At 42.8% G+C, this 91,582-nt stretch carries 95 protein-coding genes, 1 rRNA gene and 6 pseudogenes; 37 read left to right on the forward strand and 65 right to left on the reverse strand.

What is annotated here, in order from left to right; genetic code table 11:
* Positions 1–150: 150 nt before the first annotated feature.
* Positions 151–1,141: pseudogene (dhaK, locus tag VZ94_RS01725) on the reverse strand (dihydroxyacetone kinase subunit DhaK).
* An 11-nt stretch (positions 1,142–1,152) separates the two neighbouring features.
* Positions 1,153–1,986 (reverse strand): HAD-IIA family hydrolase, encoded by an 834-nt coding sequence (locus tag VZ94_RS01730; RefSeq protein ID WP_045777914.1) that lies wholly within the window; start codon positions 1,984–1,986, stop codon positions 1,153–1,155.
* Between the two features lie 342 nt (positions 1,987–2,328).
* On the opposite strand from VZ94_RS01730, the gene hxlA reads away from it, so the two are divergent.
* The 8 genes and pseudogenes from hxlA (at position 2,329) to VZ94_RS01770 (ending at position 10,762) form a co-directional block, all read left to right on the forward strand.
* Entirely contained in the window at positions 2,329–2,976 is a 648-nt protein-coding gene (gene hxlA, locus VZ94_RS01735) for a 3-hexulose-6-phosphate synthase (protein WP_045777915.1), read from the forward strand.
* Positions 2,977–2,979: 3 nt separating this feature from the next.
* A complete protein-coding gene (gene hxlB / locus VZ94_RS01740; RefSeq protein ID WP_045777916.1) occupies positions 2,980–3,513 on the forward strand; it encodes a 6-phospho-3-hexuloisomerase in 534 nt (177 codons plus the stop codon).
* A gap of 124 nt (positions 3,514–3,637) precedes the next feature.
* Positions 3,638–5,630 (forward strand): annotated as a pseudogene (gene tkt, locus VZ94_RS01745) (transketolase).
* A gap of 108 nt (positions 5,631–5,738) precedes the next feature.
* Positions 5,739–6,431 (forward strand): hypothetical protein, encoded by a 693-nt coding sequence (locus tag VZ94_RS26355; RefSeq protein WP_045777973.1) that lies wholly within the window; start codon positions 5,739–5,741, stop codon positions 6,429–6,431.
* A 3-nt stretch (positions 6,432–6,434) separates the two neighbouring features.
* Positions 6,435–7,229: a hypothetical protein gene (locus VZ94_RS01755; protein ID WP_045777917.1), complete on the forward strand. Its 795-nt coding sequence runs from the start codon at positions 6,435–6,437 to the stop codon at positions 7,227–7,229.
* Positions 7,230–7,293: 64 nt separating this feature from the next.
* The gene (locus VZ94_RS01760; protein ID WP_045777918.1) at positions 7,294–8,280 is read left to right on the forward strand and encodes a transaldolase; all 987 of its coding nucleotides are present in this window, start codon (positions 7,294–7,296) and stop codon (positions 8,278–8,280) included.
* Between the two features lie 75 nt (positions 8,281–8,355).
* Positions 8,356–9,438 (forward strand): annotated as a pseudogene (gene fbaA, locus VZ94_RS01765) (class II fructose-bisphosphate aldolase).
* Between the two features lie 277 nt (positions 9,439–9,715).
* Positions 9,716–10,762: a hypothetical protein gene (locus VZ94_RS01770; protein ID WP_045777919.1), complete on the forward strand. Its 1,047-nt coding sequence runs from the start codon at positions 9,716–9,718 to the stop codon at positions 10,760–10,762.
* On the opposite strand, the gene VZ94_RS01775 is transcribed toward VZ94_RS01770, so the two are convergent.
* The gene (locus tag VZ94_RS01775; RefSeq protein ID WP_045777920.1) at positions 10,752–12,347 is read right to left on the reverse strand and encodes an alkaline phosphatase PhoX; all 1,596 of its coding nucleotides are present in this window, start codon (positions 12,345–12,347) and stop codon (positions 10,752–10,754) included. The two genes, VZ94_RS01770 and VZ94_RS01775, sit on opposite strands and share 11 nt — an antisense overlap.
* Before the next feature lie 201 nt (positions 12,348–12,548).
* Between VZ94_RS01775 and VZ94_RS27675 the strand changes: the two genes are divergently transcribed.
* Genes VZ94_RS27675 through VZ94_RS27685 form a run of 3 tightly spaced genes read left to right on the forward strand, consistent with a single transcriptional unit; the run spans position 12,549 to position 13,741 of the window.
* Positions 12,549–12,818: a hypothetical protein gene (locus VZ94_RS27675; protein ID WP_052700107.1), complete on the forward strand. Its 270-nt coding sequence runs from the start codon at positions 12,549–12,551 to the stop codon at positions 12,816–12,818.
* Entirely contained in the window at positions 12,799–13,347 is a 549-nt protein-coding gene (locus VZ94_RS27680) for a hypothetical protein (protein ID WP_239649549.1), read from the forward strand. The genes VZ94_RS27675 and VZ94_RS27680 overlap by 20 nt, the downstream gene beginning before the upstream one ends.
* Entirely contained in the window at positions 13,331–13,741 is a 411-nt protein-coding gene (locus VZ94_RS27685) for a GGDEF domain-containing protein (protein WP_052700109.1), read from the forward strand. The genes VZ94_RS27680 and VZ94_RS27685 overlap by 17 nt, the downstream gene beginning before the upstream one ends.
* Here the strand turns inward: VZ94_RS27685 and murU are convergent.
* The 3 genes from murU to VZ94_RS31455 form a co-directional block, all read right to left on the reverse strand.
* Positions 13,718–14,386 carry an N-acetylmuramate alpha-1-phosphate uridylyltransferase MurU gene (murU, locus tag VZ94_RS01785; protein ID WP_045777921.1) on the reverse strand — a complete coding sequence of 223 codons (669 nt, stop codon included), beginning with the start codon at positions 14,384–14,386 and terminating at the stop codon, positions 13,718–13,720. The genes VZ94_RS27685 and murU overlap by 24 nt on opposite strands.
* Positions 14,383–14,673 (reverse strand): hypothetical protein, encoded by a 291-nt coding sequence (locus VZ94_RS31450; protein ID WP_338040188.1) that lies wholly within the window; start codon positions 14,671–14,673, stop codon positions 14,383–14,385. The genes murU and VZ94_RS31450 overlap by 4 nt, the downstream gene beginning before the upstream one ends.
* A 65-nt stretch (positions 14,674–14,738) precedes the next feature.
* Positions 14,739–15,380 carry an aminoglycoside phosphotransferase family protein gene (locus VZ94_RS31455; protein WP_338040189.1) on the reverse strand — a complete coding sequence of 214 codons (642 nt, stop codon included), beginning with the start codon at positions 15,378–15,380 and terminating at the stop codon, positions 14,739–14,741.
* A 105-nt stretch (positions 15,381–15,485) separates the two neighbouring features.
* Between VZ94_RS31455 and VZ94_RS01795 the strand changes: the two genes are divergently transcribed.
* From VZ94_RS01795 to fnr, 6 genes are read left to right on the forward strand one after another with little or no spacing between them, the layout of a single operon-like run.
* Positions 15,486–18,197, forward strand: coding sequence for an LPS-assembly protein LptD (locus VZ94_RS01795; protein ID WP_239649550.1), 2,712 nt, complete (start codon positions 15,486–15,488; stop codon positions 18,195–18,197).
* Complete coding sequence (locus VZ94_RS01800; protein WP_239649558.1) at positions 18,197–19,501, forward strand: peptidylprolyl isomerase; 1,305 nt, start codon at positions 18,197–18,199, stop codon at positions 19,499–19,501. The genes VZ94_RS01795 and VZ94_RS01800 overlap by 1 nt, the downstream gene beginning before the upstream one ends.
* Complete coding sequence (locus VZ94_RS01805) at positions 19,488–20,096, forward strand: DbpA RNA binding domain-containing protein (RefSeq protein WP_045777922.1); 609 nt, start codon at positions 19,488–19,490, stop codon at positions 20,094–20,096. Before VZ94_RS01800 ends, VZ94_RS01805 begins: the two co-directional genes overlap by 14 nt.
* A 56-nt stretch (positions 20,097–20,152) precedes the next feature.
* Positions 20,153–20,884, forward strand: a complete 732-nt coding sequence (locus tag VZ94_RS31460) for a ribonuclease D (RefSeq protein ID WP_338040190.1) — start codon at positions 20,153–20,155, stop codon at positions 20,882–20,884.
* Positions 20,871–21,329 (forward strand): HRDC domain-containing protein, encoded by a 459-nt coding sequence (locus tag VZ94_RS31465; RefSeq protein WP_338040191.1) that lies wholly within the window; start codon positions 20,871–20,873, stop codon positions 21,327–21,329. Before VZ94_RS31460 ends, VZ94_RS31465 begins: the two co-directional genes overlap by 14 nt.
* Before the next feature lie 45 nt (positions 21,330–21,374).
* A complete protein-coding gene (fnr, locus tag VZ94_RS01815) occupies positions 21,375–22,115 on the forward strand; it encodes a fumarate/nitrate reduction transcriptional regulator Fnr (RefSeq protein ID WP_045777923.1) in 741 nt (246 codons plus the stop codon).
* Between the two features lie 28 nt (positions 22,116–22,143).
* Here fnr and VZ94_RS01820 read toward each other — a convergent pair whose 3' ends face one another.
* The gene (locus VZ94_RS01820; protein ID WP_045777924.1) at positions 22,144–22,860 is read right to left on the reverse strand and encodes a YebC/PmpR family DNA-binding transcriptional regulator; all 717 of its coding nucleotides are present in this window, start codon (positions 22,858–22,860) and stop codon (positions 22,144–22,146) included.
* A 213-nt stretch (positions 22,861–23,073) separates the two neighbouring features.
* Here VZ94_RS01820 and VZ94_RS01825 point away from each other — a divergent pair, with 213 nt between their 5' ends.
* Both VZ94_RS01825 and VZ94_RS01830 read left to right on the forward strand, forming a co-directional pair.
* A complete protein-coding gene (locus tag VZ94_RS01825) occupies positions 23,074–23,919 on the forward strand; it encodes a hypothetical protein (protein ID WP_045777925.1) in 846 nt (281 codons plus the stop codon).
* The gene (locus VZ94_RS01830) at positions 23,900–24,124 is read left to right on the forward strand and encodes a hypothetical protein (RefSeq protein WP_045777926.1); all 225 of its coding nucleotides are present in this window, start codon (positions 23,900–23,902) and stop codon (positions 24,122–24,124) included. Before VZ94_RS01825 ends, VZ94_RS01830 begins: the two co-directional genes overlap by 20 nt.
* Before the next feature lie 156 nt (positions 24,125–24,280).
* Here VZ94_RS01830 and VZ94_RS22015 read toward each other — a convergent pair whose 3' ends face one another.
* The 19 genes from VZ94_RS22015 to VZ94_RS01910 all read right to left on the reverse strand — a co-directional run bounded on the left by VZ94_RS22015 (position 24,281) and on the right by VZ94_RS01910 (position 42,669).
* On the reverse strand, positions 24,281–24,604 hold the full coding sequence (locus VZ94_RS22015) for an EAL domain-containing protein (protein ID WP_052700110.1): 324 nt from the start codon (positions 24,602–24,604) through the stop codon (positions 24,281–24,283).
* Positions 24,561–25,565, reverse strand: coding sequence for a diguanylate cyclase domain-containing protein (locus tag VZ94_RS01835; protein ID WP_052700111.1), 1,005 nt, complete (start codon positions 25,563–25,565; stop codon positions 24,561–24,563). Before VZ94_RS01835 ends, VZ94_RS22015 begins: the two co-directional genes overlap by 44 nt.
* Positions 25,555–25,782, reverse strand: a complete 228-nt coding sequence (locus VZ94_RS31470; protein ID WP_109867639.1) for a PAS domain-containing protein — start codon at positions 25,780–25,782, stop codon at positions 25,555–25,557. Before VZ94_RS31470 ends, VZ94_RS01835 begins: the two co-directional genes overlap by 11 nt.
* Entirely contained in the window at positions 25,766–26,755 is a 990-nt protein-coding gene (locus VZ94_RS01840; protein WP_045777927.1) for a PAS domain-containing response regulator, read from the reverse strand. The genes VZ94_RS31470 and VZ94_RS01840 overlap by 17 nt, the downstream gene beginning before the upstream one ends.
* Positions 26,756–26,797: 42 nt before the next feature.
* Positions 26,798–28,351: an ATP-binding protein gene (locus tag VZ94_RS01845; protein ID WP_192828587.1), complete on the reverse strand. Its 1,554-nt coding sequence runs from the start codon at positions 28,349–28,351 to the stop codon at positions 26,798–26,800.
* Positions 28,263–28,862: an HDOD domain-containing protein gene (locus VZ94_RS01850; protein ID WP_204369013.1), complete on the reverse strand. Its 600-nt coding sequence runs from the start codon at positions 28,860–28,862 to the stop codon at positions 28,263–28,265. Before VZ94_RS01850 ends, VZ94_RS01845 begins: the two co-directional genes overlap by 89 nt.
* Before the next feature lie 364 nt (positions 28,863–29,226).
* Positions 29,227–29,526, reverse strand: a complete 300-nt coding sequence (locus VZ94_RS01855) for a hypothetical protein (protein ID WP_045777930.1) — start codon at positions 29,524–29,526, stop codon at positions 29,227–29,229.
* Positions 29,527–29,578: 52 nt separating this feature from the next.
* Positions 29,579–30,904 carry a CHASE2 domain-containing protein gene (locus VZ94_RS01860; protein ID WP_109867638.1) on the reverse strand — a complete coding sequence of 442 codons (1,326 nt, stop codon included), beginning with the start codon at positions 30,902–30,904 and terminating at the stop codon, positions 29,579–29,581.
* Positions 30,905–30,976: 72 nt separating this feature from the next.
* A complete protein-coding gene (locus VZ94_RS01865) occupies positions 30,977–31,480 on the reverse strand; it encodes a CHASE2 domain-containing protein (RefSeq protein ID WP_082081305.1) in 504 nt (167 codons plus the stop codon).
* Between the two features lie 550 nt (positions 31,481–32,030).
* A complete protein-coding gene (locus VZ94_RS01870) occupies positions 32,031–32,348 on the reverse strand; it encodes a hypothetical protein (RefSeq protein WP_045777933.1) in 318 nt (105 codons plus the stop codon).
* A 17-nt stretch (positions 32,349–32,365) separates the two neighbouring features.
* Positions 32,366–33,028, reverse strand: coding sequence for a TonB-dependent receptor (locus VZ94_RS01875; protein ID WP_045777934.1), 663 nt, complete (start codon positions 33,026–33,028; stop codon positions 32,366–32,368).
* The gene (locus VZ94_RS01880) at positions 33,012–35,669 is read right to left on the reverse strand and encodes a tetratricopeptide repeat protein (RefSeq protein ID WP_045777935.1); all 2,658 of its coding nucleotides are present in this window, start codon (positions 35,667–35,669) and stop codon (positions 33,012–33,014) included. Before VZ94_RS01880 ends, VZ94_RS01875 begins: the two co-directional genes overlap by 17 nt.
* A 143-nt stretch (positions 35,670–35,812) precedes the next feature.
* Positions 35,813–36,700, reverse strand: coding sequence for a putative bifunctional diguanylate cyclase/phosphodiesterase (locus VZ94_RS01885; protein ID WP_052700112.1), 888 nt, complete (start codon positions 36,698–36,700; stop codon positions 35,813–35,815).
* A 1-nt stretch (position 36,701) separates the two neighbouring features.
* Positions 36,702–37,082, reverse strand: coding sequence for a cyclic nucleotide-binding domain-containing protein (locus VZ94_RS01890; protein ID WP_052700113.1), 381 nt, complete (start codon positions 37,080–37,082; stop codon positions 36,702–36,704).
* A 262-nt stretch (positions 37,083–37,344) separates the two neighbouring features.
* Positions 37,345–38,325 carry a COX15/CtaA family protein gene (locus tag VZ94_RS01895; RefSeq protein WP_045777936.1) on the reverse strand — a complete coding sequence of 327 codons (981 nt, stop codon included), beginning with the start codon at positions 38,323–38,325 and terminating at the stop codon, positions 37,345–37,347.
* Between the two features lie 83 nt (positions 38,326–38,408).
* Positions 38,409–39,359: a CAF17-like 4Fe-4S cluster assembly/insertion protein YgfZ gene (ygfZ, locus tag VZ94_RS01900; protein ID WP_045777937.1), complete on the reverse strand. Its 951-nt coding sequence runs from the start codon at positions 39,357–39,359 to the stop codon at positions 38,409–38,411.
* A 24-nt stretch (positions 39,360–39,383) separates the two neighbouring features.
* Entirely contained in the window at positions 39,384–40,367 is a 984-nt protein-coding gene (gene trkA, locus VZ94_RS01905) for a Trk system potassium transporter TrkA (RefSeq protein WP_338040192.1), read from the reverse strand.
* Positions 40,270–40,752 carry an NAD-binding protein gene (locus VZ94_RS31475; RefSeq protein WP_338040193.1) on the reverse strand — a complete coding sequence of 161 codons (483 nt, stop codon included), beginning with the start codon at positions 40,750–40,752 and terminating at the stop codon, positions 40,270–40,272. The genes trkA and VZ94_RS31475 overlap by 98 nt, the downstream gene beginning before the upstream one ends.
* A 27-nt stretch (positions 40,753–40,779) precedes the next feature.
* Positions 40,780–42,669 (reverse strand): potassium transporter Kup, encoded by a 1,890-nt coding sequence (locus VZ94_RS01910; protein ID WP_045777938.1) that lies wholly within the window; start codon positions 42,667–42,669, stop codon positions 40,780–40,782.
* A gap of 298 nt (positions 42,670–42,967) precedes the next feature.
* Between VZ94_RS01910 and VZ94_RS26360 the strand changes: the two genes are divergently transcribed.
* From VZ94_RS26360 to VZ94_RS27700, 4 genes are all read left to right on the forward strand, one after another.
* Complete coding sequence (locus VZ94_RS26360; RefSeq protein ID WP_045777939.1) at positions 42,968–43,399, forward strand: hypothetical protein; 432 nt, start codon at positions 42,968–42,970, stop codon at positions 43,397–43,399.
* Positions 43,347–45,071: a methyl-accepting chemotaxis protein gene (locus VZ94_RS01920; RefSeq protein WP_052700114.1), complete on the forward strand. Its 1,725-nt coding sequence runs from the start codon at positions 43,347–43,349 to the stop codon at positions 45,069–45,071. The genes VZ94_RS26360 and VZ94_RS01920 overlap by 53 nt, the downstream gene beginning before the upstream one ends.
* A gap of 319 nt (positions 45,072–45,390) precedes the next feature.
* On the forward strand, positions 45,391–46,068 hold the full coding sequence (locus VZ94_RS27695; protein ID WP_239649551.1) for a nucleoside recognition domain-containing protein: 678 nt from the start codon (positions 45,391–45,393) through the stop codon (positions 46,066–46,068).
* Entirely contained in the window at positions 46,046–46,522 is a 477-nt protein-coding gene (locus VZ94_RS27700) for a spore maturation protein (RefSeq protein ID WP_239649552.1), read from the forward strand. Before VZ94_RS27695 ends, VZ94_RS27700 begins: the two co-directional genes overlap by 23 nt.
* A 339-nt stretch (positions 46,523–46,861) precedes the next feature.
* Here the strand turns inward: VZ94_RS27700 and VZ94_RS01930 are convergent, their stop codons facing one another.
* From VZ94_RS01930 to fliE, 6 genes are read right to left on the reverse strand one after another with little or no spacing between them, the layout of a single operon-like run.
* A complete protein-coding gene (locus VZ94_RS01930; RefSeq protein WP_045777979.1) occupies positions 46,862–47,713 on the reverse strand; it encodes a flagellar assembly protein FliH in 852 nt (283 codons plus the stop codon).
* A complete protein-coding gene (fliG, locus tag VZ94_RS01935; RefSeq protein ID WP_045777940.1) occupies positions 47,700–48,710 on the reverse strand; it encodes a flagellar motor switch protein FliG in 1,011 nt (336 codons plus the stop codon). Before fliG ends, VZ94_RS01930 begins: the two co-directional genes overlap by 14 nt.
* Positions 48,711–49,676 (reverse strand): flagellar M-ring protein FliF C-terminal domain-containing protein, encoded by a 966-nt coding sequence (locus tag VZ94_RS27705; RefSeq protein ID WP_338040197.1) that lies wholly within the window; start codon positions 49,674–49,676, stop codon positions 48,711–48,713.
* A complete protein-coding gene (gene fliF / locus VZ94_RS27710) occupies positions 49,616–50,086 on the reverse strand; it encodes a flagellar basal-body MS-ring/collar protein FliF (RefSeq protein ID WP_239649554.1) in 471 nt (156 codons plus the stop codon). The genes VZ94_RS27705 and fliF overlap by 61 nt, the downstream gene beginning before the upstream one ends.
* Entirely contained in the window at positions 50,055–50,558 is a 504-nt protein-coding gene (locus VZ94_RS27715) for a hypothetical protein (protein ID WP_239649555.1), read from the reverse strand. Before VZ94_RS27715 ends, fliF begins: the two co-directional genes overlap by 32 nt.
* 34 nt (positions 50,559–50,592) lie before the next feature.
* The gene (gene fliE, locus VZ94_RS01945; RefSeq protein ID WP_045777941.1) at positions 50,593–50,910 is read right to left on the reverse strand and encodes a flagellar hook-basal body complex protein FliE; all 318 of its coding nucleotides are present in this window, start codon (positions 50,908–50,910) and stop codon (positions 50,593–50,595) included.
* Positions 50,911–51,167: 257 nt separating this feature from the next.
* On the opposite strand from fliE, the gene VZ94_RS01950 reads away from it, so the two are divergent.
* A complete protein-coding gene (locus VZ94_RS01950; protein ID WP_045777942.1) occupies positions 51,168–51,551 on the forward strand; it encodes a flagellar basal body-associated FliL family protein in 384 nt (127 codons plus the stop codon).
* Between the two features lie 96 nt (positions 51,552–51,647).
* Here the strand turns inward: VZ94_RS01950 and VZ94_RS01955 are convergent, their stop codons facing one another.
* The 12 genes and pseudogenes from VZ94_RS01955 to rpsB form a co-directional block, all read right to left on the reverse strand.
* Positions 51,648–52,805: a hypothetical protein gene (locus VZ94_RS01955; protein WP_131655447.1), complete on the reverse strand. Its 1,158-nt coding sequence runs from the start codon at positions 52,803–52,805 to the stop codon at positions 51,648–51,650.
* A 227-nt stretch (positions 52,806–53,032) separates the two neighbouring features.
* Positions 53,033–53,881 (reverse strand): MBOAT family O-acyltransferase, encoded by an 849-nt coding sequence (locus VZ94_RS01960; protein ID WP_157844829.1) that lies wholly within the window; start codon positions 53,879–53,881, stop codon positions 53,033–53,035.
* Positions 53,882–53,951: 70 nt separating this feature from the next.
* Positions 53,952–54,371 (reverse strand): hypothetical protein, encoded by a 420-nt coding sequence (locus VZ94_RS01965; RefSeq protein ID WP_045777944.1) that lies wholly within the window; start codon positions 54,369–54,371, stop codon positions 53,952–53,954.
* A 140-nt stretch (positions 54,372–54,511) separates the two neighbouring features.
* Complete coding sequence (locus tag VZ94_RS01970; protein ID WP_045777945.1) at positions 54,512–55,225, reverse strand: DsbC family protein; 714 nt, start codon at positions 55,223–55,225, stop codon at positions 54,512–54,514.
* A 59-nt stretch (positions 55,226–55,284) separates the two neighbouring features.
* Complete coding sequence (gene rseP, locus VZ94_RS01975) at positions 55,285–56,643, reverse strand: RIP metalloprotease RseP (RefSeq protein ID WP_045777946.1); 1,359 nt, start codon at positions 56,641–56,643, stop codon at positions 55,285–55,287.
* 1 nt (position 56,644) lies between these two features.
* Entirely contained in the window at positions 56,645–57,826 is a 1,182-nt protein-coding gene (ispC, locus tag VZ94_RS01980) for a 1-deoxy-D-xylulose-5-phosphate reductoisomerase (protein WP_045777947.1), read from the reverse strand.
* On the reverse strand, positions 57,823–58,695 hold the full coding sequence (locus VZ94_RS01985) for a phosphatidate cytidylyltransferase (protein ID WP_045777948.1): 873 nt from the start codon (positions 58,693–58,695) through the stop codon (positions 57,823–57,825). Before VZ94_RS01985 ends, ispC begins: the two co-directional genes overlap by 4 nt.
* A 17-nt stretch (positions 58,696–58,712) precedes the next feature.
* On the reverse strand, positions 58,713–59,474 hold the full coding sequence (gene uppS, locus VZ94_RS01990) for an undecaprenyl pyrophosphate synthase (RefSeq protein ID WP_045777949.1): 762 nt from the start codon (positions 59,472–59,474) through the stop codon (positions 58,713–58,715).
* A 21-nt stretch (positions 59,475–59,495) separates the two neighbouring features.
* A complete protein-coding gene (gene frr / locus VZ94_RS01995; protein WP_045777950.1) occupies positions 59,496–60,053 on the reverse strand; it encodes a ribosome recycling factor in 558 nt (185 codons plus the stop codon).
* 12 nt (positions 60,054–60,065) lie between these two features.
* Positions 60,066–60,779 (reverse strand): UMP kinase, encoded by a 714-nt coding sequence (gene pyrH / locus VZ94_RS02000; RefSeq protein ID WP_045777951.1) that lies wholly within the window; start codon positions 60,777–60,779, stop codon positions 60,066–60,068.
* 56 nt (positions 60,780–60,835) lie between these two features.
* The gene (tsf, locus tag VZ94_RS02005; protein ID WP_045777952.1) at positions 60,836–61,720 is read right to left on the reverse strand and encodes a translation elongation factor Ts; all 885 of its coding nucleotides are present in this window, start codon (positions 61,718–61,720) and stop codon (positions 60,836–60,838) included.
* A gap of 101 nt (positions 61,721–61,821) precedes the next feature.
* Positions 61,822–62,576 (reverse strand): annotated as a pseudogene (gene rpsB, locus VZ94_RS02010) (30S ribosomal protein S2).
* A 226-nt stretch (positions 62,577–62,802) separates the two neighbouring features.
* Here rpsB and map point away from each other — a divergent pair.
* The 4 genes from map to tnpC all read left to right on the forward strand — a co-directional run bounded on the left by map (position 62,803) and on the right by tnpC (position 68,872).
* Positions 62,803–63,567, forward strand: coding sequence for a type I methionyl aminopeptidase (gene map / locus VZ94_RS02015; protein ID WP_045777981.1), 765 nt, complete (start codon positions 62,803–62,805; stop codon positions 63,565–63,567).
* Positions 63,567–66,194, forward strand: a complete 2,628-nt coding sequence (gene glnD / locus VZ94_RS02020; RefSeq protein WP_045777954.1) for a [protein-PII] uridylyltransferase — start codon at positions 63,567–63,569, stop codon at positions 66,192–66,194. The genes map and glnD overlap by 1 nt, the downstream gene beginning before the upstream one ends.
* Positions 66,195–66,327: 133 nt before the next feature.
* Positions 66,328–67,332 carry a cytochrome-c peroxidase gene (locus VZ94_RS02025; protein ID WP_045777955.1) on the forward strand — a complete coding sequence of 335 codons (1,005 nt, stop codon included), beginning with the start codon at positions 66,328–66,330 and terminating at the stop codon, positions 67,330–67,332.
* A 118-nt stretch (positions 67,333–67,450) separates the two neighbouring features.
* A complete protein-coding gene (tnpC, locus tag VZ94_RS02030) occupies positions 67,451–68,872 on the forward strand; it encodes an IS66 family transposase (protein ID WP_052700117.1) in 1,422 nt (473 codons plus the stop codon).
* A gap of 19 nt (positions 68,873–68,891) precedes the next feature.
* Here the strand turns inward: tnpC and VZ94_RS02035 are convergent, their stop codons facing one another.
* The 11 genes and pseudogenes from VZ94_RS02035 to VZ94_RS02080 form a co-directional block, all read right to left on the reverse strand.
* A complete protein-coding gene (locus tag VZ94_RS02035) occupies positions 68,892–69,656 on the reverse strand; it encodes a flagellar brake protein (protein WP_045777956.1) in 765 nt (254 codons plus the stop codon).
* Between the two features lie 106 nt (positions 69,657–69,762).
* Complete coding sequence (locus VZ94_RS02040; protein ID WP_045777957.1) at positions 69,763–70,263, reverse strand: flagella synthesis protein FlgN; 501 nt, start codon at positions 70,261–70,263, stop codon at positions 69,763–69,765.
* Positions 70,264–70,271: 8 nt separating this feature from the next.
* Complete coding sequence (gene flgM, locus VZ94_RS02045; RefSeq protein ID WP_045777958.1) at positions 70,272–70,580, reverse strand: flagellar biosynthesis anti-sigma factor FlgM; 309 nt, start codon at positions 70,578–70,580, stop codon at positions 70,272–70,274.
* 178 nt (positions 70,581–70,758) lie between these two features.
* Positions 70,759–71,289: a hypothetical protein gene (locus VZ94_RS02050; RefSeq protein WP_052700118.1), complete on the reverse strand. Its 531-nt coding sequence runs from the start codon at positions 71,287–71,289 to the stop codon at positions 70,759–70,761.
* Positions 71,261–71,494, reverse strand: coding sequence for a hypothetical protein (locus VZ94_RS22020; protein ID WP_052700119.1), 234 nt, complete (start codon positions 71,492–71,494; stop codon positions 71,261–71,263). Before VZ94_RS22020 ends, VZ94_RS02050 begins: the two co-directional genes overlap by 29 nt.
* 2 nt (positions 71,495–71,496) lie before the next feature.
* A complete protein-coding gene (locus VZ94_RS02055; protein ID WP_045777959.1) occupies positions 71,497–72,102 on the reverse strand; it encodes a DUF2491 family protein in 606 nt (201 codons plus the stop codon).
* Positions 72,102–73,628 (reverse strand): TAXI family TRAP transporter solute-binding subunit, encoded by a 1,527-nt coding sequence (locus VZ94_RS26365; protein WP_045777960.1) that lies wholly within the window; start codon positions 73,626–73,628, stop codon positions 72,102–72,104. The genes VZ94_RS02055 and VZ94_RS26365 overlap by 1 nt, the downstream gene beginning before the upstream one ends.
* A 265-nt stretch (positions 73,629–73,893) precedes the next feature.
* Positions 73,894–75,053 (reverse strand): annotated as a pseudogene (locus tag VZ94_RS32615) (TIGR03862 family flavoprotein); the annotation flags it as partial.
* A 99-nt stretch (positions 75,054–75,152) separates the two neighbouring features.
* Positions 75,153–75,875, reverse strand: coding sequence for a nucleotide disphospho-sugar-binding domain-containing protein (locus VZ94_RS02070; RefSeq protein WP_192828588.1), 723 nt, complete (start codon positions 75,873–75,875; stop codon positions 75,153–75,155).
* A 17-nt stretch (positions 75,876–75,892) separates the two neighbouring features.
* Entirely contained in the window at positions 75,893–76,090 is a 198-nt protein-coding gene (locus VZ94_RS25720; RefSeq protein WP_045777961.1) for a hypothetical protein, read from the reverse strand.
* Positions 76,091–76,266: 176 nt separating this feature from the next.
* A complete protein-coding gene (locus VZ94_RS02080; RefSeq protein WP_131655448.1) occupies positions 76,267–76,476 on the reverse strand; it encodes a hypothetical protein in 210 nt (69 codons plus the stop codon).
* Between the two features lie 246 nt (positions 76,477–76,722).
* On the opposite strand from VZ94_RS02080, the gene VZ94_RS25725 reads away from it, so the two are divergent.
* Positions 76,723–76,860 carry a hypothetical protein gene (locus VZ94_RS25725; RefSeq protein WP_157844831.1) on the forward strand — a complete coding sequence of 46 codons (138 nt, stop codon included), beginning with the start codon at positions 76,723–76,725 and terminating at the stop codon, positions 76,858–76,860.
* 369 nt (positions 76,861–77,229) lie between these two features.
* Here VZ94_RS25725 and VZ94_RS02090 read toward each other — a convergent pair whose 3' ends face one another.
* The 5 genes from VZ94_RS02090 to VZ94_RS26715 form a co-directional block, all read right to left on the reverse strand.
* Positions 77,230–79,266, reverse strand: a complete 2,037-nt coding sequence (locus tag VZ94_RS02090) for a reprolysin-like metallopeptidase (RefSeq protein WP_045777964.1) — start codon at positions 79,264–79,266, stop codon at positions 77,230–77,232.
* A gap of 413 nt (positions 79,267–79,679) precedes the next feature.
* Positions 79,680–80,024, reverse strand: a complete 345-nt coding sequence (locus tag VZ94_RS27720; RefSeq protein ID WP_239649556.1) for a hypothetical protein — start codon at positions 80,022–80,024, stop codon at positions 79,680–79,682.
* Positions 80,021–80,380 (reverse strand): hypothetical protein, encoded by a 360-nt coding sequence (locus VZ94_RS27725; RefSeq protein ID WP_239649557.1) that lies wholly within the window; start codon positions 80,378–80,380, stop codon positions 80,021–80,023. The genes VZ94_RS27720 and VZ94_RS27725 overlap by 4 nt, the downstream gene beginning before the upstream one ends.
* Position 80,381: 1 nt before the next feature.
* The gene (locus VZ94_RS02100) at positions 80,382–82,286 is read right to left on the reverse strand and encodes a bifunctional diguanylate cyclase/phosphodiesterase (protein WP_045777965.1); all 1,905 of its coding nucleotides are present in this window, start codon (positions 82,284–82,286) and stop codon (positions 80,382–80,384) included.
* Positions 82,287–82,597: 311 nt separating this feature from the next.
* Positions 82,598–83,230, reverse strand: a complete 633-nt coding sequence (locus VZ94_RS26715) for a hypothetical protein (protein WP_045777967.1) — start codon at positions 83,228–83,230, stop codon at positions 82,598–82,600.
* A 317-nt stretch (positions 83,231–83,547) separates the two neighbouring features.
* Here VZ94_RS26715 and VZ94_RS24995 point away from each other — a divergent pair, with 317 nt between their 5' ends.
* Positions 83,548–83,664, forward strand: a complete 117-nt coding sequence (locus tag VZ94_RS24995) for a PEP-CTERM sorting domain-containing protein (protein ID WP_338040198.1) — start codon at positions 83,548–83,550, stop codon at positions 83,662–83,664.
* 62 nt (positions 83,665–83,726) lie between these two features.
* On the opposite strand, the gene VZ94_RS02115 is transcribed toward VZ94_RS24995, so the two are convergent.
* The gene (locus tag VZ94_RS02115; RefSeq protein ID WP_045777968.1) at positions 83,727–84,515 is read right to left on the reverse strand and encodes a GlcG/HbpS family heme-binding protein; all 789 of its coding nucleotides are present in this window, start codon (positions 84,513–84,515) and stop codon (positions 83,727–83,729) included.
* 359 nt (positions 84,516–84,874) lie between these two features.
* On the opposite strand from VZ94_RS02115, the gene queF reads away from it, so the two are divergent.
* From queF to VZ94_RS31495, 3 genes are all read left to right on the forward strand, one after another.
* Positions 84,875–85,264, forward strand: coding sequence for a preQ(1) synthase (gene queF, locus VZ94_RS02120; protein ID WP_045777969.1), 390 nt, complete (start codon positions 84,875–84,877; stop codon positions 85,262–85,264).
* A 153-nt stretch (positions 85,265–85,417) separates the two neighbouring features.
* Entirely contained in the window at positions 85,418–85,960 is a 543-nt protein-coding gene (gene asd / locus VZ94_RS31490; protein WP_338040196.1) for an archaetidylserine decarboxylase, read from the forward strand.
* Positions 85,961–85,982: 22 nt separating this feature from the next.
* Positions 85,983–86,129 carry a phosphatidylserine decarboxylase gene (locus tag VZ94_RS31495; RefSeq protein WP_338040199.1) on the forward strand — a complete coding sequence of 49 codons (147 nt, stop codon included), beginning with the start codon at positions 85,983–85,985 and terminating at the stop codon, positions 86,127–86,129.
* A gap of 86 nt (positions 86,130–86,215) precedes the next feature.
* Here the strand turns inward: VZ94_RS31495 and htpG are convergent.
* The 3 genes and pseudogenes from htpG to VZ94_RS02135 form a co-directional block, all read right to left on the reverse strand.
* A pseudogene (htpG, locus tag VZ94_RS02130) lies at positions 86,216–88,178 on the reverse strand (molecular chaperone HtpG).
* Between the two features lie 58 nt (positions 88,179–88,236).
* Entirely contained in the window at positions 88,237–88,443 is a 207-nt protein-coding gene (locus tag VZ94_RS26720; protein WP_204369014.1) for an SNARE-associated domain-containing protein, read from the reverse strand.
* The gene (locus VZ94_RS02135; protein ID WP_204369015.1) at positions 88,430–88,846 is read right to left on the reverse strand and encodes a DedA family protein; all 417 of its coding nucleotides are present in this window, start codon (positions 88,844–88,846) and stop codon (positions 88,430–88,432) included. The genes VZ94_RS26720 and VZ94_RS02135 overlap by 14 nt, the downstream gene beginning before the upstream one ends.
* A gap of 218 nt (positions 88,847–89,064) precedes the next feature.
* Here VZ94_RS02135 and VZ94_RS02140 point away from each other — a divergent pair, with 218 nt between their 5' ends.
* From VZ94_RS02140 to VZ94_RS02155, 4 genes are all read left to right on the forward strand, one after another.
* A complete protein-coding gene (locus tag VZ94_RS02140) occupies positions 89,065–89,838 on the forward strand; it encodes an energy transducer TonB (protein WP_131655449.1) in 774 nt (257 codons plus the stop codon).
* Positions 89,839–89,859: 21 nt separating this feature from the next.
* Positions 89,860–90,522, forward strand: a complete 663-nt coding sequence (locus VZ94_RS02145) for a MotA/TolQ/ExbB proton channel family protein (RefSeq protein WP_045777970.1) — start codon at positions 89,860–89,862, stop codon at positions 90,520–90,522.
* Positions 90,523–90,524: 2 nt separating this feature from the next.
* On the forward strand, positions 90,525–90,932 hold the full coding sequence (locus tag VZ94_RS02150; RefSeq protein WP_045777971.1) for an ExbD/TolR family protein: 408 nt from the start codon (positions 90,525–90,527) through the stop codon (positions 90,930–90,932).
* A 96-nt stretch (positions 90,933–91,028) separates the two neighbouring features.
* On the forward strand, positions 91,029–91,349 hold the full coding sequence (locus VZ94_RS02155) for a ComEA family DNA-binding protein (protein WP_082081311.1): 321 nt from the start codon (positions 91,029–91,031) through the stop codon (positions 91,347–91,349).
* A gap of 92 nt (positions 91,350–91,441) precedes the next feature.
* Here VZ94_RS02155 and rrf read toward each other — a convergent pair.
* Positions 91,442–91,557 (reverse strand): 5S ribosomal RNA (gene rrf / locus VZ94_RS02160).
* Positions 91,558–91,582 lie beyond the last annotated feature (25 nt).

Raw genomic sequence — 91,582 nt, forward strand, 5'->3', positions numbered from 1 at the left:
CAGGTGTTGGCAGCAGGGATGCTGCCGCCAAGCCTACAGGGATGTATTCACGGCGTCCTCGGCAACTGCTCCTGCGTTGCCCTACTACACGCCATCCCTGGCGTTATGCACTCTGAATACCCTGTCCCTACTTAAAGTGTGTAGCCAGCGTTAACAGCCCCAGCGTAAATGCGCAGTATGTACCGGGGCATCCCAATAACGGGTTAATTCCTCATCCAATAAACATAAGCTTAACGAGCACCCCGCCATATCCAGCGATGTTGTATAGTTGCCGACCAGCGAGCGGGTGATGGTTACGCCGCGTTGTTGCCAATAATGCGCGGCTAAATGGTAGACGGTATACAACTCAACCAAGGGTGTAGCACCAAAGCCATTAACATGCAGTAATGCGGTTTGACCGGCAGATGGTTTTAGCTCTTCGTTAATCGCGTTGGCTAAATGTTCAACAATGTCACGGGTATTAGCGATCGGTAAAGTTTCACGACCATGTTCGCCGTGTATGCCTACACCCATTTCCATTTCTGTTTCGCTTAGATGGAATGTCGGGTGACCTATGGCCGGTACAGTGCAGCTAGTTAAAGCGACTCCCATAGATGCAGTCGCGGCTAACACGCGTTCGGCTAGCTGTTTACAAGCTGCTAGACTTGTCCCTGTTTCTGCTGCAGCGCCAACGATTTTTTCAACGATTAACGTACCGGCAACACCACGTCTTCCAGTGCTATGGGCTTTCGGTAATGCGACATCATCGGCGACAATCACTGAGGCATTGGCTGTTTCCAACATTTCGGATGCCATTTCAAAATTCATGACATCGCCAGCGTAATTTTTTACGATAAATAATACGCCGCCACCTTGGTCGACAGCTTGAGCAGCTGCAAGCATTTGGTCTGGTGTGGGTGACGTAAAGATTTGACCAGGACAGGCCGCATCTAACATGCCTTTGCCGACCAGTCCTATATGCAAGGGTTCATGGCCTGAGCCGCCACCGGATATTAAAGCGACTTTGCCCGGTGTGCTTGGCGCTAAGCGTTTAATAAAAAAAAGGGTCTTTATTCAACGCAACAATATCCGCGTGTGCTAATGCGAAGCCATCAAGGCTGTCTTCTAATAAGCTGTTGACGCTAGTAATAAATTTTTTCATAACATGTCCTGCTAGGTGGTCATGGCTTTTAATGCTTCAGTAACTGCTTGAATATCAGACATAACCCAGGTTGGTTGATAGTCAGAATGCTGTAAATCGGCTTCGGTAGAAACACCGGTTAACACCATTAAGCTGCGAATACCAGTACGCACTGCACCTAAAATATCAGTTTCTAGTCTGTCGCCAATGGCAACTGTTAAATTAGGGGGTACCGCTAGTAAGCTCATGGCTTGCTGATACATGATAGGTTCGGGCTTACCAATGATAGTTGGACTCACGCCTGTTGCTGTTTGCAAGGCCGCTAAAATGGCGCCATTGCCATGTGTAATGCCATGCTCGGTGGGTAGTGTGGTGTCAGCATTCGTGCCGATAAACTTTGCGCCAGCACGGATATTCAATGATGCTGTAGCCAATTTATCCCAAGTTAACGTTTGGTCTTTGCCACATACAACAATATCAGCGCCTTGTCCTGGTGTGTTCTCGGTATTGAGTTGATATAAGTCTGTTAGCGTGAAACCTTTTTCGAGTAAGGGTTGCTTAGCACCGTCTTCGCCGATGACAAAAATTCGGGTTTTGGCCGGGTCTTCGTGTTCTGCCAGGTAAAGAGCTGTGGCAATCCCTGATGTCATTATTTCTTCAGGGCTAACAGATACGCCCATGTCAGCGAGTTTGCTGACATATTGCTGTTGGGTTAGGCTGGCATTATTAGTGGCTAAAATAAAGCGAATATTTAATTGACGAAGCGTTTGAAAGAAGTCAACAAGCCCAGGAAGAGGGTTGTTACCATGCCATAAGACGCCATCCATATCAATAATGAGGGCGCGAATGTTGCTGAGTATTGCCATGCATTAATCTCGAAAAGTTAGCTGAGGTGAATATTAAAAAATCTGCCGCTTAGTATAAGAGCTTTCTCTTGAAAAAGAATAATCAATACCTAATTCAACTTACCTTTAACGAGTATAGTCATGAAAAATAACTAAATAAATTAAGTGATTATATTATCATGCGAAAAAAAATAACTGGGTTTTAAGCGAAAATCAACACGGCATTAGCTTAACAACAAATGAATCCAATGAGTTGATTGTGTAATGGGCATTGACAGGTCTGCCCTTTCTCCTTTACAGTTACATTCGCAAAACAATTATGCAACCAAAATATAACTAATATAACCCTTCGGAGCACATATCATGGTTAGACCATTAATTCAAATGGCATTGGACTCATTAGATTTCGACGCAACTATTGCTTTAGCTGATCAAGTTGCGCCTTATATCGATATTTTTGAAATCGGAACTCCGTGCATCAAACACAATGGCGTCAATTTGGTTAAAGCAATGAGATCAAGATTCCCAGATAAATTAATCTTGGTTGACCTCAAAACCATGGATGCTGGTGAATATGAAGCAACGCCATTCTATGCAGCTGGCGCTGATATTTGTACGGTATTAGGTGTTTCTGGCTTAGCGACTTGCAAAGGCGTTATTAAAGCAGCAAACGCACACGGCGCAGAAGCTCAAATCGACTTAATCAATGTTGAAGACAAAGTTGCTTGCGCACGTGCAACTGCAGAAGCAGGTGCTCATATCATGGGTGTGCATACAGGTCTTGACGCACAAGCCGCAGGTCACACACCTTTCACTGATTTAGCAGATATTGCTAGATTAGGTTTGAACGTTAGAGTTTCTGTTGCTGGCGGTATTAAAGCATCAACTGTTCAAGACGTAGTAAGAGCAGGTGCAAGCATTATCGTAGTTGGCGCTGCAATTTACGGTGCACCATCTCCAGCAGAAGCGGCACGTGAAATTCGCGATTTAGTAGAAGCAACAGAGGTTTAATTAATGCATCAGCAACTTGTTGTCGATAAGATATCCAGTATTCTGGACGCTACTGACAACACCTACGATGTCAAACTGACCGAAATGTTAGACAATGCAAAACGCATTTTTATCGCAGGTGCTGGTCGGTCAAAATTAGTAGGCAATTTTTTTGCAATGCGTTTAGTTCATGCTGGATACGATGTTAGCGTCGTAGGTGAAATCGTAACGCCAAGTATCAAACAAGGCGATTTATTGATTATCATTTCTGGTTCTGGTGAGACTGAGCAATTAATAGCCTTTGCTAAAAGTGCCCAAAAAGTCGGTGCAAAAATTGTATTAATCTCTGCTAAAAGTGGGTCCACTATCGGTGACATGGCCGAGACTGTACTGCAAATTGGTACTGCCGAACAATACGGAAAAGTGTACGGTATGCCAATGGGAACAGTATTTGAACTCTCTACATTGCTTTTCTTGGAATCAACCATTTCTCATATTATCCATGATAAAGGTATTCCTGAAGAAGTGATGAGAGAAAGACACGCTAATTTAGAGTGATTTAAAGGAACGAGAGGGTCTTCCTCTCGTTCCTTTTTTATTAACTACACACAATAACAGTGACGAAGCCTTAGGCCCTCACGGTCACGATCGAATAATTTACCTACGCAGTAAGGAGAACAATATGACTTCGCGCCGAGAATTAGCGAACGCCATACGCGCTTTGAGCATGGATGCCGTTCAGAAAGCAAACTCCGGACATCCGGGTGCGCCCATGGGAATGGCTGACATAGCGGAAGTGTTGTGGAATGATTTTATGACACATAACCCTGTCAACCCAAAATGGTCAAATCGGGACCGTTTTGTGCTTTCAAATGGACACGGGTCCATGTTGATATACTCTTTATTGCACTTAACGGGTTATGACTTGCCAATAGAAGAGTTAAAAAGTTTCCGCCAATTACATTCAAAAACGCCAGGACATCCAGAGTACGGTTATGCGCCAGGTGTTGAGACAACTACAGGTCCCTTAGGACAAGGGATTACTAATGCCGTAGGGATGGCTATCGCCGAGAAAGCATTAGCAGGCCAATTCAACAAAGACGGCCATGCTATTGTCGATCATCATACTTATGTCTTCATGGGTGATGGTTGCTTAATGGAAGGTATCTCACATGAGGCGTGTTCATTAGCTGGAACGTTAGGCTTAGGCAAGTTAATTGCGTTTTGGGATGATAACGGAATATCTATCGATGGCCATGTTGAAGGTTGGTTTACTGATAACACGCCTAAACGCTTTGAAGCTTATGGTTGGCATGTCATTCCAGATGTCGATGGTCATGATAGCGAGTCTTTACTAAAAGCCATTAGCATGGCTAAAGCGATGACCGATAAGCCAACATTGATTTGTTGTAAAACGACGATTGGCTTTGGTTCTCCTAATAAAAAAGGCTCTCATGCTTGTCATGGTGCGCCATTAGGTCAAGATGAAATTAATTTAACCAAGGCAGCTTTAGGTTGGGATTATGACGCCTTTGTAATTCCCGCTCATGTATATGCTGCGTGGGATGCTAAAGAGAAAGGTGCAAAAGCAGAAGCTGCATGGAACGCAAAATTTGCGGCCTATAAAGCGGCGTACCCAGAATTGGCGGCAGAATATGAACGCCGTGTAGCAGGCGATTTACCTGCAACTTGGCAAGCGGATGCCGACGCCTTTGTTGCGGCCGTGAATGCTGAAGCAAAGACCACAGCGACACGTATGTCATCGTTGGCTTCTATCGAAGGCTATGCGAAATTATTACCTGAAATTTTTGGTGGCTCGGCTGACTTAGGTTGCTCGAACATGACCGAATGGAAAGGTTATAAACCCATGTGCGACCATGCTGACGCAAACTATGTTAACTATGGTGTTCGTGAGTTTGGCATGTCAGCTATTATGAATGGTATCGCTTTACATGGTGGTTTTATACCGTTTGGTTCGACATTCTTGATGTTCTCCGAATACGCGCGTAACGCTTTACGCATGTCTGCGTTAATGAAGATTCGTTCGATATTTGTTTATACCCATGATTCGATTGGCTTAGGTGAAGATGGTCCTACCCATCAACCGATAGAGCAAACAGCAACATTACGTTTAATTCCTAATATGAACGTATGGCGTCCGTGCGATGCGGTTGAAACCGCTGTTTCATGGCGCGCTGCACTTGAGCGTAAAGATGGGCCGACGTCATTGATTTTCTCAAGACAAAACTTAACTCACATGGCTCGCACTCCTGAACAAATAGCGGCGATAAGCCGTGGTGGCTATGTGATAAAAGCTGTTGAAGGCGAAGCTGATGCGATTATTATTGCTACAGGTTCTGAGGTTGAACTAGCCGTTAAAGCCGCCGAAGAATTAGCGGGTAAGGGCAAGAAAATCAGTGTGGTTTCAATGCCATCTACCAATGTGTTTGACGCACAAGATCAAGCTTATCGGGAATCTGTATTACCGTCTTCTGTGACGAAAAGAGTTGCTGTTGAGGCAGGTTGTACGGATGGTTGGTGGAAATATGTCGGGAGCCAGGGCAATGTTATCGGAATTAATCACTTCGGTGAATCAGCTCCGGCAGGACTGCTTTTCAAGGAATTTGGCTTCACAGTTGAAAAATGTTGTGAAACACGTAGAAGCAATACTTTAATAATAACAATTCAAAGCAATAATGAGGAGGCGCTTCGACTGATACTACGATTTAATTAAATCAGGTTAAGTTGAGGCGTCTGTTAATTCTGACGTATAGGTGAGCAAAGTGAACAAGAATTATCTGATTAACAGTCTATTTATCGGTCTTATCGCAGCCAGTCCATTAGCAGGAGCTGAAACAAAATACCCAGCCTCTGATTTTCAACCCCAAGTCGTGTTTCAAGACGATGACTATATTAAAAACACTAAAGTAAATGCCGCAGCTGCAGATGCAAAACCTGCTTATAGTGCGAGTGAAGCAGACCCTAAATATCCTGCTGCTAATTTTCAACCACAAGTTGTTTATAGCGATGCGAACTACAAACACAATACTGCTCCCGTAAGAGAATCAAAATCAGATGATTCTGTATCGGCAGCTGCATCTACCACTTCTGAAAGCGCTAGCTCTGCCAGCAAAGCAGAGGCTAAAGATAGCTCATCAACATATTTGATTGGCTTAGTCGGTTTAGTGTTAGCGGGCGTATTCTTAATGAGAGGCCAATCTCAAGGCGGCTCATCCTCTTCTACAAAATCAAGTGGCTCTGGAGTTGCTGCGCATCCAGGTGGCTTAACCGGTGTTGCGCGTTACATTAATAAAGCTAACGGCACAGGCGTATCGCGCTACTTAGAAAAACAAGTTAAATCAGCGGCTACTAAAACCGGTGTTGCCAAATATGTAGCAAAACAAGCTTTAGCTGCAAAATCTAGCGCTACCGAAGCAGCTACAGGTGTAGAGAAATATTTGCGCGATAGAGGCTAATTCATGAATCAGAATCACGTTAGCGGGTTAATGTTTCCTGCTGTGGCTGGTTTATTCTTTTTTCTAAAGAAGCCTAAGGCAGAGGAAACTCACTTAGCTTATCCGGTGTTTACACCTGATTTAAGCGGAGCGACCGGCGTTGCTAGGTATCTTGAAAAACAAGAACAGTTGTTACAGCTTAAATCAGCCGAAGCCGTTGTCGCCGCGCAAGCTGAAGAGGCTAAGCCTATGCAAACAGGGGTGGCAAAATATTTGGAGCAACAGGAACAGCATAAAGTGACTGGTGTTACTAGGTATACTCGTCGCTTAGCTCTCACAGAAAAACAAGTAAAAGCTTCTTCTACAGGTGTGGAAAGATACTTAAGCAATCAAAAAGGCAAGCCAGAATTAACTGGTGTTGCTAAATATTTGAAAAAGCAAGAAGGTCTGCCTAAACCCAGTAAAGTATCTAAATACCTAACAAAACAGCATTTAGCCGAAAAACAAGCAAAGCAAGCACAAGTTGTTGTTAATGAATCTAGCGTTACTAAGTATTTAAAAAATCAAGAAAATACTCCGCCTTTATCTAAAGTAGGCAAGTATTTATTGCGCCAAGATTTGTTAGCAAGACAAGCTCAAAAAGAAAAACAAGTCGCGCCTAAATCAGAATTGACAGGTGTTGCTAAATACTTGAAAAGTAAAGAAAGTGAGCCGCAATTAAGCCGAGTAGCAAAATATGTTGCAAGGCAAACGCTTATGGCTAAGCAACAACCCTCTTCTGAGACCGGCGTAGAAAAATATATGCGTCAGCAAGCTTAACGAAAAAGCTGAAGAACAGAGACGCAAACAATCAGTTTTTTTAACTAATAGACTAGGTAATCACATGGCAAAAAATTTACTCGAACAGCTCAGAGAAGTAACGGTTGTTGTTGCTGATACGGGTGATATTCAAGCGATTGAAAAATATAAACCACAAGATGCAACCACAAACCCATCATTAATTACAGCGGCAGCACAAATGCCGCAGTATCAAGGTATTGTTGATGATACGTTAAAAGGTGCTAGAGCAACATTAGGTGCTGATGCCGCGCCTGCGCAAGTTGTGTCGTTAGCATTTGACCGTTTAGCCGTTTCATTCGGCTTAAAAATTCTTGAAATCATTCCTGGTCGCGTATCGACTGAAGTTGATGCGCGTTTGTCGTATGATACTGAAGCAACTATCGCAAAAGGTAGAGACTTAATTGCCCAGTATGAAGCAAACGGTGTTTCGCGTGAGCGTATCTTGATTAAAATCGCAGCCACTTGGGAAGGTATTCAAGCGGCCGCTGTGTTAGAAAAAGAAGGCATTCACTGTAACTTAACGTTGTTATTCGGTTTACATCAAGCGATTGCTTGTGCCGAGAATGGTATTACTTTAATTTCGCCATTTGTAGGTCGTATCTTAGACTGGTATAAAAAAGATACTGGCCGTGATTCTTACGCACCTGCGGAAGATCCAGGCGTATTATCTGTCACGCAAGTTTACAATTATTACAAAAAATTCGGTTATAAAACTGAAGTTATGGGCGCAAGTTTCCGTAACATCGGTGAGATTACTGAATTAGCGGGCAGTGACTTGTTAACGATTGCACCTTCATTATTAGGCGAATTACAGGCTACTGAAGGCGAGTTACCTCGCAAATTAGATCCAGAAGTCGCGAAAACTCAGGATATCGAAAAGCTTTCTATGGATAAAGATACGTTCGATAAAATGCATGCTGAAAACAGAATGGCCACAGAAAAACTATCAGAAGGTATTGCGGGATTTACTACGGCATTAGAAACTTTAGAGAAATTGTTGGCTGAACGTTTACAAACATTGGAAGCATAAAGAAACAATGCGTTTGGCTTTACTAAAGCCAAAACGCTCATTTGTTTATATTCACACTACCTACAGAGTTGTTAAATGTCACAAAAGATTTTAGATGTGGTCAAACCCGGTGTTGTTACCGGTGATGATGTGCAAAAAATATTTGCAATTGCGAAAGCCAATAGTTTTGCATTGCCTGCGGTCAATGTAATCGGAACCAGTTCTATCAATGCGGTTATGGAAGCTGCCGCAAAAGCAAAAATCTGCCGTTATTATTCAGTTTTCTAACGGTGGTGCGCAGTATGTTGCAGGGAAAGGTTTGAAATTAGAAGGCCAGAAAACAGCTATCTTAGGTGCGATTTCTGGTGCGCAACATGTTCATGCATTAGCGGAAAGCTATGGTGTACCTGTAATTTTTGCATACCGATCATGCTGCAAAAAAATTTATTGCCTTGGATTGATGGTTTATTAGATGCAGGTGAAAAATTTTATGCTGAACATGGTAAACCCTTATTCAGCTCGCACATGCTGGATTTATCGGAAGAAAGTTTAGCGGAGAATATTGAAATTTGCGGTCAATATTTAACCCGTATGGCTAAGCTAGGCATGACCTTAGAGATTGAATTAGGTGTGACCGGTGGCGAAGAAGATGGTGTTGACAATAGTGATAAAGACCACTCCATGCTTTACACGCAGCCTGAAGATGTGGCTTACTCTTATGAGCACTTAATTAAAATTAGCGATAAATTCACGATAGCGGCTTCATTTGGTAATGTTCACGGTGTTTATTCACCGGGTAATGTTAAGTTAACTCCGAAAATCTTAGACAACTCACAGAAGTATGTTTCTGAAAAATACGGCATTCCTGCGAACAGCTTAAACTTTGTTTTCCATGGTGGCTCAGGCTCATCTGCAGAAGAAATCAAAGAGTCTATCAGCTATGGCGTTGTGAAAATGAATATTGATACTGATACCCAGTGGGCAACTTGGGCCGGTATTATGGAATATTACAAAAAAAACGAAGGTTATTTACAAGGTCAAATAGGCAATCCAGACGGCGCTGATAAACCTAATAAGAAATATTATGATCCTCGTGTATGGCAAAGAGCAGGTGAAACCGGTATGGTTAACCGTTTATTACAAGCATTTGATGAATTAAACTCAACTGGAAGCTTGTAAGCTCGCCGCTTATTTAAACAAAAAAGCCGATCATTGATCGGCTTTTTTTTGAACTAAAAAAAACGTTAACATTTTCGTCACGCTAGACGTAACTGATAGGAGGTAAGGAATCGTTGCGAGTTGCCAAGCTCGTTAAGTTAGCAACAGTGAAAAAAGCAATTACCAAATAAGGCAAAATAACATGGCTGTTATCATTATCTACGGATTTTCGTCAGGAGTGGGTCTTACTTCTCGTGGCTAATCCAATAATAAAAATTAATATAAAAGAGGATAAATCATGTCTGTTTCTATGCTTCCTTATCATGAGCAATGCCATGCTCGTGAGTATACCTTATCGTTGCGGACGATATTAGGTATATACGCAATCATCCCCGTTTGTTTTATTTTACAACTTATTGATAAGTTCGTTCTCAATGGCAGCATTATGGCTGTGTTGCCGACATCGCCAAACCATTTCGTATTATTTCAAGTTTTATTCGGTACGCCACATATCATCGCAAGTACGTTGATTTTAGCGTGTAATAAAGAATATTTTGTTCATTATCGTAAGCAAATAGCGCTGATGACAGCTTGTGTCGCGGTAATTTTTGGTATTGGTAGTTTATTTATTTCTTATAGAGTTTTTTACATAGCTGTAGCATCATGGACGGTACTGCATGTGATTAAACAGCAATACGGTATTGCACGAGGTGTTTGTAAGTTGCCTGCATGGAGCTATAACATCCTGCTAGCCTTAAGTGTCATGGCCGGTATTGCGATTTATTTAGCGATTTTTTTAAGAAACCAGTTATCGCCTGAGCAAGCGCAAGAACTAAGTCAAGTTGCCAGTGTTTTCTGTTTTCTGTTTATTTTGTTTGCGTTTTACGCCCAGCGCTTTGTGACTACCCATTTTGCCAAGTGGTTTTATTGGGCGAATGTTTTGTTAATTATCAGTAGCTTTTATTTTTATTCCGAAAAATATTATTTTTTCGCTATTTTAGTGCCACGTTTAGTACACGATTTAACTGCGTATATGGTCTACATCACGCATGATTTGAATAAACACCAACTCGACACGGATGCCGTGTTGTACAAAAAAGCCAAACAGTACAAAATTCCTGTTGCTGCCGTTCTACCACTTTTATCGTTTGGTTTAGCTTTTGTGTTGCAAGCTTATGGCGATGATTTAGTGCAATATATTACGCAGGTGTTATTTGCCACCGAAGTTAAAAAAGCGGTGACTGTTGGCGTGATTGGTTATTTAGCGTTGCTACATTATTACACCGAAGCGTTTACTTGGAAGCAAGATTCACCGTATCGACGTTTTTTACGTTTTAGCAAATAAAAAAAGGCCGCTGTGAGCGGCCTTTTAATGTTAAAACGTTATTTTTACCGACTTTAAAACCTGTGATTTTAATTAAATCGTCAGTTACATAATCATCATGTTTTTGGCAGTTACTGCTATCGGTACAAGCAGAGTCATCGCTGTGTTGAATGTAGAGGTAAGCGGTTTTGCCATCAGCAGTGAAAGTAAAGCCAGTTGGCTCAGCGCTACTATCACGAACTGATAACACTTTGATGCAGCCGTCAGATTTAATATCACGGTCTTTGCCGTCGCGTAAACAAGCCCATACATCACCGAAGTCATGATCTTCAATAACATACATATTGCCGGTGATAGGTTGGAAGGCTAGGTTATCGGGTTGATTTAAGTCAGTATCGCCTTCTACAGCACGGTTAGCAACAGCAACGGCAAAGCCTTTGCTCTCAGTGCTATCCGCTAAATAAGTTAAGCCATGGCTGTTAACACTAGGATTATTAACCGTTACTTCCCCCGTACCTACTGGTTTCGCATCGATTAAACAAACGACTTCGCCATAGTTCTGCGCGCTGGCACTGCCAGTATTTGTCCAGCAGAATTTAACACCGGTGCCCACATATAACGGATCGAAGTGACCATCTTCAGGACGGTAGTAACCTGTTGCATGGTTAGCGTCAGCCGATGCGCGTAAATTAGTGCTATCAACTTTTACCCAAGCGCCTTCACCAATTTCACAACCTTGACCAAATTGCGGGAAACTGCTGCTATTTCTATTTTGGCAAGAGGCTTGGTAAGCGTAAATCGTACCTGCTGTTAACGGTGATTGGCTTAAGTCGGTGACAGCCGTGCCATCCCATAATTTGCTGGGTACAAATTTAAAAATACTGCCGCCATCTGAGTTAGCGCCTTCTGCGCCTGGACGTAATTCATCGCCGTAATATAAAACACCTTGCGCGTTTAAATCCAATCCTTCCCAAGCGAGTTTGCCTACGGCACCACGATAGGCGATTTGTCCAGTGACAGCTTTACCTTCACTGTCTATTGTTTCACTAGCGCCACGAGCCACTAAGGTTTGCTCGGTAGTGGCTAAGGGGTTAAGAATTTCATATAACCCGCCGTCATCTTCTTCTTCAGTAGCGACAATCGTGTTCCACGGTGTCCGACGAATGCCATCGCAAGCAATCATACCGCGTAAAATGGTATTAACTTCTCCCGTTTTAAGATTGACTGTTTGAACAGAAGGGGTGAGTTTTACAGTACCGCTAGCATAAGTACCGATAGCATCGTTACCGGCCTCGATGCAGGTAACAATGTGAGTTGGTTTGGTATCATTCGGCCAGAATGCCATCATGTCAGAACTATCGCCTGCTTGGCGCGTTACAATTTCAGCGGTTAAGCCATTGGCTAATTTGATTAAATCATTCGCTTTTTGACCATCAACGCGAGGCACAGATGTGGTTTCAGAGCTGTTTAATGGTTTTACGATGCCGAAAAATTTATAAGATTGTGCTTTTAATAAATTTTGCACTTCTAAACCAAAATCATTTGCCGCAAAAGCCGTGCTTGATGTTGCAATGCTCATAGCTAAAGCAAGAGTTGTTTTATTCATAAGATGACCTCTCTGTATTAATATTAGATTGCCGTAAGGCGAGGTTACTTTACATTTACCATATTAAAAATAAGTGAAATAGTGATACAAAATCATGCTATGCAACTTAACTGGCGTTAAGCGTATTAGTAGGCTGTGATTTTCTTAATTTCATGCTATAAGAAATGCTAATCTAATCAGCCAACCTGACAGGTTATACCGATGAAATCGCTGGATGTGCGCACCATGATGGTGATGGTGGCTTGCTTAAATTTACTCTTCTGTGGCTTACTGGCATTAGCTGGATTACATGCCGGTAGTATTCGAGGTATGCGCCACTGGGCGGTAGCGAGTTTTTGCGCTGGACTGAGTTTAGGGTTAGCCCTACTGCAAGAAAGACCGAGTTTAGAGCCAAATTGGGTTATTGTTGTGGGCTCTGTGTTGCTAGCGTTAGCTTTATGCTTATATTGGAATGGTATTAAGGCGTTTTAAGGAACAACGTCAGCTATGGTTGTTATCCAGTATTTTTATTGTTTTAGTATTGTTGCAAAATCTGTGGTTTTGCATTCTTAGGCCAGATATTAATGGTCGCGTAATTGCCAATTCGTTAGCGTTTGGTTTAATTAATGCGTTATGTGCTAAAGCATTACTCATCCGTATTGAGCAACCGCTAAGAACGGCTTATTGGTTTACCGGCGGTGCGTTTGCGATTCAAGGCGCTATGTTTTTTACTAGAGCACTAAAACTGATTGTTTTTCCTGACCCGAATTATTGGCTTTATGCTTCCGCGTTAATTAATCCGGTAACATTTTTTGTCGGTAGTGTGACTCAGTTATGCTTAACCTTTGGCTTTGTGCTCATGCTGAATTATCGCTTGGCGATGCATTTACAGATGTTAGCCACGCATGATCAATTAACAGACGCCTTAAATCGACGCAGTTTAGAGGAAAAAGGTGCGATGTTTTGTTCGTTATTTCAACGCACAGGCAAAACGTTTGTCGGTTATGCTGCTGGATATTGATTATTTTAAGGTGGTTAACGATACCTATGGGCATCAAACAGGTGATTTAGTATTAAAGCGCTTATCTGAAATGGTAAACGCTACGATACGCAATGCAGATTGCTTTGCGCGTTATGGCGGCGAAGAATTTTGTATTCTAATGCCTTCGACCAGCGAATTAGATGCGCTGGTATTAGCGGAGCGCATACGCAATGCTTATGCCGCATTGGTCTTTGAAGTTAACGGGCAATCATTTCAAAGCACGTTAAGTATTGGCGTAGCGATTCTAAAAGCACTGGATTGCAGTTCGATAAGCTTATTACAGCGGCCGATAAAAGTCTTTATTATGCGAAACAGCATGGACGAAATCAGTCGATTGCTGTTTCTAGCATCATGTAGTGCCATATTTTGCTGACAACACTTGCAAGCGCTCTGGTGTGCCTATGTCTAACCAAAAACCTTGATGATGGCAGCCATGCACCTGGGCTTGTTGCATGGCAGCTCGCAGAATAGGCGCTAATTTTAAAATACCGGGTTGACAGTTGTTGAATAAGGCCGGGTGATAAACGCCAATGCCGCTAAAAGTGAGTTTATGTTCACCACATTCCTTGAGTTGTCCGTCATCCGTCAGCGCAAAATCGCCTTGAGGATGATGCTCAGGGTTATCGACTAAGACTAAATAGGCTAAGTCTATCTCGATATTTTGTAGTAGCCGGTAGTCAAAATCGGTGGCTATATCGCCATTGACCACTAGAAACGGTTGTTCTCCGAGTAAGGGCAGGGCGTTAATAATACCGCCAGCGGTTTCTAAGGCTGTATTGCCTTCAGCGGAGTATTGGATAGTAGCGCCAAATTGTTCACCATTACCTAAATATGCTTCGATTTGCTCACCTAAATAGGCGTGGTTAATAACAATCTCAGTGAAACCGGCAGTCACAAGCTGATTAAGTGTATGTTCGATTAATGGTTTACCTGCGGCCCGTAATAACGGTTTGGGGGTATGGTCGGTGAGGGGACGCATACGTTCGCCACGTCCGGCGGCTAAAATCATGGCTTTCATAGGCTCTCTGCTAAAACAGGCTTTATCTGGGTGTTTAAGAACAGGTGAAAGTCGGCTAATTCTTCATAAGCTGAGCAGGTATTTAAGGCATAGCTGAAGGTCAGTGGTATGTCTTTTAAATAACCGGGTTTGTTGTCACGCAAGCTTAAGCGCGAGAAAATCCCTAAGACTTTTAAATGTCGTTGTAAACCCATAAAATCAAACCAGCGTTGGAATTGTTGCGCTGAGCAGTCAATTAAACCCGCATCTAATAAACGTTGATGGTAATGTTGAACCCACTCGTGCACGCGAGGGATTGGCCAAGCAATATAACAATCTTTAAGCAACGATACTAAGTCGTAAGTGATAGCGCCTACCACGCATCTTGAAAGTCTAAGACGCCAGGTACCTGTTCCGGTAATACCATGAGATTACGTGAATGGTAGTCTCGGTGTACCAGTACCTGAGGTTGTGCGAGGGCGGAATCAATTAATAAGTGTTTTGTTTCCTGCCATAATGCGTCAGGGATAGTTAAGTCGAGTTTTTGCTGTAAAAACCATTCGTCAAATAGATTTAACTCGCGGGTTAATAGCGCCTGGTCATAGGGTGGTAGCGCAACGTTTGCAAGCAGTGGGTTGCTATGTAGCTTAAATAACACATCAAACGCCCGGTGGTAAAGCGTGTCAGCGTTGTGTTCTGTTAAATGGTCTAAGTAGTTAATAGTGCCAAAATCTTGTAGCAATAAAAAACCGTCGTCTAGGTTTTGTGCATAGATTTGCGGGGTGTTGATACCGGCTGAGCGTAAGAGTTCTGCGACATGAATAAACGCCGTCAGATTTTCTTTATCAGGCGGTGCGTCCATAACAACATAACTGCCTTGGTCGGTTGTTGCTCTAAAATAACGCCTAAAGCTGGCATCACTAGAGGCAGGGGCTAGGTCGAGTAGGTTTAATAACACATCATGTTGCAGCCAATCGACGAGGCTAAGGGCTCTAAAATCTTCGGTAATTATCATTCGTAGCAGGTTGGTTTGGCTAGGATTAGTGATACACACCTAATATAAGGTAGAATGCACGCCCGGCATTTTATTCGTTTACTATTTGTTGCGCTACTTAACTTAATGTCTTTTATGTTTCGACGTTTTATTTTGGTCTGTTTGCCCTCTTTATCGGCTTCGGTGAGTCTTGCCGATAGCTCAGCTTGGAATTGCAAGCAAGATGCTCAGACTAAACAATGGGTTTGCTTGGGTGATACCAGTCAAAAAGCAGTTGCGGAATCTGAGCCTAGCGCGTCGATACCGATTAAGCCACTTGCTGAACCTGCCCCCGCAGTTATTGAGCCAGTTAAGCCTGAGTTAGCTAAGCCTGACGTTCGCATTCAGCCTATAGAAAAGAAACCGTTGAGCATACCGCGTGCTGAATCCATAACCCCCATACCTCCCGTAACGGTTAAAGCGTGCGATAGTGAAAAATCGTGTGCGAGTCGTAAGCTACCTTTGCCACCGTTTGAAACGCAAGACCATAGCTTTCGTTTGTTAGCGCCGATATTTGACCATGAACAAGAACGGGTTTTTTATAATCTGTATGGTCAATTAAAACATGATCCTTGGGAAAATTGCTTGTCGTTAACCAATACACCACGTTCATGGGCAGCGGATCATGCCTTGAGAAACCAGTCGCCATTAGAAGTGACATCGAATTATTCGGAAATTTTCGATAACGAAATTGGCACGTATTCTGGTCAAGTGCAAATGGATAGAGCCGATCAACATGCCGAAGCCCATATTGCTAATTATGACAGCGTGTCACAAACTTTAGATTTACACGGTGATGTTTACTATAGCGAGGATGAAATCGCGTTGCATAGTGATACCGCTAGTTTGCAATTGGATAGCGATCAAGCAACGTTACGTGATACGTTATTTATTTATCCTTCTACGCCACTACGTGGTTTAGCGAAAGCCGTTTATCGCGACAGTCAAACGTTATCGCATTATAAAGATGTGACCTATACGAGCTGTAAACCCGGTAATCAAGATTGGGCGATACATGCCTCTGAATTAAAGTTAAATAAAGAAACAGGCAAAGGTTCAGCCAAACATACTTGGTTGGAATTTAAAGGCGTACCGGTGTTTTATTCGCCGTATTTAGCGTTTCCGGCCGATAATCGTCGCTTGTCAGGCTTTTTAGCGCCGTCGTTTGGTAATACTCAAACCAGTGGCTTTAATATCATGGTGCCGTATTACTGGAATATTGCGCCTAATTATGACGCTACCTTAAGCCCACGCTATTTTACTAAGCGTGGAGTGTTATTGGGCGGTGATTTTCGCTATTTAAGCGAACAGTCCAGAGGTATTATTAGCGCGGAATACATGCCTGAGGATTCAATATTAAATACAGATCGTTATCAAGGTTCGTTAAAACATACGACGATATTTACGCCTAATTTAAGCGCAAATTTAGACTTAAATTATGTGTCTGATAAAAACTATTTTGCTGAGTTAGGTAATGCATTAAGTTTCCCTAACTTCAGTTTTGTTAAAAGCGAAGCGAATGTCAATTATGTTCGTCCCGGCATGAGTTTTATGACACGGGTAGAAAGTTATCAAACCATTGACGCCAGTTTAAAAGGCGGGCAAATTCCGTATCGACGCTTACCGCAAGTCAATTTGAGTTTTAACCATAGTTTTGCCACGCCGATAGCGCTGGATACTTTATTTGAAACGGAAATGGTTAATTTTCAGCACGGCAGTTTAGTAAATGGTCAACGGTTTAATATTAAGCCGTCGATAAGCGTGCCGTTACAAACGGCCAGTACTTATGTGACGCCTAAGTTAGCGGTGCAACACACTCAATATTGGCTAAACAACCCTAATCCAGGTTTGTCTAGCGAGTTAGATAGAACACTACCTATCGTTTCGGTGGATAGTGGGCTGTTTTTGGAGCGTGAGGTAACTATAGCGGATACTGGATTAGTCCATACGCTTGAGCCCCGATTGTTTTATTTATACATTCCTAAAACCGATCAAAGCCAAATCCCGCTGTTCGATACATCGGTTTACGATTTTTGGTATAGCAGCATGTTCCGGGAAAATCGCTTCAGTGGTAGCGATAGGATTCAAGACGCTAACCAAATTACGGCGGCGTTAACGACGCGTTTAGTCGAGCCATCTACCGGTTTAGAGCGTTTAAGATTTAGCATAGGCGAGATTTTTTACTTCAGAAATCGAGAAGTCACGTTATGCGGTGAATATCCATCGAGTTTTTGTGCGATTAGTCCGGTTGAAACGGCGACGCAATCACCGTTAGCGACTGAGTTAAGCAGTCAATTGACGCGCCATATTAGCATAGACGGTGGTTTGCAATGGGATCCTGATACGAATAGCATTGTGCGCGGTAAAGCGGCGTTGCATTTTGTTAATCAACCCGATCAAATCATTAATTTGGGCTATTTATACCGCTTAAATCCATTGATTCCAGATAGAAGTAATGATATTACCCAAAGCGATATTTCTTTCCGTTGGCCAATTTATGATAATTGGTATGGCGTAGGGCGTTGGCAGTATTCCTGGTTATATAATAATACCCAAGATGGTTTTATTGGCGTGGAAAAAGAAAATTGTTGTTGGCGTTTTAGAGTGATATACCGTAGTTATCTGAATAGCTTAAACCCTGTTATTGATGCTAATCAACAACTTAGCAATTATGTTGTAGAAGGTACCCAGCAATCGGGCGTGTTCTTTCAAATCGAGCTAAAAGGCTTAACTGGCATAGGTGAAAAATTGGATAATTTCTTTGAATCCAGTATTTATGGTTATCGGAAACCGGATTGATGATTAAAAACTCGCGTATGCAGAAAATTATTAAAAGCTTGAGATGGATGCTGATTTTTTTAGCGATGGGGCAAGGCTATGCTGAGACATTGGATAGAATCGTTGCCATTGTTGAAGACGATGTTATTTTGGCGCGGGATTTAGCGCGTGAAGAGGCGGTCATTAAACAGCGTATTGCCGCAAGTAATTCGCAAATGCCCCCCGATTATGTGTTGCGTAAGCAAGTACTCGAAAAAATGATTATCGATAAACTGCAACGCCAGTTAGCAGAGCGTGCGGGCGTAACGGTTAGTGAGGAAATGTTAAACGGCTCAGCGGAGGACATTGCTCAACGTAATCGCATGACGATGGAGCAATTTCGCGCCGAAATAGAAAGCCAAGGCATCACGTATAAAGCGTTTTTAGAAAATTTACGCAATGAAATCATCGTCAATCAATTACGTGCCAGGGAAATCGGCGCTAGAGTTAAAGTGACCGATAGGGAAATAGACCATTATATTGAAACACAAGGAAAAATTGGTGACCAAGCGATTCAATATCATCTAGGTCATATTTTATTAGCGGTTAAAGAAAATGCTTCAGCCAGTGATGTGCAAAAAGCACAGAGCAAAGCCAATGAGTTGTTCGAAAAATTAAATGCTGGGCAAGATTTTAGCGAAACTGCGATAAGCCAGTCGAATGATGCGAATGCGTTAAAAGGTGGTGATTTAGGCTGGCGTACCATAGCCGATATACCGAGTCTGTTTACCGATGTCGTTAAGGATATGAAACGAGGTGATGTTGCCGGGCCTATACGCAGTCCTAGTGGTTTTCATATTGTTAAAATGTTAGACGTCAAAGGCGTCGATGACCATATTATTACCAAGACTAAAGTTAGGCATATTTTGATTAAAACTAATGAATTAGTCGATGATAATGAAGCTAGAAAACGCTTGTTAGCGTTGCGTGCCCGTATTGATGATGGTGATGACTTTGCGGTATTAGCCCGCTCTCATTCCGACGATAAGGGTTCTGCGATTAAAGGTGGCTTATTAGATTGGGTGAGTCCAGGGGATTTGGTTAAGCCATTTGAAGAAGCGATGGCAAAGTTAGGCGTTAATCAAATCAGCGAACCGGTACAAACTCAGTTTGGCTGGCATTTAATTCAAGTCTTGGATAGAGAAAATAAAGACAACAGCACGGAATACCAAAGAAACTTGGTCAGGGATGCAATTCGCAAGCGTAAAATTGAAGAAGAAACCGAACTATGGATGCGTCGGTTACGCGACGAGGCTTATGTAGAAATCTACGATGATAGGCTGTGATTTGGAACAACAAGATAAGCAAGATGATGTTGCGCTAAAACCGCTGGCTCATTACGAGCTGGTTTTGCATAATCAACTGCAGTGCCTCATAGAGACCGGCGGCTTAGAGGCCGAACGGCGGTTATTGACGACATTAGCACAACGCTTAAACGTCGATGCTGTTTTGTGCGCCGCTGCCTTATTGCATGTAGCGCATAGCCAGAATTGGTTAAGTCAACTCTCTGAGCTTGTTGAGACTAAACCAATTCCTATGCCAACAGTGACTATGAAGATGGTACGTTATCGGTTAGCGGTTGGTAGCGTGCATCTTGTCAGTATTGACGAGATTAAGCGAGTCTTGGTTGAAGAATCCGGTGTCGATAAAAAAAACATTACGATTATTGCGGTTCGCGACACCTATACGCTGATTGAATTACCTGATGCAATGCCCTCTGATATTTTTCAGCATTTAAAAACTGTTGAAATAAATCAGCAGCCTCTGGATATTAAACGCGTTAAACTGCGTAATAACAAAAAGCGTCATTCGTCTTACCATCGCCGGAGCAAGCAACGTCCGGTTAAAACTAGCACGGATGCTATCAGGTCGGTAGGTTAGATTGAACTTTTCTCACACAAAACTAGCTTTTTAGCGACTGCTACCCACACCTGCCGATGACAGCCCGTATTGATTATGTAAACACTCCTGAGCAATTAACGCAGTTATGCCAACAGATTAGAAAAGTATCCTGGTTGGCGTTAGATACTGAATTTTTGCGTGAGAAAACTTATTATCCAAAGTTTTGCTTATTACAACTGGCGACACCAGAGTGGGTTGCCTGTGTTGACCCCATCGCCTTGCCGCAATTAAAGCCTTTATTCGATGAGCTTTATAATCCGGCGATAACCAAAGTCTTTCACTCTTGTCGTCAGGATTTAGAGATTTTTTATCAAATCACTGGCGGTTTACCAACGCCTGTGTTCGATACGCAAGTTGCCGCTCCTTTGTTGGGATTTCAAGACAACCCAGGTTATGCGATGCTGGTGTCAAGTTTATTGAATGTTAACTTAACGAAAGCACACACACGCGCTGATTGGAGTAAACGCCCGCTTACCCAAGCACAAATTGAGTATGCGGCCGATGATGTGATTTATCTGTGTCAGATTTATCAAATCGTTTTACAAAAATTGGAGGAATTAGGCCGGGCGGATTGGTTAAAACACGATTTTGCTGAATTATCGAATCCAGCCCATTACCAAATTCAGCCTGAACACGCTTGGTTAAGAATTAAGGGTAAAAACAAGTTAACCGGTAAGCAATTATCCATTATTCAAAGCTTAGCTGAATGGCGCGAGGCAACGGCACAGCACGAAGATAAGCCGAAAAAATTGGTTGATTCGCGATGAGTTATTATTCGATCTGGCAAAATTACAACCTGAATCATTAACTGAGTTAATGGCGGTTCGCGGCATGAGTGAGCGTACCGTGGCGCGTTATGGTAAGGAATTATGCCGGTTAATTATCGATGCTAAAAACCGAGGTCCTAAGCCCTTATACGAAAAAGGCAGGCCGGCGAAAAAAACGCAGCAACAAGAAGCGATTTTAGATATGTTGACCGCACTGGTGAGGATTAGAGCGGAGCAAAACGCGTTGAATCCCAGTATATTAGCTTCGCGTAAAGACTTGGAAATGTTGTTACTTGGAGAAGAAGAGGATTGCCCTTTGTTACATGGTTGGCGTTATACCATGGCCGGCCAAGAATTAGTCGGCTTAATTCAAGGACAGTTATTATTTGGTATCGATGACGGCCGCTTAACCGTGATAGAAAAACAAACTAGCTTCCAACCATAGGCACATCAACGCGTTGTTTTAGATACCCTCTTACGGACAAACTCGATGCAATTTAATAAATTAGGAACATCTTGCCCTGACTGTCGCTTAGCGGATTTATGCTTGCCTTATGGTTTACCGGCTAATGAAGTTGTTCAGTTAGCTAATATCGTGCGCAAAAAAAGGCCGTTAAAAGCCGATGAACATTTATATTTGCAAGGCGAAGAATGCCAAAGTCTGTATGCCATTAAATCAGGCTCATTTCGAAGTTATATCACTAATCCTGATGGCTCTGAACAAATTATTGGCTTTAACTTCCCAGGTGAGTTAATGGGGATTGACTCGTTGTATTATGGTCGCTTTACTAGCTCAGCAGTGGCTTTAGAGACCGGTTCCGTGTGCGAGCTACCTTTGCCGCGTTTAAATGCGTTATGTGCTGAGTTTCCAGGCCTACAATCGCAGGTGCTCAGGGTATTGGGCAAAGAAATAGCGGCCGATAGAGATAAAATCGTGTTATTAGGCCATCGTTCGGCGCAAGAGAAAATTTCGATATTTTTGCTAATGCTGTCTAAACGCTATGGCGCATTAGGCTTTTCCGAGCGGGAATTCAATCTACCGATGCGTAGACAAGATATTGCCAATTTTTTGGGGCTGACGATAGAAACGGTGAGCCGCCAACTTGCTGAATTAAACAAACAAGGTATTGTCAGGATTAAACATCGTAATGTTGAGATTAAAGACCCGCTCCAGCTTAAAGCGCTGGTTGAGCCTTGTCACTCGCATTGTTCTTCAGCCAGTTTAGGGTGAAGGCTGCCAGATGGCAGCCTAGGCTTTCTTAATACTCAGCGTCATGATAAACGTTTTGCACATCATCTAACTCGTTTAACATGTCTAAAAACTTTTCAAACATCTCTATATCTTCACCGCTAATCGTTGTCGCGTCGCGCGGAATAAATTGAATCTCATCGACTTCAAAGTCAATGTCGCCAAAAGCGTCAGCTAAGGCTTGTTTGGCTTTGAAGTATTCGGTGTTAGGCGTAAAGACGGTAATTTTCCCATCTTCGTTTTCAATATCCGAAACATCGACATCGCCTTGCAACAACGCATCCAATACGCTTTCTTCGTCAGCATGTTTAAATGCCAAGATAGCGGAGTGGTCAAACATGTGGCTAACCGTGCCTTGAGTGCCAATTTTGCATTTGGTTTTAGTAAAACATAAGCGAACATCGCCGAATGTGCGATTAGGGTTGTCGGTTAAACAATCCACAATGACTTTGCACCCACCGGGACCAAACCCTTCATAGCGAGCTTGTGCAAAATCCTCGCCTGCACCGCCTTTGGCTTTTTCTAGTGCTTTATCGATGACATGACTAGGTACTTGGGCTTTTTTAGCGCGCTCGATAAGTCCACGCAACGTTAAGTTACCCGACGGGTCATGTCCGCCTGATTTCGCGGCAACATAGATTTCGCGGCCATATTTACTGTAGACTTTTACCTTTGCATCGGCTGTTTTAGCCATTGACTCTTTACGGTTTTGGTAAGCTCTACCCATTGAGTGGTTACTCCATTGACAAAATAAAGCGAGAATTTTACCGTAAACATAAGCAAATTTTTACTTATGATTAGCGCTTTGCTCGTAGTAAGCGTCTCATTTTGCACAACTGATTGATTTAGTAGCCTAATGTTTCATAATGGCGTGATCAATGAATGACGTATCAATCAGCTTGAGCGACGATTATTTTTTCCAAAGTGGTGGAGGTAGACAATGATGAAGAAATGTTTAGGTATCGGGTTGTTTATCACCGTTTTATGGGTTGATGTATGTGCTGACAGTCTTCCCGCCAAGCCTGTATTAGTTGCGCCAGTCGCTACGATTACGGCAGCAAAACCGGTATTTCAATGGCAAGCCTTGGCTGGCGCGCTGGCGTATAAACTGGTGTTAAACGATGCAGAGACGCGTTGGATAAACCAAGTTGTGACTTCAGAACAAGCGCAATGTGCGGCGGGGGAGGCGTTGTGCAAGTTTATAGCGCCGGTTGCTTTACCCGTTAATAGCTATCTTTGGTCGCTTAAAGCTAAAAATGCCCAGGGTTATGGGCTGGCGGCCAGTAAACGATTTCGACGCGGGGCGCCGGATACGCCTGTTCCGGTGGCGCCTATAGGCGATATAACCTCGGCAATGCCGCAGTTTCAATGGCAAGCCGTATCGGGAGCTGAGTCATATCAGCTTATTGTGAATAACGCTGACGCTAAGGTGGTAGATAAGCTTTATTCAGCATCACAAGCAGGTTGTAAACAATCGGGTAAACCATGCAGTGTTAATCCAGGTATTGCGTTGACTAAAATCGCTCATACTTGGCAAGTCAGAGCAAAAAATAAGTTAGGCGCTAGCCCTTGGAGCTCAGCGAAAAAATTTAATAACTTACAGAGTTGCTTGGCTACGCTAGTGCAAGATAATACGACGGGCGGTTGTCATGTGCGCCTACAAGAACCTGCCGCTTGCGAAGAAATTGACTTAAGTAATGGTAAAGAATATTTACTAGGTTGGACGACGGATGGCACTTATTGTGAAACGCCGTGGACGTTTTTATTTGGCAGGCAATCCGGCTAACCTAGCAACAGGGGATAATATTTATTCGCAACAATTTTCAACCGATGTCTCGGCTGGCATTACCCATTACGGTGGCTTAGTGCGTATTTCAGCTAAAACCTTAACCAATTTAGGTTTAACCAGCGATAACGGTATCTATCATTGGGTAGTTGTTAGCTGGTATGGTTCGCATCCAGCTAGTCAGGCGTTTAGAGTTAAACAATAGGCCTCATAGCTACCTTAAGTAGGGACAGGACATTCAGAGCGCAGGACGCCGTAAATACATCCCTGTAGGCTTGGCGGCAGCATCCCTGCTGCCAACACCTGCTCTCTAAAACGTCCTGTCCCGTGTGGGATTGTCCCGCAAGGCGCATAGCCGGTTTTATTGCAGCAACTTAGGTATACCCATTTGATAACCTTGCACATAATCGACTTTTATGTCGCATAAAATGTCTAGGATTTGTTGATTTTCGACAAACTCGGCGATGGTCTTTTTGCCCATGACATGGCCTATGTCGTTAATTGATTTGACAATGGCTAAGCCCACTGAATTATGCTCAATGTCGCGCACAAAATAACCGTCAATTTTTAAAAAATCGACTTCGAGATTTTTTAAATAGCCAAACGATGATAAGCCACTGCCAAAATCATCTAACGAAAATTTACAACCGTGTGCTTTTAAGCTGGCAATAAAATGTGTCGCCATGCTTAAAATTAGCAATAGTTGCCGTTTCAGTAATTTCAAAGCAGACTTTAGACGCAGGTAGCTTAGAGTGTTGTAGTTTTTGTTCGATAAACGCGCATAAACCGGGGTCATTAAGACTTAAGCCTGATAAATTAATCGAACAAATGGATAAACTCTTTAAGCGCTCAGGGTGGTTATTAAAATAGTCGAAGACTTTACTAATCACCCAGCGGTCAATTTTAGGCGATAATTGGAAGCGTTCTGCCGCAGGCATGAAGGCACCCGGTAAAATAATTTCGTCGTTATTTCTCTTTCTGACCAAAATTTCGTAATGTTCACCGCCGTTACCGGACAAAGGAATAATGGATTGGGCATAAAGACAAAACGAATCTTCTTCTAATGCTTGATTAATGCGTGCAATCCAATTCATTTCGCCGTGATGTTGGATTAGAGCTTGGTCGTCATCATTGTAGATATGGGTGCGATTACGCCCAGCATCTTTCGCTAAATAACACGCCATGTCGGCTTGTTTTAAATAGGTTTCAGGCCCCAAGCTAGCGTGCTTGATAATGACTAGGCCAATACTGACGCCTACACGAAAGCTTTTGTCTTCCCACTGAAATTGGAACTGTTCGACTAGTTGGTGAATTTTCTTAGTGACGCATTCGGCTTGTTCTAGCGAGCAGTGCTCCATAATAATAGCGAACTCATCCCCCCCTATTCGCGCTAAGGTGTCTTTCTCGCGTAAAATTTTGGTTAATTGCGCGCTAATTTGCCGTAGTAATTCATCGCCTGCCATGTGTGAGCAGGTGTCATTGACGACTTTGAATTGGTCTAAATCCAGATAACATAGCGCATGTTCATAGCCTTTCTTTTGCGCTGACCAGACGGCGCGTTCTAACCGTCTATCAAATTCATTGCGGTTAATTAATTGAGTTAAAGGGTCATGACTGGCTTGATAAGACAGCTTTTCAGTCAGCATAAAACGCTTCAGTGACATCCTCTTGAATCGCGACGTAATTGGTTATCATGCCGTGGCAATCAATCATTGGGGCAATGGATTGCTTGCACCAATAAAACTCACCGCTTTTCTTTTTGTTTTTTAAAATGCCATTCCATATCCTGCCGCTGGTAATCGTGGTCCACAGTTCTTCATAGACGTGCTTTGAGGTTTGGCCTGAGCTAAAAAATTTTAGGATTTAAGCCTATGACTTCTTCTAAAGAATAACCGGTTGTTTCGGTAATTTTCTGACTGACATATTCAATAACCCCTTCTTGATTGGTAATGACGATTAAGATGGGGCTGTTTTCCATCGCCAAATTTAATTTTTGGATACTTTTTTCGGCGAGTTTTCGCTCATTAATATCGCGTATAGAGCCATAAATGCCATAGTCTGTTGTTATTTCGCGTAGGTCAAAGAAGGGGGTAAATGCTAGCTCAACGGTAATGGCTTTGATTTCAACGTAAATAGTTTCACCGCATTGACGGTTTAACCGTAACTCGCAGGTTTTAGTCTGTTGCAAATCTAAGCGATTGATATGGAAAAAATCAGCGGCTTTGACTAAATCCGCATCGTGAACTAATAAGGAATAATGTTGCTGTTCTAGTTCTGTCGGTTCATAACCTAACAATGTGCGAGCGGTATGATTAACGAGCGAAAAATGCCCATTCGCATCCAGTAAAAAAATGACATCTGGAGATTGCTCAACAAAGAAACGATGCAATTGCTCTGAGCGTTTAAGCTGCTCCTGCATCTGTGCTTTTTCGTAATTGAGCTGAATAAGGCGTTTACATCGGTTAATGGCATTGAGTAATTCCTCAACGTCATAAGGTTTTTTTATAAAATCATGGACAAAATCAAAACACAGCGTGCGCTTGGCTTCAGCGAACTCAGCTCTGCCGCTGACAATAATAACGTGTGTCGCCAGCTTGTTTTGGGCGATAAATTGCAAAATGCTATGACCACTTAAACCGGGCATATTTAAGTCTAACAGCATTAATTGGATAGGTTGGCTGCTTAACAGCGCTAGCGCTTCGCTAGCGGTCGCTGCAGTGAAAACCCTATGCTCAGAATGCTCTAATATCAAGCATAAACTGTCTCTGATTTTTTGTTCGTCATCAACAATTAATAGCGAGGTGCATGTGTTCGGCAGCAAGGGTTTTATACACATAATTGGACGTTGGTAAGGGTTTATTGGTAACGGATAAGTTCTTTATGGCAATAAAATCTGTATCGTGGTCCCCGTATCCTTGGATGAAGTTAAAATCATATTCCCATTCATCTCGTCAATTAGCGATTTGCTAATCACCAAGCCTAGGCCTTTATGTTGCTCGCCTTTACTGGATTTAACCGGTTTATAAAGTTGCTCTTTAATTGTATCGGGCAATCCAGGTCCGTTATCGGCAATGATAATTTGGCTATAGCTTTTTTTACCTAAAAAGACGGCGCTTTTCGTTGAAAGACTAATCACGCCACCGTTAGGCATGGCTTCGGCAGCATTTTTTATTAAATTAATAAGGACTTGCTTAAGCTTATTACGACTACCGGTGAATTTAGGTTCGGTTTTGTCAAGTTGTAATGTCAATTCAACGGTTTGGGTTTGTAGAACACCCATGCTAAATAAATGCGTTATATCTTTTATCAGTGCATTAATATCAATCGCATAGCTATTTTCGCTCAGTGGTTGTCCGGGTAAGTCCGGCAAGCTTAACAGTAACTGGCCGACTCGATTGATTTCATCTTGAATCAGTTTGATTTCGTTATCAGCGTGATTACCTAGTTTTAATCCGAGCAAATAAAGGTAATTATTGATAATACTGAGTGGGTTATTGATTTCATGCACCATTTTTTGTGCATGTAGCCGATAACTGGCTTGGAGCTGTTCTATCTGCTGTTGGGCGGTGTATTCAGCTTGCTGCGTTTGTTGCAAAGCCTGACCGACTTCACTGGCAAAAAGCTTGATAAATGCCGATTGGTTTTTTACGTGCACGTTTTGATGCTCGTGAATACCGGCGACAATCACGCCGACGGGCATCTCAGCAATGTTAAGCGGAATGGCTAACAGTTGTTCGCAGCCTAATAGACGGCGTAATTGACGGTCTACAATAGGTTCTAATTCATTATTAGCGTTTACGCTAGAAAACATGAGTTCATCTTGGGCTAACGCTTTAGCAAGCAAGCTTATGCCTGGGTTGAGCGAAATAGTTATAGACGACCAAATGGCGCTGTGCTCCTGCTCATTCGTCAGTCCTTGTAGGCAATGGTTGGCGTCTTGGTAGATAAAAACCGCTGAGCTTTGTAAGCCAAATAATAAGTTAATATCGCGTTGTATATGGCTAACTAGACGGCTTAAGTTCGTCGCGTTTTGTAATTGCTGATGGCTAATAGCGGTTAAGGCAATTTCTTTGACTTGTTCACCTAAGAACTTTTGTAACGCATTGCGTTGCGTCGCGCTGGTGTGGTTGACCAGACCTTTTTCCGAAACGCTAATATTAATCCCATAGCTTTCGGCCGTTTGTTGAACTAGTTTTCTATTGTCAGCAATAATTTCTTCTAATAAAAAACGACTGATACCAAAGAGCTGCTGGGCTTGCTCAAAAGCCGCTTGATTAATCTCATTAGCTGAACAGCTTAATTGTGCGGCAAGATTAACGATTTGTACGATTTTAGCCGTGTCTCTAATCGCGTCTGCGCTTTGACGTTGGTATAACACGGCATCGGCAATCAATGATTGCAATTGCCAGTTTTCTATTAAAAAACGCGCCAATTTCGTAATGATTCGCGCCGAATAATTTTTTTTCACCATTTTCTATAGTAAGTTCATTTTGCGTATCTAATAACTCGGCGTATTCCTTGGGAAAGCAATCTAACAAAACTAATTGGCCGATTCGATGCAATAAGCCGGTAAGATACGCTTCATCAGCCGCGTCATAAGCAATCAAGCTGGCAATTTTTTTTGCTAGCAGCGCACAGTTTAGTGAGCGATACCATATTAATTCTAAAAAATTTTGTTGCGCGTGGCTGAGTTGGCTAAAAAATTGCTGGACTGCTTTGGTAATGGCGATGGTTTTAAGAGTTGATAAACCGAGTAATATTAAAATTCTATTTAAATCATTGACTTCTGTTGTTCTTCTATAAAATGGTGAGTTCGCAGTCGCGATAATTTTTGCGCTTAATCCGGTGTCTTGACTAATTATTTTAGTTAGCTCATCAATATTTACGCTAGGTTCTCGAGTCGCTTGTATCAAATCGAGTAGCACCCGAGGTACGGCTGGCAAGTTATTAGCATCTATTTTTGCTAATATTTTTTTTACGGCAGTTTCCATTTGACACAAGATTAGGCTAAGCAGTCGATAGATTACAGCAAATAGTAACCCAATCAAATAAATTTGTTATTAAAATTTCTAGGCGTATCAACTACTTGTAAGCTAAGGGGGGATTTGTGATAGTTTGCGAAACTAAATTGTGAAAAGTGAAGAAATAGAATAGTGAGCAGTGCTAAATAACATCTTTGGAATGATATAAACCATTCACTATATGCTTCAAACGGTATTTTTAGGTGCGCACAGCGCACCCTACCTAAAAAATTTAACCGTTTAAAGTATGGATGTACATAATAAAACGGGAAGTCAATATGAGCGGTTAATTATTGGTGAATGTTTTAGCCTTACAAAGCGCTAAATAATATTCGGTTGGCCCGTCTTTAAAGTTCTCATAATACAGTTGGGTTAAAGCTTTAAGCGCGAGTTGATAGTTTTCATTTTCAAAATTCAAGATGGCGATTTGAAAGCGATTGATAAAATCTAGGGTTTCAGCGGATAGTTGTTCTGTTAGCCCAATTAATTCATAAACCGGGGCTGTTGAGGCGTGACCGCGTAATTGAAATTCGCCTAAATACCTAAACGTAAATGCAGAAGCCTCAGTGATAATCTCTTTACTCACTAAGATATGGGTTTTTAATGTTTTATTTAAGTGCTCTAGGCGGCTAGATGCGTTAACCGTATCGCCAAAAACTTTTTAAGTCTTGATTAAAGGATAGCCAGAACGGGCCATAATTAATGCCTATCCGAATCGGGAAGCTGACACCGTAATTTTGATTAAAATCGGCTACGGCACGCGTTAGCGCTAATGCGGCACATAATGCTTGGTGGCGAATATCGTTCGATAAATTTTTATCGGTCATTTGACTAGGACGTTGCCTATGAAGTGTATTCGTTTTGGGCGGCTGTTTATCTAACCAAATCGCTAACATGCCATCACCAGCCCAATCTTTTACTGTGCCTTGATGCTCACGAATACAACGTTCTACCATGGGTTGATAAGCCTGCATAAATTGCGCTAACCATTGTTCGCCTTTGCTCGCACCTAATTGGGTAAAGCCTTCACCATCAGTGGCAAAGCTAATGCCTGTATAGCGTTTACCATCTTCATGTTGTGCTGATTGGCCGTTATTGAAATCGTTTAATAATGGCGCTGGGATTTTGTGCTGGTAGATTTGCGACAGTTGATGACGTTTGTTGGCGTATTGTTGTGCGCTATGAATGAATGCTATGACGGTAAGTTGAGCCAATATTAATAAATAAGGCAGCCAGATATTGAAATAGTTAATCAAGCTCAGCGTTAAACCAAAATAACCAAGCCCAAATAAAGCTAAGTAGCTCAATAATTTATTAGGTCTGCAGACCATAGATAGGAATAGTAAGCTTATGGTTAGTACACTATAGCTTATACCAATTGCTATTTTGTCTGGGCGGTTTAACAGCTTCTGAGCTTTTAAATTCGCGATTGTGGTGGCGAGTAGCTCAGTGCTGCTAATCAAGCTAAAGCCGTTATCAATCGTCCCTCCTTTAACTTCCTGCCCTAAATCAACACTAGGACCAAAAACAACAATTTTATCGCGTAAATAATTCGGCTGGGTTGTTAATACCTGGCTTAAGTCGTGATAAGCAACGGTATTAATCGTATGCTCAGGCCCATAAAAATTAAGTGTAATTTGGTCAGTTTGGGTATAACAGGCGAATAAAGCACTAAGCAATGCTTTAGTGGCGTCGGTCTTCGCGGACTGAGCAAGCGAGCGTGCAAGGTCATCAAATAGCGTTGGTTTATCTACCGCTGCCTTGAGTAATTGATCTGTAAAGTTTTCTAAGGTGCTGCGCTGATTGACCGAGTCGGTTTGAGCGTTGACGAAACGGGCTAGCTCTGGAAAGTGGGGGGCTAAGACGGCTTGTAACTCGGTGCGGTACGATTGTAAGACAAGTAAATGTAACGCTAGGATAGGCAGCGACGCGCGCGTTTTGCGGTCGGAACGCCTTAGCGTCAGCTTCTAGCGCTGGGACAAACGTGTTTTGTTTTGCGCCTTGATACTCTTGAAAAATAAACGGTGCCGATGCTGCTACATGGTCAAGTTCAGCAATAGGGGGGTTAAGCTGTTCGTTTCAACCCCATCCCCCATGAGTCTATATTCTAAAATACTTTGCAATAAGACTCGACCTGACTTTTGTATTGCTTGGGCTAATACTTCATCATCGGAACCGCGTACTTCTTTATATAAAAAATTAGCGACAATGAGGCGGGCGCCACTAGCGTTTAAGGTATTAATGAGTTCGGCTTGCAAACGGCGATTAAAGCAACGCATTTCAATTTTACCTTGAGTCAGTTGCATGCATTCATGCAGTAGTGGACTCTCAATAAACGAATCGCGATTTAATTCAACCACGACGACATCGTTAGGTGGGGCGGCGCCGAACACTTGATTTCGTATTAGCAACAGTGCTGCTAAACCCGTGCGGTATTCTATGGCTTCATCGAAGTCGTAAAAGGCTAACCCTGAAAAGATTAACGCGACCAGCACATGCAAGGACAAAATCAATGTTGACGGTTTAGCAAGCACTCGCATAGCAATCGACGTTGTCAGTAAAACAAGTGGCGTACTATAAATAAATTCAGTGTATTATTCCAGAATTGCCGTGCTCTACTGACAGTAGCGATTGAGCTTTCAGAAGATTTTTCTCGTTCCCACGCTTGGCGTTACTGCCATTAAGTTAAGGAATATAATGAAATAATCAATAACTTGCATATTGTGTTTTGTGAAATAGTCTTCCGTAGGTTGGGTTAGCGATAGCGTAACCCGACAACATCGGAGCGTTAAATGTTGGGTTATGCTATCGCTAACCCAACCTGTGCAATTCTAATTATTTGATTTTTAACATTTATCTCTTAACTTAATGGCAGTGACGCAAGAGCGTGGGGACGAGAAACAAGATTCGTCTGGACGCGTTTGTTAGTGGTGTTAACAAGCAAGTAAACTCGCTTGTTAATGTATTGAGATGTGCGATGGATTAAACCGCTAGCAAATAACGTATCGGACACCGTTTATCCATATCACGATACAGCCATTGGTCACGCAAGTTAGAAGACCTACGGTTTCAATGTTATCGATGGTGTATTCAGCGAGGTGCGTAGCATTCGATAGGTTCAACGGCTTTATCATTAACGGTGATAGTAATGCCCTGACCACGCGTGTGATTAAGCTTAAAGCTGCCGAGCCCTACCGGATACCAACGATTATTGAGGTTTACCCAACGCGCTTTGCCCGCATCATTGCTTAGGTTCACAATAGCGATGGTCTCTACTTGCGCAGTATGAGTCAGTTTAAACGCCGCTGAATTGTCTGCGAGTTTATTACACGAGCAATCGGTAAGCGCGCTGGTGTTAATTAAGTTATTTTCATCAATGGTAATGCTAAGCGATTTAATAGCGCTCATTTCTCCCCCCTTCTAAGTTATTGAATAGACAACGTGACACTGGAAAAGAAAATCCTTTCCGGAAAAAGACTACTGCGTTGAAAATCGGTATCAGTATAGGCAAAGCGGTTATCGAATACATTGAGTACGCCGAGTGTGATTAATCCATAGCGTTTAGGTAAACGGTATTGCGCGCTTAAATCCAGTAATAAAAAATCAGATTTTTGAGGTATAAAGTTAACAAAATCATCAGAATACTCACCTTTTTGGCTATAGTAAGCAGGCTTAATATGTAGGCTTAGGCCGTTGGCACTAAAATATGATAAGCCGAAAGGGAGTTTATGCGTTTCCAGATTGCGTGCGATTTCAAAATAAGAGGCATTGTCATAAAAACTATATAAGTAATCGACCGATGCGACTAAGCCCTCCATGATAATGTAATTCCAATATGCTCTATGCAGTCTTTCAGTGATGAGTAATGTGCTTTGTGTCTGAATGTCCGGATATTTGATGTCGCGTTGACTCCACTCATAACCTATACGCATGTTATCCAACACTTGTTGGTCTATGCCTACGCCATAACGCCAGCTACTTTCACCATTAATGCCATCAAAAAATTGGTTAAAGCCAGCGACTTGGGTGGGCTCTATGGTTTGGTCGTTAACAAAGCTATGTTTTAGCGTTCTAAAACGCCGCAGCACGTAATGTAGTGCCGGAATACGGTTGCCAGGTTAGGCCAAATTTTGGATTGACTTGGTTCACACTAGCGCTAGGGTCGTGCAAAAAATCTGCAGACAATCCTGCTGTTACCGTGAAAGCTTTAGCGAGATTCCAATGCGAATAAAGATACCCGGTGTTGTTTTCTAATTGCGGGTTAGTGCTTAGGCAAACTGGAAAGAAAGCGGCATCTTGACAGTTTTGGTCGGCATGGTAATGACTGAAACCGCTAATCAAGCGTACAGACGCTAAACTATACACGTGTTGCGTCTCTGCGCTAAAGCCATCGTCATCGAGTTTAGAATCAATGAAAGGGACAACTTGTGTGCGATTGCGGTTTTCTTTGTAAGTCACATTGGAAATCATGTCTGAGCCGGGGGAAAACTGATGGCGCAAGCCTAGACGCCAAAGGTCACTATCAACATTGTTTCTGAATTTATGACCAAAGCTTCTAATCAGGCGCAAATCCCCGCTGTCTTCGTCAGCGTGTTTATATTCGACTTGAATACTGGTTTTTGCGCTGAAGTTGTATTGCGCCAAGATGTCGTAAATATTTTGCTCAGTATCGTTATTGTCTCGGTAACCGTCTGATTTATAGTGATATTGGCCTAACGAAATACCCAAATCGCCGTGTTGATAGGTCGCAACGGCATCATTGGCGTATGTGTTATTGCTGGCAATTAAGCCTGTCGTTTGTAAATACCAGCCGTCACGCATAAATAATGGGTTAAATTCGCGGAATGACGCAGAGGTTGAGCCTGAGGTTTGTAAAATACCGAGGTTGGGCTGGCTTAGCTGAGGCTGTAGCATCGCAAGGTTATTAGGTTGCCATAACTGCATTTGCAATATTTCTGAGACTCTGGCGACTTGTTGATTAGGCATACTGGTATAGGTATCGGCTAAAAAACGATGCGCAGAGAAATTGGTCGGGTCTTGTAATACCGATTTGCTGGCTTCGGTTAATGCTGCTTTAGTAAAGCCTAAATCGGTATAAATACGAGCTAAGCTAGCACTGCGTGCAGCTTGGTCTTGGTCTAGTAATTGCCTAGAACGATAAACAGCTCGGTTGTCATTTAATTCTATGGCTTTATTAACCGCAGTTAAGGCTTGTGTCGGTTGATTAGTCGTTTGCTTGGCAATGGCTTGGTAAAAATACGGCGTGGGGTCTTTGGGATCGTTTTCTTCGGCAAGCTTAAATTGCAGCTCAGCAATTTTTAAGCGGTTTTGTTCGTAGTACGCTTTGCCTAGGTAGCTTCTAATCAATGAGTCATTAGGGTCTAAGCTAGCGGCATGTTCTAATTTAGTAACGCCTTCGTCTAAGTGATTTTTTCTGATAGCGGCTAATGCTAAGCCAAAATGTGCCAGTGGATCGGAGGCGTCTTTACTAAGCGCTGTCTTAAAGTCGGTTTCGGCTGCTTCTGTTGCATTGTCCATCAATCGAGTAAAGCCTAATACTGCATAAGCTCGGCCAATATTAGGGTTGTATTTTACGGCCATTGCAGCGGCTTGGGTGGCATTTTGAGTGTCGCCTAGTGAGGCTAATAACTCTGCGTGACGACTATGCGCTAATGCATTATCAGGCGCTAGCTTTAGCGCCGCTTCTACACTGGCAAGTGCTGCGGGTAATTGGAATTGAGCTTGTTGTATATACGAATGCGCAATATGAACAGTGGCGTTATCTGGCGCTAGCTTAACAGCTCGGTCTATATAAGATTGAGCCGTTGTTTTGTTATTTTGCGTTAAGTTAATAATGGCTTGTTGAGCCAGAAGTAAGGCATGATTAGGTGTTTGTATTAAGCCTTGGTTCAGTAGCTGTTGTGCTTGGTCAATTTTGCCTAAGGTCAATAATAAGCCAATTTTAATAGCAAGAATATCAGGTTGAACATCCTGCTCGGATAGTCTGTTCAACGTGGTCAATGCTTGATAAGCATTACCCTTATGATATTGACTGAGAGCGTCGGTAACGGTGGCATTGCTACTGTCGTCAGCAAAACCTTCGGTGTCGATGATAGGTGGATAATACAGCGCCCATTGTACCGAATCTTCAGGATGCAATAACAACTTAGTTACAGGAACTGTATTAGCGCTAGCAGCGGCGGTTTGCCCGTTTTCAATTCGCACTTCTCCGCGTTGGTTATAGGCGCGAACTTTACCTTCAAAAACGGTAATTTCTACGCCTTCAGCTTTGGCGTCGATTAAAAATTCTGTGCCTTCAATACCGGCATTGAGGTGCGGCGTGGTAATGTCGAATTTATGGTGGGTATGGCTGCGCACATAGACTTGGCCTTGCTCAACTGATAATAACACACGCGAACCTAAACCTAAGAAGTTTAGTAACGTATTTTCACTGAGGGCTAAATAGGTGGCGACGTCTTCGCCCATTGATAAAACGGCGCGGCTTAATGCTTGTGTGCGCACTTTATCGTTATTGCAATAGGTTTGGTTAATGCTGGCCGGTTGCCAGTTTTCCGTGGTGGCTTTAAACGATTCGACTTTGCCTTGTGCAGAAACTAATTGAGCAATATTGTCTCGACAAGACACAGCATTGCCATCGCCTATGGCAGGGAAGCCGTAGAGCAGTAGACTACTCAGTAAAATTTTCTGCAACAATGGGTTCTGAATCATCTTACAAGGCTAACGAGAGCCGAAAATGTGAAGTTAATAATAGTATAAAATGTTTACAGACTAGTTGGTAATAGTTAACAAGATAACTTATCCACAAAATTGGTAAAAATAGATAGGCTTGTCTTGACAAGACTAATTATAGATTAACATTCAAATTTTTTTATTTTTAGCAATTCGATGAATTCATGAGCAGCTACCGGTTTCGAGTAATAATAGCCTTGGCCATAATCACTGCTCATCCCTTTAAGGATATGGTGTTCGCGATTCGACTCTATGCCTTCCGCTACGATGTTTAAACCTAAAGACTTTGCCAATACGCACAGTGACTTAACGATTTCAAAGCTTTTAGGGTTGTCCAGCATGGTTGAGATAAACGATTTGTCGATTTTTAAGGTATCAATCGGGAAGCGATGTAAGTAGCTAAAGCTGGAATAACCCGTACCAAAATCGTCTATCGCAATGCTTGCGCCAAGTTTTTTTATTTCATTTAACGTATTAATCGTATTAATGGGATCTGCCATTAAGATGGATTCAGTGATTTCAAATTTAATATGCTCGCCGTTGATTCGACTTCTTTCAAAAATGAATTTGATGTTCTCGGCTAAATCGGGAGGAGCAAATTGGCGGCTTGATAAGTTAATGCTAATAAAGTTTAACTGGTCGGGTAGGACTTTTTGGAACATCTTATAAGAACGGCAAGCGTCTTCAATGAGCCATAAGCCTAATGCGATAATAATATCCGATTGTTCCGCGATGGGAATGAATTCCAGCGGGGGGATTAAGCCGCGTTCAGGATGTCGCCAACGAATCAAAGCTTCAGCGCCAATGATGCGGCATTGAACTAAGTCAACTATCGGCTGATAAAACAGTTCAAATTGATTTTCAGCTAACGCATGTTTTAACTCGTCCTCAGCTTCTACTTGGCAAGCGGTTAAATAAGTTGCTTGCTGCAGTGATTGAGAGGATTCGGATGCGATTAAAAATTCTTCGCTATTCGGTGTGGTGACGGCATGTTCTAAACGTTCACGCATTTCACGGTAACGTTTTTAAAATTACTTTTAATAAGGTATTAACAAACGGGTCAATACAACTGACTTTCTCGTCGAAGTGCTTGCGAGTAATGATAATGACTTCTAGTATACTACTGGCGACTGCTGTTGCTGAACGTAGTCCGTCATCAATTAATGCCATTTCACCGAAAATGGAACCTTGGCTTAAACGGCTAATAAGTTTGGTTTCGCCATTGATGAGTACGAATAATTCAACTTCGCCTTTGACTATAATGTAGGCGTTATCGCCAGGCTCACCTTCTTTAAAAATACATTCACCTTGGAAATAGGTTTTGCGCACACTCGTGGTATAACCTCGGTGTAAGCCAGTAAGAATACGAAAAGAGCTAAATGTTGGTTCCACGATAAAATCTCGTATCGGTTAGACGGGCGTGAAGTTAGTTGACTAGTTTTTATCACTAAGTCACTTCAGTTACAACATTTGTTTGGGCTATCCACTTAAGCTGGGACATTTTTAATTTTAGCCCGTAGCGCTAAACTGTCATTCCGGCAGGGATTGCTGGAATCCAGACACCATGGTTGGTAAGGTTTTAAGCACATCTCTGTGTCCTTGAACTCGGCAATCCATGCCGAGATGACGTAGCTTTCATTTTAGTTGTCCCGGTTTAAGCTTTGCTAGCTGTGCCTGCGCCTGCGTAGTTTAAGCAGATAAATAGAAAAAACTGAGTGCCAAAAATTAAATTGGCGAGCAATAAGTGAATCGGTTGCGATACCGGTGGCATACCTAAACGGTCTAAGCTAATGCCGGCGATGATGGCTGCGGCGACTAGTCCTGCTAAGCTTAATCCTGTTTTAACCAATAGCTGCGTGCGTGGTAGTGCCTTAAATAAGCGCCAAGCCAACCAAGCATTGGTGAATAATATCAACGATGAAAACGAGCGATGCACATAGAAAATAATTGGAAAATCATCACGCCAGTATTTTCTATCGATATAGCCATGCTCGTGGGCAATAAAATCCACAGCTTCTCTTACTTGTGTACCCATACCGATTTGTATCAGGGTCATCAGCATTGCGACAATAACAACCGTTTTGATTTTATTTGGCAAACCCTGTGTCTGAAGTGAGGCAAGACTGTGTTGTTGCGAACGGGCAATGGTGTAAATTAATAACGCGACAATCGCTAAGGCCATTAGCATGTGCAAAGTAATCATAACCGGTTTTAAGTTGCTAGCGACAACCGTTGAGCCTAGCCAGCCTTGAAAACCGACCAGCAGCAGACAACTTATTGCTAAATAACAAATCATTTTGTCTGTTTTTAAAAATACTCGCGAAGTCCATGCGGTAGTAAGAATTAATAGGCCTATTGTCATGCCAATGAGTCGATTCGTGTATTCAGTCCAGGTTTTAACGGGATTGAACGCTGTGTTTTCATAGCCTAACTGGGCATATATTTGATGATAATTGACCGGTAATTGACTTTCATTGGTAGGTGGAATCCATTTGCCAAAGCAAGTCGGCCAGTCCGGACAGCCCATGCCGGCGCCCGATGCTCTCACAATGCCGCCGACTAAGATGAGAAAATAAACAGCAGCAATGGTAATGGTGCCCAAACGGCGAAAATTGACTATGTCAGGATGGGTCATCGTAACCTCATAAGTTTCTGTGTCGGTAGGGCGGATTTGCCGATAGGCAATCCGCCATTTTTGTGTACACCGATGGCGGTTTGCTATCGCGAATAATTACACTCTAACAAGGTAATAGGCGCGTGATCGGGTAATGTTAGACGATGTTCCCCGCTGTCTGAATACGCTAATACAATTAACAGTCGGCAAGACGAGCCTAGACTACAAGCCGATAAAACTTTACCGGCACTGTTTTCTCCTGTTTCTGATGATGAAACACTTAGTTCATCAAGCACAGCCGTGTTAACTTCAGGTGGTTGAGGGCTGTTGATTTCAGCGAGTACGAGGCGACGTTTAGCTTTACCCAAATAATGGGTTCGGGCAATAATTTCTTGACCGGTATAACAGCCCTTGTCAAAGCTAAGTGCGCCTAACAACCCTAAATTCAACATCTGCGGAATATACGTTTCTGCTGTGTCAGCGTTTAACCAGGGAACACCATCGGTGATGTCTAAATAGTGCCATACCGAGTAAGACGTGGGTATATAGCCTTTTTGTACTGACGCTTGCCAAATGCTTTGCGCTCGTTCCAGGGTTGCAACGATGATAGTTCGGTTAAACCAAGTGACCGTGAGTGGGGCCACTTCGGTGACCTGGTAGTTACTTGTTTGAGCAACTAGATTGGGGTTTAAGCCTATTAAGCAATAGTTATCATCATCGTTAATCGAAACCTTGGCACGCAAAATAAAACGACTTAAGCGCGTTTTTATGCTCTCTTTTTGCTCGCTAGGCACTATCATTAACCAAGTGTCTTGGTGTTTTATCAGTAAAAAAATCGCAGATACCCGGCCATTCGGTGTGCATATCGCGCCAAGACCGGCTTGTTGTTCGTTGAGTTGAGTGACATTTAACGTCACTTGGCCTTGCAAAAAACTGGTCGCATCGGCACCTGATACGGTCAACACCGATAACTCTGTTAATGGGAAAATGCCCAGGGCTAAGTTATCAGTAGCAAGGCTTTGTGTAGCTAAAAAGTTTTTCCAGTGTGGATTCATGGTTAAGATATAAGGCAAACCTGATTATGCAGCGAGTGAACGGAAATGTTCTTCAATATTGGCGACGAGTTTTTTTTCTAACGTAAACATGACCACATGGTCGCCGTCTTCAAATACCGTATCGTGATGAATAGCAATGGCTTCATTGTTGCGGATGAGCGCGCCTAATACAACGCCATCAGGTAACTTAACGGTATCAACAGTGCGGCCAACAACGGACAACTCGCCATTGCCTTGATGAGCAACTGCTTCTATGGCTTCTGCCGTGCCATTACGCAGCAAACTAACTTGAGCAACATCACATTGTCTGACATGTTTTAAAATACTGCCTAAAGTTTCAACATTCGGTAGTACCGCTAAATCAATGCCAGTACCAGGTAGTAATTTGTTGTAATACAAATGGTTTAAGATACAAATGGCTTTGCGCGCACCGTGAGATTTGGCTAAAGATGCGGAAATAATATTAACCCCATCGTTATCAGTAATAGCGCAATACAAATCGACTTTATCTATCGACTCTTCAACGAGCAAGGTTTCATCGCCACAATCACCTTGTAAAACAATGGTATTGCTTAACTCGTTAGCGATTTTTTTCACTCGCTTCGGGTCTTGTTCGATGATTTTAACATAATGGTCTTTCTCTAAGGCTAACGCCAAACGCTTACCAATATGGCCGCCACCCGCGATAAGAATGCGTTTAAGTGGTTTTTCTAAGCAACCAATATCTTTTAACAGCCGTCTGACTTCCAGTTTAGGGGCAAAGAAAAACACTTCGTCGCCGGGCAATAACATGGCTTCGCCGCTAACCGCTAAAGGGCTGCTATTACGAAAAATGGCAACAATGCGTATGCGCCCTTCCGTTAAGCGGTTTTTTAAGGTTTTAATTTTTTTGCCAGTTAGAAAGCTATTGTCAACGACTTTCACTGAAAATAACCGTACTAAACCACCGGCGAAATCCGAAATATGCAAAACGCCAGGGAGTTCGATTAAATTGCGTATCGACTCCATAACGTTTTTGTTCCGGGCTAATCACAATATCAATTGGTATGCCGTCTTGGCCAAATAGCTTAGGGTTTTTTAAGTAATCAATGGCACGAATGCGAGCGATGGTTTTAGGCCGACTGTAGAGTTTACTGATAATCGTACAGGCTAAAATATTGGTTTCATCGCGATTGGTAACGGCAATGACTAAGTCCGTATTGTGAACATCAGCTTGTTCTAAGACTTTGGGGTAAGAAGCATTACCTACGATAGTGTTAATTTTTAGCCGAGTTTTTAATGCCTCTAGTTTTACCTTATCCGTGTCTAATATGGTAATTTCATTGGCTTCACCGGCCAGTGCTTCGGCTACGGAAGAACCTGTACTGCCCGCGCCTAAAATCAAAATTCTCATGACAGCCTTTAACTAATAATGGCAAGCTTAAATTTCAAATTGTACACCTAATTCAACCACACGTGCGGCAGGTATTTTAAAGAACTGAATAGGGGATGACGCATTTCTAAACATAGTAATAAAAATCTTTTCTTGCCAGGGATTTAAATCCGGCTCGTCAGATGGAATCAAGGTTTCTCGGCTAATAAAAAATGTCGCTAATGCAGGGTTTACGTTTAACCCTTTAGAACTACATAATTCCAATATTTTTGGGACATTAGGCGTTTCATAAAAACCATGTTTAGCCGTTACGCGGAAAAACCCTTGGGCTAGTTGGTCTATGTTTAAGCGTTGGTTATCTGCTATGAAAGGGATGTCTTCGGTAGTAATCGTCAAAATGACAATACGTTCATGCAGCACTTGGTTATGGGTGTAATTAATTTGCAAAGCATGAGGCATACTTAAGCTGCGTGAATTCATATAAACCGCTGTGCCTGGTACACGCGCGAGTGGCGGCTTGAGTTTAAGTCGGCTTATGAAGCCTGTTAACGATATGGCGGCCTCTTGTAAATGATACGTTAACACTTCGCGGCCTCGGCGCCATGTGTGCATTAGCAAAAATAATAAGCAACCTAGCAATAACGGAAACCAGCCACCTTGAGGAATTTTTAAAAAATTAGCGCCCAAAAACGCACTATCGACCAGTAAAAATAACGCAACCGTTAAATAGGCATAGTGAGGGCGCCATTGCCAACTATCTAAAGCGACAATTAATGTTAAACAAGTGGTTATCATCATTGTACCCGTTACCGCAATCCCATAAGCGGCAGCCAGTTGACTAGACGAACCAAAGCCCAGCACGGTTAAAATCACTAAAACCAATAAAATATGATTCATTGTCGGCACATAAATTTGCCCCTTGGTTTCGCTAGATGTGTATACACGGCGCATACGAGGGATATAGTCCATTTGCATGGCTTGGCTAGTGATGGAAAATGCGCCAGAAATGACGGCTTGTGAAGCAATAACGGTTGCGCACGTTGCTAGGCCAATCATCGGGTAGATTGCGCTTTCGGGTACTAAGAGGTAAAACGGGTTTAGCACTGCATGGCTATCGCGCATGATTAACGCACCTTGACCAAAATAGTTTAAGACAAGCGCCGGTAATACTAATAAAAACCATGCGATTTCCACTGGTTTTTTACCAAAATGTCCCATATCAGCATATAACGCTTCCGCGCCGGTGAGTGCTAAAACTACGGCACCTAGCGCAATAAAGGCGTGCCATTGATGCGTAATGAAAAACTTAAGGCCATGTAAGGGGTTTAACGCTTCTAACACCATAGGCGTTTCGGCAATACTTAAACCACCTAAAAAGCCCAATAAGACGAACCATGTCAGCATGATAGGCCCAAAAAACGCCCCTACTTTTGCAGTGCCACGGCTTTGAATTAAAAACAATGCAACTAATACCGTAATCGTAATGGGTTGCACATACATGTGTAGCGAGGGCGCTGCCACTTGCAAGCCTTCAACGGCGCTGAGTACTGAAATAGCGGGCGTAATAATACCATCGCCATAAAATAACGCAGTGCCAAATAAGCCTAAAGCTATTAATAATTGCCGCTGCTTGGCTTGGTTTCGGTGGCGTAGTGCTAATGCCATTAACGCCATAATGCCACCTTCACCGTTATTATTCGCGCGCATCACAAACAGTACATATTTAACCGAGATAACCAGAATTAAATTCCAAAAAATCAACGACAAAATGCCTAGCACATTTTCGGGTGTCGCCGCTATAGCATGAGGGCCATGAAAAATTTCTTTCATGGTGTATAACGGACTCGTGCCGACATCGCCATAGACAATGCCTAAAGCCGCTAACATTAAAGCCGGTAATTGAGAATTTGATTCGTGGGTAGAAGAATGAGTCATCATGATGCGTCGGCGCCAACAAAAACAGCCGCGCATTTTCTCATTAGCGTACGAAAAAGCTAAGCAAAAATTAATGCGCTATTTTGGTTGGTCATTGCTTTGATTTGGTGCGTGTATTCACGTTTACTGGTCCTACTTTATGAGTGCTGGATTAAATACTCGGTGTTTTTTGTTAACTGGCGTGTTAATTGCTGTTAATAGCCGTTAGCTCAACGGCGAGATAACGGATGACAATGGCGTCTTATCATTTCAGCTCTGGAGTTGCGTCCAGTTTTTAGGCAAAAACTTTATTCATCCTCTTATGTTAAAAATATTCTTCCGGTGTTTAAGCATTAAAACACGCTTTGCGCTCATTGTTGGTCAATTAATACTGGGATTTTCGCTGTTTGGGTTAGTGGCTTTTGAGGCGATGAACACGGTTAATTTAAATAGCCCTATTTATCAGCGTATTATTCAAGGCAAAGACTTAATTGCTGATGTATTACCGCCACCTGAATACATTATTGAATCCTATTTAGTGGTTCTGCAATTAAGCCAAAGCCAAAATCAGCAAGAGCGTCAAGTTTTACTCGATAGGTTTAATGTATTAAAAGCAGATTATGAGGCAAGGCATCAGTATTGGCTGCAACAAGAGCTCAGCGGTGAGCTACGCACTGCATTGGTACAGCGCTCTTATCAGTATGCCACAACGTTTTTATCAAGCTGCCGAGCAAATCTTTTTACCAGCACTTAAAGCGCAACAAACCGAACAAATGTTGGCGGGGTTAGCTAAGGTAGAAGCCGCTTATCAACAGCATCGTGCGGCCATTGATGAGGTGGTTAAGCTTGCGAGTGAACGTAATCAACAAGATGATGGCTTAGCACGAGCTAGTCGGCAACAGTATCAAATGCTGTTGCTGGTTATTTTCTTAGCCAGCTTAACGCTGACATTACTATTCGTGGTGTTAGTTATTCGTGGTGTGTTAAGGTCGTTATCGGGCATTCAAGAGATTGCTGCCGCGATTACCGAAGGTGATTTAAGCTCAAAAATTGATGTACAGAGTCACGATGAAATAGGTACGGCATTAATGGCAATGAATACTATGCAAGCGTCGATTAAGCTGTTTGTCGAGAGTTTAGAGGCATTAACAGCACTTCATGCGCAAGGTCAAGTTAAAGAGCGGCTAGCGATTAAAGGCTTTCAGGGGATTTACCGGACTATGGCTGAGCAAGTCGATGAACTTATACAATCCAGAATTGCTATTAATAGGCGTTTAATAAAATTAGTCAATGATTATGCGAAAGGTGATTTTTCTGAAGATATGGACATATTGCCGGGTGAAACCTACACGATTACTGAAATCATGCATCATTCTAAGCAAACGTTTTTAGAGATTAATCATGAGATAAAGACAGTGGTAGCTGCCGGAGCAAAAGGTGATTTTTCCAAACGCAGTGCGGCTGAGCGGTTTCAATTTTTATTTAATAGCATTTTGACGGATTTAAACCAACTGATTGACACCTGTGACGTGGGTTTTAACGATATTGTGCATGTGGCTAAGGCGTTAGCTCAAGGCGATTTAACCCGTTCAATCACTAAAGATTATCCCGGTTTATTTGGTCAGGCTAAAGACAGTATCAATAACACCATTACTAATTTAAGACAATTAGTCAGTGAAATTAAAGCTGCTGCCGACACGATAGATGATGCAGTTGGCCAAATTGCTAAGGATAATGACGATTTATCCAGACGTACTGATAAACAAACCAGTCATTTAGAAAGTACGGCGGCTAGCATGACTGAAATTATGACCACAGTACAAGCTAATGCTGATAATGCGCGTCAAGCCAGTCAGTTAGCAGTCGCTGCAACAACAGTTGCTAATAAAGGCGTGCAAGTCGTCGATGATGTGGTGCTGACTATGCGAGGTATTAACGAAGCGTCAGGAAAAATTGGTAATATTATTAGCGTTATAGATAGTATTGCATTTCAAACCAATATCTTAGCGCTGAATGCGGCTGTAGAAGCTGCGCGTGCCGGTGAGCAAGGTCGCGGGTTTGCTGTTGTTGCAGTCGAAGTGCGCAATCTTGCGCAACGCGCGGCTGAAGCAGCCGCTGAAGTGAAAGCATTAATCAATGATTCGGTCGATAAAGTGCAAGCCGGGACACGTTTAGTTAACGAAGCAGGTTCTACTATGCAAGACATTTTGTCATCGATACGTGATGTCAATGCGATTATGGCGCAAATCAGTGCGGCCTCTGGCGAACAAGCTACCGGTATTCGGCAAATTCATTCAGCGATTAATCAAATGGACGATGTGACGCAACAAAACGCAGCCTTAGTTAAACGCGCTAAGTTTTCTGTTGACGCCTTACAGCAACAGACTAGCCATTTAACTGATAGAGTGGCAAGCTTCACGCTTTAACAAATTTTTTAGGCTACCAAACTTAAGTCGGGATAGGTCATTCGGCAACTGCTCCTGCGTTGCCCTACTACACGCCATCCCTGGCGTTATCAGGGTGCAGGACGCCGTAAATACATCCCTGTAGGCTTGGCGGCAGCATCCCTGCTGCCGACACCTGCACCCTAAACGCCCTGTCCCGACTTAAGTGGGTAACCAACTTTTAATACACCAACTGTCATTGTGCTAAATATTATTTGGGTAGGGCTGTTTATTATTGCGTTTGTTGTGGCGCTGGCAAAGAGCTTAGTATTAGGTCAACAAAACGCTGTTCGCCGATTTAGTGGCGGCGCTATTTAACCAGTCTAAGGCGGCGTTTGAGATTAGCTTAGGACTAGCCGGTACGTTAGCGTTTTGGCTGGGGATTATGAAGATAGCCGAACAAAGCGGTTGTATTCAACTGATTACGCGCGGGTTAATGCCGTTGTTTAGCCGCTTAATGCCCGATGTGCCAGCTAACCATCCTGCTTTAGGCGCGATGGTGATGAATATTTCAGCCAATATCTTAGGCTTAGATAATGCAGCAACGCCCTTAGGCATTAAAGCCATGCAAGAATTGCAAACGTTAAATCCAACACCTGATACGGCGAGCAACGCGCAAATTCTATTTTTAGTCATTAACACCTCTAGTGTTACGCTGTTACCGACAACAATATTAGCCTACCGTGCGCAACTCGGCGCGGTTAGCCCTGCGGATGTCTTTATCCCGATTTTATTAGCGACCAGTGTGTCTACACTGGTGGGACTTTTGGCGGTCGCTTGGGTGCAAAAAATCAAACTGTTAGATGCCGTAGTGATGGCTTATGGTTTTGGTTTGCTAAGCCTGCTAGGCGGCTTAATGGCATATTTCATCAAGTTGCCACATGGCCAGTTGGCAGACACATCGGCGTTTATCAGTAATTTATTGTTGCTAACGATTATTACGGGGTTTTTACTCGTTGCGGCGTATAAAAAAAATTAATGCCTATGAGGCGTTTATTGAAGGCGCTAAACAAGGTTGGCACACTGTGATACAGATTTTCCCTTATTTAGTCGCCATGTTAACGGCCGTTGGCGTATTTCGTGCCAGTGGCGCGCTAGACTTTATGACTGATGGTTTAAGATACCTGGTTAAGTATGCTGGCATTGATACTCAATTTATCGATGCCATGCCTACCGCGTTGATTAAACCGTTTAGCGGTAGCGGGGCAAGAGCGATGATGATAGATACGATGAAAACGTTTGGCGCAGATTCGTTAGCAGGGCGCTTAGTCTGCGTGATTCAAGGCAGCACAGAAACCACCTTTTATGTATTAACCGTTTATTTTGGTGCAGTGGGGATTAAGCATATCCGTCATGCGCTGAGTTGTGGGATAATGGCGGATTTTTCTGGTGTTATTGCCAGTATTGTTATTTGCTATTTGTTTTTTGGCTAAATGGGCGGTGCTCTTTAATGTGGCTATATTGAGAAATGGCCGTTAAAACTAGCTTTGTAAAATCTAGTGAGTCGCTATCGCGAAGTTTTATGTTAAGCCGGTTCTCGCACCGGCAGGCGAGCTACTTTCTTTTGCGTCGCCAAAAAGAAAGTAGCCAAAGAAAAGGCGACCCGTTGCCGCTTTATCCTGCGCGCCTTGGTTTTGCTGGGAGGTCGGCAGAGCGGGCGTCCTGCCCGCCTGCCGACGCACGGCATCCATGCCCGTGCCCCTAACGGGCTAATCCCAGCAAAACCTGCGGTGCTCGGCGCGGCAAACGGGATTAGACCTCCGAATAACTTGCTAGTCTTCTTCTCGTTCGCTGCCTAGCATGTTAGCAATAACGGCTGCTAAACGATGCTCTACAGTGGCATTAACATAAGATACGTCTGTTTTAACTATGCAACCGCCTCGACTAATCAGTGGGTCTTCAACAATACTCCACGAAGTCACCATATCATCTAAGGCAAGCAAATTGCGCACTAACTCAGCATCTTCAGGGTGTAGGTGTAAGTTGATTTTTTGCGAAGATAAAGGCAACACCTTAATAGCGGCCCTGACTGCGGCAACCACTTCACCGGGATTTAATTTAATCTCTCTGCGTATAATTTGGCTAGCCATAGCAATAGCCAATTCAATGAGTTCTTTCTCGACCTCTTCATCTAGCGCTTTAAAAGGCTCGCTTAAGGTCTCCATTAAACCAATCATCCGTGTGGTTTGCTCAGTCAGTTTTGCTACGTTTTCGTCGTAACCTTTTTGCAGACCTTCGTCATAGCCTTGTTGGCGTCCTTCAGCTAATCCTTGCTCCAGACCTTGGGCTAATCCTTGCTCTAAGCCTTGATTTAATCCCTGCGCCAAGCCTTGTTGAAATCCTTCATCATAACCTTGGGTTAGACCTAACTTATTCCCTTCTGCTAAACCTTGCAGATAAGCTTCATCATAAGCTTGTTTCTGCATGGTCTCGACATCTTCAACCGTCGGCAAAGCAATCGATTCTTGCGCAGCCTCTGTAGATTGCTCCGCAAGGTTCTGCTCTTCACTACTTGAGTCAACGGCAAGCTCCTCTTCTTCGGCAAAAAAATCTGGTAAGCGCCATAAATTTAATGCCGCAAGCTCAGATGCGGTAAAACCTGAGTTGCTGTTAGATATAGGCATCGCGGCCACCATCGCCACCGCCTAGTTTGATTTCGCCCGAGTCAACCATACGCCTGACCACACTAAGAATTTCTTTTTGCGCCGCTTCAACATCACTTACTCTAGCAGGCGGTGACGCTTCTAAATCATCGCGCAAGATTTCAGCGGCTCGGCGTGACATATTGTTAAAGACTTTTTCTTTTAAATCTTGGCTAGCGCCTCTTAATGCCAACAGTAATTGTCCGGTCGCAATTTCGCGCAGCAAGCCTTGCATGTCGGTAGCGCTCATTGTGGCTATATCTTCAAATACAAACATTTTATCTTGGATTTCTTGCGCTAATTCAGCACGCAACTCGGAGATTTCACTCATAACTAAGTCACTAGATGAGCCTTCCATGTAATTCAAAATGTTCGCAGCCGCATCAATACCACCAAGCGTTGTTGCCTTGACATTTTCACTACCCGTCAATTGTTTTTCCATAATTTCGTCTAATTCACGTAACGCGCTAGGCTGTACACCTTTCATGGTCGCGATACGCATAATTAAATCCGAGCGCATATTGTCGGGTAAAAACATAATCACTTCGGCCGCTTGATCGCTATCCATTAATGATAAAATCGTTGCCATAATTTGCGGGTGCTCTAGGCGAATCATGTCAGCTATCGCGCGCGAGTCCATCCACTTTAACTGCTCTATACCGCGTGTACTACCACCTTGTAAGATTCTATCGAGAATACTATTGGCTTTATCAGGACCTAATGCGCTAATCAACACAGTGCGAATATAGGAGTCGGTATCCATACCTAATGAGGTACGGCTTTTAACCGCAATGATAATATCCTCAACGACTTGATCGACCATTTCGGGGGTAATTTCCTCGATATTGGCCATCGTCGTACCAAGAATCTGCACCTCGCGCCGATTCATGTGCTTAAAGATTTGCGCAGCCCTATCCATGCCTATAGCCAGCATAAGAACCGCAGCTTGTTCGGTTTGGTTTAATTCTTTGACGGCCATTTATTTAATCCATGTTTTAATAACTTCTGAGACAAGCTTGGAATCATTATCAACCAATTGTTTAACATATTCCAAACGGGTTTCATAAGTAGGCGGCGTTTCGAGTAATAATAAATCAATCGCTTCCTGGTTCGCCTCAAGTTTGCCGTCTTCACTAGGTGTGGCTTCTGGAACATTTGCCTGTGCTTGTGCCTCTGCATGAGCTTGAGCGGCCGCTAATGCTTGCTGCTCTGCGGCTTGCTGTTCTGCTAATTGCCTTTCTTTTTCTTTTGCTGCCATAAGCTCTGCCTCCTTCTGGGCCAATAATTTTGCTTCGAGTTCTTGTTTAATTTCTGCCTCTGAACGACCTGCTAATCTTCGCATAGCGGGACGTAAGACGCCAAAGATTAGGAATAACACGGCTATCGCGGCAGCAATTTGTTTTAATAAATCAATAAACCAGGCTTGTTTCCATATAGGTAGCTCAGGGATGACTTCTGGCTCATCCGGTTTAAACGCAACATTAGTTACCGTCACTTGGTCACCACGTTCAGCGTTAAAACCTACTGCTTGCTTAACTAAATCCGTAAACCTATCTAATTCCTCTTGGTTATACGCCTGAGATTTAATTTTGCCTTCCGCATCAATAGTCTTTTTATCATCGACGACAACAGCAACGGTCAATCGGCGTAATTGACCAGTAGACACTCGGGTATGCGTGATACGCTTGTCTACTTCAAAATTCTTAGTCGCGCTCTTAGATGATGAGCTAGGTAAATTATTTTTTTGATTTTCAGCATTAGTCACCGTTTCTGGCGCAGTCCCTGCTGGCGTCGGTTGATTCGATAACGCGCCAGGCACGCCTTGCACGCCCGGTAACGTACTGTATTCTTCCGCCGCTTGCTCACTGCGTAAAGCCGTCGTTTTTAGGGTCGAAATTTTTCTTGCGTTGAGTCGGTTTCGGAAAAATCGACATCTGCCGATAATTGACTACGCACGCCTTCTCTACCGACTAAGGGCATTAAAATGTTGCCAATACGCTCCATTAAATGCTCTTCCATGTCGCGCTTATAATCGAATTGCTTAGCCGTTAAATAACCGATAGCATTATCTTTTGCGTTTAATAACCGTCCCATTTGATCAACCACTGTCACTTGTTCAGCTTCTAGCTGTGGCACACTAGAGGCCACTAAATGAATAATGGATTCTATTTGTTCTTTTTCTAAACTTCTACCCTTATATAACTGCAAAATCACCGAAGCGCTTGGCTTTTTGCGCTCTCTGATAAAAACTGATTGCACAGGTATCGCTAGCAATACTTTAGCGGATTTAACGCTTTGTATGCTCATAATGGTTTGCGCGATTTCACCTTCTAACGCGCGCTGGAAACGCATCATTTCGGCACTTTTTGCTCGTACCAATATTTTGTTCTTTATCGAGTAAGTCATAACCTGGAATAGGTTTGCTGCGCGGTAAGCCTTGGCCCGCTAATTTAAGCTTGATTTCACTAGCTTTACCGCTAAGCACCATAATAGCGCCAGAACCAGGTTCAATTTTGTATTTAATATTTTGGCTATTAAGATAATCCAAAATATCAGCCATATCCTCGTCGCTAACATCAACGTACAAACGATCATAGCTCGGTGCTTGCGACCATAAGACGACGGCCACCCCCATCGCAACACTAATCGCTAATACCAGCATTAAACCTAATTGCCGGGCTAATGTTAAGTTCGATAATTTTTTTAACGCAGGATGCGTTTCAGTTTCAGTGGCTAGCACCTGTTGAGCATCAGCAACAATAGGGTTATTAGCAACCGCATTGCTGATATTAGGGATGATGGAATTGCCTGGAGGTTGTTCGCTCATATTCTTTAGGGACTAGAAATGATCTACGTTAAGGCTATAACGGCATATTCATAACATCTTGATACGCTTCGACGAGTTTGTTTCTTACTTGTAGCATGGCTTGAAACGATACACCGGCTTTTTGCGAGGCGACCATGACTTCTGCTAATGTAACATTCGGCGCGCCGATTTCAAATGCTTCCGTCAATTTTCCGGCATTTTGTTGCAAATTATTGACGTTATCAATCGACTGTTTTAATAACGCACCAAAGTCGGTGTTAATAGCCGTATCTGGCGCTGGCTTGGCACTGCCCGCCGCTAGCGACATCGCTCGCATTTGCGCTAGCATGGTATTAACATTAATTTCGCTCATGACAAATTCTCGAAACGGTTTACTTAGCTAAGAGCAGGAATAATGCCAAGATAGTAATCGACAACTATTTTGTAATTGACAGTATTGTTGCATTCGCTGCTTGAGGCTTATAACAACCAGTCCAGAGCCTACTGACACATATCGCAGTTTTTTTAAAAAAGCATATACTAAGAAACAGTGACGCCTGATGCCGGTTTACCAATGCCTGACGTAGGCTTAAACAGTGTTTATTAAGATAAAAACTAGAAGAGGTTATTATGAGGTTATTGCTTTTTATTCTATGGCTAATCAGTACAAACTTAGCTTATGCCAATGAAGGCGGTGGCGAAGGTGGCGCTCAATATATTGAAGTGGGACCTAAGCTGATTGTTAATTTAGCAAACCCCAAGCAGCTAATGGCCGTTAGTCCGCAGCTTATGGTTGAAGGAGAAGCCACCGAGGCGGTTAAAAAAAACATGTCCGCTATTAAAAATGCATTAATTATGAACTATAGCGGCAGAACTGCCGAGTCGCTAGCAACGGCTGAACAACGCGAGGCTTTACGCAAAGAAACTTTTGAAATTGTAAAAGAAATTTTAGAGAAATATGGCTCTAGCGAAGGCTTTAACGATGTGTTTTTCTCAGATTTTAGGATTAATTAATATAACTACCTACCCAGTATACTAGGAAAGCTGGTCATTTTTTTATCACTCTAACCACGCAAATTCATTCAAACCTGAATCTGCATCTTAGATACGCTAGTTGGCTAAATATTGCAGCAGTAACTTATTTAGCGCGGTGGCTAATTTGATGTCAATTTCAGGTTTAAAATGCCCATCAGAAATGAAATTACTTAAATCTGAAGAGGGCGCTATATCATGGGAACTAAAGTAAGGAATATTATGTGCTGTTAATGTTTCTTGAAAGGCCTTGACTAAATGATCTTCATAGCCTCGGTCTTGTAACAATAGGACTAAAGGTATCTGCCCTTTTTTCCTAACTTGTTGTGCAAAATTTTTAATGAGAGCATTTGAAACATCAAGTAGCCCATCCGTATTTTTAAACCCCCGCTCATCCCAGTAGCGGGCATTCACTTCATGCACATGCTTGTGGCTATAGCCGCGACGAATTAACCGCCCTAACGCTGAGTAATCAAAAACGTCAGTGTCAAAAACATAAGAATGATAGGCGGGATCATTGACACGCAAAAAGTCCTTGTACTGCTCCCAAATTTCAGAATTTTTTAATCCATTGCGTAGTTCATCTAAAGAATTAAAAAATGGCTTAACCACTTTTAACTGCCCTTGTTCTAAGTAATAACGCGGGTAATTATAAGGAGTAGCCGCTTCAAACCATGTCGTCATCGTAGTCGGCGACACATTTCGTGGCAGTGATGAGGCTAAAACACCTAATACCACAAATTTTGCTTGTTTATGGGTGGAATCTTTTTCAAATAATGCGTATGAATGGGCAAGCGGAGCAGCCGGGCCTCCTTGTAAATTTAGTTCAAAGCGCGGATCAATTTTATGTAATGCATCTAACAGATGAAAAGTAAAGGATTGACCATAAGCAGCAATTAATATTTTTTGCGAACCAGATGCTTGAATAGGTAAGATTGAGTCTTGGTCAGCGCCAATCCAGCCAGCGTATGCTATAGGGGCAGTCGACTCTTTGTCATCCCTAACCATATAACGGAGTTTGCTTTCAACCGAGCGACCATAATTAAAATATTGTTGTATTGCGTTTGGTCTAAGTGTTGGTAATGCTGGCATGGAAAATAAAATGTTTATCGTCACGTCTATTAGTAATAGCCAAAGACAAGCCCACCCCAGCGCGGTAAAAATTTTTCGCCTCGGTATTATCGCATCTGATGCTAAATCAGAATTGGAAGTAGATAAATTGCTCTGATGTGCCATTAGAAATACCCATTAACAGCAAGGTAAAAAAGTCCAGCGTAGAGTAAACCCAGAAATAATCCAGAACAGCGAACATAAAAATACTCACTTTGAGTTTTAAATTGCAAGAATTCAATGAACATGAGCATGACTACACCGACTAACGCCGCTAATGTTGGTTGTTTTGCATGCAATTGCATATTGGAAAAATCCGTAAACAATATTTTAGTAAAATCTAAAAATTTGCTCTAATGAGTTGGCGCGGAATAATAGCATCCATAACAAACAAAAATCAAAAAAAACAACATCCTCGGTAAACGAGCCCAGAGTTTACCAGCAAACTCTTTGGTTTTTCCGCCAGTGAATAGCCTATGGATAACCAATAAGCTCCCTTGATACCCACCCCATAAAATAAAATTCCAAGCCGCGCCATGCCATAAGCCGCCTAGAACCATCGTCAACATTAAGTTGCGTAGTGTACTTATTTCTGTTCCTCTGTTGCCGCCTAGAGGTATATATAGGTAGTCGCGTAACCAGCTAGATAAGCTAATATGCCAACGCCGCCAAAACTCGGAGGGATTTACCGAAAAATAAGGCTGATTAAAGTTACGCAATAACTCAATACCAAACCATAATGATACGCCGCTAGCAATATCCGAATAACCTGAAAAATCGCCATAGATTTGCAGGGTAAACGCAATTGTACTGACAACAATATCAAGCCAACCAACGCTACCTGTTGAATTGTAAATGCTAGCAACGGTTCCCGCTAATCCGTCGGCTATGGTTATTTTTTTGACTAGCCCTAATAAAAATAAAATTAAATAACCACCGTGAGCTATTTGGTCGAAATTGACCGTACGCTTAGCAAGAATTTTAGGGACTAAATGTGAGGCTCTTTCTATTGGACCCGCAACTAATGGCGGAAAATAACAAACAAATAAAGCAAAATCTTGTAAATGCTGGACAGGCTTCATGCGCCGCCAATACACATCACAAACATAGCTTAACGTCTGAAATGTATAGAAAGAAATACCGATTGGCAAAATAATATCTAAATGCAAGAAACTAATATCTATATTGATATTTTTTGCCAAGTTTTCTGCGCTTGAAATAAAAAAATTATAATATTTAAATACTCCAAGCATCCCTAATTGACCGAACAGGCTACAACGCAGGAAAAATAACCTTTTTTTTCTGTTCTGGCAATTGCGCCAAAATTGGATACAAGCCGTGGGCAGTAATGAGTAAACAACATGTCAATAATAAGACGTTTACACCAAAATCAGAGGGAGTCAGCAGTGTAGCGAGATTATTAGAACTGAGAAACGCTTGTGACCATGTAACGTCTTGCCAATTAGGTAGCAGAAATAATAAGCAAAATCCCAATAAATGACAGGTAGGCGCTAACCTTTGCGTAAGGCTCATACTGCCTTGACCTATCATTAAACCAGTACAATAATCGAGAACGGTAGAAAGTGAAACTAAATATAAAAAACGGATATCCCAAGCGCCATAAAACACATAGCCAGCAATCAATAAAACCCAGTTTTGTTTTTTATACCCGCTTAAGTAGTATAAAATCAAAAACTATTGGTAAAAAAATAGCAAACGCTAGGGAGTTGAAAATCATATAGATAACTTTTCACATGATTCTTGCTTAACACGACAATCTAGCGAGATAAATAAATTAGATTGTCGTATAGATTTTGAGCAGCTAGTGTAGGCTACTTCTTTTCACTTTCCAGCGCCTCAACTAACTCACTCGCTGGCAAATAACCTGGATAAACATTACCTTGCTCGGTAACAATCATAGGTGTGCCTTTGACGCCAAAACTTTCAGCTAAGTCCATGTGTTCATCGACAGGGTTGTCACAGGTTTTAGCGTCTAATTTTTCATCTTTTTTGGCGGCTGTTAACGCAGCATTACGGTCTTTTGCACACCAAACCGATACGGCTTTGTTATAAGATTCTGAGCCTTTGCCGGCTCTTGGGAAGAATAAATAACGAATCGTAATACCTTGAGCTAGATATTGATCGATTTCTGAATGCAGTTTACGGCAATAACCACAATCAATATCTGTAAATATAGATACTGTATATTTTTTTATTTTCGGCTTGAAAATAATCATCTTATCTTCGCCAAGCTTATCTAATGCAGCAAGCCTACCCGCCGCTAATTTCTGCTCAGTTAAATCAGTACGTGTACCAACGTCGATTAAGCGACCTTGTAGAATGTATTTACCATCTTCTGAAGCATACAATACACTAGAACCCACCGACAATTCATAAAGTCCAGCAATTGGCGATGGCTTAATGGACTCAACTTTTAAGTCTGGCATAGCTTTGCTAAGTGCTTGTTTAACAGCACTTTCATCTGCGTTTACCACCGAGAGAGACAGACTCAAAATAGCTAGCGCGGTTTTTATCGTGTTTTTCATAACAGTCTCAATAATAAGAACAAAAGGGGACTTCAAACCTAGCCTGTAATGCTCAGCGGTTAAAATAGCCGCTGTATGTCTAGCACCATTGCTAACGCCATAAGGGTTAATAAGACGGCTAAGCCAGCATGTTGAAAGGCTAGCTGGACTTTTTCTGATACAGGTTTACCTTTAATGCCTTCTATAGCGTAAAACATTAAATGACCTCCATCTAACATCGGAATAGGTAATAAGTTCAATACGCCCAAGCTAACACTGACTAAACCTAGAAACTTAATAAACGGCACAAATCCCAAACTAGCGGTTTGGCCTGCTAATTGCGCAATACTAATAGGGCCGCTAAGATTTTCTACCGAAGCTCGACCCACCAGCATTTTGCCTATCATTTTCACAGTGGTCACAGAATAATAATACGTGGTTTCAAAAGCAACAGGGATGGCTTCTAACATCGGTAATGAATATTCGGCGCGCACTGAATTAAGCAAATTTTCTGGAACTAGCACCATCGCGCCAATCTTACCTTCGGTTGTATCGCCGACTTGCGTCGGTTTTGGGATAACCGTCAAAGACATGAGCACACCATCACGTTCTATTTTGACATTAAGCGATTTGCCTGGTGCTTTTTTAACAGTTTCAACCCATTGCATCCAATCATTAATCGCTACGTCATCAACTGTTAATACCAAATCACCTTTTTTGAGTCCAGCAACCATCGCCGCACCCTCTGGTAATAACTCACCTATTATTGGTTTGAGCTTTGGCGCCCAGGGATTAAAGCCTAAACGTTTATAGAGGGCTTCTGGACTTTGACTATCTGCACCGGTCAAATTAACAACTCTAAGCTCTTCACGCTCATCTAACGTCTTGACCTTAATTGTTAATTCAGTTTGACCGTCGAGCGCTGACGTAATCACCGCATTCATCGCTTCAGTCCAAGTCGGCGTCGTTTTACCGTTTACCGTTAAAATTTCATCGCCTTCTTTGAAATTGGCGCTAGCCGCAATCGTGTTAGGCTCTATAGTGCCTAAAATAGGTTTAAAGCCTGTTTCGCCCAGCACCAGCACTAACCAAAACAGCATAACGGCTAATGCTAAGTTAAATAAAGGTCCTGCAACAACAATAGCCGACCTAACCCATAACGCTTGGCGATTAAACGCATAAGGCAAATCATCGGCTGCGACATTACCTTCTCGTTCATCGACCATTTTTACATAACCACCTAACGGGAATACAGATAGCGCATATTCGGTTGTTTCAGGCGATTTTTGATATGACCACACTATTTTGCCAAAGCCGATGGAGAATCTCAGAACTTTCACGCCAGTTTTGCGCGCAACCCAAAAATGTCCGAATTCATGTATCGCGATTAATAAACCAACGGCAATTATAAAGTAAAATAAGGTGTGAAGAGTTTCCATATTAATGTAAGCGAATGATGATTCGTTGGGCGACATCCCTGGCTTGCTGATCGGCCGTTAACACCATCTCTAATGTATTCGCCGATTGCGCGGTGAATGCTTGCATCGTGTGCTCAATGATATAAGCGATATCAGTAAAGCGAATATCATGTTGTAAAAATGCAGCAACGGCGATTTCATTAGCCGCATTTAATACGGCAGGCATGATGCCACCGGCATGTATCGCCTCATACGCTAGCCGTAGACAAGGGAAGCGCTCAAAATCCGGGCGTTCAAAATCCATGCGCGCAACTGCAAATAAATCTAAACCATCAGCGCCTGAAGCAAAGCGTTCCGGCATAGCCAATGCATGAGCAATTGGAATGCGCATATCAGGCGTTCCCATTTGTGCTAATACGCTTCCATCCACATAATCGACCATGGAATGAATCACGCTTTGCGGATGAATAACGATTTGTATTTGTTCAGGCAACACATTGAATAATAAACAGGCCTCTATCATTTCTAAGCCTTTATTCATCATTGTTGCCGAGTCAACTGATATTTTTTTACCCATATCCCAGTTAGGATGGGCAACAGCTTGCGCTGGCGTTACATGAGGCAAGTCGGCTAATGGCGTTGTGCGAAAAGGGCCGCCCGAGGCGGTTAATAAAATACGGCGTACTTGTTGGCTGGTCGTACCAGCCTGATAACCTGCAGGCATACATTGGAAAATGGCATTATGCTCACTATCAATAGGCAATAGTAATGCTCCTGATTCACTGACCGCACGCATGAAAATCGGACCCGACATGACTAAGGCTTCTTTATTAGCAAGCAATACTGTTTTGCCCGCTTGTGCCGCCGCTAATGTAGGCAGCAAACCTGCAGCACCCACAATGGCTGCCATAACCGAATCGACTTCAGCTAAAGTCGCTACCTCGGCTAAGGCTTTTGCACCTGTTAACACCGTAAGCTGAGTTAAGCCAGATGCTTGTGCTTTGGCTTTAAATGCCTCAGCGTTAACTTCGTCAACAACAACGGCGTAATCAGGTTGATGCTGCTGGCATTGCTGCAGTAATAAATCGATATTGTTATTAGCTGTTAATGCGACAACACGGTATTTATCTTTATGCCTGGCAACAACATCTAAGGTACTTACGCCAATAGATCCGGTCGCACCGAGAATGCAAATCCTTTTCATGAGATGATGCCAGTATGAATTAATAACACGCCTGCGTAGAAAAACGGCGATGCCGCAATAGAGCTGTCGATTCTGTCTAAGACACCCCCATGACCCGGTAAGATAGTGCCACTGTCTTTAACACCACGTTGGCGCTTAACAACACTAAAGAATAAGTCACCGTATATCGAAATTAACACGGTTAGTGCTGATAATAAAACAAAATCTGATGCAATCATAATAGGAAAGCGATAGATAAGGCTCAAAACTATAGCGCATATCACGCCTGATGCTATCGCGCCATACATGCCTTCAACTGTTTTGCCTGGGCTAATTTCAGGCGATAATTTAGTTTTACCAAAACGTCTACCTACAAAGTATGCAGCGATATCGGCCATCCAAACTAAAATCAAGTAATAAATAGTCATTTCCGCGCCATATAACGCTCTTAACCGAATTAAAAACATCCAGGTTGCGACTAACACAAACCAACCGGTAACCAGCTTAAGGTTTATTTTTAACTTTACATTTAAGATGCCTTCAGGTGCTCTTCTGATGATAAACATCATCACAATCCAAAACAGCACAGGTGGGACGACTAACCATTCGATAATCCCTGAGTAATTACGCACTTCTGCCCAATCAAAACTTACTGCGATAAACTCTAAAAAGTAGGTCCAAAGATGTATCCCTACCATAGGTAATAGCGTTAATACAACAAATGCAGCGCGCCGAATAGGTGATTCTATGCCTGCTAAATAAGCCCATTCCCAGGCACCGGCTAAAGTCAATATACCAATTACGATTGATAAATACTCATCCGATTTAAAAGCGGAAAAAAGAATAATGGCGGCTAAAATCGAGCCTGTAATAATTCGCTGTATCAACATGGTTAAGTGGATTGTAGTTATAATTTAACGGAGTTATTTTTAATTTGCTCGCCCGTATGACCGAATCGACGCTGACGTCCTTTAAAGCTAGTAATCGCATCATCTAAGGCTTTTGCATCAAAATCCGGCCATAAGGTTGGCGTAAAATACAATTCGGTGTAAGCAAGCTGCCATAATAAAAAATTACTAATGCGTTGCTCGCCACCTGTGCGAATAAACAAGTCAGGTTCTGGCAAATCGTGAGTTGATAAATGCGCTGCAATAAGGCGGTCATCAATAATAGGATTAACCAGCTCGCCTGATTGAATTTTAGTTAGGATTGTTTGCATGGCCTGGGCAATATCCCAATGACCACCATAATTAACAGCAATAACAATGGTTAATGCCGTATTGGACTGAGTTTGCCGCTCACCCTCTGTCATTTTATCTTGTAATGGCTGGGAAAAAGCGCTTCTATCACCGATAAAACGCAAGCGTATGTTGTTTTTGTCGAGAATATTGATTTCATTTTGTAACGTCGCCAGAAATAACCCCATTAATAAGGAGACTTCTTCTTTGGGCCTACGCCAATTTTCGCTACTAAACGCAAACAACGTTAATACTTGAACCTGCTGTTTAGCACAATGCTCGACAATTTTTCTAACCGCCTTAACGCCTGCTTGATGACCTAACGCACGCGGCAAAAAACGTTGTTCTGCCCAACGTCCATTGCCATCCATGATAATCGCAATATGTTTAGGAATTTGAGACTCACTACTGGTTAAAGTGTCGTTAGTCATAACACGCGCCTTAATGATAGCTCATAAAGACAATAAATCGGCTTCTTTGGCTTCTAACAGTTTTTCAACATCTTTAATGTATTGGTCAGTAAGCTTTTGAATTTTTTCTTCAGCTGAGCGTGCTTCATCCTCAGAAATAAGCTTTTCTTTTAAGCTCTCTTTAATTTCAGAATTAGCGTCTCGCCTTATATTCCGTATCGCGACACGTCCGTTTTCTGCCTCTTGTTTGACCAATTTAACCAAGCTGCGTCTGCGTTCTTCAGTTAACGCCGGTAAAGGAACGCGAATAACCGTGCCGTTATTAGACGGATTTAAACCTAAATCCGATTTTAATATAGCTTTTTCTATCGCCTGAACCATAGTTTTTTCCCAAGGCGTGATAGATAAAGTTCGCGAATCTTCAACAGCAATATTCGCTACTTGCGAAAGCGCTGATTCAGTACCGTAATAAGACACGCTTACTTGATCTAATAAGCTAGGATGCGCTCTACCGGTTCTGATTTTAGAGAATTCGTGTTTCAATGCCTCGATGCTTTTAGCCATACGTGTCGCGGCATCTTGTTGAATATCATTTATCATTGTGTTTGTACCTCACTGAATTAAGGAGCCTATGTCTTCGCCTTGCATTAAACGCATCACAGCTCCTTGTTCAAAAATATTCATAACACGCATGGGCATGTTGTTTTCTTTGCATAAAACGAGCGCAGTGGTGTCCATGACGTTCAAACGCTGATCCAATGCTTCATCATAACTTAAGCGCGGATAAAAAACGGCATCTTTAACTTTTGCAGGGTCAGCAGAATAAACGCCTTTTACCTTAGTCGCTTTAATCATTAACTCTGCATTGATTTCTATCGCCCTCAAGCTAGCGGCTGAATCCGTAGTGAAAAAAGGATTGCCTGTGCCAGCAGCAAAAATAACTACACGACCTTTTTCCAAATGCCTAATCGCACGACGGCGAATATAGTCTTCACAGACTTGATTAATTTTTAGCGCAGACATGACGCGAACGGGCTGACCTAGATGCTCGATAGCGTCTTGTAACGCTAATGCGTTAATCACAGTCGCGAGCATTCCCATTTGATCGCCTGTCACCCTGTCTAAACCGGTGTCAGCTCGCTCAGCACCGCGCAAAATATTTCCACCGCCTATCACTAAGCCGATTTGCACACCTAAATCTGATAACTCTTTGATTTCAGAAGCCAATCTATTAACGATAGTCGCATCAATACTGCCGCCGGTTTCGCTCATTAATGCTTCACCGCTTAATTTCAATAAAATTCGTTGGCAAATCAGTTTTGTCATAATCTCTAGTCGTGATGGCTTAGTGTAGATGAGTTAAGAAACGGAAAGCTAAGCAATTATCTGCCGCGCACCTGTGCCATCACTTCTTCAGCAAAGTTTTCTTCTTTCTTTTCAATCCCCTCGCCGACTTCAAAACGAGTAAAACGGATAACCGTATTGCCTTTAGATGCCGCTAATTTACCAACAGTGATTTTGTCATCTTTAACAAACGGCTGACCTAATAACGTCACCTCTGCCAAGAACTTAGTAATACGACCTTGTACCATTTTCTCGATAATTTCCATAGGCTTGCCGCTTTCAGATGCTTGCGCCATAAAGATTTCTCTTTCTTTATCTATCGTTTCTTGAGCCACTTGGTCTTCTGAAACACAAACAGGCTTGCTTGCCGCAATATGCATAGCGATGTCTTTGCCTAAATCGGCGTCAGCAACAGCAAGTTCAACAATGACACCAATTTTTTTACCGTGCAAATAACTCGCAGTACCGCCTTCCGTTTGGTATTTTTGGAAACGTCTAACAGTAATATTTTCACCTAGTTTTGCGATTAAACCGCGACGCATTTCATCGACAGTTACACCATCTTCTAATGGCATGGCTAAAAATTGCTCTTCCGTTGCAACATCTGAATTCAATAATGCAGCAGTAATGCTATTAACAAAGCCAACAAAATCATCGGCTTTAGCAACAAAGTCTGTTTCGCAATTAACATCGACGATAGCCACTGCTTTACCATCTGCACTGGTTTGTACGCCAATCAAACCTTCGGCAGCGATACGGCCAGATTTTTTATCGGCTTTTGCAAGTCCTGCTTTACGCATGTTTTCTACGGCTAACTCCATATCGCCATTGGCTTCAACCAAGGCTTTTTTGCACTCCATCATGCCAGAACCAGTTCGTTCGCGTAACGTCTTCACCATGTCTGCTGTGATAGTATTGCTCATTCTCTTATTTCCTCGTCGTATTGATGTCACTATAAAAACGCCCCCGTGAGGAGGCGTTATGAGTTTTCTAGTCTGTAGATTACGTCTAAAGACGCGTTATATTATGCTTGTTCGTCAGGATTAACGGCTTCTTCAACAAAATCGTCAACTTTAGCCGATAAACCCAGCGTAGCCGTTTTAGCATCTAATATCGCTGAGCTAGCGCTTTCGCAGTAGAGTTTAATAGCACGAATAGAATCATCGTTGCCAGGAATAATATAGTCGATTTTTTCCGGTGAGTTGTTTGAATCTACTATGCCTACGACAGGAATGCCTAATTTCTTAGCTTCGCTAATCGCATTTTTCTCATAACCCACATCTAAAATGAAAATGACGTCTGGTACGGTTTTCATGTCCTTGATACCGCCTAAGCTACGCTCTAACTTTTCTAACTCGCGCTCCATGCCTAACGCTTCTTTTTTACCAAAGCGTTGATATAACGTACCATCTGCTTTCATTGCTTCTAATTCTTTCAAACGATTAATCGATTTTCTAATCGTTTTGAAGTTCGTCATCATGCCGCCTAACCATCTGTGATTAACATACGGCATACCGCAACGCGCGGCTTCTTCGGCAACTACTTTACGAGCGGCTTTTTTTTGTGCCCACAAATAAGATTGTGCCTTTATTTGCGGCCATTTGTCCCAAATAGTTCATCGCGTCATTAAACATCGGCAAGGTTCTTTTCCAAGTCGATGATATGAATTTTATTACGCGCCCCAAACAAGTAGTTTGCCATTTTGGGATTCCAATACCGGGTTTGGTGTCCGAAGTGGACGCCAGCTTCCAGCATTTGCCGCATTGATACTGCTGTCATTGATTGCTCCTTAGTAACTTTGGGTTGGGCCTCCGCTAACCCCGTTTAGCAACCGGACGCTCATGGCGCCGACACCCTACCAAACGTGACGATTAAGCGTGAGTATTAATACAAAAATGAACTTAGCTTTATATCATATAAGCTTTTTTTTTACAATAAACCGAACTCTGTTAAACTCATGTGAATGATTATCAACACGATACGATTTAAGCACACACCTAAACACATGAGCATAACGATTAAAAACGACAGCGAAATTGAAAAAATGCGCATTGCAGGCCGATTGGCTGCTGAAGTCCTTGAAATGATAACACCTTATGTTGTCCCAGGCGTAACAACTAACGAATTAGATACGCTTTGTCATAACTATATTGTCAACGTGCAACAAGCGATACCCGCCCCGTTAAATTATCACGGCTTTCCGAAATCAATTTGTACGTCAATTAACCAGCAAGTGTGTCATGGTATTCCTAGCGACAAAAAGCTTAAGTCTGGAGACATTGTTAATGTCGATATTACCGTGATAAAAGATGACTATCACGGCGATACCAGCATGATGTTTTGTGTAGGCGACGTATCGCAACACGCTAAACGCTTAGTCAATATTACCCAAGAAGCCATGTATTTAGGCATTCAACAAGTAAAACCTGGGGCAACTTTGGGCGATATTGGCCATGCCATACAAAAACATGCCGAATCTAACCGCTATTCAGTCGTTAGAGAGTTCTGCGGTCATGGTATAGGCAAGAAATTTCATGAAGAACCCCAAGTCTTGCATTACGGCAAACCAGGTAGCGGCGTTATTTTAGAAGCCGGCATGACGATTACCATAGAACCTATGATTAATCTAGGTAAGCGCCATGTAAAAGTACTACCTGATGGCTGGACGACCGTAACTAAAGACCGCAGCTTATCAGCACAATGGGAACACACGGTGTTAGTCACACCAACTGGTTATGAAATTTTGACCCTACGACAACAAGAGCACTAATGACTAACATTGCGACCTCTTTCGAACAAGATTCATTGACGTACTACAAGCAAGTACTACGACAAAAATTCGTACAACTAGAAAATAAATTCGACCCGCATTGCTCTGTTTATGGCTTGCTAAAAGAACGCTCGGATTTTATCGATGATGTATTAACGTGTTGTTGGCATAACTTTTTAGGCGAACACTCTGCTCAACACAGCTTAATCGCGGTAGGTGGCTATGGTCGCCGTGAGCTATTTCCTTATTCTGATATTGATATTGTCGTTTTATTACACTCTAGCGACACATCAGCGTATCAAGATGCACTCGCTGATTTTCTGACGTTTCTTTGGGATGTCGGCTTAAAACCGGGTCAAAGTGCGCGCACCATTGAGGAATGTCTCGCCGTCGCAATTACGGATCAAACCATCATGACTAGCTTGCTAGAAATGCGCTTGATTACAGGCAACCAGGCGTTATTCGAGCAATTAAAACATGAGATAGCCCCTAGTAAAATCTGGCCCTCCGATCAGTTTTTTGCCGCCAAAATGAAGGAGCAACAACAGCGTTACGCTAAAGCCCACGATACAGCGTATAACTTAGAGCCCAACATTAAAGAAGGCCCTGGCGGCTTGCGCGATATGCAAGTCATCGCGTGGGTCTTTAAACGGCATTACAACTCATCGACATTACGCGAACTGATTGAATATGGCTTCTTACCAGAAGCGGAATATGCCGAACTCATCGCGGCTAGAGATGTATTATGGCGCATTCGCTATGCGTTGCATTTACTCACTCACCGTGGCGAAGACCGCTTAATTTTCGACTATCAGCGCGAGCTAGCCAGGCAATTCGGTTTTTCTTGTGAAGGCTGTTACAACGAAGACGTTGAACAATTTATGCAATTTTATTTTAAGACGGTACAAGGCTTAGAGCGTCTTAATGAAATGTTATTGCAATTGTTTAACGAGCGTTTTGTCTGTGGCGAAAATGGCTGCCAACCTATCCCTGTATCCGATAAATTTGTTGCGATTAGTGGCTACTTAGAAGCCATAGATGAACAAGTTTTTAACCATTATCCGCCCGCATTGTTAGAAGTCTTTTTAATTCTTCAGCAAAAGCCTGCATTAAAAGGTTTGCGCGCAACCACCATACGTTTGATTCGTAAAAGCTTACATTTAATTGACGCCGAGTTTCGTCAGAGCAAAACAGTAACAAACTTATTTATGACCATCTTACGCCAACCCGATGGCATTACAACACAACTTAAGCGCATGAATCGCTATGGCATTTTATCGGCTTATTTACCGAGTTTTGCCAATATCGTTGCGCGTATGCAATATGATTTATTTCATATTTACACCGTAGACATGCATACCTTATTCGTCATACGCAACCTTCGCCGCTTCTCACTAGATGCGCACCGTGACGAATTACCTTTTTGCAACAGCATCTTTTTGCTCATCTCTAAACCTGAGTTATTGTATTTAGCCGCGCTATTTCATGATATTGCGAAAGGCAGAAATGGCGACCACTCTACGATAGGCGAAGAGATTGCCCGCGATTTTTGTTTGCAACATGATCTATCCGCACATGACACGCGTTTAATCAGCTGGCTAGTCAGGCATCATTTACTCATGTCTATGACAGCGCAGCGTAAAGATATTGGCGATGCTGATATTATCCACGAATTTGCCCAAGTGGTCGGCAGTATTGAATATTTAAACCATTTGTATTTACTCACTGTTGCCGACATTCGCGCGACTAACCCTGAATTATGGAACTCGTGGAAAGACGCTTTATTGCGCGAGCTTTACAATGCAACGCATAGCGCTTTGCGTAAAGGCTTAAAAAACCCACTCGCGTTATCCGAACGCCTGCTAGAGAATAAAAAAGAAGTTGAAGACGAGTTATTAAAAGCCGGAATTGCCAAGCCCGTTTTTGAAGAGCTATGGCAATATGTCAGCGACGATTATTTTCTGCGCTATACCACAGACGAAGTCGTTTGGCATATTACCGCTATTACTTCGGCAAATGCCGAAGACTTCCCGCTCGTCTTAGTCAGACCTCAAACCCAGCGTGGTAGCGCCGAAATCTTCGTTTATATGAAAAATCAAGAGGCGGTGTTTTCGTTATGCACCGCAACCTTAGACCAATTAGGCTTGACCATCTTAGACGCAAGAATCATGACGACATCCGATAATCATGTGCTAAACAGTTTCCAAGTCTTAGAGCAATCCGGCGAGCCTATCTTAGACTTATGCCGAGAAAATCATATTTGTATCGCACTGCGTCAGAACTTAAAACAAGGTAAAGTTAAGCGGCAAAAGAATTTACACAAGCTTTCCAGACAAGCTAAACACTTTCCTATTCCAACCAGTGTTAAATTTCAAATCGACCCACTAAACAAATACACGGTCATCGAATTAATTACCACCGACCATGCGGGCTTATTATCGAAAATCGGTAAAGCTTTTATACGACAAAATATTAGCTTACACAGCGCCAAAATCACCACGATAGGCAGCCGCGTTGAAGATATGTTTTATGTCACTGACCAACAATTCCAACCGATTACAGATACCGATAAGCAAAATCAAATCGCCCAAGAAATTATGACGGCATTGACCGTTGACGAGCATTAAGCGTATAAGCCTAGGAAATTCACTGTATCTTGGTCAAGATATACTTTAAAATGCGTCGTTGCTACCGGCTTGATATAAGGCTTTGCTCAAAGACTTATATCGCTAATTTGATAATAATTATTTGGAGGATGGCATGTTTAAAACTCGCTTATTGGTCACACTACTCGCTTTAACCGGCTCAATTTCTGTCGCTTCAGCATGGGATGCATTACCTACTGAAGCTCCAGCACCGCAAGACAATCCGACCACCGCTGAAAAAGTGGCATTAGGACAAATGCTTTATCATGACCCACGTTTGTCATCGACAGGCACTGTTGCCTGTGCGTCATGCCATAATACGATGCTAGGCGGTGAAGATAACCGCCCTAATTCTATGGGGGTTCACGGCCAAACGGGTGGGCGTAGCGCTCCGACTGTCTGGAATGCTGCATTTAATAAAGTACAGTTTTGGGACGGTAGAGCTGCTAGCCTCGAAGAACAAGCCGCAGGCCCTGTCACTAATCCGATTGAAATGGGTATGAAAAGCTGGGATGACGTGGTCGCACGCTTAAAAACCATTGAAGGCTATAACCAAGCATTTGAAAAAGCATTCGGCAAAGATTCTATTTCAAAAGACAATGCGACTAAAGCCATTGCTGCTTACGAGCGCACATTGATTACCCCTAACAGCGCTTACGATAAATATGTAGACGGGGATAAATCTGCTTTAACCGACCAGCAACTCAGAGGCATGGAAAAAATGGCTGAGTTAGGTTGCACTAGCTGTCATAGTGGCCCCGCCTTTAATGGATCGGGTTCGTTCCAAAAATTCCCATTATTTGCAAACGGCTATTTTGAAGCTCAATTCCACTTTAAGAAAGATAAAGGCTTAGCAGAAGTCACTAAAAATCCAGCCGATGAAGGCATGTGGAAAGTACCTACCTTGCGCAACATTGCATTAACCGCACCTTATTTCCATAACGGTTCAGTTAAAACTTTAGATAAAGCCGTAACACTAATGGCTAAATTGCAATTAAACAAAGATTTAAGCAAAGAAGAAGTGGCTGACATTGTCGAATTCTTAAATGCATTAACGGGTGAGTTCCCCAAACAAGCCATGCCTAGCTTACCAGGTACGCCAGGAACAACTTTTAACTAAACACACGCGTTACTCATAACAAAACCGTCTACTGTTATTATTAGCGTAGACGGTTTTTTTATGCTCAAAAAATGTAACTACTCAGCCCCGTTAAAAAAGTTTGAGCTAAAATAACGCAATGAACACGCCACGCCCAGAAATCCCAGTCGCAGAAAACGATAAAGACGCGCTTATACTGGCGTTGTCTGCAAAGATTATTGAACTGGAGAAAACCGTTGCAGAATTGCAGGGAAAACTAGGCCTCAACAGCAGCAACTCAAGTCTCCCGCCTTCAAAAGACGGTTTCAACAAGTCAAAGTCCAATAAAAATACCTCAATACGCGACACAAGCACCAAGAAATCAGGTGGTCAAGAAGGTCATCCAGGCACAACGCTCAGCCCCGTAGCCAATCCTGACAAAGTAATCCCCCATCACCCGCCCGGCCACTGCGATTGCGGCTTATCACTGGCAGGCGCACAGGTTAAAGTTGAAACCCGCCAAGTGTTCGACATACCGCCTGTCAAGCCGGTCATCACCGAGCATCAAGTATTTGAAACGGTTTGTCAATGCGGTAAGGTGCATCGCGGCCAATTTCCCGCCGAGGTCAAAGCCAGTGTGCAATACGGTCCCGTTGCCAAAGCAACCGCCGTCAGTTTGACCTGCCAGGAAATGCTGCCCATTAATCGGACGGGTCAATTGATGGGGACGATGTTTTGCCTGCCGATGAGCGACGCGGCGGTTTTGAATGCGCAAAATGAAGCCCAATGGTTGCTCTCGCCCATCGTCGATGCCATCGCTAAGGCACTGAAAACCGCACCCGTACTGCACGCGGATGAAACCGGGATGAATGTCGGCGGCAAAAATAAATGGGTACACATTGCTGCAACCGCGATGCTGACTTGGATGGGCGCACACAACAAACGCGGCAAAGAAGCTTTTGATGCGTTGGGCATTTTGGGGCAAGCTACCGGCATTTTGATTCATGATGGCCTATCTTCTTACCGGCTGTTTGACGAGGCGGTACATGGTTTGTGCAATCAACATCATTTGCGTGAGTTGAATTTTGTTGCTACTCAAATGAATCAGGAGTGGGCAGGCCATATGATGACGCTGTTGCGCACCGCCTGCCACGAAGTGAACGCCTCGGCTGCCAATGTGTTGCCAGTCGAACGGTTGGCTTATTTCCGGTTGGTGTATGAAGTGCTGCTGCTCGATGGCGAAGCGGTCAATCCTAAGGCTGAAAAAGAAGCTGGAAAACGCGGCAAAGCCAAGCAGGGCAAGGCTTACAATTTGTTGTTAAGGCTGCGCGGGTATGCCGATGATGTGTGGCGGTTTGCTTACGACCCCAATGTTCCTTTTACTAACAATATCGCTGAACAGGCGGTGCGGATGAATAAGGTCAAGCAAAAGGTTTCCGGCTGTTTTCGATCGATGGAGGGGCTTGAGAAATTTTGCGTTATCCGTTCTTACCTTGCTACCCTGCACAAGCAGGGTGTCAATATCTTCGCGGCTCTTATCCAAACCTTTGCAGGTTCTGCCCCTATGCCTCAGTTCCTTTAAACCCGAAGGGGGTGAGTAGTTACCAAAAAATACTCTTTGGCGTAGGGACAGGGGATTCCACGCTATTCACTGATTGATTTTGCCTATATTCGCGCTCTATTTGCAAAATATAACTTTGAATAACATTTTCAAAGGCTTGGCTTGGCGCGATAAACTTACAACCAATTTTCTCTGAGCGTTTGAGATGAGCGGCTTTGAATACATATTTATGACGAATTTCAAACGAAATCACCTCTTCTATCCATTCATTCAAAACCAGCTTACAGTCTTTAAAATAGATATTAGGATTCATAACCTTAGAAACTTCAAAAGTATCATTAACCGCTGAAAAGCCACTTAAACTAATGTCTAGCAATTTTAACTTAATAGGAATAGCTCCGTTAGGCGCTATTAAACAAAAAGCAGGCTTGTGCTCTGGAATTTTTATTCGGTAAAAATCTCTTGCTTCCACCCAGGTAATCGAATCTGGAATCGGTATGGCATACACTAAAGCCCCATCCACTCGTTTTTCAATGAACCTATTGCTTTCAAAAAACACTTTAACCCCGTTATGCTCAGTTCTAAAGTGTATACCCTCGCTTTTTTGCAGTTGCTCTAATTGTTGTTTTTGCGGACCATGATAAAAAATAACGTGATCTTTCGTAATTTCTAAAATAGTCGTAATAAAAGATGACTCGTTATCGTTAAAACTGACAGTAAGCAGACATTTATATTTACGCAATAAAGCAAGTTTACTGATAATGTCAGAGCGACTGCGGATTAAAAAAGCAGATTCATGATCCATAGATGTAGACAGGTAATACGTTAAAAGTCAACTGACTTAATATACTAACAAATAATAAAGAGCTATCCTAACGTTACCCGGACTGGAAAACAAGACAGTTTAGAGCTTATGCAGAAAACAAGCGACGTGATTGCTGCTCGGTTTTGTATTGACCTTTAGCACCGTAAGTGCTTACTTGCTGCGTATTGCCTTTAATAAGTTGTAGGCAACGTTGATTATGGCGGCTTAGTAGCGCAATACAGGCACCGTTTTGCTCGTTCAATGTTTTACAGGTTTGACATAGCTGTTGCAGCGTATCCCATTTGGCTTTTGTCGTATCGATAGACAACCCCAAAGCAGCGGCTAGTTCAAAATAGCGTTGTATGCCAGCCTGAGAATGAGGCAGATTTTCTGCGGCTAGAATTTGTGTCAAATGCGTATTAAATAATTCTAGCTGTTGTACGCGTTGTTTCTTATAAGCGGCAAGCGAAGCAACTGAATCGGCATCTGTTGATGATGCTAACACAGCTGCTTCTTCAGTTAGCGTCTGATGCAATTGTTCAAATGCTAGCACAACATGATCTAGCAACTGGTCTAAAACAGGTAGTGTTTTATCAATTAAGCTCATAATCTCTCTCAAGACAGCAGACGCTCAAACTCCATCAACTTTTTAGCCACTTTTTCGGCATCTATGGAATAATTGTTTTCTTCCAATGCTTTTTTTACTTCGCGAACCCGATTGAAATCGATGCTATCGCTTGCCGATGTGGATTCAAATGCTTTTTTAATCCCTTGAGCAACAGAGGTAATAGCAATACTGTCTGCCTTTTGGGTGGTTTTAACCGTTTGGGCAGCCCCCGCCGACTCAACATCTCCATCCGCCTTTTTATCGAGCTTGACATTAACAGGCGTTTGCGCTCTGCCTGTGATGGATTCGATACTCATGTTAAATTCCTTAATGTTGTATTTGGAGGCGTTATCGGCAGAATCGGGGAAAACTTTAACCGAATCACTTAAATTAGACCATTAACACGCATTATCACAGCATCATAGTGGTATAAAAAAATATAGTTGCTTGATTTTAAACAACCAAACCTTTATTTACAATTGAGAAATATTATTGTTAAAGTTTGGCTGATTTCAATGCCGCCAATCTATCTGTTAATGTTGAGACGGTTGTTGTTTTACCGGTTACTGCATCTAAAGCCGCTTTAATATCAGGATTATCTTCAACCGAAACAGGCTGTAATAAACTAGCTTTGCGATTAGCCGCATCAGCAGCGGCGAGCGAGGCTTGTGCGAGATTTTCCATGTGGCCTATAGCACTGCTAAGTGACGAGGCGCTACCGGATAAACCGCTAGCCATTTTGGCGGCCTCGGCCTTATCTTCGGCTTGCCGCTTTAAGAATGTCGCACGCTCCATGGCTTTTTTAGCTTTTTCAACGGTATGGCGCGCGCTTTTAAGTTTTTCTGCGTATTGTAAGACGAGTTGCTCTAACTCAGTCATATATTGCTTAGCGTCCGCTGCCTCTTGTTTTTCCCGCTCGACATCAGGCAGCATTTCTTCTAATACCGTTAGTAATTGGTTTAGCGCCGATGCTTTGTCGGGCATCGCTTGTAAATGTTCAGCAGCGGCTAAACGTTGGTTGTACAACGCAACAATCGTTTCCGCTTCCTGCTGCTCTTTTTTCCCAAGTCTTTTTAGCCTTAGAAAAAGCCAAGTTTAATTTGTCGAATTTTTCCTCAATTTCAGCAATCGCAGCTTCAGTCGCACCTTCTGGATCGAATTTTACAATCGCTTCGCCTAATAAATTGACTAGCTCTTTGGTTTTTTGGATACCGTAATGCTTAAAAAACATAGTTACTTACCTAATAACGTTAACGTAGAGGGATGTAATGCAAAACCTAAATAAAATGACACGCTAGCGATTTGCTTGCTTTCTATGACTTCGACCACTATTTTTAGCCGCTCTTTAAAGTCGCCTGGCGTAATCGTGCGTTCAAAAATCATGATGCGATTATGGCACTCATACGCATCATCTAAAGTTTTAATCTGCTCACTGTATTCGAGTAAATCAGCGTTATCAGCCTGACCACCTAATAAGCGCTGATAACTAATATCATCCATGATAAATTCTTTCGCTGCCATGTCGTGTAGAATTTCCTGCCACTCTTGCTCGTCAGGTGTTAACGTTAAAATGTTCTGATAAAAGCTAACCTGCTCAATTTGCTCGCCCCGCGCGTCTAACTCGATTAAATAATAGCGACCATTATTTTCAACATACAGCGTAAAGCTGTCGATACTATCGTTACTGAATTCTCCAACCGCTTGAATAAAAAATGGGCCCTCAGGACGAATAAAAGCCGGCGCTAATTCAACCGCTATAACATCGATTAAATTAACACTGACATGGCTATTCAGGCTTATCACTAAGCGTGGTTTGTTTGCGTTGGTTTTATGAAACATTATTGCTGTACCGCTTTTTTTAAGGTGGATTCTATATCGGCCAGTTGCAAGGCGATTTTAGCGGCTAATTCAGGGCTTTTCGCTTGCCAGGCTTTGCTAATAACAAACGTTGCTGGGGCAACCACCGTATCAACATAGTTATCGCTAAACCAAGACGAGGCAATCGCCTTATTATAATCACTCGATGACAATTTACGCGCTTGATAGACGCCGCTTTGTGTTAGATGCTCATCGTCTATAGCAACCAATGAAAGTTCAGGACGGTTAATCAACCTATCTATCGTCGCAGCATGTGGAGCCGCCATATAGAATAAACAGGCTTTATTCTTAACCGCTTTTAAAATCGCGTCTTCGTAATTAACCGCGTCTTGCACTGGGATTTTAGCCAGTTCTGGGTTAAGCGTAGCGAATTTATCCCACGTTAAACGCGAGCCAGAATTTTTAGCAATCCAAAGCGTGTTATGACTACTGAGTTCGGCTATGGATTTGATTTGCATTGCTTTATTACAGGCTAAATGCGCCGCTTCCAGAAACGGTTTAAACATAATCTCTAATTGTTGAGGGTCAAAGCTAGCATCGCCTTGAATGAAACCGGCAGCACAAGTACCCGCAGTTAATTTGGCTAAAATTTCAGGCGTACCTTTAGTGGGTATCGGAATTAAGTTAACCCATTCGACTAATGCTGGCAGCATATTCGCTTGCGCAACTTTATAGTAAGGGCCATTTTCAGAACCAACACACACGTTGAAATCGGGTTGGCTGGATTTTAACGCCGCATCGGACAGCGTAGCAGAAGCCGGTACGCCAGGCGGCAACCAATTGGGATTAGGTGACGTATCTGTTTGTACACTTTTAATCCCATCTAGCGCATTAAGTTTTTGTTTTAATTCAGCGTTATCTTGCGCTAAACGGTCAGCTTCAGCGCGCCATTTTTGATAATCTGGGTCGTTTTGATGGTGAAACGCATACTGCCCTGCTTGCGCGGCATTATTGAGTAGACTGTATAAAAACATGCCAGACAATAACCCAAATGAATCACTACCGCCATTAACAACAATAGGCGGATTGGTTTGGTAATAACGGCCACGCGCACCCCAACTGTCGTTATCCTGTCCTGCTTGGCGATAAAGTGGATTGTCACGATAACGAGAGCGGTATTTGGCTAAGTCAGCTTCAGGAAAATAGCGAGGCTTTGTTGACGGCAAAGTCTTTTGCAGTGCGCCATACGCTTTACTGCTGCTTTGTTGGCGATATAGTTTATCGAGGGTCGTGTTATACGATTTACCAAATTTAGCACTAAAACCACCTTGACTATTACTTCGATAACTTGAGCTCGTCGTTGAGGATTTTTTCGGTAATGCACTATAACTGCTACTGCTTGATCGATACGATGACGAGCGTGATGATGACGAAGACCGAGACGATGAGTAACTCTTTGACCAACTATCCTCAACCGCTAACAGCGCGCTTAAAGACAATACACAGCATAAAATCAATGGTAATACTTTTTGACGAGAAGCGTTCATAACGAATTCCAAAAAACGGCTACACACTTTGGTAGGGACAGGGTATTTAGGGTGGCAGAAAACTGCTCCTGCGTTTTCTGCATTCACCACATCCTTATGGTTCCAGGTGTTGGCAGCAGGGATGCTGCCATCAAGCCTACAGGGATGTATTTACGGCGTTCTCGGCAACTGCTCCTGCGTTGCTCTACTACACGCCATCCCTGGCGTTATGCAACCTGAATACCCTGTCCCGCCTTACGTTGATAGCCAAAAAACAGTTTAATCATCAGACGTGTAACCGATACCAATCACAAGCGCCCCTACCTGCGTGCGCACCTGTTGCTAAACAGGCCGTGAGTAAATAACCGCCCGTAGGCGCATCCCAATCTAACATCTCTCCGGCGACAAACACACCAGGTCGGTTTTTCAGCATGAGCTGAGTATTCAAATTATCAAACTGTACACCGCCCGCACTACTAATTGCATGTTCTATAGAAAAAGGTGCGAGCGCCTTAATCGGCAAGGCCTTAATCGCGGCCGCTAATAAGACAACATCAGCCATTTGTTCTTTGCACAACACTTCATGCAGTAGTGCTATTTTCAACGGCGTAAATTTAAGCTGTTTTTTTAACCAATTCGATAACGATTGTCTGCCACGGGCTTTTAAACTATTAATAATGTTATCTCGTTCATGCTGAGGCGCTAAATCTAAGGTAAAACACGCGTAACCTTGCTGGCTAATCTGCTCACGCAAACGCGCTGAAAAGGCATAAATCAAACCACCTTCTATACCTTGCGCGCGTATCATTAACTCACCTTGGCGTTGCTCGGTGTAACCATGGTTATCGCTAACGCTTAGCACAACGGATTTTAGCGGTTGACCGGAAAATTTTTCACGGAAATACGCACTCCATGCCACCGTAAAACCACAATTACTGCTTTGTAACGGTGTCATTTGAATACCTTGTTGCGCTAAATACGACACCCACGCACCATCCGAACCTAATTTTGGCCAACTGCCCCCCCTAAAGCTAATACCGTTACCTTAGGCTTTATCACTAAATTTCCGTTCGGATGCTCAAAATACAAACAACCTTGTGAGTCCCAACCCAACCAGCGATGGCGTAAATAAAATTCCACTTTGTAACCCGCCAACCTGCGTAACCAAGCGCGTAATAATGGCGCAGCTTTCATCATCTCAGGAAATATACGCCCCGAACTACCGACAAAAGTAGTTATGCCTAACCCATGCACCCAATTAATGATTTCATTAGGCGGCATATACTCTAAGCTTAAGCGTAACGCGTGTTGATACCCGCCATAGCGGCTACAAAATAGCGAATACTCTTCACTGTGGGTAATATTGAGCCCACCGATACCCGCGCGTAAGAATTTACGACCCACCGATGACATCGCGTCATAAACAGCGACGCAAATACCCGCAGCCCCTAACACTTCGGCCGCCATTAAACCGGCTGGCCCAGCCCCAATAATAGCAACGTCTGGTACAACAGCGTTCTCCGTAATATAGCCTAACGTATCCATTTAATTCAGCCCATATTTTATCGATTGTCTTTGAATAATCGCTTCTATGGCTTTAACCACATAATTAGCCGCTTGCATCGGATGAAATCCGACATGACGCGCAGCAAAATCAGACGCTGCTTTATGGAAATGCGGCTCTGATATTATCCTATCAAGTGATTGTTTAATAACGCTTTCACTACGTTCTTGCCTTAACATCAGCCCGGCACCTAATTGCTCAACACGCCGCGCTTGTAGATACTGTTCGATGGTATAAGGCAATAATAACAATGGCACACCTGCTAACAACGCATTAGCGCTTAAGCCTGAACCGGCATACGATATAACAAGATTCGCTTTGACAATAAAACTATTTAACAACACCGGCTGTGTGTAAACACGCAGCTTTTTAGCCAGTTCACGATTGAGTCGTGCTAGCCCTGGAATAACACAGATGACTTCTGCATCTATTGCTGCTAATACCTTTAATAAAGCTTGCAAACCTGGCATATCGGGTCGTAAATAAGCAAAAATTTTAGTTTTGGTCTCGGTTTGCCAACTCGCAGAGAGACTGCCTATATAAGAAAAAATAGGACCCACATAGTCGCCATGCTCTCGTACCCCATAATGATCAAGCTCAGGAAAGGTCGCTAGAATAGTTGCTTGAGTTTTAAACACATCAGCGAATTGTTTAAATAGTGGCCCTTGAAAATGATGACTCACCGCATTGATTGCATTTAACACCAAGGTCTCGGCTTGGCTCAGTCTATGAGTGCTATTTGTTTACGCTTATCACCTTCCACCTTACTTAGGTTAGCAATAGGTATCATGGTACCATCGAGTTCGCCGATTTGTTGTTGGCAGCCAGGCTTAGCCAGCGGTAACGTCATGGAGGGCTTTTGCGTGTGCATCTGTTCACTATGATGTTGCGTTATTTTTCGAATCGTACTGACGGGCATGTCAATGCCTTAATGCTCACGCAGTTTTTTCGGTACTTGTCCAAACGCATGATCCGCACCAAAATCAGTCATGACGCGTTGCAGCGGTAGTGAGCAGCTATATGAAACCACGCATGCCGACCTGATGAAAGGTCTAATCTGTTGACATGGACAACGCAATAGAGGCTCGGTGACCGTTATGATTCCGTAGGTGGTGTGCCAGCAGACTTTTTTTTACCGTTACCATGAAGCCCTGGCTGTTCTTTTCGTATCTGCTCGGTGGCCTTATCAACGGCGCTCTCCGCCCAACAATGCAGCGCATCGCTGCCCATTTTACGCAATTCGTCTATCACATACTGTTCTACAGCGTCGGCTTTTGTACAATCTCCGATTACGTTTTCTACCATATTGAGTAAGGCTTCCATCCGGTTAAACAGTTTCGGATGACGTTTTAGACGTTCGATTAAGAGAAGTTATTTAGTTGAGTTCATAAATTTAGGCAAGGGAATTTTTGATACTCTACATGTTCCCCGCACTTTTAATCACACCCAGTTTAATTTATAGCTTGTGTGACCGTTTGGGCTATTGCCGCCGTTCAACGCCAGGAAGTTGTACCGTTACGCGAGTTTTTGGTCAAACTAAGTGGGCGACAAATGCTTCATAAACAGGAGTTTAGCTATACTGAGCTGCTAGCCGGCTTATGGACTTTTCTGGCTATGTTTGAAGCCATGAAATCCTATTCTCCACAAGAGCTAGCAGAATTAAAAAAGGCTGATCAACAATTTTTCTGACAAGTTGTAGATAGTGTCAACCCGAAAACCCCTGCAAGCCTTATGTACCGTGGGTTTCAGACGGTAGCATCGTGACGAAGATTTTTCAACTAAATCTCAGAATTAGAAAATTTCATTAAAAATTAATCTCCTACATCCATGCGATTTAGGAGATTATGTTGAACTCGTTACACTTTAAAAATCTTCGATTGCAAAAATCATCTGCAAGTCGCGTTGAATATAGCTTTCAGAGGTTTTCTTGCAATCACTAGATACTTATGCCCTAGCCAGCGCTTGAGTCATTAAACTACTTAGCCACCGTAATAGAGGCGCTGTTGGTATTACCCGCAGCGTCAGCAGCTTGAACGGTAAGGGTATGGAGTCCGGTTGTTACTTTTTTGTGTTCCAGTTATAGCTTAATGAGCTGCTATTTGTAGAACTTACCAGTTTGTTATCGATATAAAGCTTTAAACTGGTAACGGCAACATTGTCCGAGCCAATAGCGCTTACTGTTTGGCTCACTTTGGATACCTTAACACCATTAGCCGGATCTGTAACAGCCACTGTAGGCGCTATGGTGTCTGGAGCTGGCGCTGCGGCTGTTGTAGCATTAGTCATATTAGAATAAGCTGAGTTGCCTATACTATTAAAAGCATACACACGGTAATAAAAAGTTGTGTCGCTAGCTAGACCGGTGTTGTTAAAACTCGTCGCGTTTTGCCCCAATGATGCGACTTGGCTCCAGGTTGTGTTGTCAGTAGAACGTTGCACGATGTAACCGGCTTCATCGGAAGCACTGTCATTCCAAGTGAGTGCAATGCTATCGGGTGTCATTGAATTGGCCACTAAATTGCCAGGAGCATTCGGCACAGTGGTAACCAGAGTCCGAAAACCGGCGACCGTAGGTGCTGTTACATTCATAGAACGAGCCGTATCGGCATTATTAAGAATACCGGTTGGTTGACCATTCCAGTAAACATTCGGATTAGAAAAATAAGGAATTCTGGTTTCTCCGGAGCAGCTATAAGCCATAATATCTCTAAACAAACCACAAACCCGGTAACCATAAGCGTCAGGCGCAGCACCGGCTACAGCCGAGTTCTCCACGTTATGGACATTACCTTGATTATGGCCTAGCTCATGCGCAAATGTATTATTACTGCCAAGGCAGTTGTACACAGAATCATCGTGAACGACGGCAAAAGCATAAGGCGCAAACGATTGACTAGCTAAAGTCATAATACTGGCATAACCACAGTAGTTGCTGTCAGCACTTACCAAAGCAACCTGATCAGCACCATATTGATTGCGTAGAGCATGAACATTATCCATAAAACCATCGCTAGTTCCTTGTAAACGGCTCAAAGTGACAGTCATATCGCCGGTTTCTACATAATCAATTTCTACCATACCTACCAAATTTAAACTCATATTGATTTGGCTGTTCAAATAAGCTTGATTGGCTTTAGCAACAGCATTCAATATACGGGTTTCCATGCCACTAACGCCGCCCGCGTTTGCTCGTGCTTTGGGCGTGTAAGTCACTAAGACATCAATAACTTGACCTGTGCTTGTAACATCTCCAGATGCTGTTGTCGTGCCGGATGTGTCTATGATGTCGCCGTCTTCATTTATAGCATTGGCGTCAGGCACTAAATCCCTAGGCTCATACTGTTCGGGAATTTTGTTGGGATCAATTTCGCGCACCGCATGAGTCGTACCGTTAACATAAATGATTTCAAATGATCGACCATTAGTTTCTACGGTTCCCATTAATACATTGCCTTTAGCAGCCAAAACCACTTGGCTGTCCGAATCATCTTCAATATGCCCTATCCAGACATAACTGCCTTTGACAGTCGTGTCAATCTGATCGCGTATAGCTGTTAGGATAGCATCATCAAACAGGTTTAGATACAGAATGTCGGCATTAAGCGCACCAAGATTGACTTTTGCGTGGCGAGCACGGCCATCTTTTACTTTTTTCGGAATTTTTATTTCCGGTGGATTGTCTGAAAAGTCCTCTTGTTCAAGAAGATCCATCGCTACACCTGCATGAGGTTGTGCGCCGCCTGCAGCCGTTGGCGGCAAGCCGGTAATTTTTTCAGACATTAAAGATTGCCGAACATTAACTATCAGTACGCCAAAGACAATGCCTGCCAATAGGCCAGGAACCACAACATAATGGAATTTAAACCTGTCATGTTCTTCGGTAGCCCACCAGTGCTTATAAGCGAGCCACAACAAACTGGACAAACCCGCAAATAAACCAACCGATAAAGCTAATACTAGCCACGTAGGTAAATAGGTAATATCCGCATACATAGTTGCTGGCAATGTTTCCTCTGACATTACTTCTGTAGTAAACAATAACCCGGCGATGCCGCAAAAATTGCTATATAAGCTAATATTTGGTAAGGTTTTCATGATGGGCTCCCCCGCACAATAATTATTTGTCGCGCAAATCAAGTCTGATAAAAATTAAATTATAATTTATTGGTCGGATTAGCTTCTATAGACATGTATCTTTAATGCTAAGTTACCGACAAAAAAGTTTTGTATATTAGACATCATCTAAATTAATATTTATTATAAGTTTTTTTGCATAGAGACCGACAATAACAACTTATTATTGAAGTTAATTTTGATAATATATTTGCCAGAATAAACATTCTTTTGCATTTTTCTGCTGAGCTATAGCTATCGAACTGTCGCCTATTTTGAAAATTAGGCGCGAAAATATATGGCGGTATTATTGATGTGTTGAGACGGCAACTTGTTTGAAATCGTCGTATTTGCACGGGTTGGCGGTGGGTTATGTATTTCTCAATACCCGATGATTATAATGGGAGCTCTAACATTCTCTTTGTTAGGTCAGCCCAAGGACTTAGCTTGCTTGAATCGCTTTGTTCCCCACTGCTGCCCTTCGCTTTCGCCAACCATAAATGGCTGCCGTTAAAACTATAAACCGGTATTAAATCTTTGCGCTCGACAGCAGCCCGGATAGTGGGGAGTAAATTGTCAAGAATAAGCGGCATCGCTTGCGGAGTTGCATAATACGTTAAAACCATGTGCGCCTGATTAAGTGTTAGTGCTTTAACATAGGTAATTCTCAAGCGGTTTTCAGTGATACCCATTTCGAGTAACGTAAAATATTTGGCAATCGAAAAAATCTTCGCAGTCACCTGCGCCTTTGGCCAGAAATTCGCTGGGGGTAGCCCAATAATCGCTTTTTTAACCACAGCACCCGATCATCAACGAAACGTGCATTACGATTAAAAAAATCATTGACTTGCTGTAGCTTATCAGATTCCGACAGCGAATGACCGCTGGCCATCAAGTCTTGCCACGCGATAAAACGCTGTTTAGCTTCAGCACCGTATTTTTTAGCGATCCTGTCCAATTGCTCCGCTGTCAAACGCAAGCTGGTAGTGTGTTCAGATTCGGGTTTCAGCCAGCGCTGACCGTAATGACCAGCAAACACAAGACTCAAAACCAACACTAACCCAGCTGCCAAGCTGGCGCGTATCACTCGTCGCAAGTTATCGGCTAGCGCCGGTCAAGCCTATTGCGCACAACGTTTGATAATCCGCATCGTCATGAACATTTTCAGCTAACAGACTGATATCAAGCAAAGCAGCCAACTGCAGCAATGCTTCAATAAACTCTTGCTTTTGCCTCGATTGACTAATACCTTCGCTCAGTTCGCGGGATAGCCGCAAAAAATTAGGTCTTAGTTTTTTAATCATCTCGGTTGGCAACGAGTAGGTGTCGAAACGCTTGATCATGACTTGTCCACCAACTTGTTGTAGTTCAGAGAAAAATTCCGCATAAGCCGCAACGTCTTTAGCAACCGCATAGGCGGACACGGCAAACACTAAACGCTGCGCGAGATCGGCATCATTTTTGAACAACTTTTGCAACCAATACCCAAATTCTGCGCTCTTAATACTGCGCGTAGAGAGATTAATAGCAATAGCATGTTGAATGGCTTGGTTACGGATGTATGCAATCGCGAGGTCGATTACCCCTTTATCAAACTCGATGATTTTGGCGTATTTTTCAGCAATCGATACAAACGGGCCAATTGGCGTAAGCTGTCCCTGTTGGTCGCGCACGTTTGCAAACGCTTCTTCCATCAATAACTGCTGGTTAACAAAGCAGCTGATTTGCCCTTGATACGTCAGGCTATAATTAGCTTGATCGATGCAGTCAAAAACTAGCGCTTTCCAGCCCGAAATATCGCGGGCAAAATCATTGTGGCTACGGATGAAATAGCTATTGGCGCCGATTAACCTAGCTTGTTCGTAAGCCTCGTAAGCCGCTTGTACAACGCTATCGGACGAACCAAGCGGATTAACCAGTGCCGCCCCCATGTGCACGATGTCGGCCCGCGCGTATCGCCCACCCAATTCGGCAAATTGAGTGCTTAGCGCTTTTGCAATATCTGCTACCTGCTCGGCATGTTGAATTTCTAACAACATTGCAAACTCACCGCCATAAAATCGATAACAACGGACAACACTCTCAGTATACTGTTCGGAAAGCACCGTCAACAGATCTGCGCTACTGCGCAGTAAGCAGTCAATAGTCACGGCAGGCAGCTCTTTAACCAGGTCTTGTAAGCGATCGATTTTAACTACGAGTAAATAGGCGGGTCTGTGATCTTCTTGAATCCGCAACAAATCGGTGTCAAAGACGGATTTTTTATACAATCCACTCGCATCATCGTGCCTAATACTTTCCCCCATTACCGCTAACTTTTGATTGAGCGCCTCAAGCGTATTAGCCAATTTTTTAGACATGCTATTCATGGACAACGCGACGCTTCTCACCTCACTAGTCCATGGCAAACGTTCAATCGTATTAAAATGGCCTTCAGTAATTTTTTGCGCCAAACAGCCAATATTCTTTAACGGTTTAAGCGTAATTTGTAAAACCAAACTTAATAGCACCACCGACACGCCCAATGACTCTGCCGCATAAACAAAGGCGGTTTGCGCTTGCCGGTATAGTTTACCATAAGCAAATGCGGTATTAACCGTCACATAAACGGTACCACTGATCATCCAACCTGAACTGATTTCACTGCTGGCTGAGGCCGGTAATAGCGGTAAGCTGGCGATAAACCAATCCGGCACCCCGGCGACAGTCTTAACGTTACTCAGCCTAACAATATCTTTACCCGTCGCATCCGTCAGCAGAATTTCCTGGTAATAGCCCATGTCAAAAACCGCACTGGCCATTGTTTTCAAAATAGGGTCGTTAGGATTACTCATGTAAGGACTTAGCGACAAGCCCAATGACGTCGCGGTATCCTGCGCATGACTATGCGCCTCGATTTCCAGGTAACTTTTGATATTACCAATACTTAAAACCAGATTGACGGCAACAATCAAAAAGAAAAATAGCGAGACCAGCAGTAATAGTTGTTTGGCTAAAGACATGGGCATTAACTCCTAACACTCTAATCAATTCAAGGAATACGTCACCGGCAAGGATTGTCGGTTTCCAGCGCACAAGGATAAACACCAAGCCTTGCCCTCCTTTGGCCTCCGGGTTTCAGCACCTTATGCCGAAACGACGAATCACAAAACTAATGGAGGGTACCGTTGAACAAGAAGGGCACGATGCGAAACAAGATTGCAGTATGGCAAAGCGTCTATTGTCAGCTAGGCAGCAACATATGCAGCATCTTGTAAAACAGAAAAAAGGGGCTTTGCGCCCCTTTTTAGTTGAAGCCAATCGCGTTAAGCGCTTAGCTGTGATGATGCAATAGTTTTCTTCTAGCAGTGCCGACTAAGCCGACCAAGCCAGAACCGAACAACCACACAGCGGCGGGAACGGGTACTGATGGTGGAGGATTATCACCACCACCACAAACACTATTTGTACATTCAACACCATAAAGAGACATATGTGACAGTGCCTTATCTGGCATTGCCCAAGTACCGGTAGTATCGCCTTGCTTCAAGAGCCACGCAGTCCAAAAAACAGATCCTTCGTCAAACTTTGTACCACCGTCTTTAAGCACGATAGCGATCTTACTGTAGGTACTCCACAATGACGAAGCTATCGTCCATGTGCCAGACTTCCACCCGCCACTATCAGTGGCATCTAATAAAGTGGTTGTGTTTTCAATTGCTCCTGTATTTAACACATTCTCTTTACCGATTGCTACCCATCCGCTGAACCCTAAATTCAAGTCGGAAGCACTGTCATTTTTATCTTCCAAAGCGCCATTTTGAAAAGATTGACCATTTGAAACTGGGCCATAAACATATACAGATGGGTTATACGGTGCTGCGTTAATTACAACAGGAACAGCTAAAGCGGCAAAAGCCATAACCGCTGTAGTCATCTTTTTATTTAAATTGGATAAAATTTTCATAGTTGATATATTTTCTTAACAGAAAGTCAATAAGATCCCTACCGGAATAGCGCAGGAATGATAGACACCTTTCCATTTTAAACCTTTACGTATTCAACTTCGCCAACCACCTTGTCAGCATCGGTAATCTAGTCGGTTGTTAGGATACTTAAGAATGAATAATAATTACATCGGATATTTTTCCTTAAAATATCCCAGGTCATTACTCTGAAAATAGAGATATTAATCCTAATTAAAAATAGGATACTCATCCTAATCAAACCGCGCATACAGTTTTCCCGCAAACGCTTTCCGATGTTCTTCTTACCTAGCAATATATTGAGTTTGGTGGTTCTAAGACGCCAAGCGCAGTTCCAGTGCCCGCTGCAGTTTGGCTATTTGGTTCAGGCTTATTAGGCTTAATTAGCTCAGCGAAAAGAAAATCTAAAACTTAAGTAATAAGAAAAGGGGGCTTGCGCCCCCTTTTTTATTTGCCTAAAAAGCTAAGTTAACGCGCTTAAAGCGAACCTGAACCTGCTTTCTTAAAGCCTTCAGCAATGGATTTAGCCGCATTTGAACAAGAAGGATGCCCCCAACCACCGGTACTTTTACCTAACGCAGGCACACCTGTTACCGGTGCAGCATCACCGTTAGTAATATCGTAAACGATATTATCGTCGCCGTTAGTCGCAACGCCTGATGGCACATGGTCTAAACCAAGGTCAAAACGGATGCGCCAAGCGATATTATGGTCAGCACAAGAAGAGTCACCGCTAACACCTAAACCGCCAAGAAGCTCACCTTTCTCATCGTATAAAGCTAAACCGCCACCAAATACGTTAACCCCACCAATTTTTTTACCGACTAATGGGTCATTGGCAGTACCGTATTTATTAAAGGCACCATCATAAGCCGCATTAATATTGACAGGATTGCTTTCTTGTAAACCAAATAAACTGCCACCAGGTTGCGTAGCAGAATATAAGTTGGCAGTCGATAACGCTAAGCCAGGTAAACTAAACGCATTAGCGGTATTGGCTTTTTGTGCCGAAATCACACGGCTACCTGGCCATTGATCACCTGGTGCCGCACCAGAACGGGCCACAGCGCAAACAACGCCTGCGCGGTTAACTATCGACGCCCACATGTGCAAACCAAAGCCGCCGTTTGCTTCGCTTTGCGCATCTTTCAACGCAGTTTCTAAGGCCGCTTGATTAGGGAGATTATCGCAAGGCTTAGCAAAAGCCACTGTCCCTGTTACGCTTAAAGCTATCAATAATGCGGAGTTTAATAGTGTTTTTTTCATAATAACCTCGTATCAGTTCCTGTTAGTTATGTTGTCACGCATCTACTCAACATGAACTATTTTAATATTGTTTTAAAGCCGCCATTGTCGAGCAGAATGCTTGTAAACAATAGCATTTACAGGTAACAAATAAAGCAAAACGTTTAATACTTCGCAAAAGAAAAATAAAAAAATCTTTTTATTTCATAGAATTAATGCTAAGTGATTAATTACTTGACGAATTTTGCAGCGCAATAATTGCCGACACAAGACAAAATCTTTAGACAGTTTTTGAACCACCAACGTAACTTTATTAGCACAGTGACTTTCAAAATAACGATTGCCCGTTAAAATACCTGGTTTAATCATTAAGGAACACTATGACTCAGCTTGCTAGCCATTATTTAGAGACTTTCCCAAACCCCGCGCTTGGACGCGATTACACCATTCGCATAGACATACCCGAATTTACCTGTCTTTGTCCTAAAACCGGCCAACCCGATTTTGCCGTCATTAAACTTGAATATGTGCCCGACCAAGTTTGCGTTGAATTAAAATCGTTAAAACTCTATATCTGGGGCTTTCGTGACCAAGGCGCGTTTCATGAAGCCGTCACTAATCAAATCTTAGCTGACTTAGTGGCCGTCACTATGCCTAAATTTATGCGTATACGCGCTGAATTTAATGTACGCGGCGGCATTTATACAACCGTCATCGTCGAGCATCAACAACCCGATTGGCAACCGCCTGTCTATATCCAATTGGCGTAGAACTATGGCATTCAACGAGCATCTCAGCGTACTACCTCAATACTTGTTGCCTCATCATGCTTATCACGCGCGTGCCGCCTTTTAAGCCATTGTGATAATAAATTAGTAAAAAATTTTCTAATTCAGCAGTTTGTTAGCCTTTATCAAGTTAATATGGCTGAAGCATTAAATACTGACATCAATAGCTATCAGACCTTTAACGAGTTTTTTACCAGGGCACTAAAACCAGACTGTAGACCTGTTGCCAATGATAAACAGGGACTGGTAAGCCCAGCAGATGGGCTAGTCAGCCAAGCCGGTCGTATTATTGAAGGCTGTTTAATTCAAGCGAAAGGTTTTTCCTATAGTGCGCAGGAATTATTAGGGGGAGATTCTGCATTAGCCGAAACTTTTAATAATGGGTTGTACACAACCATTTACTTATCGCCTAAAGACTATCATAGGCTACACATGCCCATGACCGGCACCTTAACTGAGATGATTCATGTCCCAGGGCGACTTTTTAGCGTCAATACGGCAACATCGAATACTGTGCCTGGCTTGTATGCGCGTAATGAACGTGTTTGCTGTATTTTCGACACTGAATTTGGCACCATGGCGTTAGTACTAGTCGGCGCGATGATAGTCAACAGCATAGAAACAATTTTGGCATGGCGTTGTAACACCGCCAACGCGCTCTACTGTTCAGCGCTTTAATTATCCAAACGCAGTACACCGCATAGAAAAAGGTCAGGAGTTTGGTAGATTTAATATGGGCTCGACTATTATTATGCTGTTAGCGGATGATAATAAAGCGAGTTGGGGCGAGGAGGTTCAACCCGGTAATTCTGTAAAACAAGGCGAGAGTATTGGTCGCTATTATTAGACCAGGTAGGTCGGGTTAGGCGATAGCCGTAACCTGACCTACCAAGCTAAGTTTTATAGCAGCCTATCGCAAAAGCAAACTTGTTGTTAATGCAACAAGCCTTGTAACAAGCCATTCAATTTATGCACAAACGCCGCTGGATCGTCTAATTGCCCACCTTCGCTGAGTATGGCTTGATCGAATAAGACATGTGTTAAATCAGAAAAACGGCTGTCGTCTTGCTCATCTTTTAAGCGTTTAACCAGAGCATGGTCAGGATTAACCTCAAAAATCGGTTTTCTACCCATGCCCATACCGCCCATTAACTGGCCAGCATCTTTCATAATACGCTCCATGTTTAAGCTCATACCGTAAATATCAGCGACTAAACACGCTGGCGATGCCGTTAAACGATGACTTAAACGTACTTCACTGACTTTTTCGCCTAACACATCTTTAATTTGCTTCAAAACGGATTCAAATTCGGTTTTAACGTCTTCTTGTGCTTTTTTGTCTTCTTCGCTGTCGAGTTTGCCTAAGTCTAATTCACCTTTAGCGACAGATTGTATATGCTTTCCGTCAAATTCAGTTAAATTGCTGACTAACCATTCGTCGATACGATCCGATAACAATAAGACTTCTATACCTTTTTTTACGGAAAATCTCTAAATGTGGACTATTTTTAGCCGCTGAGAAACTATCTGCCGTCACATAATAGATTTTCTCTTGGCCTTCTTGCATACGGCTAACATAATCTTCTAAGCTCACATCTTGCTTACTGTTGTCGGTATGCGTCGAGCTAAAGCGCAATAACTTAGCAATACGCTCTTTGTTGCTATAGTCTTCAACAATACCTTCTTTTAAGACTGCACCAAATTCTGTCCAGAATGTTTCGTATTTTTCAGCCTCGTTTTTCGCTAAGTTTTCTAACATCCCTAGCACTTTTTTAACCGAACCGGATTTAATCGTGCTAATTTGTTTGCTTTGCTGCAATATTTCGCGCGATACGTTTAACGGTAACGAGTTGGCATCAACAATACCTTTAATAAAACGCAAATACCGTGGCATGATTTGCTCAGCATCGTCGGTAATAAAGACCTTACGAACGTAGAGTTTCACACCGTGCTTAGTGTCTCTATCCCATAAATCAAACGGTGCGTGACTTGGAACATAAAGCAATAACGTGTATTCGTTATTACCTTCGACTTTGCTATGCACATAGGCTAGCGGGTCTTGATAATCATGGCCTACGTGTTTATAGAATTGATTGTAATCGTCTTCGGAAATATCTTGTCTAGCTCGTGTCCATAAAGCCGACGCGGTATTAACCGTTTCCTCAACGATTTCAGGCTCCGGTTTTGCTTTGTTTTCAGCATCAGCTTCACCGTCTACGGTTTCATCATCGGCCATAGGCGGCATGACTTCTTTATCCATTACGATAGGTAACGAAATATGATCCGAGAATTTTCTAATAATCGAACGTAAACGGTAACCGTCTAAAAACTCATCTTCACCATCTTTTAAATGCAACACAATTTCCGTACCGTGTTTATCTGTTTCTACGGCTTCTATTGTGTACTCACCTTCGCCAGAGGATTCCCAGCGAGTACCTTCATCGATTGCAGAACCTGCTTTGCGCGTCGTTAACGTCACTTTATCGGCAACAATAAATGCCGAGTAAAAACCGACGCCAAATTGACCGATTAACTCGCTATCTTTAGCTTGCTCACCGGTAAGGGCTTCAAAAAATTGTTTTGTACCTGATTTTGCTATTGTGCCTATATTTTCTTGTACTTCGGCACGCGTCATCCCTATGCCATTATCGCTGATTGAAACCGTGCGTTTTTCTTTATCAAAAGCGATGCGGATTTTTAAGTCACTATCGCCTTCGTATAAACGCTCATCAGTTAATGCTAAAAAACGCAATTTATCCGCTGCGTCAGATGCGTTAGAAATTAATTCACGCAAAAAGATTTCCTTGTTGCTATACAAGGAGTGAATCATTAAATGTAATAAATGTTTGACTTCAGTTTGAAAGCCTAAGGTTTCTTTATGTGCGTCTACCGTCACTGTGCTATCTCCTAGTTAAAAGTTATATTGCTTAGAAATGGGGACACACACGTGTTTTTCAAGACTGATTAATACGACGTTTATACCAAAACCCATAAGCCACAACCACGACAACACTTAACACGACACAAGCCAGCACCAGTTGACGTGAGTATTGCATTAACAACGCTTCACTCTCACCTAACCAATACCCTAACCAGGCCAAAGCCGACACCCAAATTAGGGCACCGGTTAATGTGTACACAGAGAATTTAATATGACTCATGCTTGCTAACCCTGCTGGTAAAGAAATTAAATGCCGAATAACCGGTAATAAAACGCCCGACAAATGTAGACACCTCACCATGCTGCAAGAAAAACTTTTCAACCTTAGTAAATTTTTCTTCATTGATCAGTAAGTAATGACCGTATTTAAGTAACAGAGGACGCCCTAGCAACTTAGCGACAAAATAATTAGCATAAGCGCCCGCTAAACTCCCTAATGTGCCGCTTGTTATCACCAGCCACATATTCATCTTGCCTTGTTGCACTAAATAACCCGCAGGTGGCATGATAAGCTCGCTAGGCACCGGTAGTACTGAGCTTTCCATCGCCATGAGTAAAAAAATACCTAAATATCCCATTGAGCCTATGGTTGTTACTAACCAATTTATTAAATCATGCATCATAGCTTCGCCACTTGAATTAAAAGTTAAATTACCTAATCGACCGAATATTATAGCGAGCTTAACGAAACTTATCGGATTAACATGATTTTACACAGACCAACAAGCCTAAATCGACTAATAGCACTCGTTTTTACCTTTTCAGCCTGGTAAAATGCTGGCTTTTCAATCTTGACTCAACTGCCTCACTTTGGCTAAAGCAGCCATAACAACATTAAACCGTGCATTCTTCCATACCCGAACCTCCCCGCCCTTACAAATTAGTTGATACATCGGCAGGATTAAGCGCCGTAATAGCATCAAGTTTGTTACATTTAAGTGTCTGGTTAATTTGGCAGAATTTACCCGAGCCACCGCCAAAAATTGAGCCGCCCAAAGTTATCGAAGTTGCGCTCAATGCACCCACACCGAGCCAGCCCAAAACAGCAGCGCCTATCCCTGCACAGCCCATTGTTCCACCGAAACCAGCGCCTGCCCCAGCAAAAAAAGTAGAGCCACCTAAAGCCAAGCCTAAACCGGAAAAACCCAAACCTACACCTAAACCCAAGCCAACAGCTCAAGTAAAACCCAAACCTACTCCGGAGTCCAAACCAGCAGTAGAAGCGCCGCCGGTGTTTAAACCCTTTGAGCCAACACCGCTGGCTACTAGCGCTAATACCTCATCTACAAAAGCAAATAAACCTGCACCTGCAGCAAGTGCACCGACAGCAAATGCAGAGCCTATGGTTAAAGCCGTGTACTCATCCGCTTCGCTGCGTAACCCACCCACCCATTATCCTCGCTTAGCTCAAACACGCGGCTGGGAAGGCACTGTTCATTTGTTAGTAAAGGTTTTGACTAATGGTTCAGCCGGAGAAATCAAAGTTGTGCAAAGCAGTGGTCATGACATTCTCGACGAATCCGCTGTCGAACAAGTCAAAAAGCTGGCGTTTTCTCCCTGCGCACAAAGGCAAGCAAGTTATCGAAGATTGGGTCAAAGTTCCTATTGCATTTAAATTCAAACACTAAGGTCTGTTATGATACAACTTACTTCTGCTAACATTGTTCAAGTAACATTGTGGGTATTAATCGCATTTTCGGTTATTACCTGGACAATTATTTTTTTAAAATCATGGATGTTATGGTCCATCAATAGACGAAACCGCTCTTACACCAAGACCTTCTGGGCCGCAAGCGATTTAAATGCCGCTGCCAATTTAGACCAAGATGCAAGCGCTATTGGACGCATTGCCGGTATTGGCTTTCATGCGATTAGCGATGTCAGGAACAATGCATCGTCTATGTTAGAATTAAGTGGCGATATTCAATCTATTTTAGAGCGCTCGTTACGCCAACAAATTAGTAAAGAGCGAAAAACCCTAGAACAAGGACTTTCGTTACTCGCATCGATAGGCAGCACTTCACCCTTCGTAGGCTTGTTCGGCACTGTTTGGGGCATCATGCATGCGTTACAAAGTATTAGTGAAGCAAAATCAGCAAGCTTAGACGTTGTTGCAGGACCGATAGGTGAGGCTTTAATGACTACAGCAATAGGCATTGCAGCCGCGATTCCAGCCGTACTCGCTTATAATTATTTTATTCAACGCATCAAATCAACCGAAGCAGAATTAGAATACTTTGCAACTGACTTTTTAAATTTAGCAGTTAAAGCCGGACTAAAAGCCAATTCGGGAGAATAATCATGGCGCTAAAAACAGAATCGTCATCCAATCGAGAGGCTATGAGTGAAATTAACGTCACTCCGCTAGTCGATGTAATGTTAGTTTTATTAGTTGTTTTCATCGTCACCGCCCCCTTACTAACACAAGCCGTGCGGGTTGATTTACCCAAAACCGAGAAAACTGATCCTGCACCATCTGATCATTTAGCAACCATTGCTATAGATGCACAAGGCCAGATTACATTAAATGAAAAAGTGGTTGATTTAGGGCAACTAGAACCCGAATTGCGCAAATTACATGAGTCTGACCCAGAGCTCACCGTGCAATTACAAGCAGATACTGCGGTCGTGTATGGCAAAGTTGCTGAAACAATGGCTGTCGCTCATAAATCGGGCATTAATAAATTAGCCTTTATCACACGAGAATAATTTGTAGCTTAACATATTTTCTATGGTCATTATTGACAACATACAGACAAACAGTAGATACTAGAATTTCCTACAACAACGATGTAAAGGTGATTTATGTATTTACTGAAAACCATAGGATTTGTTGTTACATTATGGATGCTCAACACCAGCACTACCTTAGCTTCTCCTGTCAATATTAATACAGCAGATGCCCAAACAATAGCCGATGCTTTAACAAATATTGGCCTGAAAAAAGCTGAAGCCATTGTTGCCTACCGCACCAAAATCGGCGGATTTAAAACAATAGACCAGCTAAATGAAGTCTCTGGAATTGGTGAAAAAACCATAGAAATGAATAAAGCGGATATATTACTAACTGATACAGGTTCCGCACCGGCACCTGCTGAGGTAAAAAGTCCACCTAATAAAAAGTAGAGTTTTTTAGAGGAGGTTAATAAGACCTCATCGCCAAATTTAAGGCATAAAAAAACCCGCCTCGTTATATTGAGGCGGGTTTAGAGAAAGGTGCTTGGCAATTCCCTACTTTCGCATGGCAAACTGCCACACTATCATCGGCGCTAAACGGTTTCACTTCCGAGTTCGGGATGGGATCGGGTGGTTCACGTTCGCTATGGTCACCAAGCAAAACTAGTTGTGTTTAGGTCGTT

Origin of the sequence: Methylocucumis oryzae (assembly GCF_000963695.1) — a bacterium.
GTDB classification, from domain to species: Bacteria; Pseudomonadota; Gammaproteobacteria; order Methylococcales; family Methylomonadaceae; genus Methylovulum; species Methylovulum oryzae.

What these genes read in the sequence shown, in the direction of transcription:
- VZ94_RS02115 (WP_045777968.1), bottom strand. Translation starts at nt 84,515, where the DNA reads ATGAAAAAAACACTATTAAACTCCGCATTATTGATAGCTTTAAGCGTA.
- VZ94_RS01730 (WP_045777914.1), bottom strand. Translation starts at nt 1,986, where the DNA reads ATGGCAATACTCAGCAACATTCGCGCCCTCATTATTGATATGGATGGC.
- VZ94_RS27680 (WP_239649549.1), top strand. Translation starts at nt 12,799, where the DNA reads ATGGTATTAAGGCGTTTTAAGGAACAACGTCAGCTATGGTTGTTATCC.
- VZ94_RS01870 (WP_045777933.1), bottom strand. Translation starts at nt 32,348, where the DNA reads ATGAGCGCTATTAAATCGCTTAGCATTACCATTGATGAAAATAACTTA.
- ygfZ (WP_045777937.1), bottom strand. Translation starts at nt 39,359, where the DNA reads ATGAATCCACACTGGAAAAACTTTTTAGCTACACAAAGCCTTGCTACT.
- VZ94_RS01920 (WP_052700114.1), top strand. Translation starts at nt 43,347, where the DNA reads ATGCCACAACGTTTTTATCAAGCTGCCGAGCAAATCTTTTTACCAGCA.
- hxlB (WP_045777916.1), top strand. Translation starts at nt 2,980, where the DNA reads ATGCATCAGCAACTTGTTGTCGATAAGATATCCAGTATTCTGGACGCT.
- VZ94_RS01955 (WP_131655447.1), bottom strand. Translation starts at nt 52,805, where the DNA reads ATGGCACATCAGAGCAATTTATCTACTTCCAATTCTGATTTAGCATCA.
- VZ94_RS02040 (WP_045777957.1), bottom strand. Translation starts at nt 70,263, where the DNA reads ATGAGCTTAATTGATAAAACACTACCTGTTTTAGACCAGTTGCTAGAT.
- VZ94_RS01880 (WP_045777935.1), bottom strand. Translation starts at nt 35,669, where the DNA reads ATGATTCAGAACCCATTGTTGCAGAAAATTTTACTGAGTAGTCTACTG.
- VZ94_RS01970 (WP_045777945.1), bottom strand. Translation starts at nt 55,225, where the DNA reads ATGAAAAACACGATAAAAACCGCGCTAGCTATTTTGAGTCTGTCTCTC.
- frr (WP_045777950.1), bottom strand. Translation starts at nt 60,053, where the DNA reads ATGATAAATGATATTCAACAAGATGCCGCGACACGTATGGCTAAAAGC.
- VZ94_RS01865 (WP_082081305.1), bottom strand. Translation starts at nt 31,480, where the DNA reads ATGCGAGTGCTTGCTAAACCGTCAACATTGATTTTGTCCTTGCATGTG.
- fliE (WP_045777941.1), bottom strand. Translation starts at nt 50,910, where the DNA reads ATGAGCGAAATTAATGTTAATACCATGCTAGCGCAAATGCGAGCGATG.
- VZ94_RS01930 (WP_045777979.1), bottom strand. Translation starts at nt 47,713, where the DNA reads ATGCCTATATCTAACAGCAACTCAGGTTTTACCGCATCTGAGCTTGCG.
- queF (WP_045777969.1), top strand. Translation starts at nt 84,875, where the DNA reads ATGACTCAGCTTGCTAGCCATTATTTAGAGACTTTCCCAAACCCCGCG.
- VZ94_RS26715 (WP_045777967.1), bottom strand. Translation starts at nt 83,230, where the DNA reads ATGAAAATTTTATCCAATTTAAATAAAAAGATGACTACAGCGGTTATG.
- uppS (WP_045777949.1), bottom strand. Translation starts at nt 59,474, where the DNA reads ATGACTAACGACACTTTAACCAGTAGTGAGTCTCAAATTCCTAAACAT.
- VZ94_RS02035 (WP_045777956.1), bottom strand. Translation starts at nt 69,656, where the DNA reads ATGGATCATGAATCTGCTTTTTTAATCCGCAGTCGCTCTGACATTATC.
- fliG (WP_045777940.1), bottom strand. Translation starts at nt 48,710, where the DNA reads ATGGCCGTCAAAGAATTAAACCAAACCGAACAAGCTGCGGTTCTTATG.
- VZ94_RS27685 (WP_052700109.1), top strand. Translation starts at nt 13,331, where the DNA reads ATGCTGCTGGATATTGATTATTTTAAGGTGGTTAACGATACCTATGGG.
- asd (WP_338040196.1), top strand. Translation starts at nt 85,418, where the DNA reads ATGGCTGAAGCATTAAATACTGACATCAATAGCTATCAGACCTTTAAC.
- VZ94_RS26365 (WP_045777960.1), bottom strand. Translation starts at nt 73,628, where the DNA reads ATGAACGCTTCTCGTCAAAAAGTATTACCATTGATTTTATGCTGTGTA.
- VZ94_RS02025 (WP_045777955.1), top strand. Translation starts at nt 66,328, where the DNA reads ATGTTTAAAACTCGCTTATTGGTCACACTACTCGCTTTAACCGGCTCA.
- VZ94_RS27675 (WP_052700107.1), top strand. Translation starts at nt 12,549, where the DNA reads ATGAAATCGCTGGATGTGCGCACCATGATGGTGATGGTGGCTTGCTTA.
- hxlA (WP_045777915.1), top strand. Translation starts at nt 2,329, where the DNA reads ATGGTTAGACCATTAATTCAAATGGCATTGGACTCATTAGATTTCGAC.
- VZ94_RS02080 (WP_131655448.1), bottom strand. Translation starts at nt 76,476, where the DNA reads ATGGTAGAAAACGTAATCGGAGATTGTACAAAAGCCGACGCTGTAGAA.
- VZ94_RS22020 (WP_052700119.1), bottom strand. Translation starts at nt 71,494, where the DNA reads ATGTTTTTTAAGCATTACGGTATCCAAAAAACCAAAGAGCTAGTCAAT.
- VZ94_RS01985 (WP_045777948.1), bottom strand. Translation starts at nt 58,695, where the DNA reads ATGTTGATACAGCGAATTATTACAGGCTCGATTTTAGCCGCCATTATT.
- VZ94_RS02150 (WP_045777971.1), top strand. Translation starts at nt 90,525, where the DNA reads ATGGCGCTAAAAACAGAATCGTCATCCAATCGAGAGGCTATGAGTGAA.
- VZ94_RS01825 (WP_045777925.1), top strand. Translation starts at nt 23,074, where the DNA reads ATGATGAAGAAATGTTTAGGTATCGGGTTGTTTATCACCGTTTTATGG.
- VZ94_RS26720 (WP_204369014.1), bottom strand. Translation starts at nt 88,443, where the DNA reads ATGAGTCATATTAAATTCTCTGTGTACACATTAACCGGTGCCCTAATT.
- VZ94_RS01755 (WP_045777917.1), top strand. Translation starts at nt 6,435, where the DNA reads ATGAATCAGAATCACGTTAGCGGGTTAATGTTTCCTGCTGTGGCTGGT.
- VZ94_RS01805 (WP_045777922.1), top strand. Translation starts at nt 19,488, where the DNA reads ATGATAGGCTGTGATTTGGAACAACAAGATAAGCAAGATGATGTTGCG.
- VZ94_RS01770 (WP_045777919.1), top strand. Translation starts at nt 9,716, where the DNA reads ATGTCTGTTTCTATGCTTCCTTATCATGAGCAATGCCATGCTCGTGAG.
- VZ94_RS01795 (WP_239649550.1), top strand. Translation starts at nt 15,486, where the DNA reads ATGTCTTTTATGTTTCGACGTTTTATTTTGGTCTGTTTGCCCTCTTTA.
- fliF (WP_239649554.1), bottom strand. Translation starts at nt 50,086, where the DNA reads ATGATGCGTTTCCAGCGCGCGTTAGAAGGTGAAATCGCGCAAACCATT.
- VZ94_RS01760 (WP_045777918.1), top strand. Translation starts at nt 7,294, where the DNA reads ATGGCAAAAAATTTACTCGAACAGCTCAGAGAAGTAACGGTTGTTGTT.
- VZ94_RS02055 (WP_045777959.1), bottom strand. Translation starts at nt 72,102, where the DNA reads ATGTTTCATAAAACCAACGCAAACAAACCACGCTTAGTGATAAGCCTG.
- VZ94_RS31475 (WP_338040193.1), bottom strand. Translation starts at nt 40,752, where the DNA reads ATGAGAATTTTGATTTTAGGCGCGGGCAGTACAGGTTCTTCCGTAGCC.
- VZ94_RS02090 (WP_045777964.1), bottom strand. Translation starts at nt 79,266, where the DNA reads ATGAAAACCTTACCAAATATTAGCTTATATAGCAATTTTTGCGGCATC.
- glnD (WP_045777954.1), top strand. Translation starts at nt 63,567, where the DNA reads ATGACTAACATTGCGACCTCTTTCGAACAAGATTCATTGACGTACTAC.
- murU (WP_045777921.1), bottom strand. Translation starts at nt 14,386, where the DNA reads ATGAAAGCCATGATTTTAGCCGCCGGACGTGGCGAACGTATGCGTCCC.
- VZ94_RS26360 (WP_045777939.1), top strand. Translation starts at nt 42,968, where the DNA reads ATGTTAAAAATATTCTTCCGGTGTTTAAGCATTAAAACACGCTTTGCG.
- VZ94_RS01895 (WP_045777936.1), bottom strand. Translation starts at nt 38,325, where the DNA reads ATGACCCATCCTGACATAGTCAATTTTCGCCGTTTGGGCACCATTACC.
- VZ94_RS01910 (WP_045777938.1), bottom strand. Translation starts at nt 42,669, where the DNA reads ATGATGACTCATTCTTCTACCCACGAATCAAATTCTCAATTACCGGCT.
- VZ94_RS01840 (WP_045777927.1), bottom strand. Translation starts at nt 26,755, where the DNA reads ATGTGTATAAAACCCTTGCTGCCGAACACATGCACCTCGCTATTAATT.
- VZ94_RS01950 (WP_045777942.1), top strand. Translation starts at nt 51,168, where the DNA reads ATGAGGTTATTGCTTTTTATTCTATGGCTAATCAGTACAAACTTAGCT.
- VZ94_RS22015 (WP_052700110.1), bottom strand. Translation starts at nt 24,604, where the DNA reads ATGGCGACACATTTTATTGCCAGCTTAAAAGCACACGGTTGTAAATTT.
- ispC (WP_045777947.1), bottom strand. Translation starts at nt 57,826, where the DNA reads ATGAAAAGGATTTGCATTCTCGGTGCGACCGGATCTATTGGCGTAAGT.
- map (WP_045777981.1), top strand. Translation starts at nt 62,803, where the DNA reads ATGAGCATAACGATTAAAAACGACAGCGAAATTGAAAAAATGCGCATT.
- VZ94_RS01775 (WP_045777920.1), bottom strand. Translation starts at nt 12,347, where the DNA reads ATGAATAAAACAACTCTTGCTTTAGCTATGAGCATTGCAACATCAAGC.
- VZ94_RS31455 (WP_338040189.1), bottom strand. Translation starts at nt 15,380, where the DNA reads ATGATAATTACCGAAGATTTTAGAGCCCTTAGCCTCGTCGATTGGCTG.
- VZ94_RS02100 (WP_045777965.1), bottom strand. Translation starts at nt 82,286, where the DNA reads ATGTCTTTAGCCAAACAACTATTACTGCTGGTCTCGCTATTTTTCTTT.
- VZ94_RS25725 (WP_157844831.1), top strand. Translation starts at nt 76,723, where the DNA reads ATGCTTCATAAACAGGAGTTTAGCTATACTGAGCTGCTAGCCGGCTTA.
- VZ94_RS01835 (WP_052700111.1), bottom strand. Translation starts at nt 25,565, where the DNA reads ATGCTGACTGAAAAGCTGTCTTATCAAGCCAGTCATGACCCTTTAACT.
- VZ94_RS02145 (WP_045777970.1), top strand. Translation starts at nt 89,860, where the DNA reads ATGATACAACTTACTTCTGCTAACATTGTTCAAGTAACATTGTGGGTA.
- VZ94_RS27715 (WP_239649555.1), bottom strand. Translation starts at nt 50,558, where the DNA reads ATGAGCGAACAACCTCCAGGCAATTCCATCATCCCTAATATCAGCAAT.
- pyrH (WP_045777951.1), bottom strand. Translation starts at nt 60,779, where the DNA reads ATGACAAAACTGATTTGCCAACGAATTTTATTGAAATTAAGCGGTGAA.
- fnr (WP_045777923.1), top strand. Translation starts at nt 21,375, where the DNA reads ATGCAATTTAATAAATTAGGAACATCTTGCCCTGACTGTCGCTTAGCG.
- VZ94_RS01820 (WP_045777924.1), bottom strand. Translation starts at nt 22,860, where the DNA reads ATGGGTAGAGCTTACCAAAACCGTAAAGAGTCAATGGCTAAAACAGCC.
- trkA (WP_338040192.1), bottom strand. Translation starts at nt 40,367, where the DNA reads ATGGAGTCGATACGCAATTTAATCGAACTCCCTGGCGTTTTGCATATT.
- VZ94_RS25720 (WP_045777961.1), bottom strand. Translation starts at nt 76,090, where the DNA reads ATGCCCGTCAGTACGATTCGAAAAATAACGCAACATCATAGTGAACAG.
- rseP (WP_045777946.1), bottom strand. Translation starts at nt 56,643, where the DNA reads ATGGAAACTCTTCACACCTTATTTTACTTTATAATTGCCGTTGGTTTA.
- tnpC (WP_052700117.1), top strand. Translation starts at nt 67,451, where the DNA reads ATGAACACGCCACGCCCAGAAATCCCAGTCGCAGAAAACGATAAAGAC.
- flgM (WP_045777958.1), bottom strand. Translation starts at nt 70,580, where the DNA reads ATGAGTATCGAATCCATCACAGGCAGAGCGCAAACGCCTGTTAATGTC.
- VZ94_RS02155 (WP_082081311.1), top strand. Translation starts at nt 91,029, where the DNA reads ATGTATTTACTGAAAACCATAGGATTTGTTGTTACATTATGGATGCTC.
- VZ94_RS31460 (WP_338040190.1), top strand. Translation starts at nt 20,153, where the DNA reads ATGACAGCCCGTATTGATTATGTAAACACTCCTGAGCAATTAACGCAG.
- VZ94_RS01800 (WP_239649558.1), top strand. Translation starts at nt 18,197, where the DNA reads ATGATTAAAAACTCGCGTATGCAGAAAATTATTAAAAGCTTGAGATGG.
- VZ94_RS01885 (WP_052700112.1), bottom strand. Translation starts at nt 36,700, where the DNA reads ATGCGTGAACGTTTAGAACATGCCGTCACCACACCGAATAGCGAAGAA.
- tsf (WP_045777952.1), bottom strand. Translation starts at nt 61,720, where the DNA reads ATGAGCAATACTATCACAGCAGACATGGTGAAGACGTTACGCGAACGA.
- VZ94_RS02135 (WP_204369015.1), bottom strand. Translation starts at nt 88,846, where the DNA reads ATGATGCATGATTTAATAAATTGGTTAGTAACAACCATAGGCTCAATG.